At 55.9% G+C, this 115,343-nt stretch carries 91 protein-coding genes and 1 other RNA gene (1 of these 92 cut by a window edge); 46 read left to right on the top strand and 46 right to left on the bottom strand.

Annotation, left to right across the window (positions count from 1 at the left end; all coding sequences use genetic code 11):
* A protein-coding gene (locus tag HMJ29_RS15155) for an arsenate reductase ArsC (protein ID WP_171592280.1) crosses the window boundary here: on the top strand, window positions 1–383 show its 3' portion. It extends 43 nt beyond the left edge of the window; 383 of the gene's 426 nt are visible here — the last part of the coding sequence; the start codon falls outside the window, past its left edge; its stop codon occupies window positions 381–383.
* Window positions 384–535: 152 nt separating this feature from the next.
* On the opposite strand, the gene HMJ29_RS15150 is transcribed toward HMJ29_RS15155, so the two are convergent.
* From HMJ29_RS15150 to HMJ29_RS15120, 7 genes are all read right to left on the bottom strand, one after another.
* On the bottom strand, window positions 536–1,342 hold the full coding sequence (locus HMJ29_RS15150) for a DUF547 domain-containing protein (protein ID WP_171592279.1): 807 nt from the start codon (window positions 1,340–1,342) through the stop codon (window positions 536–538).
* 148 nt (window positions 1,343–1,490) lie between these two features.
* Window positions 1,491–2,906 carry a dGTP triphosphohydrolase gene (gene dgt, locus HMJ29_RS15145; RefSeq protein WP_171592278.1) on the bottom strand — a complete coding sequence of 472 codons (1,416 nt, stop codon included), beginning with the start codon at window positions 2,904–2,906 and terminating at the stop codon, window positions 1,491–1,493.
* Between the two features lie 81 nt (window positions 2,907–2,987).
* Window positions 2,988–3,671 (bottom strand): DUF1361 domain-containing protein, encoded by a 684-nt coding sequence (locus HMJ29_RS15140; RefSeq protein WP_171592277.1) that lies wholly within the window; start codon window positions 3,669–3,671, stop codon window positions 2,988–2,990.
* A 73-nt stretch (window positions 3,672–3,744) separates the two neighbouring features.
* On the bottom strand, window positions 3,745–5,346 hold the full coding sequence (locus HMJ29_RS15135) for a TolC family protein (RefSeq protein WP_171592276.1): 1,602 nt from the start codon (window positions 5,344–5,346) through the stop codon (window positions 3,745–3,747).
* Window positions 5,343–6,743 (bottom strand): HlyD family secretion protein, encoded by a 1,401-nt coding sequence (locus tag HMJ29_RS15130; protein ID WP_171592275.1) that lies wholly within the window; start codon window positions 6,741–6,743, stop codon window positions 5,343–5,345. The genes HMJ29_RS15135 and HMJ29_RS15130 overlap by 4 nt, the downstream gene beginning before the upstream one ends.
* 107 nt (window positions 6,744–6,850) lie before the next feature.
* On the bottom strand, window positions 6,851–8,578 hold the full coding sequence (locus tag HMJ29_RS15125) for a peptidase domain-containing ABC transporter (protein WP_171592274.1): 1,728 nt from the start codon (window positions 8,576–8,578) through the stop codon (window positions 6,851–6,853).
* A gap of 72 nt (window positions 8,579–8,650) precedes the next feature.
* Window positions 8,651–9,316 (bottom strand): TetR/AcrR family transcriptional regulator, encoded by a 666-nt coding sequence (locus HMJ29_RS15120; RefSeq protein WP_171592273.1) that lies wholly within the window; start codon window positions 9,314–9,316, stop codon window positions 8,651–8,653.
* A gap of 413 nt (window positions 9,317–9,729) precedes the next feature.
* Between HMJ29_RS15120 and HMJ29_RS15115 the strand changes: the two genes are divergently transcribed.
* From HMJ29_RS15115 to HMJ29_RS15095, 5 genes are all read left to right on the top strand, one after another.
* Window positions 9,730–11,685: an ABC transporter substrate-binding protein gene (locus HMJ29_RS15115; protein ID WP_171592272.1), complete on the top strand. Its 1,956-nt coding sequence runs from the start codon at window positions 9,730–9,732 to the stop codon at window positions 11,683–11,685.
* A gap of 98 nt (window positions 11,686–11,783) precedes the next feature.
* Window positions 11,784–13,106 (top strand): glutamate-1-semialdehyde 2,1-aminomutase, encoded by a 1,323-nt coding sequence (gene hemL, locus HMJ29_RS15110; protein WP_171592271.1) that lies wholly within the window; start codon window positions 11,784–11,786, stop codon window positions 13,104–13,106.
* A 190-nt stretch (window positions 13,107–13,296) separates the two neighbouring features.
* A complete protein-coding gene (locus HMJ29_RS15105; RefSeq protein WP_171592270.1) occupies window positions 13,297–14,169 on the top strand; it encodes a hypothetical protein in 873 nt (290 codons plus the stop codon).
* Window positions 14,170–14,258: 89 nt separating this feature from the next.
* Window positions 14,259–14,795 carry a dCTP deaminase gene (gene dcd, locus HMJ29_RS15100; RefSeq protein WP_171592269.1) on the top strand — a complete coding sequence of 179 codons (537 nt, stop codon included), beginning with the start codon at window positions 14,259–14,261 and terminating at the stop codon, window positions 14,793–14,795.
* Window positions 14,796–15,020: 225 nt separating this feature from the next.
* Window positions 15,021–15,545 carry a DUF4890 domain-containing protein gene (locus HMJ29_RS15095; RefSeq protein ID WP_171592268.1) on the top strand — a complete coding sequence of 175 codons (525 nt, stop codon included), beginning with the start codon at window positions 15,021–15,023 and terminating at the stop codon, window positions 15,543–15,545.
* A 75-nt stretch (window positions 15,546–15,620) separates the two neighbouring features.
* Here HMJ29_RS15095 and gldC read toward each other — a convergent pair whose 3' ends face one another.
* Both gldC and dnaN read right to left on the bottom strand, forming a co-directional pair.
* Complete coding sequence (gene gldC, locus HMJ29_RS15090; protein WP_171592267.1) at window positions 15,621–15,959, bottom strand: gliding motility protein GldC; 339 nt, start codon at window positions 15,957–15,959, stop codon at window positions 15,621–15,623.
* Between the two features lie 213 nt (window positions 15,960–16,172).
* Window positions 16,173–17,297: a DNA polymerase III subunit beta gene (gene dnaN / locus HMJ29_RS15085; RefSeq protein WP_135434515.1), complete on the bottom strand. Its 1,125-nt coding sequence runs from the start codon at window positions 17,295–17,297 to the stop codon at window positions 16,173–16,175.
* 272 nt (window positions 17,298–17,569) lie between these two features.
* On the opposite strand from dnaN, the gene HMJ29_RS15080 reads away from it, so the two are divergent.
* Both HMJ29_RS15080 and HMJ29_RS15075 read left to right on the top strand, forming a co-directional pair.
* Window positions 17,570–18,013, top strand: coding sequence for a BLUF domain-containing protein (locus tag HMJ29_RS15080; RefSeq protein ID WP_171592266.1), 444 nt, complete (start codon window positions 17,570–17,572; stop codon window positions 18,011–18,013).
* Window positions 18,014–18,140: 127 nt separating this feature from the next.
* Window positions 18,141–18,746: a hypothetical protein gene (locus HMJ29_RS15075; protein WP_171592265.1), complete on the top strand. Its 606-nt coding sequence runs from the start codon at window positions 18,141–18,143 to the stop codon at window positions 18,744–18,746.
* A gap of 123 nt (window positions 18,747–18,869) precedes the next feature.
* Here the strand turns inward: HMJ29_RS15075 and gldG are convergent, their stop codons facing one another.
* The 4 genes from gldG to HMJ29_RS15055 all read right to left on the bottom strand — a co-directional run bounded on the left by gldG (window position 18,870) and on the right by HMJ29_RS15055 (window position 23,305).
* Window positions 18,870–20,588: a gliding motility-associated ABC transporter substrate-binding protein GldG gene (gene gldG / locus HMJ29_RS15070; RefSeq protein WP_253805648.1), complete on the bottom strand. Its 1,719-nt coding sequence runs from the start codon at window positions 20,586–20,588 to the stop codon at window positions 18,870–18,872.
* A gap of 135 nt (window positions 20,589–20,723) precedes the next feature.
* Window positions 20,724–21,449, bottom strand: a complete 726-nt coding sequence (gene gldF / locus HMJ29_RS15065; protein WP_171592264.1) for a gliding motility-associated ABC transporter permease subunit GldF — start codon at window positions 21,447–21,449, stop codon at window positions 20,724–20,726.
* A 154-nt stretch (window positions 21,450–21,603) separates the two neighbouring features.
* Window positions 21,604–22,512, bottom strand: coding sequence for a gliding motility-associated ABC transporter ATP-binding subunit GldA (gene gldA / locus HMJ29_RS15060; protein WP_171592263.1), 909 nt, complete (start codon window positions 22,510–22,512; stop codon window positions 21,604–21,606).
* Between the two features lie 100 nt (window positions 22,513–22,612).
* Window positions 22,613–23,305, bottom strand: coding sequence for an SDR family oxidoreductase (locus HMJ29_RS15055; protein WP_171592262.1), 693 nt, complete (start codon window positions 23,303–23,305; stop codon window positions 22,613–22,615).
* Window positions 23,306–23,317: 12 nt separating this feature from the next.
* Here HMJ29_RS15055 and HMJ29_RS15050 point away from each other — a divergent pair, with 12 nt between their 5' ends.
* Window positions 23,318–24,100, top strand: coding sequence for a GIN domain-containing protein (locus HMJ29_RS15050; RefSeq protein ID WP_171592261.1), 783 nt, complete (start codon window positions 23,318–23,320; stop codon window positions 24,098–24,100).
* Between the two features lie 129 nt (window positions 24,101–24,229).
* On the opposite strand, the gene HMJ29_RS15045 is transcribed toward HMJ29_RS15050, so the two are convergent.
* Entirely contained in the window at window positions 24,230–24,943 is a 714-nt protein-coding gene (locus HMJ29_RS15045) for an SDR family oxidoreductase (protein ID WP_171592260.1), read from the bottom strand.
* Window positions 24,944–25,100: 157 nt separating this feature from the next.
* On the opposite strand from HMJ29_RS15045, the gene HMJ29_RS15040 reads away from it, so the two are divergent.
* Complete coding sequence (locus tag HMJ29_RS15040) at window positions 25,101–25,790, top strand: MlaE family ABC transporter permease (protein WP_410780014.1); 690 nt, start codon at window positions 25,101–25,103, stop codon at window positions 25,788–25,790.
* A gap of 62 nt (window positions 25,791–25,852) precedes the next feature.
* Window positions 25,853–26,662: an ABC transporter ATP-binding protein gene (locus HMJ29_RS15035; protein WP_171592258.1), complete on the top strand. Its 810-nt coding sequence runs from the start codon at window positions 25,853–25,855 to the stop codon at window positions 26,660–26,662.
* A 169-nt stretch (window positions 26,663–26,831) separates the two neighbouring features.
* On the opposite strand, the gene HMJ29_RS15030 is transcribed toward HMJ29_RS15035, so the two are convergent.
* From HMJ29_RS15030 to HMJ29_RS15015, 4 genes are all read right to left on the bottom strand, one after another.
* Window positions 26,832–27,383 (bottom strand): YfiT family bacillithiol transferase, encoded by a 552-nt coding sequence (locus HMJ29_RS15030; RefSeq protein WP_171592257.1) that lies wholly within the window; start codon window positions 27,381–27,383, stop codon window positions 26,832–26,834.
* A gap of 132 nt (window positions 27,384–27,515) precedes the next feature.
* Window positions 27,516–28,142 carry a bifunctional nuclease family protein gene (locus tag HMJ29_RS15025; RefSeq protein ID WP_171592256.1) on the bottom strand — a complete coding sequence of 209 codons (627 nt, stop codon included), beginning with the start codon at window positions 28,140–28,142 and terminating at the stop codon, window positions 27,516–27,518.
* Between the two features lie 123 nt (window positions 28,143–28,265).
* Window positions 28,266–29,243 carry an electron transfer flavoprotein subunit alpha/FixB family protein gene (locus HMJ29_RS15020; RefSeq protein ID WP_171592255.1) on the bottom strand — a complete coding sequence of 326 codons (978 nt, stop codon included), beginning with the start codon at window positions 29,241–29,243 and terminating at the stop codon, window positions 28,266–28,268.
* 121 nt (window positions 29,244–29,364) lie between these two features.
* Window positions 29,365–30,105 (bottom strand): electron transfer flavoprotein subunit beta/FixA family protein, encoded by a 741-nt coding sequence (locus HMJ29_RS15015; RefSeq protein ID WP_171592254.1) that lies wholly within the window; start codon window positions 30,103–30,105, stop codon window positions 29,365–29,367.
* A 73-nt stretch (window positions 30,106–30,178) separates the two neighbouring features.
* Between HMJ29_RS15015 and HMJ29_RS15010 the strand changes: the two genes are divergently transcribed.
* From HMJ29_RS15010 to HMJ29_RS14965, 10 genes are all read left to right on the top strand, one after another.
* Entirely contained in the window at window positions 30,179–30,517 is a 339-nt protein-coding gene (locus tag HMJ29_RS15010; RefSeq protein ID WP_171592253.1) for a tetratricopeptide repeat protein, read from the top strand.
* A 137-nt stretch (window positions 30,518–30,654) separates the two neighbouring features.
* The gene (locus HMJ29_RS15005; RefSeq protein WP_171592252.1) at window positions 30,655–31,335 is read left to right on the top strand and encodes a response regulator; all 681 of its coding nucleotides are present in this window, start codon (window positions 30,655–30,657) and stop codon (window positions 31,333–31,335) included.
* A gap of 130 nt (window positions 31,336–31,465) precedes the next feature.
* A complete protein-coding gene (locus HMJ29_RS15000) occupies window positions 31,466–32,821 on the top strand; it encodes a sensor histidine kinase (protein ID WP_171592251.1) in 1,356 nt (451 codons plus the stop codon).
* 127 nt (window positions 32,822–32,948) lie between these two features.
* Window positions 32,949–34,049, top strand: a complete 1,101-nt coding sequence (locus HMJ29_RS14995) for an efflux RND transporter periplasmic adaptor subunit (RefSeq protein ID WP_171592250.1) — start codon at window positions 32,949–32,951, stop codon at window positions 34,047–34,049.
* Window positions 34,050–34,352: 303 nt separating this feature from the next.
* Window positions 34,353–35,633 carry a TolC family protein gene (locus HMJ29_RS14990; protein ID WP_171592249.1) on the top strand — a complete coding sequence of 427 codons (1,281 nt, stop codon included), beginning with the start codon at window positions 34,353–34,355 and terminating at the stop codon, window positions 35,631–35,633.
* A 2-nt stretch (window positions 35,634–35,635) separates the two neighbouring features.
* The gene (locus HMJ29_RS14985; RefSeq protein ID WP_244679201.1) at window positions 35,636–36,790 is read left to right on the top strand and encodes an efflux RND transporter periplasmic adaptor subunit; all 1,155 of its coding nucleotides are present in this window, start codon (window positions 35,636–35,638) and stop codon (window positions 36,788–36,790) included.
* Window positions 36,791–36,932: 142 nt separating this feature from the next.
* A complete protein-coding gene (locus HMJ29_RS14980; RefSeq protein WP_171592248.1) occupies window positions 36,933–40,091 on the top strand; it encodes an efflux RND transporter permease subunit in 3,159 nt (1,052 codons plus the stop codon).
* A 160-nt stretch (window positions 40,092–40,251) separates the two neighbouring features.
* On the top strand, window positions 40,252–41,145 hold the full coding sequence (locus tag HMJ29_RS14975) for a DUF5996 family protein (protein WP_171592247.1): 894 nt from the start codon (window positions 40,252–40,254) through the stop codon (window positions 41,143–41,145).
* Between the two features lie 218 nt (window positions 41,146–41,363).
* A complete protein-coding gene (locus HMJ29_RS14970) occupies window positions 41,364–43,835 on the top strand; it encodes a M1 family metallopeptidase (RefSeq protein ID WP_171592246.1) in 2,472 nt (823 codons plus the stop codon).
* Between the two features lie 191 nt (window positions 43,836–44,026).
* On the top strand, window positions 44,027–44,881 hold the full coding sequence (locus HMJ29_RS14965; protein ID WP_171592245.1) for a transporter: 855 nt from the start codon (window positions 44,027–44,029) through the stop codon (window positions 44,879–44,881).
* Between the two features lie 86 nt (window positions 44,882–44,967).
* On the opposite strand, the gene HMJ29_RS14960 is transcribed toward HMJ29_RS14965, so the two are convergent.
* Window positions 44,968–46,302: a M20/M25/M40 family metallo-hydrolase gene (locus HMJ29_RS14960; protein WP_171592244.1), complete on the bottom strand. Its 1,335-nt coding sequence runs from the start codon at window positions 46,300–46,302 to the stop codon at window positions 44,968–44,970.
* A 107-nt stretch (window positions 46,303–46,409) separates the two neighbouring features.
* Between HMJ29_RS14960 and HMJ29_RS14955 the strand changes: the two genes are divergently transcribed.
* A complete protein-coding gene (locus HMJ29_RS14955) occupies window positions 46,410–46,865 on the top strand; it encodes an META domain-containing protein (protein WP_171592243.1) in 456 nt (151 codons plus the stop codon).
* A 64-nt stretch (window positions 46,866–46,929) separates the two neighbouring features.
* Here HMJ29_RS14955 and HMJ29_RS14950 read toward each other — a convergent pair whose 3' ends face one another.
* The 3 genes from HMJ29_RS14950 to HMJ29_RS20495 form a co-directional block, all read right to left on the bottom strand.
* The gene (locus tag HMJ29_RS14950; protein WP_171592242.1) at window positions 46,930–50,379 is read right to left on the bottom strand and encodes a pyruvate carboxylase; all 3,450 of its coding nucleotides are present in this window, start codon (window positions 50,377–50,379) and stop codon (window positions 46,930–46,932) included.
* 130 nt (window positions 50,380–50,509) lie between these two features.
* Window positions 50,510–50,674 (bottom strand): hypothetical protein, encoded by a 165-nt coding sequence (locus HMJ29_RS20500; protein ID WP_244679205.1) that lies wholly within the window; start codon window positions 50,672–50,674, stop codon window positions 50,510–50,512.
* The gene (locus HMJ29_RS20495; protein ID WP_253805647.1) at window positions 50,662–51,318 is read right to left on the bottom strand and encodes a type II toxin-antitoxin system death-on-curing family toxin; all 657 of its coding nucleotides are present in this window, start codon (window positions 51,316–51,318) and stop codon (window positions 50,662–50,664) included. Before HMJ29_RS20495 ends, HMJ29_RS20500 begins: the two co-directional genes overlap by 13 nt.
* A gap of 411 nt (window positions 51,319–51,729) precedes the next feature.
* Here HMJ29_RS20495 and HMJ29_RS14940 point away from each other — a divergent pair, with 411 nt between their 5' ends.
* From HMJ29_RS14940 to HMJ29_RS14915, 6 genes are all read left to right on the top strand, one after another.
* A complete protein-coding gene (locus HMJ29_RS14940) occupies window positions 51,730–52,443 on the top strand; it encodes an SDR family NAD(P)-dependent oxidoreductase (RefSeq protein WP_171593358.1) in 714 nt (237 codons plus the stop codon).
* 58 nt (window positions 52,444–52,501) lie between these two features.
* Complete coding sequence (locus HMJ29_RS14935) at window positions 52,502–53,821, top strand: cryptochrome/photolyase family protein (RefSeq protein ID WP_171592241.1); 1,320 nt, start codon at window positions 52,502–52,504, stop codon at window positions 53,819–53,821.
* 70 nt (window positions 53,822–53,891) lie between these two features.
* Window positions 53,892–54,569 carry a TetR/AcrR family transcriptional regulator gene (locus tag HMJ29_RS14930; protein WP_171592240.1) on the top strand — a complete coding sequence of 226 codons (678 nt, stop codon included), beginning with the start codon at window positions 53,892–53,894 and terminating at the stop codon, window positions 54,567–54,569.
* A gap of 66 nt (window positions 54,570–54,635) precedes the next feature.
* On the top strand, window positions 54,636–55,952 hold the full coding sequence (locus HMJ29_RS14925; protein WP_171592239.1) for an ABC1 kinase family protein: 1,317 nt from the start codon (window positions 54,636–54,638) through the stop codon (window positions 55,950–55,952).
* A 114-nt stretch (window positions 55,953–56,066) separates the two neighbouring features.
* On the top strand, window positions 56,067–56,924 hold the full coding sequence (locus HMJ29_RS14920; RefSeq protein WP_244679208.1) for a dienelactone hydrolase family protein: 858 nt from the start codon (window positions 56,067–56,069) through the stop codon (window positions 56,922–56,924).
* Window positions 56,925–57,059: 135 nt separating this feature from the next.
* Window positions 57,060–57,530, top strand: coding sequence for an Mpo1 family 2-hydroxy fatty acid dioxygenase (locus tag HMJ29_RS14915; protein ID WP_171592238.1), 471 nt, complete (start codon window positions 57,060–57,062; stop codon window positions 57,528–57,530).
* Window positions 57,531–57,617: 87 nt separating this feature from the next.
* Here the strand turns inward: HMJ29_RS14915 and HMJ29_RS14910 are convergent, their stop codons facing one another.
* From HMJ29_RS14910 to HMJ29_RS14865, 10 genes are all read right to left on the bottom strand, one after another.
* Entirely contained in the window at window positions 57,618–58,352 is a 735-nt protein-coding gene (locus HMJ29_RS14910) for a phenylalanine 4-monooxygenase (protein WP_244679209.1), read from the bottom strand.
* 659 nt (window positions 58,353–59,011) lie between these two features.
* Window positions 59,012–60,025, bottom strand: a complete 1,014-nt coding sequence (gene aroF / locus HMJ29_RS14905; protein WP_171592237.1) for a 3-deoxy-7-phosphoheptulonate synthase — start codon at window positions 60,023–60,025, stop codon at window positions 59,012–59,014.
* A 77-nt stretch (window positions 60,026–60,102) separates the two neighbouring features.
* On the bottom strand, window positions 60,103–60,882 hold the full coding sequence (gene trpA / locus HMJ29_RS14900; protein ID WP_171592236.1) for a tryptophan synthase subunit alpha: 780 nt from the start codon (window positions 60,880–60,882) through the stop codon (window positions 60,103–60,105).
* A 102-nt stretch (window positions 60,883–60,984) separates the two neighbouring features.
* Window positions 60,985–62,181: a tryptophan synthase subunit beta gene (trpB, locus tag HMJ29_RS14895; protein ID WP_171592235.1), complete on the bottom strand. Its 1,197-nt coding sequence runs from the start codon at window positions 62,179–62,181 to the stop codon at window positions 60,985–60,987.
* Between the two features lie 34 nt (window positions 62,182–62,215).
* Complete coding sequence (locus HMJ29_RS14890; RefSeq protein WP_171592234.1) at window positions 62,216–62,866, bottom strand: phosphoribosylanthranilate isomerase; 651 nt, start codon at window positions 62,864–62,866, stop codon at window positions 62,216–62,218.
* Between the two features lie 29 nt (window positions 62,867–62,895).
* A complete protein-coding gene (gene trpC, locus HMJ29_RS14885; protein ID WP_171592233.1) occupies window positions 62,896–63,717 on the bottom strand; it encodes an indole-3-glycerol phosphate synthase TrpC in 822 nt (273 codons plus the stop codon).
* 118 nt (window positions 63,718–63,835) lie between these two features.
* Window positions 63,836–64,828 carry an anthranilate phosphoribosyltransferase gene (trpD, locus tag HMJ29_RS14880; RefSeq protein ID WP_171592232.1) on the bottom strand — a complete coding sequence of 331 codons (993 nt, stop codon included), beginning with the start codon at window positions 64,826–64,828 and terminating at the stop codon, window positions 63,836–63,838.
* A 110-nt stretch (window positions 64,829–64,938) separates the two neighbouring features.
* Window positions 64,939–65,511: an anthranilate synthase component II gene (locus HMJ29_RS14875; protein WP_171592231.1), complete on the bottom strand. Its 573-nt coding sequence runs from the start codon at window positions 65,509–65,511 to the stop codon at window positions 64,939–64,941.
* A gap of 171 nt (window positions 65,512–65,682) precedes the next feature.
* On the bottom strand, window positions 65,683–67,098 hold the full coding sequence (locus HMJ29_RS14870; protein ID WP_171592230.1) for an anthranilate synthase component I family protein: 1,416 nt from the start codon (window positions 67,096–67,098) through the stop codon (window positions 65,683–65,685).
* 322 nt (window positions 67,099–67,420) lie between these two features.
* Window positions 67,421–68,617: an alpha/beta hydrolase gene (locus tag HMJ29_RS14865; protein ID WP_171592229.1), complete on the bottom strand. Its 1,197-nt coding sequence runs from the start codon at window positions 68,615–68,617 to the stop codon at window positions 67,421–67,423.
* Between the two features lie 1,168 nt (window positions 68,618–69,785).
* On the opposite strand from HMJ29_RS14865, the gene HMJ29_RS14860 reads away from it, so the two are divergent.
* The 3 genes from HMJ29_RS14860 to HMJ29_RS14850 all read left to right on the top strand — a co-directional run bounded on the left by HMJ29_RS14860 (window position 69,786) and on the right by HMJ29_RS14850 (window position 75,588).
* Entirely contained in the window at window positions 69,786–72,764 is a 2,979-nt protein-coding gene (locus HMJ29_RS14860) for a SusC/RagA family TonB-linked outer membrane protein (protein ID WP_171592228.1), read from the top strand.
* An 11-nt stretch (window positions 72,765–72,775) separates the two neighbouring features.
* The gene (locus tag HMJ29_RS14855; RefSeq protein WP_171592227.1) at window positions 72,776–74,455 is read left to right on the top strand and encodes a RagB/SusD family nutrient uptake outer membrane protein; all 1,680 of its coding nucleotides are present in this window, start codon (window positions 72,776–72,778) and stop codon (window positions 74,453–74,455) included.
* A gap of 89 nt (window positions 74,456–74,544) precedes the next feature.
* A complete protein-coding gene (locus HMJ29_RS14850; protein ID WP_171592226.1) occupies window positions 74,545–75,588 on the top strand; it encodes a SusE domain-containing protein in 1,044 nt (347 codons plus the stop codon).
* 80 nt (window positions 75,589–75,668) lie between these two features.
* On the opposite strand, the gene HMJ29_RS14845 is transcribed toward HMJ29_RS14850, so the two are convergent.
* Window positions 75,669–76,886 (bottom strand): T9SS type A sorting domain-containing protein, encoded by a 1,218-nt coding sequence (locus HMJ29_RS14845; protein WP_171592225.1) that lies wholly within the window; start codon window positions 76,884–76,886, stop codon window positions 75,669–75,671.
* A gap of 317 nt (window positions 76,887–77,203) precedes the next feature.
* Here HMJ29_RS14845 and HMJ29_RS14840 point away from each other — a divergent pair, with 317 nt between their 5' ends.
* Window positions 77,204–78,055, top strand: coding sequence for an N-acetylglucosamine kinase (locus HMJ29_RS14840; protein ID WP_171592224.1), 852 nt, complete (start codon window positions 77,204–77,206; stop codon window positions 78,053–78,055).
* Between the two features lie 81 nt (window positions 78,056–78,136).
* On the opposite strand, the gene HMJ29_RS14835 is transcribed toward HMJ29_RS14840, so the two are convergent.
* Window positions 78,137–80,995, bottom strand: coding sequence for an alpha-amylase family glycosyl hydrolase (locus HMJ29_RS14835; RefSeq protein ID WP_253805646.1), 2,859 nt, complete (start codon window positions 80,993–80,995; stop codon window positions 78,137–78,139).
* Window positions 80,996–81,238: 243 nt separating this feature from the next.
* Here HMJ29_RS14835 and HMJ29_RS14830 point away from each other — a divergent pair, with 243 nt between their 5' ends.
* From HMJ29_RS14830 to HMJ29_RS14820, 3 genes are all read left to right on the top strand, one after another.
* A complete protein-coding gene (locus HMJ29_RS14830) occupies window positions 81,239–82,222 on the top strand; it encodes a YfiM family lipoprotein (protein ID WP_216634063.1) in 984 nt (327 codons plus the stop codon).
* A gap of 135 nt (window positions 82,223–82,357) precedes the next feature.
* Complete coding sequence (locus HMJ29_RS14825; protein ID WP_171592223.1) at window positions 82,358–83,464, top strand: Smr/MutS family protein; 1,107 nt, start codon at window positions 82,358–82,360, stop codon at window positions 83,462–83,464.
* 230 nt (window positions 83,465–83,694) lie between these two features.
* The gene (locus tag HMJ29_RS14820; RefSeq protein WP_171592222.1) at window positions 83,695–85,560 is read left to right on the top strand and encodes a M1 family metallopeptidase; all 1,866 of its coding nucleotides are present in this window, start codon (window positions 83,695–83,697) and stop codon (window positions 85,558–85,560) included.
* Between the two features lie 565 nt (window positions 85,561–86,125).
* On the opposite strand, the gene HMJ29_RS14815 is transcribed toward HMJ29_RS14820, so the two are convergent.
* Window positions 86,126–87,352, bottom strand: coding sequence for a S8 family serine peptidase (locus HMJ29_RS14815; protein WP_171592221.1), 1,227 nt, complete (start codon window positions 87,350–87,352; stop codon window positions 86,126–86,128).
* A 440-nt stretch (window positions 87,353–87,792) separates the two neighbouring features.
* On the opposite strand from HMJ29_RS14815, the gene rnpB reads away from it, so the two are divergent.
* The 3 genes from rnpB (at window position 87,793) to HMJ29_RS14800 (ending at window position 92,284) form a co-directional block, all read left to right on the top strand.
* An RNA gene (gene rnpB, locus HMJ29_RS14810) (RNase P RNA component class A) lies at window positions 87,793–88,251 on the top strand.
* Window positions 88,252–88,353: 102 nt separating this feature from the next.
* A complete protein-coding gene (locus HMJ29_RS14805; protein WP_171592220.1) occupies window positions 88,354–90,987 on the top strand; it encodes a beta/alpha barrel domain-containing protein in 2,634 nt (877 codons plus the stop codon).
* A 139-nt stretch (window positions 90,988–91,126) separates the two neighbouring features.
* A complete protein-coding gene (locus HMJ29_RS14800) occupies window positions 91,127–92,284 on the top strand; it encodes a sigma-54-dependent transcriptional regulator (RefSeq protein ID WP_171592219.1) in 1,158 nt (385 codons plus the stop codon).
* Window positions 92,285–92,497: 213 nt separating this feature from the next.
* Here the strand turns inward: HMJ29_RS14800 and HMJ29_RS14795 are convergent, their stop codons facing one another.
* The gene (locus tag HMJ29_RS14795; protein ID WP_171592218.1) at window positions 92,498–93,499 is read right to left on the bottom strand and encodes an acyl-CoA synthetase family protein; all 1,002 of its coding nucleotides are present in this window, start codon (window positions 93,497–93,499) and stop codon (window positions 92,498–92,500) included.
* 117 nt (window positions 93,500–93,616) lie between these two features.
* Here HMJ29_RS14795 and HMJ29_RS14790 point away from each other — a divergent pair, with 117 nt between their 5' ends.
* The gene (locus HMJ29_RS14790) at window positions 93,617–94,162 is read left to right on the top strand and encodes a hypothetical protein (protein ID WP_171592217.1); all 546 of its coding nucleotides are present in this window, start codon (window positions 93,617–93,619) and stop codon (window positions 94,160–94,162) included.
* 69 nt (window positions 94,163–94,231) lie between these two features.
* On the opposite strand, the gene HMJ29_RS14785 is transcribed toward HMJ29_RS14790, so the two are convergent.
* Window positions 94,232–96,652, bottom strand: a complete 2,421-nt coding sequence (locus HMJ29_RS14785) for an alpha-ketoacid dehydrogenase subunit alpha/beta (protein WP_171592216.1) — start codon at window positions 96,650–96,652, stop codon at window positions 94,232–94,234.
* Between the two features lie 310 nt (window positions 96,653–96,962).
* Here HMJ29_RS14785 and HMJ29_RS14780 point away from each other — a divergent pair, with 310 nt between their 5' ends.
* The 4 genes from HMJ29_RS14780 to HMJ29_RS14765 all read left to right on the top strand — a co-directional run bounded on the left by HMJ29_RS14780 (window position 96,963) and on the right by HMJ29_RS14765 (window position 101,777).
* A complete protein-coding gene (locus tag HMJ29_RS14780; RefSeq protein WP_171592215.1) occupies window positions 96,963–97,736 on the top strand; it encodes a DUF1573 domain-containing protein in 774 nt (257 codons plus the stop codon).
* Window positions 97,737–97,958: 222 nt separating this feature from the next.
* On the top strand, window positions 97,959–99,086 hold the full coding sequence (ald, locus tag HMJ29_RS14775; protein WP_171592214.1) for an alanine dehydrogenase: 1,128 nt from the start codon (window positions 97,959–97,961) through the stop codon (window positions 99,084–99,086).
* 174 nt (window positions 99,087–99,260) lie between these two features.
* The gene (locus HMJ29_RS14770; protein ID WP_171592213.1) at window positions 99,261–99,863 is read left to right on the top strand and encodes an SMI1/KNR4 family protein; all 603 of its coding nucleotides are present in this window, start codon (window positions 99,261–99,263) and stop codon (window positions 99,861–99,863) included.
* 15 nt (window positions 99,864–99,878) lie between these two features.
* Window positions 99,879–101,777 carry an LTA synthase family protein gene (locus HMJ29_RS14765; RefSeq protein WP_171592212.1) on the top strand — a complete coding sequence of 633 codons (1,899 nt, stop codon included), beginning with the start codon at window positions 99,879–99,881 and terminating at the stop codon, window positions 101,775–101,777.
* Window positions 101,778–101,804: 27 nt separating this feature from the next.
* On the opposite strand, the gene HMJ29_RS14760 is transcribed toward HMJ29_RS14765, so the two are convergent.
* Window positions 101,805–102,260 (bottom strand): type I restriction enzyme HsdR N-terminal domain-containing protein, encoded by a 456-nt coding sequence (locus tag HMJ29_RS14760; protein WP_171592211.1) that lies wholly within the window; start codon window positions 102,258–102,260, stop codon window positions 101,805–101,807.
* A 181-nt stretch (window positions 102,261–102,441) separates the two neighbouring features.
* Here HMJ29_RS14760 and HMJ29_RS14755 point away from each other — a divergent pair, with 181 nt between their 5' ends.
* The 3 genes from HMJ29_RS14755 to HMJ29_RS14745 all read left to right on the top strand — a co-directional run bounded on the left by HMJ29_RS14755 (window position 102,442) and on the right by HMJ29_RS14745 (window position 105,647).
* On the top strand, window positions 102,442–103,215 hold the full coding sequence (locus HMJ29_RS14755; RefSeq protein WP_171592210.1) for an AMP nucleosidase: 774 nt from the start codon (window positions 102,442–102,444) through the stop codon (window positions 103,213–103,215).
* A gap of 300 nt (window positions 103,216–103,515) precedes the next feature.
* Window positions 103,516–103,950: a hypothetical protein gene (locus tag HMJ29_RS14750; protein ID WP_171592209.1), complete on the top strand. Its 435-nt coding sequence runs from the start codon at window positions 103,516–103,518 to the stop codon at window positions 103,948–103,950.
* Between the two features lie 44 nt (window positions 103,951–103,994).
* A complete protein-coding gene (locus tag HMJ29_RS14745) occupies window positions 103,995–105,647 on the top strand; it encodes an amidohydrolase (protein WP_171592208.1) in 1,653 nt (550 codons plus the stop codon).
* 81 nt (window positions 105,648–105,728) lie between these two features.
* Here the strand turns inward: HMJ29_RS14745 and HMJ29_RS14740 are convergent, their stop codons facing one another.
* The 8 genes from HMJ29_RS14740 to HMJ29_RS14705 all read right to left on the bottom strand — a co-directional run bounded on the left by HMJ29_RS14740 (window position 105,729) and on the right by HMJ29_RS14705 (window position 115,018).
* Entirely contained in the window at window positions 105,729–106,244 is a 516-nt protein-coding gene (locus tag HMJ29_RS14740; RefSeq protein WP_171592207.1) for a DinB family protein, read from the bottom strand.
* Between the two features lie 145 nt (window positions 106,245–106,389).
* Entirely contained in the window at window positions 106,390–107,835 is a 1,446-nt protein-coding gene (locus HMJ29_RS14735; RefSeq protein ID WP_171592206.1) for an MFS transporter, read from the bottom strand.
* 142 nt (window positions 107,836–107,977) lie between these two features.
* A complete protein-coding gene (locus HMJ29_RS14730) occupies window positions 107,978–108,595 on the bottom strand; it encodes a nucleotidyltransferase family protein (protein WP_171592205.1) in 618 nt (205 codons plus the stop codon).
* Between the two features lie 39 nt (window positions 108,596–108,634).
* The gene (locus tag HMJ29_RS14725; RefSeq protein ID WP_171592204.1) at window positions 108,635–109,822 is read right to left on the bottom strand and encodes an XdhC family protein; all 1,188 of its coding nucleotides are present in this window, start codon (window positions 109,820–109,822) and stop codon (window positions 108,635–108,637) included.
* 212 nt (window positions 109,823–110,034) lie between these two features.
* Entirely contained in the window at window positions 110,035–112,368 is a 2,334-nt protein-coding gene (locus HMJ29_RS14720) for a xanthine dehydrogenase family protein molybdopterin-binding subunit (RefSeq protein ID WP_171592203.1), read from the bottom strand.
* 97 nt (window positions 112,369–112,465) lie between these two features.
* On the bottom strand, window positions 112,466–113,449 hold the full coding sequence (locus HMJ29_RS14715; protein WP_171592202.1) for an FAD binding domain-containing protein: 984 nt from the start codon (window positions 113,447–113,449) through the stop codon (window positions 112,466–112,468).
* The gene (locus tag HMJ29_RS14710) at window positions 113,446–114,093 is read right to left on the bottom strand and encodes a (2Fe-2S)-binding protein (protein ID WP_171592201.1); all 648 of its coding nucleotides are present in this window, start codon (window positions 114,091–114,093) and stop codon (window positions 113,446–113,448) included. Before HMJ29_RS14710 ends, HMJ29_RS14715 begins: the two co-directional genes overlap by 4 nt.
* Window positions 114,094–114,484: 391 nt before the next feature.
* On the bottom strand, window positions 114,485–115,018 hold the full coding sequence (locus tag HMJ29_RS14705) for a TetR/AcrR family transcriptional regulator (RefSeq protein ID WP_171592200.1): 534 nt from the start codon (window positions 115,016–115,018) through the stop codon (window positions 114,485–114,487).
* Between the last annotated feature and the right edge of the window lie 325 nt (window positions 115,019–115,343).

The raw sequence follows: 115,343 nt of genomic DNA, 5'->3' as shown, positions 1-115,343 counted from the left end.
CCTGCCGTAGCCAACTTCTGCACGGCTACCTGCAACAAGCTCTCAAAGGCAACGCCACAGTGTATAGCGCTGGCGTAGAAACACACGGGGTTAATCCCAAAGCTATTCAAGTAATGCAGGAAGATGGGGTCGACATTTCGCACCACACCAGCAACCACGTAGAGGAGTACTCACGTGTGGCGTTTGATTACGTTATTACCGTTTGTGATAATGCCCGCGAAGCATGCCCCGTTTTTCCGGCCTCTGCCATACAACTGCACCATAACTTCCCTGACCCGGCCAAGGCTACCGGCACGGAAGAGGACATCCTGGGCCAGTTCCGCAGGGTACGTGATGCCATCAAAGCTTACGCTCAGGACTTTGCCCAACATGAGTTTCAGTAAGTGAAGCTAAGGCTACCACTAAAGCAGCAAAAGATACCACCTGAAACCTGTAGACAGTAGGCTCTAGCCCGTAGCGCGAAAAGCCGTTTCGCGGTGCGATGCGTAAGCCCTAGGTTTCGGCGCTTACCTGTTCTTCTGATTACGCTGAAGAATTATTGCTCATTGAGCTGCCAGTTGTAGTCAAGGTAAGAGACTTTGGCGTCGGAGCTCATTTTGATGGTGGAATACTTGTTTACCCAACTGGCCACCGACTGCCCGTTCTCGGTCCAGTCGCTCTTGTACCAGTCGAAGTACTTGGAGAGTTGGGCCTCACTCTTCCCGACTTTGTTTTTGCCGGGGTTGTTAAGGAAGTCGCGCCCCTGGTCGTCGAGCTGCCGGTCGAGTTGAGCGGCGGTGTAGGCCTCAGTGCGCAGGCGCGGGCACGAGATGGAGGCGCACACTAGGGCAAAGTGGATACGCGGGTCGTTGTACTTCTTGCGCAGGATACCGTGCTCAATTTCATCCAGGCTCATTTTCTGCCCGCCAATAGTGAAGAACTTCATAGCCCAGGGCGTAGTCACGAGAGGAATCTTGATTTTAGATCCAATGTCCTTGATACTCTCTAGTGGGTAATGATTTAGAATCAGCCGAATGGTATAGGCATTGTAGGCGTTGATCCAGTAGGCCATTTGCTCCTGCTTGCTCCAGCTGGGCGCAGGCGGGTTTTTGCTTAGCAGCTGCAGATACTGGTTGAGCTGCTGGGGCTTGGCTTTAAGGGCCTTATAGTTTACCAAGCCCTTGTCATTGACATACTGCTTCAGCAGACGGTCGAAGCTGCTGTGGTCGAAGACGGCAGCGGTGGCAGTGGGCCCAACAGGCGGGCGGGCAACAGTAGTGGCCGAAGCCGCTGGGGAAGTAAACGCGCTAAACACGACAAATGCCGCGGTTATAGATCGAGTAGCAAGGAAAAGAAAATTCATAGAGGAGCTTGTTGGGTGGCATATACGTGGGCCAGCCGCCAATAAGATTTCTCAGGTGCAAACAACCTTACCAAAGCAAGGAAGCCAGCAGAAAACCGGCTTACTCCGCGCGAAAGCAAATCTGAGCTTGCACCTTTCACTACCGGAGCTAGTACCCCTGCGGCAGGTCAATACCCCGAATGTTGCGGAACAGGCTAAGCGCGTTCTGATCCGTAAGGCCCCCGATATAGTCGGTGAGCAGGATAATCTGTTCGTAGGCAGAAACCTTTTCTTGGTGGCCTAGCGCCCGAAACTGCTCGGGCAGCAACTGCAACAGCTTACGGGAACGGGGGCCGCTATAAGGGTCGAAGGTGGCGTGCAGCAGGGCATCGAGCAGCCCCGCCAGCACCTCAAAGCCAGCGGCTTCGGTTTCCAGTACGGGGCGGCTGCGGTATAGGTGGTCGAGGGTGAGCTGGTGCACGCGCTGCAGCTGCTCCCAGCAATCGAGCTGGCGCACCAGGGGCTCATCGGAGCGGCCCCGGAGCAGGTCGTCGGAGCGGTCGGCGAAGAGGCGGGCGGTTTGCTGCACCAGCCGGTTAATGAGGCGGGCCCGCAGGTAGCCCAACTCCTCGCGCCAGTCGCGCCACTCCACGGAGCCGCGCCGCCCAGGGGCATCGCCCAGCATGTCGCGCAGGAGCTGTAGCCCTTCCTGGCACGGAATCAGGCCCAGTTTCAGTCCGTCTTCAAAGTCTATAATACGGAAGCAGATATCATCGGCCGCTTCTACCAGGAACGCCAGCGGGTGCCTATGGAAGAACCCGCCAATGTCGGTGCCGGGAGGCTTGGGCAAGAGGCCTAGCTCGCGGGCTACCTCCTGAAACCGGGCCGCCTCCGTCTGAAAGTAGCCGTACTTCTTCTCGCTGGTACCGCGCGTAAGGCTGGCTTCTTCCACTACCGAGGGCCGCGGATACTTGGTAAACGCGCCTAGCGTGGCATACGTGAGGCCCAGCCCGGCTGAGCCGCTGCTGTGCGCCGCGTACGTGTGCGTCAGAATCCGGAAGCCGGCGGCGTTACCCTCAAACTGCTGCAAATCGGCGCGCTGGGCGGCGTTGAGCACCCGCACAAAGGGCTCGGCGGCTGAGCTACGGAAGTACGCCGAAATAGCATCCTCGCCGCTATGGCCAAAGGGCGGGTTGCCAATATCATGGGCCAGGCACGCCGCCGCCACAATATCCCCAAAGTCGCTGTCGAGGTGAGGCAAAATCTTGGCTAGGCCATCGGTTTCCTCCAGGAGCAAGCGCCCACCCAGCCGGCCCAGGGAGCGGCCCACACAGGCCGTTTCCAGGGAGTGCGTGAGGCGGGTGTGCACGAAATCGGTTTCCGGCAGGGGCATCACTTGCGTTTTGCGCTGCAGCCGACGAAACGCAGAGCTGAACACCACCCGGTCGTAGTCGGCCACGAAGGCCCCGCGCACGGGCGGCGCGTCGGTCACCACGTGTAGTTGGGGTTGGTCGGGGTAGCGGCGGCGGCTCAGGAGCCGCTCCCACGTCATGGCAGGCGCGTCGGAGCTGGTTAGGTGCATCATCAGTGGCCTAAGGTACAAGGCCGCGGCAAATCAGCAGGGCCCTTGTCAAGATTCCGCCTCCTAGCTCGACTGTAGAGTGGCCTAGGCTGGCTCCTCTCCCATTCGGCCCAGCAGGCGCACGGTGGCGTAGCCCAGCAGCAGGAAGGCCCCGTACAGCAGCGTTACGCCCCAGGTACCGAGGTGTGCGGCGGGGTGCAGAATGCGGTTAATGATGTCGTAAAACAGGGTAAGCGGGTTGGTGAGGATATCCCAGCTGTTGAAGCGGAGGTAGCGCCCCAGATAAATGCCAAACGAGCTCAGCAGCAGCGCCACGGTGGCAAACACCCAGCTGGCGCCCCACCCCAGCCGGCGGGCCACAATGGCCTGCATATCGGTGAGGGAAGCGTAGGCTAGCATCAGCCCATTCCAGGCGCAGCTCAGAATCAGGGCCAGGTCATACCAGTAAGGGGCACCGGCCCGCGGCTCTAGGTGAAACAGGTCAGTGAGGATGTAGGGAGCATTCGGGAAAAACAGCAGCCACACCGCACCCACGGGCAGCAGCACCCGCGCCTTCACCCGCCCGGCGGTAAGGCCCAGCATGGTGCTCAGGCCAAACGGAATGATGGCCAGAAACAGGTTCCAGAGCAGAAAGGCGAACAGCACCTCATGCGAGAGAAACACCCGAAACGTAATCAGCAGCACACTCAGCGTCAGCGAAGCCCCCAGCAGCAACATGAGGTTGAGGCGGTGACGAATCTGCGGCAGGGGCAAGTTGGCAATGGACATCAGCATACCAGTACGTTCGGATTTTCAAACCAGCGTTCCTAACGGAAGGTTGCGCGGGTATATTGCCGTTCGCCTATAATTCAACACTCGCGGGCCCGCCAGCGGCCCAGCGCAGCGTGGCCTGGGTTTGGGCGTATTTGGCTTGCAGCTCGGCCAGCTTCACGCGCGCCGACACGAGGCTGGCTTCACGGGAGTTGATCAGGAAAACTGAGCTTTCGCCATTCTCAAACCGAATTTGCTCACCATTGCGCAGGCGCTCCGCGTTGCGCACTACCTGCTGCTGCAGAGCCAGCTGCTCGCGCAGAGCCTCCCAGTCGTTGGCTACGGTGCGCAGGGTAGTTTGCACCTCGCGGGAGTCCTGCTGCAAGTCCAGCTCGGCCTCCCTAATTTTCAGGCGGTTTAGTTGCAGCTTAGCCCTCTCCTGCCGTAGCAGCAACGGGTAGGCAAAGCTTACCCCCAGCTTGTAGTTATTCTGCAGGTAGGAGCCACTCAGGCTGGCTGGCTTCTCGGGGTTAAAAGGCTGGCCCGCCTGCAGCAGGTTGTAGTCGAGGGTGAGCTTGGGCAGGAGCTTGTTATTGAGCAGACGCCGCTCCACGCCCAGCTGGTTGATTTTAGCCCGGTTCTTCTGCAGCTCCGGATGTATCTGCTGGGCCAACTGGCCTAGCGCGGCCACCGAGTCGGGGGCAAGAGGGCGCCAGTCGGTGGGGCCCGGTAGCAGCTGCGGCCGCGCCGTGGTGGGCAGGTCACGGGGTTGCTGCTGCTCGTCCCAGAGGTAGTTGCTGAGCAGTAGCGTGGCGTTGCGGAACTGCACCCGGGCCTGGGCCAGGGTAGCCTGTCGGTTCTGGAGCTCCGTAAGGGCCTCCACCGAGTCAATAGCGGCCATATCTCCGAACAGTACGCGCTGGCGTACCGCACTTAGGCGCACGTTGGCCAGGCCAGTATTGCGGCTCAGCAGCTGCAGACGCTGGTAATTCAGGCTCCAGTCCCAATAGTCTTTGGCGGCTTGCAGCAGCAGCTTATTCAGGGCTCCGCGGCGCTCCGCTTCGGCTAAGCCCTGCAATGCCTGGGCCTGGCGCACAGCAGCCCGGCGCTCATCAATCAGCAAGCCCTGGGCCAGCGGCACCGACAGGCCTATGTAGCTCAGGCCGTACGGGGCGGTATAGTTTTCGGGGTTGATGTAGGTACCCGTGCCGCGCTCAAAGCCGGCTTTCACATCAAGGCCATACCATACCGGTATCCGCAGCTGCGAGTCCCAGTCGTGGAAATACTCCTTACCCCCGAGGGTTTTCCCGTAGTATTTGCTGGTGGCAGCCGGGTCAAAAAGGCCCCGCGCATAGCGCACCTCCTGCTGGGCGCGCTCGGGCAGCAGGCCCGCCTGGCGCGCCACCGGGTGGCGCAAGGCCACATAGGTCAGTAAGTCAGCGAGGGTGAACACTTCCCCTGAGTCGGGAGCAGTAGCCAGTGGCGCTGGTTCAACACCCCGAATGCTACCACCATCTGGTTGCGCTACAACGGTTGTAACGACTTTACGGGCAGGGGCAACTGGCCTAGCAACAGCCGGTGTGGTGTTGCGGGCGGGTGCTGCTGTGCGGCGGGGAGTGGGAACCGTTTGCGCAGCAGCTGGCTCAGCTAAAAGCAGCGCCAGGCTCAGGCAGGTTAGAAGGAGCTGCTTCATTTCTTCTCCTCCTCTTCCTCGCTGGCCGTAGCGCCTTTGTCGGCCTTTTTAGCGGCTTTACCTCCTTTACCTTCGCCGGGTGCTCCTACAAAGTTGGGGGGGAAGCCGTTGAGCTGCCGCCACAGTTCATACCAGATCGGCACATTATCAAGCAGGGCCCAACCATACACCCCAGAGCCTACGCGCAAGGGTTTAGGCCAGGGCTCCAAGTCGGGGTCGGGGGTAACCAGTATGCGGTACTGGCCCTGTGAGTCAATGTTGTCGATGACAGCTACCTGGCCCCCGAAGGTACCGAAGCTGGTGCCCGGCCACCCGCTGAATACCAGCGCGGGCCAGCCATCAAACTGCAGCCGCACTTTGCGGCCCACGCTCAGCAGCGGAATATCCATGGGCTTTACGTAGAGCTCAGCGGCCAGCGCCGGGGCATTAGGCATTACCGATACAATGGGCTCCCCTTCTTTCACAATCTCGCCCAGGCCTTCCTTCAGGGCCCGCACCACGTAGCCGTCCTGCGGCGCCGTAATCTGGTAGTAGCCCGAGCGGATGCTCAGGTTGGCCAGCTCATTGCGCATTTTGGCAATCTGACCCTCAGTATCAAACTGGTAAGCGGTAGCCGAACGACGGTCCGACTCCGACTTGGCCAGCTTATCCTGGTACTCCGCCTGCAACGACGACAGCTCCAGCTGGGCGTTGGTGAGCTCCTGCTGGCTGGCGCCCAGCTTGTTTTCCGCCGATTGGCGCTTGGCCGTGCTCTCCTGAAATTTCAGGCGGCGCTGCTCCAGCTCGGTCAGGCTCTTGAGGCCCTGCTGGTAAAGCGCTTCCTGACGGGCCAGCTGCTGGCGGGCAATGTTAAAGTCGTTTTCAGCGGCGCGCAGCTCAGCCTGATCAGAGTTGAGCTTGAGGCGGGTCTGGGTTACTTTGTTGCGGGCTTTATCTAGGCTTACCCGTAGGCCACTGCGTAGTGCATCCTGCTGGTTGCCTAGGGCTACGGTTTTACCCCGGTTTTCTTCCAGCGAGGCAATTTTGGCCGCCAGCTGCTCCCGGGTACGCTGTAGTAGCTGAGGGTCAAAATACTTATCCTTGATTTCGACGATGGAAACCAGGGTGTCGCCGCGCTTTACCTGCTGCCCTTCGCGCACATGCCAGCGCTCAATGCGGCCGGCAATAGTGCTGGGCACAGTTTGGGGGCGGTCTTGGGGGCGCAGCGTGGTAAGCTGCCCGTTAGAGCGGATGTTCTGCGTCCAGGGCAGAAAGCCGGCCAGCAGAATTATTACGCCCAGCCCCCCCAGCCAGCGGGCCAGGGTACGGCCCGCGGTGGGAGTTTGCACCCGGCTAAAGGAGCGGAAATTGGCCGTGCGAGGGTTGGTTTCTTCGAGGGGACGTTCAGCAAAAGGCATATACTAGGGGGTGCTGATTAGTGGTTTGAAGCGGTACTGATAGCGAAGGCTGAGGCGGGCGCAGCGGGAGCTTGCGTCCCTCTTGGCTGCAACCCAGCATACCGGCGCTACATCAGCTCGCGCAGTTCCGGCTGCTGCGAAACGGTATCAAATGAACCATCGGCAATGATGCGGCCTTCGCGGAGTAGAGCCAAGCGGGGGCAGAGAGTTAGCACGCGCACATCATTGGAGGCCAGTAGCACCGTCCAGGGCTGCTGGGGGGCTAGCAGGCGCTGCAGAATGCGCAGGCGCTCAGCGGGCTCCACACCGGTCAGGAAGTTATCTAGCAGCAGCAGACGGGGGCGCCGCACCAGTGCCCGGGCCAGCAGCAGCTTTTGGCGCACGCTATCAGAAAGCGGCGTGCCCACCCCAAGGGGCGTATTCAGGCCCTGCTTGCGGCCGTAGAGGTCGTCGCGCAGGCCTACCAGCTCCAGGGCCCACGTTACATCGTCGGCGCTGAGGTTGGCTTGGTCCAGGGTGATGTTTTGCAGCAGGGTACCCTCAAAAATGTTCTGGTGCGAGATGTTGTCGCCGAGGTAGCGGCCCAGGGCTTCGCTGGAGATGTCCTGCAGGGCAAGGCCATCATAGGCCACCACGCCGGTGTAGCCCTCCAGCAAACCCGCCAGCACGCGCAGCAGGGTAGTTTTGCCAGAGCCATCGGAGCCCGCCAAGCCCATATGCTCGCCGGCCGCCAACACCAGCGACACATCCTGCACGGGTTGCTTCTCGCTGCCAGGGTACTGGTAGCTCAGGTGGCGCACCTCTACGCGTAGGCCACTCCCTGCCGTTGCCAAGGGTAGCTCCACCCCGGCGTGCGGCTCCAGCACCGGCAGGTCCAGCACGTGCCCAATTTTATCGAGCGAGGTGAGAGCATCATATACTACATCCAGCTTCAGGAGCACTTTCTCCACGGCCGAGATGGTGAGGATAATCACAATTTCGGCGGCCACAAACTGACCGATGTTGATTTGCTTGCTGATCAGCAGCCAGCAGCCAATAATCAGTAGGGCCGCCGTAATTAAGGTTTTAAAGGCTACAAACCCCCAGAACTGCGTCAGGAGTACCCGGAAGTGGCTTTGGCGGGCTACCAGGTAGCCTTCCACAAGGCCATCGGTGCGGGAAATGGCCATTTCCTGCCGGGGGGAGTGCCGGAAGGTGTGCACCGTACGGGCCACATCTTCCAGCCAGGCCACTACCCGGTACTTATATTTTGATTCGGAGAGGCTGGTAGCCAGCCCCTTGGGGCCAGTAAAGCGAATCATTAAGGCTAGCAGAGCTACCAGCAGCAGGCCAAACGCAATGAAGATGGGATGGTAGAACGACAGCAGAATCAGGCCAAACAGAATTTGTAGCGCCGCCGCTGAGAACTCCACCAGAAGCGTAGAAAGCCCCTTTTGCAAGGTGGGCGTATCCAGCAGGCGGTTCATGAGTTCGGGCAGATACTGCCCATCCAGCGACTCTGTTCTGACTCGGGGCAGGCGCACGGCAAAATCAAAGCTTACACGGGCAAACAGGCGCTGCTGAATAAACTCCACCAGGTACAGCTGCATGACCTGCAGGGCCCCCACCAGAAACGTCCCGAACACGATAAACCCAATCAGCACAATGAGGGAAGTGCTAACGTCGCCGCTACTTACAAACCCAATAACCGACTGCACGCCCAGCGGTAGAGTGAGGCTGATGAGGCCCGCCAGGGCAGCATATATATAGAGGTAGGTAATGTCGCGCCGTTCGGCAGCCAGCAGGCGCAACAGCCGCTGCCCGGGGGTGAGAGTAGATTCTTGCGTATTGGCCATAGCCGGAATAGGTAAGTTGCGAGGAGAGTGAGAGTGGACGGGAGCAGGTCAGCTGGTATCAAAAAGCGCAGGCTAGGCCAGGGCTTTAAATGCCAGGTTTTCCAGGAAGCAGTAGATAACCTGCTCCGTGGGTTGCCCGGTCTGGTTAGTGAGTGAGGGTAGGTGCTGAGCGAAGAATAACTGCTTGCGAGAGGCCTCCAGCAGCGTACTTGCCAGCGCGTGGGGGTACGGGTAAGCGGGGTTCAGCTCCCCGAGTACCGCTGAAATGTGCGCCACCAACTGCTTGTACTCTCGAAACAGCCCGGCCTGGTCGTCGGCATCAACGCCCCGGGTGAGGTAGGCTTTAGAAGCTTCGTTTACCACAATGCGGTACAGCGCGGCCTCATCGAGGCCGGTGGTGGTGGGGTCATCGTGGTGGGCGCGGGTCAGGATGCCCAGGATCAGCCGCAGCCGCTGGGCGGGGTTGGGCACGTTGTGGGTGTGAAACCTGATCTGATGCCCCAGCCACGCCCAGTACCACGACACCAAATACCCCAGCAACCGATGCTTGTTCTCAAAGTAGCGGTACAGGGAAGCCTCCGTTGACTCCATCCGTTGGGCCAGCTTCTTGAAAGTGAACTGCTCCAGCCCGATTTCGTCAATCAGCCGTACGCTTTCCCCAATCAGGCGGCGCCCCAACTCCGTTTCCTGCGGATTCCGCAGAAACAGCCGATCATTAAGATGTATGTAGCTCAACATATTGCGTGGGCAGTTACCGGGCTCAGGAAGTATTACTTCCGCTCATGAAAGTTTTACTCACACCCCCAAAAGCACGAAGGCACAACCCCGGCTCTAGTAGCCGTAGGTGCCTCATCCAAACTTCGATACAAAGGTACCGCGCCACTCAACTGCCTAACTTAAGGCCACATTAAATGGGACTTAAATTTCCATTAAAATGAAGCGGCCCCACTTCGCGCCAGCCGCCGCCTAGGCCACTTCTGTGGGCAACTGCTGCAGCATCTATAGTATAGCAGTGGCCTAGCCTGGGGGCCTATGGGCACGTAGTTTGCTATCTGCCACCATCCCGGCCGTATCTACGTACCTTTGCGCAGAGAGCCTCCCGCGGGTGGCTTTCTGGTTTTTCCCGCCTAAATTCCCTGGCCCCTCGGTTTATGAGGTCATTCTCTCTCCTACGACTTGCTACCCTGTGCACTGGCCTAGCCCTTTCCGGCTCATCCCTGGCTCAGCAAACCACCCCGACATCTGCCCCTAAGCCGGCGCCGTCTAAAAACACTGCGGCGCCCCCAGCTGCTAAACCCACTCCGGCGGCTAAACCGGCGGCGTCTGCGGCTAAGGCAACCGGCCTGAGCAAGCCTGCTACCGGCACGGCCCCCAAAACCGCCACTACCAAGCCTACCACGGCCCCATCTACCGCCAAGCCTACCCTGGCTACTGCTTCCCCCCGCCCAACCGGGCCGCGGTTGCCCGCTAACCTGGGCTCCTCTGACCCCAACACGCGCTACAAGAATGGGAAGCTGCTGATTGATCAGGCTCGTTACGACCTGGCCATGCAGGAGCTGCAACCCCTGACGCTGCCGGGTGCAAAGTTTGAGCGGGCCCCGGAAGCCGCCTACCTGTATGCCGTGGCCGCCAGCCGCGCCAAAAAATGGGCCGAGGCGGAGCAGATGCTTAACCTGGTACGCAACGAGTATCCGCAGTGGAGTGGCCTACCCGAAGCCCTGTTCCTGCAGGGCCAGCTTTCTTTTGAGCAGCATGATTTCGATAACGCTCTTAAGGTGCTGAGCATGCTGCCCCCCGACCGCCTAGTAACAGAGCGTGAAAATATGAAGGCGCTCTACCTGCCTCGCATCAAGGACAAAGACACTTTCCAGAGCCTGCTCAAAACGTATCCGCGCGAGGCAGCGCTGGGCCGGGCGTATGCCGATAAGCTGGCTAACGGCGGCTGGTATACCGATGCGGACAAAGGCCAGCTCAACGACCTGATTGCCCAGTTCTCCCTCGACCGGACCCGCTACACCCCGCGCCCACGAGCCCAGAAGAAAAGCACTTACAACATTGGCGTGCTCCTCCCTTTTGAGTTTGATGACCCCAGCTGGGAAAAGCAACGCAAAAACCAGTTTGTAACGGACCTTTACGCCGGCATGCGCCTGGCCCAGGACTCCTTGCAGCGGGAAGGCCGGCCGGTTCAGCTCTTCGCCTATGACACCGGCGCCGATACCCTGCAACTCAAGAGCGTACTGGCCCTGCCTGAGGTGGCTTCTATGGATATGCTCATTGGGCCGGTATACAAGTCGGGCAGTAAGATTCTGGCCCGCTACGCTCAGCAGAAGCAAATAATCTGCGTGAACCCCCTGTCGCAGGACGGCGACCTGGTGGAAGATAATCCGTGGTATTACCTGTATGAGTCCAGCTCGGCTACGCAGGCCCGGCAAGCTGCTGAGTTTGCTTTTGCCCGCCTTGGTGGCCCGCGCACGGCCATAGTGCTGTACGAGGACAGCAAGGACGAAGCCTCCTTCGGGCAGACGTACAAACAGGCCTACGAAGCGCTGGGCGGTAAAGTCCTGGAGCTGCGCCGCATCAACTCAGATGTAGAAGAGTCGCTGGCGGCGGGCTTTGCCGGCCTCGACCTGAAGTCAATAGGCCACTTGGTAGTTGCTTCTGACCATAAGAAAGCCGGGCCTTACACCTTTGGCGTCATGCAGGCGCAGGCCGCCCGGCCTGCACTAATCACTTATGCCTCCTGGCAAGACAACAACCGCGTGAGCCTGGCTCAATTGAATGCGCGTAGCGTGTATTTCGTGCAGCCTAAGTTCATTGACAAAAGCAGCCTTGGGGTTCGTCGTTTCCGGCAGCTCTACACCCAGCGTCAGAACTTGCCACCCTCAGTGTTTGCCTTCTCAGGCTTCGAGATGCTGTATTACTTTGCCTCGCAGCTGCACCAATACGGGCCAACTTTCCAGCAGGAACTAGCCAACAGCGGCCCAGTTTCAGGCACCCTTTTTCAGGGCATTGGCTACCCAGCCGGCACCCACGATAATCAGTATGTGCCCATCACAAAAATGGAGCACCTGGAGGTGGAAGTTCTGAACCCTGTGGGCATCCGGTAGGTTATACTATAGCCACTCCGCTACCTTTAGCCGGGGCCCTCCGCGCCCTATTGTTGATGTTTAACGCTGCCAGCTGCCGCTGGCGCTACTTTGTTTTCATGTCTGAACTTCTGACTGCTCCTGACCTCACGCTTACCACCAGCGACGCCCTCTTTACCCGCGCCAAAAACCATATTCCGGGTGGTGTAAACTCTCCCGTACGGGCCTTCCGGGCCGTGGGCGGGCATCCGGTGTTCATGCAGTCGGCCAAAGGTGCCTGGCTCACGGACGTTGACGGCAACCGCTACCTTGACTTCATCAACTCCTGGGGACCCATGATTCTGGGCCACGCTCCTGACCTGGTGCTGCATGCCGTGCAGGATGCCATTCAGGGCTCTCTATCGTTCGGGGCCCCCACGCGCCGCGAGGTAGAGATGGCAGAGCTCATCAAGCAGATGGTGCCCAGCATTGAGAAAGTCCGGCTGGTAAATTCCGGCACTGAGGCCACTATGTCGGCTATTCGGGTAGCGCGCGGCTATACTGGCCGCAACAAGATTATCAAGTTTGAGGGCTGCTACCACGGCCACGGCGACTCCTTCCTGATTGCGGCAGGCTCGGGTGCCCTCACCCTTGGCGCCCCCGACTCGCCCGGCGTAACTGAAGGCGTGGCCCAGGATACCCTCACCGTACCTTACAACGACCTCGCCGCCACTGAGCAGGTTATTCTCGCCAACGAGGGCCAGGTGGCTGCGCTAATTCTTGAGCCGGTGGTAGGCAACATGGGCCTGGTGGCCCCCCAGGAGGGTTACCTGCAGGGCCTGCGTAACTTATGCACTCAACACGGCATCGTGCTCATCTTTGATGAGGTAATGACTGGCTTCCGCCTCGCGCGGGGTGGTGCACAGGAACTCTACGGCATTAAGCCCGACATGACGACCCTCGGCAAAATCATTGGCGGGGGCATGCCCGTTGGGGCCTACGGTGGCCGCCAGGATATCATGGACCAGGTGGCTCCCGCGGGCAAGGTGTACCAGGCTGGTACGCTTTCCGGCAACCCCATTGCCACCGCCGCCGGCATTGCCCAACTCACTTACCTGCAGGAGCACCCGGAGCTCTACGACCAGCTCAACCGCACCACCACGCGCATTGCCGATGGCACCCGCCAGATTTGCCAAGAGCTAGGCCTGAATTACACGGTAAATCAGGTAGGCTCCATGTTCAGCGTATTCTTTACCGATAAGCCCGTTACCAACCTGGAAGAGGCAAAGCAGTCGGATACGGAAGCATTTGGGCGCTACTTCCGCGCCATGCTGCACCGCGGCATATACCTGGCTCCCGCTCAATATGAGGCGCTGTTTGTGAGCACCGCCATTACTGATGATTTGGTGGATACGTACCTCACTGCCTGCCGCGAATCGATGCGAGAGGCCCACGGCCTCTAAGCCACGGCCCTCCCTCTCCAGATAACGAAGCACCTTACCACCCCATGCGTAGCAGCTGTCGCGGCTGCTGATGCGGGTGGTAAGGTCTTTTTTATTTCTATGCCACTTCCTTACTAACCGCTGCTTTTCTGCCTTTGCGCGCCAATCCATAAGAGCAACCGGCTACCTTTGCGCAAATCTTTTTGCTGCCATGTTCCGATTTCGCTCGTTTCTTCCACTGCTTTTGCTGCTGTGGCTTGCCGTGCCTGGCGCGCTTCTCGCCCAAACGGAAACGCCAGCAGCGGCCAATAAACGGTTGTTTCAGCGCACCGTAGATGAGCTCAACTTCCGCACCATGGAAACGGTCTACGACAAGACCTTTGCCCGCAGTAAGTTTCCCGCCAATCTGCGTAGCGCCAAGGCCCGCCGCGAGTTCGAGAACTTCCCCGGCCGCCCTGATCTACAGAAGCTCTTTCACAACTACAACGACGTTTCGGAGCGCTTTAAGGGTCGGTTTGGCTCGGGGCGCACAGACCTGATTGAGTTTGAGAAGCAGCTCAATACCGTGCTGGTAGATAAGAACTTCGAGTTCTTTGTGCGGGTGCTGCCCCGCGATGAACGGGTGGCTCTTATCAGAGCCCTACAGCGCGTTATCAAGCAGGGCACCGCGCAATTTAACGCTTCGCAAGACCCCGCTCCCGAAGAGCTGGCTGCCGATGGAGCCGCCGTGCCGCCTGCCGTTGATGGTGAGGTAGCCACCCCCAGCAACGCCCCCGCCGGCGTGGCCCAGGAGGATGTGCAGCCCGCTCCCGAAGGCAACCTGGCTTCGGCCCCCGCCTCCTACCCTGCGTTGCGCCCCCTCGATGTATCGCCCCGCCATGATTGGGTTGATTACCTCACGCTGCTGCTGGCGGGCAGTTCCCTGTTGCTGCTGCTGTTTCTGATAACCGGGCCGCTGGCTGATTTACGCAACCGCCTCGATGCGCTCAGCGACGAGTTAGAGGAGCGCAAGTCGGGCCCAGCCACCCGGCGGCGCACCAATGCTTTACCCGAAGACCGTTACGAAGACGGTGACGACGAGTAAAGAGGAGGCTGCTTTGCATGACGTAGTGACCTAGGCCACCCCACTGCAGTAGCCATGCTCTTCACTTCTACTTTTTAAAATCAACACGCATGATTCTCACCGACCAGCAGATTCTCGCCGAAATAGAGCGGGGCAACATTGTTATTGAGCCCTACGATCGGACCTGCCTCGGCACTAACTCCTACGATGTGCACCTGGGGCGCTACCTGGCTACCTACCGCGATGAAGTACTGGATGCTCGCAAGCACAACGAAATCGACGTGTTTGAAATCCCGGAAGAAGGCTTTGTGCTGCAACCCGGTACGCTGTATCTGGGCGTAACGGAAGAATACACTGAGAGTCATGCTCACGTACCCTTCCTGGAGGGAAAGAGCAGTGTTGGCCGCCTGGGCATAGATATTCACGCTACCGCAGGCAAAGGCGACATCGGGTTCTGCAACACCTGGACGCTGGAAATCAGCGTATCGATGCCGGTGCGCGTGTACCACCTGATGCCCGTAGGCCAGTTGATTTATTTTGCTGTGCAGGGCGATGTAGAAACCTTCTACAACCGCAAGGCCAACGCTAAATACAATGAGCGCACGGTGAAGCCCGTAGAGTCTATGATGTGGAAAAACCGTTTCTAGACCACTCTTAACGTACCACTGAGCGCACTACACATTCTGACACCCGAGCTCTTTATGAAGGGCTTGGGTGTATGCCTATATAGCTAGCTGTTAGCTATGTTTTTGATTCAGAATAAACTCCCTGGCACAGTTTTTCGTTATAATCATAACAAGCTTCCTGCTGTTAACCATATCTTTTGTTAGGAAGCCGCTGCTGATTGTAGATCTAAAAACGTGCAAATACTGATGAGAAAGCAACTTGCCACCGCTGCCCTGCTCCTTGCCGCTACCATCGGCGTGCAGGCCCAGCAGAAACCAAAACCAAGCTTAGTCCAACCCCAGGATAAAACTAAACCTTCTCCTCGCCTGAATCCTGTGCAGGAGCGCGCCAAGCGTCTCTCTGACCAGATGGCCCGCGACCTGCGCCTGAACGGATACCAGTCTGCCAAGCTGCGGGCTATTAATGAGGATAAAGTAGCTAAAATGGCGGCCATTGAACAGCGAAACGCCGGCAACCAGAAAGTCATTACGGAGCAGTGCGATGCCGTGTGTAAAGAGCGTGACAAGGAGCTACAGGCGGTACTCTCTACTGACCAGTATAGCAACTACTACGACTCGCGCGCTACTTTCCGGAAGTACGACCGCGATTACGCCGCTCGCGCCGCCGATGCTATCTTCGTAAACTCGGTGCAGAACCCGCTGCCAGCCAGTAGCAAAGGTGCCACCATTGGCCCCGCCCGTACTACCGCCCCGGCTACCACTACCCGTTAGGGGGAGAGGCCTAGATATAAATAAGCCCCGCCAGAGCTATCTGGCGGGGCTTACGTATGCCTTAACAGGTCGAAATTATTTTTGCTTACGCTCTTCCTCCTCAATATGATCCATTAATACGCGGCACAGGTCGCGCATTTTGGTGGCCATCACCGAGTCGTTGGTGGCCGTTACAATGCTCTCGGCCATAGCCCCCATGGTATCTACATAGAAGCGCTTCATCTCATCAACGGGCATTTCCTTGGTCCAGAGGTCAATTTTCATGGTACCTCGCTCATCCCGGTCCCAGAGGGCAATATTGATGGCTTTGGCAAAGTGAATATCAGGACCCGCGTCGGTGGCTGTCCAGCTGATGGCCTCGGGTACTTTCTGATCGTCGAGGGCGATGCTGAAGCGGATTTCAGATTTCTTCATATCACGGATTTAAACGGATTATTCGAATTACACGGATTCGCTTAGCCCTCCGTTTTGGGCCGTACGCCGCAGAGTTTCCACCAACCTGTTCGAGGTAGAATTAAATAGCTTAATCAGCTTCAAGCCTCTTTGACTACTGAAGCCAAAAGAAAACGGATTATCCGGCCCACAGAATAACTCCGTGCCATCCGGAAAATCCGTCTCTATCCGTGATTAAACATAGTTGTTGAGCATCACTGGCATAACCAGCATCAGGATGTTTTCGTTGTCGTCGGGGGTGGTTGGCATCAGCAGACCCGCGCGGTTTGGCGTACTCAGCTCCAGCGTAATCTCCTCAGAATCAATGTTCGAGAGCATTTCCGTCAGAAACTTAGCGTTGAAACCAATTTCCATGTCTTCGCCATCGTACTGGCAGGCCAGCTTCTCGTTGGCTTCATTGGAGAAGTCCAGGTCTTCCGCCGATACCGTCAGCTCTGAGCCAGCGAGACGCAACCGAACCTGGTGCGTGGTCTTGTTGGAATAGATGCTGATACGCTTTACCGAGTTCAGCAGCTCCTGGCGGCTGATGATAAGCTTATTGGGGTTGCTTACTGGAATTACGTTCTCGTAGTCAGGGTAACGCTCATCAATCAGGCGGCACACGAGGCGCATCTGGTTGAAGCTGAAGAAGGCATTGGAGTTGTTGAACTCTACGCGCACGGTAGTAGCCTCGGAGGGCAGCGCACCTTTCAGCAGGTTAAAGGCTTTGCGCGGGATGATGATGTTTGCGGTCTGGCCGGCACCCACATCGGAGCGGCGGTAGCGCAGCAGGCGGTGGCCATCGGTAGCCACAAAGGTTACCTGGTTGTCGGCTAGCTGCACCAGAATACCCGTCATGGCAGGGCGCAGCTCGTCGGTGCTGACCGCAAAGATGGTTTTGTTGATAGCCCGCGACAGCGACGACGAAGGAATCTCAATGGGCGTGGAGCCTTTTACTACCGGCACGCGGGGGAAGTCGGTAGCATTCTCGCCGGCCAGCTTGTAGCGGCCATTAGAGCTGGCAATTTCAATGGTATATGTTTCCTCGTCCAGGGTGAACGTCACGGGCTGGTCGGGCAGGTTTTTCAGGGTATCGAGCAGGATGCGGGCGGGGGCAGCAATACGGCCACTTTCGCGGGCTTCCACGGGTAGCTCCGTCATCATGCTGGTTTCCAGATCGGAAGCCGTGATGGTAAGTTTGCCCTCTTCAATCTCAAAGAGGAAGTTCTCCAGGATCGGTACCACGGGGTTATTCGTGACCACGCCATTGATGCTCTGGAGCTGCTTGAGCAAGGCGGAAGACGAAACGATGAACTTCATAGAAGAGATAAGGTTTGGGCTGGTTTAGAAGGGACAAAGATAGGAAACAGGAGCCGGTTTAGAAACCTGCGTTCAGAATGAATACGCCTGAGAAAAATACCCGAAAACAGCATTGCAGCGCGCCATACAGCCAGTATTGCCTGCGTAGCAGGCCCGCCCTAATTTCTACTAGTTCAGGGGAGCGTGCTATCAGATTCAAGCTCCACTATTGCGTAATTTGTCAGAAGCCGATTACTTAGCTTTCTATTCCTAAGTATCTGCCTCGTTCTATCATGGCCTCTGCTACCCTGCATCATTTAGTTTACCAGAGCATTGCTACTACTCCCCTTGATGATAATGCCCTGGGAGCCATTCTTCTGCGGTCTCGCTCCTGGAATGAGGCCCATAATTTAACCGGAATTCTACTGTACTGCGATGGAGAGATTATGCAGGTACTAGAGGGAGAGAAAAACGAGGTTCACTATATTTTTGCGCGTATTCGGGAAGATCAACGGCACTTCAGGGTGGTTAAGCTGTCGGATGGCCCTATCCAGAAGCGTAATTTTTCGCAATGGAGTATGGGCTTCAAAGCCGTTGCCCCAGAGGCTTTCGCGGACCTCAAAGGCTACACTAACCCAGAAGGCGAGAACTACCTGTCTTCGTACTCAGAAAACGACAATATCTCCTTGCATTCTCTGCTCTCCACGTTCGTAACGGAAGACGAAATTAGGTTTTAATGGGATAGTATACCCCAGCTCTATTGAGCTTAGCTTGTATTTAAATCAAGCTTGTTTACCCATGCAACTATTTGAACGATAACTCTCTCTACCAGGACATAGCATCTTTGTATCTTCTATAGTACTGATGAAAAAGGCCATTGCACTAACTACCTTGCTGGCTATTGGTTTCTCGTTACAGAACTGTGACTTGTATGGGTGCAAGTGTGATAAATCGAAAGGCAAATACTTCATTCTGACTGGAATCAGCGTGGAGAATTATAAAAAAAGAGGCGACTGCTGCGCCGATAAACTTGAAAACAACCAGCAAGTTGCTTTCCAAGACTTTTCGCTGGATGTGCGCAACTTCGTTAGGTTTTACTCAGCCCAATTACCTCAATCAAGTCCTTTCTCACTTATTCCAACGGCCTCTGCCTGTGACTGCATTGCGGATGGGTATTTGGGCTCCAAGCAAAAGCTTCAATCTTTAACCGTTATCACGCTTGAGGATTTCGATGCGCAGCATCTGGCCAACGATACGATCAATGACCTCTTAAATGCTCAATTCTATCTTACTAGCTACGACCTCAATACTTATTTACTAACTGATACTGCGACAATTACTCAGCAGGGCTATACCCTTACGTTGAAAAAAAAACCTGAGTTGAACCCTTCTTTCCGGGTGCGAGTAGATGTGCGGCTGAGAGGCGGTGAAATGTATCAAGCCACCTCCAGCACAGCTATCATGCAGTAGAGCCAAAGGCACCAAGTGGCGTAAACAACCTCAATAGCGCCCACGCTTTGCTGGTGTAGAACTGGCGTTGATAATCAACTAGTATTGCTTCCTCCTACAGCTCAGCCAGCGTAGTTTGGCTACTTAATTAAACGAGGCGTACCGACGCTTCCGACGCCAGGCACGCACTATGCCAAACAAGCCTAGCAGCACCAGCGGGGCCACAAGGTTTAGCAGTTGCCAACGGCGGCGCTCCTCCACTACCCGAAGCTTGTCGAGGGGGCGCAGGGTTATTTGCTTGCTGCGCACGGAAATCAGGCCGCTCTCATCAAGCATATAATCTACGGCGTTGAGCACCATCTCGCGGTTAGCAAACTCGGTGTTGGCCAAGCGGTCGAAGCCCAAGCGGTACGGACGCCCGGTTTTGGGGTCTAGCTCGCTGCGCACAAAGTCACCATCGGAGAGCACCAGCACTTTAGATGGTCGCGCTAAGGGAGGGGTTTCGGGTAGATATTGCGAAGTGCCAGGCTGGGCGCGGTTGGCGTAAAGGGAACGGAACTGCCCTTCGAGCAGGTAGCCCACGGGCTTAAATTGGTCTTTATAAAGCCGCTGCTCAGGCTCTAGCCGGGCGTCGTTCAGGTTTACGGGCACCGGCGAAGGCAGCACCCGGGTGTAGCGTGAAGTAAAGAGCAGCGGCGTTTTGCGAATACCAGCGGCCTTTACGGTATCAATACTGCTGACAAATTTCGTGTATACCGCATCAAGGTTGCGGGTAATGGGGTGCTGGCTGAAGTTATTAATGAGCGGGTAAAACTGCCAGGGCATAGGCTCCACTTTAGGCTTCTCCCCCTCTAGGCCAGTTACCATCGGGATAACCCCGGAGTTGAGGTCCAGAATCAGGTCGGGGTTTATGCGCACGCCGTACTTAAACAGCAGGTCCTCTAGGTTTAATTGCAACGGGAACGACAGCATGCCGCCTCGGTTAGCGCTATCGAGATTCACACGCATGGCGTCTACGAAGAACAGCGCATTGCCGCCCTGAGTGATGAACTGATCGAGCTTGAACTTCTCGGGCTCAGAGTAAGCCGTGGCGGGCTTGGCCACAATAACGGCGCTGAGCGTTTTCAGATCCTGGGGGCGCGCCTGGTTGAGGTTCACCCGGAACACATCATAGTATTGCTGCAGGGAGCCAATTAGGTCACCGGCTTCGGCGTTATTTAGCTCGCCGTGGCCTTCGAGTACCCCAATGCGCTTGCGCTTGCCGGGGCTGAGCCTCCGGATGGCGCTGGCCAGCTCATACTCCAATCCCTCAATGCTCTGGTTGAGGCGCACGTCGGAGGGGGCGGCCTGGTTGCCACGCAACAGCAACACCTGCTGCTCTTTACCACCCGAGGCCACCGTAGCCCAGGGGAAAATGATTTTCTCTACGCGCTTGCCGTTCTCGTTAGCACCCAGGTTGGTGGGGCGCAAGCCCTTCTTCAGCAAGGTGGCATAATACTCATTGCGGGCCTTTTCAGTACCGGCCGCTGAGGGATCCACGAACACGTAGTGCAGGTTGGAGCCACCGTACACCTGCATCTCGTTCAGGGTTTCGCGCACGGACTGCTGCAGCCGGCGGAAGGCTGGGGGAAAGTCACCCTCTAAGTACACTGTCACGGTAACGGGCTGCTTCAGGTTCTCCAGCAGCGTTTTAGTAGCCCCCGACATGGTGTAGCGCTTTTCCTCCGTCATATCGAGCCGAAAGAAGTAGATGGCGCCCACAAAGTTGATGAGCAACAGGACTAGCAACGCCAACCCAAAGCGCGTCAGGTCACGGCGTTTGCGCGCGGTAGAGGGAGATGGAGCGGGAGCAGATGGAGCCATATAACGGCAGAGTCAAATCAGATTCATTCATCATCCGGAGCCCTACAAGGGGCTATACTAGGCCACTTACTTAGCAGAGAATGGTGCTAGGCCAGTAACTTTCGTTAGTTGGATGAGGGAGGGTGATGATATAGATTACCAGTTGCGGCTTTGCAGAACCAGCCGCGTGCCGAGCAGCAAGCCGGCAATTAAACTGAAGAAGTACAGCAGGTCGCGGGAATCAATGAGGCCTTTGCTCAGGTCGCGGTAGTGGGCCGCAATACCAAGCTGGCTGATGTAATAAGCGGGTGCACCATCAAATACTGAAGCCAGCGAGTCAAACCCCGAATACACCAGAAAGCACCCCACCACGGCTACCAGAAAAGCAATAATCTGGTCGCGGGTAATGGCGCTGGCGAAGATGCCAATAGCGGCAAACACGGCCGCTAGCAGCACTAGGCCTATGTACGAGCCTACCGTTGCGGCCGAGTCGATGTTGCCTTTGGGCGCGCCCAGTTGGTATACCGAGTAGTAGTAGAGCAGCGTGGGCACGAGAGCCAGCAGGGCCAGCAGCAGGCACGCCAGGTACTTCCCTCCTATTATCTGCCCATCGGTGAGTGGGCGGGTCAGCAACAGCTCAATGGTGCCCGCCTTCTTCTCCTCGGCGAAGGTGCGCATGGTAATGGCCGGAATCAGGAACAGGAAGATCCAGGGGGCCATGTTGAACAGCGTCTGCAAGTCGGCGTAGCCGTAGTCGAGCACACTGCTGTCGGGGAAGACCCACACGAACAGGCCCGTAGCCACCAAAAACACCGCAATAACCACGTAGGCCACTGGGGAGCTAAGGAAAGCGTTAAATTCTTTGCGAAGTATGGCGTACATCTGGTAGTGATGTGCTGATGATTTTACGGAAGACAAACAACGTCATGTGGAGCTTGCTAAGAGGTATAGAGTCTGGATGATAGGTTAGCAATTCTACAAAGCGGTAGAGATGCTTTGTTTCCGCTCAGCCTGACGTTTTTCTTAGCGTCTCGTATCATTTTGTTAGGGTCTGGAATATCTGCTCCAACGACTGCTCCTCTTGCCGGAGGCCAAGGAGCACCCACCCATGTTGAGCGGCTAAGCGCGAAATAGCTCCGCGCTGATCAGAGCCTGCGGCGGCCCGAATGCGGTAGGTGTTGCCGCTCTCCTGCTCTACCTGGTTGATACCCGGCAGCGCTAGTAGCGGCGCGGTATCAATTGGCTGCTCAAACTCGGCCCGGATGATGGTTTCGCCAACGGCTTTGGCACCCAGCTCCGACACGGGCGAGTCGGCTACCAGTTGGCCGCGGTTGATGATAACGGCCCGGCTGCACAGGGCCGCCACCTCGGGCAGAATATGGGTAGAGAAAATGACCGTCTTATCCTGACCCAGCTCCCGTATCAACGTCCGGATTTCCCCAATCTGGTTAGGGTCTAGGCCAGTAGTGGGCTCATCAAGGATGAGCACGCCAGGGTCGTGGATGAGGGCCTGGGCCAGGCCTACACGCTGGCGGTAACCTTTGGATAGTGCCCCGATTTGCTTGTTTTGCTCACGGCCCAGGCCTACACGCTCTACCATTTGGCTGGCCCGCTGACGCAGGTGGCTGCCTTTCAGGCCGTGCACTGAGCCAATAAACTCTAGGTACTCGTGCACATACATATCTAGGTAGAGCGGGTTATGCTCTGGCAGATAGCCCACGCGGCGACGCACCTCCAGTGGGGCCGTTTGCACGTCGTAGCCATCTACTACCACTGTGCCCGCCGAAGGTGGCAGGTAACCGGTGGCAATCTTCATGGTGGTGGACTTACCGGCTCCGTTCGGCCCCAAAAAGCCTACTATCTCGCCCTTACCCGCCGTAAAGCTGATGTTATTGACGGCCGCTTGTGCGCCAAAGGTCTTCGTCAACTGTTGAACTTCTACCATTTGTTGAGTTGTCAGGTGCTGGTTGGTACGCTGTTACTTGTTGCCGGTTTGGTGTCAGAAGAAATCAGAGAACCCACAGCCACCAAGTAACACTCAACCACTACTTAGGCTGCGTAGGTCGCATTTGCAGCTCAGAAATCATGACCGTTTGCGGCGCTTCTAGGGCATGCACAATGGCGGCGGCAATGTCTTCGGGTTGCATCTTGTGGGGGTCGGGCTCCTGGCCGGGCTCAGCACCGTTGAAGTTGGTTTCTACGGAGCCTGGCATTACGCAGGTCACGCGCACGCCATCGGGGCGCACTTCCTTGAACAAGGCGTCAGAGAAGCCCCGAATGGCATATTTAGTAGCGCAGTAGCCAGCTAAGTTAGCCGTACCGGCCGTACCGGCCAGAGAGGCCACGTTGATGATGTGGCCGAGGTGCTGCTTTTTCATCTGGGGCAACACCGCCTTGGTGCAGTAAAACACCCCGTGCACGTTGGTATCAAACATTTCGTGCCAGTCATCCGACGAAAAGCCGTCCACGGGGCCAAAGTGGCCTATACCGGCGTTATTTACCAGTATCTGGATTTCCGGACCTAGCTCACGTTGCGTATTGGTGTAGGCCTCCTGTACGGCTATTTCATTGCGTACATCGCACTCAAAGAATTGGAATCGCTCATGCTCCAAGCCTTCGGGCGCCGTGCGGCCCCAACCCGCCACGATAGCCCCTTTAGCTAACAGTGCTTCGGCGGTTGACCGCCCAATTCCTTTGCTGACGCCTGTGATAATGGCTACCTTGCCGCTTAGGTCCATCGTTTTCGGGATATGTCGTGGTTTGAAATAGGGATGCAAGTTAGCGTCCCTCGCCGGCTTTTACGTGTAACTGTGCTGGGAGTAGCGGCTTTTGGGATTCTGACCTCGTGCAGTAAAGAAAACGAAGCAGGCTGTTTCACCAGCACCGGCAATATTACCACGGAGCGGCGCGCCCTATCCCCCTTCCGCGTACTCACTACCTACGACAACATTACCGTTACCCTGGTGCAGGATAGCGAGACTTATGCCGAGGTGAGGGCGGGCAAAAACCTGCAGGAGGATATCCGGCTGGAAGTAACTGGCAATCAGATGATTATCCGCAACACCAGCCGCTGTAACTGGGTACGCCGCTACAACACGCCCCGCGAGGTAACCTTGCACACGCCCCGTATTCACGACGTATTTCTGCGCGGGCAGTCCGATATACAGACCGAGGGCACGTTCCGGGCCGATACGCTTTTTGCCCACCTCATCGGCTCCGGCGACTTTCGCCTCAACCTGCAGAGCCAGTATCTGAACATGGACCAGTACGAGTTGGGCGACATTTACCTGGAGGGCCGTACGCAGGAGTTGCACCTCACCATTGGCGGCAATGGCAGCACCTACGCCACTGACCTACCTACCAGCCGAATCTACCTGCGCGGTAATAGCTCCACCAATGGCAACGGCCATTTTACCGTTACGCAGGCGTTAGTGGGTACCCACGCGGGCACGGGCACCATATTTTACAGCGGTATCCCGGCCAGCAGCGCCACGTTGCAAATCACGGGTAAGGGCAAGCTGGTGCGGGAGTAAGGCACTGCTTCCCATGTACCTCACCAGTTTTAACTCAAGTTTTGTCTTTACCTCCTACTGACTGACAGCGTTTCGTTGGGCGGAAGTCTATCTGCTACAAGACCTCCGCCCAACTGAAAGCTTACAGGCCTACAAGTCTCCCAGTTGAGGGCGGATCAGCAGTTCTTCAATTACTGCCTGCGGTGAGAGGCTAAAGGTGCTGAAGATGGCTTCAGCCACGTCTTCGGCCTTTATAAATCGTTCGGCGGGTAGGTCGGTGCCTTCCCAGCTGGCCGTGAGGGTAGCGCCGGGCAGCACGGCCGTCACCCGTATATTGTGCTGCTTTAGCTCCTCGCGCAGGTTTTTGGTCATGCCCAGCAAGGCAAACTTGGCAATGCCATAGGAGCCCCCGTTGGGGTACGCCGTGAGGCTGGCCGTGGAGCAGATATTGAAGATATGCCCATTGCGGCGCGTGATAAGGCCGGGCAGCAGGGCCAGCGTCACGTCGTAGGCGCTGAGCAGGTTCACATCCAGCATTTGGCGCAGCTGCGAGCCATCGAGGGGCTCGTCTTGCAGCCGGCCCGGAATGAAGGAGCCAGTATTGTTGATAAGCACTTCTACCTGGCCCAGGCCACTCAAAAAGTCAGTGAAGCGGCGGGTTTCATTCTGCTGGCTTAAGTCGGCGGCGTGCGTGTGCAGTTGGGCAGCCGGCAGTTCAGCCACTACCGTTGTCTGTAGCTCCTGTAGGTCTTGGGCTGAGCGGGCACAGGTTGCTACCGGATAACCGGCGCGCAGAAACCTGAGTACCAGCGCCCGCCCAATTCCTTTGGTACCTCCCGTAATCACCACGATATTTTTTTGCATTCCTTTGATTGCTGAAACTGTTTTTACGTAAGTGAAGCGGGCAAGCTCTTCTATAGAATAGTCGTAGGCTTACCCGCCCGCAAGTACTCGCTTTTCCTCCTTCTCTGCCGCTTCTATGGTCAAGTCATTTGGCGAATTTCTGCTCTTCATTCAAAGTATGCTCTCCCGAAAGGAGCGTTTCGCGGTTCTCTGGAACCGCACTATTGATGAGTGCATCATTATTGGGGTAAACTCCATTTTCATTGTAGCTATTGTTTCAGCCTTTATCGGGGCCGTAACCTGCGTTCAGATTGCCTATAACCTAACCAACCCGCTCATCCCGAAGAGCACTATTGGGTATATGGTACGGGAAATGACCATCCTGGAATTGGCTCCTACTATTACCAGCATTGTACTGGCCGGCAAGGTGGGCTCCAGCATTGCAGGTGGCCTAGGCACCATGCGCATCACGGAGCAGGTTTCGGCTCTGGAAGTAATGGGCATTAACTCGGCCTCTTACCTGGTGCTACCCCGCATTATTGCGGCAATGCTCATGTTTCCGCTGCTGGTTGTTCTGGCCATGGCGCTGTCTATTATTGGTGGCTATCTGGCCGGCACGCTTACGGGCGCTATTTCTGCTCAGGAATATGTAGAAGGCATTCGCACTGACTTTATCGCCTACAACATTGTCTTCGCCCTGATTAAATCAGTGGTCTTTGCTTTCCTGGTATCCGCAATTTCAGCCTTCAAGGGGTATTTCACTCAGGGTGGCGCGCTGGAAGTTGGCGCCGCCAGTACTGATGCCGTTAATAACTCCATTATTGCTATCCTGATAGCTGACTTTGCACTGGCCGCCTTGTTGCTATAACCTCAGAAGCCCGAGGTGCACCCGCACGCTCACTCTCCGCTTCCAACTATCTGCTTTTCCCTATGATTGAAGTTCATAATATCCAGAAATCCTTCGATGGTAATCAGGTGCTGAAAGGCATCAATTGCACCTTCGAGACGGGCAAGTGCAACCTGCTGCTGGGCGGCTCGGGCACGGGTAAGTCGGTATTGCTGCAGTGCATTGTAGGCCTCATGAAGCCCGATATTGGCAGCATCACCTTTGATGGCACCGTGTTTACCAATAACAAGGTGGATATCAAGCAGGAAATCCGACGCAAAATTGGTATGCTGTTCCAAGGCTCGGCGCTGTTCGATTCCATGACAGTGGCCGAGAACGTAGAGTTTCCCCTCAAGATGCTCATGACCGAGATGAGCCGAGAAGAGCGCCAAGACAGGGTAGAATTTTGCCTCAAGCGCGTAGGTCTGGAAAATGCCGGTACTAAAATGCCTTCCGAAATTTCGGGGGGTATGAAGAAACGGGTTGGTATTGCCCGGGCCATTGCGCCCAATTGTACCTACCTTTTCTGCGACGAACCTAACTCGGGCCTCGACCCACTCACGAGTATCAAGATTGACGAGCTGATTCACGAAATCACACACGAGTACGGCATTACAACGGTAGTAGTAACCCACGATATGAACTCGGTAGTGGAAATCGGTGACCATATTATCTTCCTCTACAAAGGCCAGAAGCTCTGGGATGGCAACAAGGACGAAATTCTAAACGCCCAGGTACCAGAACTCAAAGAATTTATCTTCAGCAGCAGCCTCGTACGGGCCGCCAAGAAAGTAGACGACGAAATTCAGGGTGGCCTAGCTGCCGCCACCACCGACGAAGCCATCAACATCTAGTAATACCTACTCAGCCCAAAGGCCAAGGCCGGTTCAGGTACCTGAACCGGCCTTGGCCTTTGGGCTGAGTAGGTATTACTAGATGAGTAAGTATTAGTAGAATAGTTGCTGAGCGCAGGTATTGAATTCAACAACGTCTTCCGCTTTAAAACTGAGGCAATTACTTTGATCAACGGCGCCACCCCTCCCGGTATACCAGGTTCCCGATATGCGCCAAATGGTGTCGGCCATGCCAGGCGTACAGCACCAGCGCCTGGTCGAGGGTAAATGTGCGCTTGCTGCCGGGGTGGTAAAATGTGCGCTGCCACTGCGAGTCGGTGAGGTTACGCAACAGAAAGGTCCAGCGAATGTGAAGGGCCTCCAGCAGCGCCAGCGATACGGCTACGGGCGTAGCCTGGCTATCGGGCAGCTCAGCCCACAATTGCTCCTCATAGGGGCTTATAGTGGGTACCTCTTCCGTTAGCGCCAGCTTGAAGCGGACGTAGCTGTTCATGTGAGAATCGGGCAGGTGATGAATAACCTGGCGCACCGTCCAGCCGCCGGGCCGGTAAGGCGTGTCCAGTTGGACCGGAGTAAGGCCCGTTACCGCCGCTCGTACTTGGTCTGGAAGCAGGGCTATCTGGGCAATGTAGGCGGTGCGAGCTTCCCTATCCAACGTCTCGTCTGGTAAAACGGGGTAGCCAATAGGAAAGCGCAGGTCGGGAGCAGCAGGTGTCTCCATAAAACGAGGGAAATGGGTGAGTAAGCAGCAAAGTAACAACAAGCCGGCAGCATAGTCTACGCCATACTGGCCTAGCAAAAGAAACGGCTTCCCTGAACCAGAGAAGCCGTTTCTTTTGCTAGGCCAAGTGCCTTACCCGTTACGTTTGTTTAGCTCGTCGCGGATTTTAGCGGCTTTTTCGTAGTCCTCCTTTTCAAGGGCCTGAGCCAGCATTTTGGTCAGCTCATCCAAGGATACCTGCCCACTGGGCTCACGCTGCTCCACTTGAGGCGTGGCGGGGTCACCGCCGGGCGTGTCGTCATCGTCATCATCCTCATCGTCGGTGTCCTCATCGGCGTTTTCGTCGAGGTCTGACAGGATGATACCGGCTTCGCTAAGCACGCTTTCCACCGTGAAGATGGGCACCCCAAAGCGGAGGCCGATGGCAATGGCGTCGGAAGGGCGCGAATCCAACTCAAACGTTGTAGCCCCATCGGAGCACACAATCTTCGAGTAGAACACGCCTTCTTTGAGGTCGGAAATCAGAACCTCCAGCACTACCACGTGCACCTGCTCAGCAAAGGACTTGAACAGGTCATGCGTGAGCGGCCGGTTCGGGTTGATTTTCTCTATCTGAATGGCGATACTCTGCGCCTCAAACATGCCGATTATAATCGGCAAGCGCCGGTTGCCGGTCTTCTCGCCCAAAATAAGGGCGAATGAGCCAGACTGCGACTGGCTGGACGAGAGGCCCAGAATTTCGAGCTGAATTTTTTTCACCAGGGAACGTACTGATTTCTGAAGTATTAGACCTTGCCGTACTGACTATACGAAAGTGCTAAGCAATTGACGAAAAAGCGAGTTTTTCGAGAAGTAATAGCCATTTCGAGGTATCAGAGTGGCCTAGCCCAGTTCCTTGACGGCCTGGGTTAGTTTGGGCAATACGTCAAAAACGTCGCCTACGATGCCGTAATCAGCAGCTTTGAAGAAAGGGGCCTCCGGATCTTTGTTGATTACCACGATAACCTTCGACGAGTTTACGCCGGCCAAGTGCTGAATAGCCCCCGAGATACCGCAGGCAATATATAGGTTCGGCGACACGGTAATGCCGGTCTGGCCTACGTGCTCGTGGTGAGGGCGCCAGTCAACGTCTGAAACGGGTTTGGAGCAAGCCGTAGCGGCCCCCAGGGCCTTTGCCAGATCCTCAATGAGGTTCCAGTTTTCGGGGCCTTTCATACCACGGCCACCAGACACTACTTTGTCGGCTTCGGGCAGTAGTACGCCGCCGGTCTGCTCCTGCATAACTACCTGCTTAGGCGCATCAGCAAAGTCGGCATCCGTGAGCTGAGCCGAGAACGACTCAACCTGGGCGGTTTTGCCAGCCTCGTGCAGGGCCTCAATGGAGTTCTTCTTCACGGCCAGAATCTTCCGGTCGCCGCTCAGCACCACATCAGCAAAAGCTTTGCCCGAGAAGGCGCCGCGCTTCACCGTAAACTGGCCGCCGTCGTTCTTAGGCAGCTCTACTACGTTGGTAGCCAAGCTGGCCTGCAACCGCACTGACAGGCGCGAGCCTACGGCAGCGCCAATGTTGGAGTTAGCCAGTACAATAACTTTAGAGTCTTCCTGCTGCGCGGCGGCAGCAATCAGCTTGGTATAGGCACCGTTCACGAAGTCCTTGAGGCGGGGCTCCGCGTCATACAGCACCTTCGTGATGCCTTGCTCGCCCAACTGGGCCAGGTTGGCTTCGGTGGCTTCACCTACGGCAATGGCCGTGGCGGTGGTGCCGAGCAGCTGTGCTACCTGGCTACCATAAGAGGCCACTTCCAATGAGGATTTCTTTACCTCACCGCCGTCACATTCAACAACAACTAGTACAGACATTTTCTGAGAGGTTAGAGTACAGAGCTAAGAACTTAGATGGAGCGTTTCCATGGCCTCTGAGCGCCACCAGTGAACGGTGGACTTCAGACTAGGCTCTAAGTTCCAGAATCTCAGTTCTGAGTTAGATTACTTTCGCTTCGTTGCGCAGGAGCTTAATCAGCTCGCCGGCATTTTCAGCGGGGATGAGCTTCACGCCTTCCTTCTTGGGAGGCAACGCGTATGCGGCTACTTCGGTGCGAGGAGCATCGCCCACGGGCTCTACTACTTTCAGGGGCTTGGTGCGGGCCGTCATGATGCCGCGCATGTTGGGAATGCGGGGCTCGCACATAGGCTGCTGGCAGGAAGCCACGAAAGGCGTATTCACTTCCACGATTTCTTTGCCGCCTTCAATCTCACGCTCCAGCGTGGCCGTGTTGCCGCTCATATCGAGCTTCATGGCGGGAGCAACCGTCGGGATACCGAGCAGCTCGCCAACCATGCCGTGTACCTGGAAGCCATTATAATCAATGCTTTCCTTGCCCATCAGAATCACGTCATAGCCGCCATCTTTGGCGATGCTGGCAATCTGCTGCGCTACGAAAAAAGCATCTTTAGGGAAAGCATTCACGCGGATAGCGTCGTCGGCGCCAATGGCCAACGCTTTGCGAATATTTGGTTCGGTATCGGCCTCACCTACGTTCAGCACCGTAACAGTACCGCCGCCTTGAGCTTCCTTTAGCTCAATGGCGCGAGTGAGGGCATACTCATCCCAGGGATTAATAACGAATTGCACGCCGGCCTTGTTGAACTCCTTATTATCGGGCGTGAAGGCAATTTTAGTGGTCGTGTCGGGCACGTTGCTGATGCAAACGAGAAACTTCATCTACGGCTGCTTGTGGTGGAGAAACTAGGGGAAAGTCCCAAATTTGGGGCGAAGATACTGAAAATACTACCTGATGGAAACCAAGCCAAGCCGCTTACAACAACTGCTCGCCTTCCTGGAAGACGACCCCAACGACCCGTTTACCATCTACGCCATTGCTACGGAATACCGCGAAACGGAGCCAGAAAGGGCCATGGAGTACTATAATAGGCTGCTTGCCGAGCATCCGGACTACGTGGGTACGTACTACCACGCCGGCAAGATGCTGGAGCACTTACAGAAGCCAGATGAAGCCGAAAAAGTTTACCGATTGGGCCTTTCTACTGCGCGCCGGGCTGGGCAAATGCACGCGGCCAGCGAGCTACAGCAAGCCCTAAACCAGTGCCTGGGGCTAGATTACGAAGACGACTAACTGGCCTAGGAGCCACTAACACAAGCTGCCAAGTAGTAACCACTCACTCTATGGCCAGGTGGTGTGACCCTGCGTTTTTTTTCGGCCCGAAATAAACTTAGTGCTCGGGGTTAAATAATCTTTGCCTTTACCCACATATGAAGATCCTGCTTGTTGAGGATGAACCCAAAGTTTCGGCATTTATCAAGCGCGGCTTAGAGGAAGAAGGCTTTGAGGTGGAAGTGGCTTACGATGGCCGCTTTGGCTTGCAACTGGCCCTGGCCCACTCCTATGAGTTGATCATTTTGGATGTCATTCTTCCCTATCGCAGTGGCCTAGAGGTGCTGGAGGGCTTACGCAAGCACGACCAGCAGACCCCTGTGCTCATGCTTACGGCCCTTGGCACCACCCAGGATAAGCTACACGGCTTCGGGGGCGGTGCCGACGACTACCTCGTGAAGCCCTTCGACTTCCCCGAACTGGTGGCACGAGTGCGGGCCCTCACCCGGCGCCACGGCCAACAGGTGAAAAGCGCGCTTATCACCTTCGAGGACCTCACCCTTGACACTGCCGCCAAGACCGTCATTCGTGATGGGCACCCGATTAAGCTTACAGCCCGGGAATTTGGGTTATTAGAGCTTTTTATGCGCCACCCAGGGCGGGTGCTGAGCCGGGCAGAAATTGCGAGCGACGTATGGGAAGACTCATTTGATGCGGGCTCCAATGTGGTGGACGTGTACGTGAACTACTTGCGCAACAAGGTAGACAAAGGCTACTCTCAGAAGCTGCTGCATACGGTAGTGGGCATGGGCTACGTACTTAGGGTACAGGAGGAGTAGGAGTAAGAAGCCGTAATTGTACCATGGTGAAGTTGGCTATACCAGCTACCAACCACCCATCTAGAACGGCCAAGACTACTCTGACTACGTCTGTAGTAAGTTCACGACTTTATTAGTCCCCTCTGTCCGCATGACCATCCGCAACCGTCTGACGTGGCTATTTTTGGGTTTGGTGGCTTTCATTCTACTGGCAGCCATGTCGGTGGTGTATATTCTGCAGGCCGACTATACCCACGAGGAGTTTCACCAGCGCCTCCGTGACCGGGCCGAGGTGACGGGCTACGTGTTTCTGGAGCAAGATGAACTACGGGCCGATGCCTTCCGGGCCTTTCAGCACCGCTACCTGCGCACTCTTACCGGAGAAGTACTGCAGATATATGATTCTCAGCTTCGGCCTCGCTTCATTGAAGAGGACCGGCGCATCAAAATTCCAGCGCGTATTCTGGCCCGTATTCTGACTGAGAAAGAAGTGTACTTTGATCTGGGGCCGCGGCAGGCAGTGGGCCTTTTTTACAATGATAACCAAGGGCAGTACATCATTGTAGCCGCGGCCGAAAACCACTCGGGTGCTGCCCGATTAAGGTATCTGGCTACCATTCTGTTCGGCATATTTGTGCTGAGCCTGGTGGTGATTTACGTAGCAGGGCGGGTTTTTGCGGGGCGGGCCCTGGCTCCCATTGCCGCAGTAAACGACCAGGTAGACCGCATTACGGCCCAAGACCTGCATCTGCGCGTAAACGAGGCCATCAGCAATGAGCAAGATGAGCTTACGCGCCTGGCCCGCACTTTCAACCGGATGCTTGAGCGCCTGGAGGATGGCTTTGAAACCCAACGGACTTTTGTGAGCAACGCCTCGCATGAGCTGCGCACGCCCCTCACGGCTACCATTGGAGAGTTGCAGGTGCTGCTGACCCGCGACCGGGACCCTGCCTATTATCGGGAAGGTCTGGCCTCGGTGCTGCACGAGCTTCAGCAGATGAAGTCGTTAATAAATAACCTGTTGGAGCTAACGCAAGCCAGCTCCGGTAATGCCACCGGCGACAATATCCGGCTGGATGAGTTGCTGTGGGAAGCCCGTGAAGCCGTGGAGCCCGCTCAGCGCCGCCGCGTGCAGATTACGCTAGGGGAGTTGCCAGAGCAGTCGGAGCTTCTGGAAGTACACGGCAACCGCCAATTATTAACCAGAGCCATTATTAATCTATTTGATAATGCGCTTAAATACTCTGGGCCAGAGCAGCCCGTGCAGGTGGAGTTTGCTTACCGAGCCGGCCACAGCTACTTACGTATTCAGGACCGGGGCATTGGTATTGGAGAAAAAGAACTCCCGCAGATTTTCCAGCCTTTTTTCCGAGCTGACAACGCTCGTGGTATTATAGGGCACGGCGTTGGCCTCCCCCTCGCCCGCCGCATTGTAGAGCTGCACGGTGGTTCATTGCACATAACCTCGCAGCTAGGCCAGGGTACCGTAGCGGAAGTACGCTTTTAAATGCCGTTAAACTGAAATTCCGGTAGCTACTTACCAGTGTTAGCGTATTCTAATCAGTTTCTAATTTATTTCTAACCGGGCTCTAATATGCGGGCCGTAAGCTTGTAGGATACACCTCCTACGCCTTATGAACCGTATTCTGCCCCTTCCCTATTTCCTGTTTTTCCCCTTCAGCCTGGGCCTGTTCAGCAGTTGCTCACCAGCAGAACCCACAACTTTTGTTCCAGCCGAAGTGCCGCCTGGTTTATCGGCCGCCGTGCTGGCTCAGGTTAATACCGATAGCGTACGCCTGACCCCTCTACGGTTCGATTTGCACCTGGAGGGCCGGGTGGTACCCAATGCTGACCGCACTACCGAAGTATTCCCACTGGTGGGAGGCCTAATTGAGCGCGTGCCCGTGGCCCTCGGCGACCGGGTAGTGCGCGGGCAGGTGCTGGCCATTATTCATAGCCCCCACATGCCTGAGCTGGCCCAGCAGCGCACGGAGGCCCAAGTGGATTTGACTACGGCTCAGCAACGATTGGCCGCCGCCACCAGTCTGCACCATGATGGCCTAGCCTCTGCTCAGGAGCTGACAATTGCCCGCGCAGCCCTGCAAAGGGCTCAGAGTGAGCTTACCCGCCTGCAACGGCAACTGGAAGTGTATGGCCCCGAGGATAGGCGGTATATACTGCGTGCGCCTCAGGCGGGCATCATCACGGAGAAAAATGCCACCGAGGGTATGCAGTTTGCGCCGGAGCAGGTGGGCAGTTTGTTTACCCTCACCGACCTCAGCGACGTGTGGGTAATGGCTCATGTGTTTCAATCTGACATAGAGAAAGTGCAGACTGGCCTACCGGTAGAAATACGTACTCTAAGCTACCCCAATCAAGTATTTACGGGCAAGGTAGACCGGGTTTTTAACCTGCTGAACCCCGATAGTAAGACCCTGCAGGTACGAGTGCGCCTTGCCAACCCCCACCACCTGCTTAAGCCCGGAATGTATGCCCGCCTGCGCTTACAGCATACCACGGCTGAGCAGCTGCCTGCCGTGCCCTCTGCTAGTTTGGTATTTGCCAATGGGAAGCGGTACGCCCTGGTATTGCAAGAAAATCAGCAGGTTGAAACCCGCTCGGTAGCAGTACAGCATGCCAGCGGGGGCCTTAGCTTTTTGAGCAGTGGCCTAGCGCCCGGCGAGCGGGTTATCAACAGCAACCCTCTGCTTTTATATAAAGAGTTGAACGACTAGAGCACGGTGCTACCCTTGGCTTGAGCCATGCTTCTGCCCAAGGCCCAAGTAACCCTGCGTGCTGTACACTATACCCGTACCCTGCCAGTGGGTCTGCCGGGCTATGGCCACCTGCCAGCGAGAGCTGCAGCAACTGACTGCACGCGACAAATACACTGCAATAGCAGAAGCAAAAACCGGTGTATTAACGCAAAAAGACGCTTTTGAAAATATTTTGGTTTTCTAATCTGTTTCTAATTCACCTCTAATTCGGGCCTAATACTGCCACAGTACACTTGCATATCCCTACATCGAAACCAGGATATGCAACGCTTTCTTTTGATACTGACAGTGCTTTCGCTGTTAGGCTCTTCTCCCCTCCTCGCTGCTCCCTCCAGCACCGATACCGTGCGCCTCACCTTACCCGAGGCCGAGCAACGCTTTACCCAAAACAACCTGAACCTGCTGGCCCAGCGCTATAACGTATCGGCGGCCGAAGCGCAGATTCTGCAGGCAAAGCTCTGGGACAACCCCACTATTGCCATTGAGCAGAACACCTACAATCCGCAAACCCATCGGGTGCTGGATGTTACCAAAACCGGCAACTCAATTGTGCAGGTACAACAGCTTTTTGCTATTGCGGGGCGGCGCAAGGCCGCTACTGGCGTAGCACAGCAAAATGCACTGGCGGAGCAGTTCAACTTTGAGGACCTGCTGCGCACCCTGCGCTATCAGCTCCGCAGCACCTATTACGATCTGTACTACAAGCAGCAGAGCGTGGGCGTGTATGACAAGGAAGTGGCCAGCTTTCAGCGAACTGTGAACCTCTACCAGGGCCAGTATAACAAAGGCAATATTGCGCTCAAGGAGGTCATTCGCCTGAAAGCCTTTCTGTTCCAGCTCCGTAATGAGCGCCAAGCCCTGCTGAATGATATAGCCTCGGAGCAGGCCGACTTACGCATTTTAATGCGCGACTCCAGCGGCACGTATTATGTGGTCACCGCCGATGAGCAGCGCCTGAGAGGCCTAAGCCTAGCTGGCCGCAGCGAAGAGCAGCTCATAGACTCTGCACAGGTGAACCGCGCCGACCTGATGGCGCGCCAGGCCACTGTGCAGCAGCAAACCTTAAACCTACGCTACCAACGCGCACTCGCTACCCCCGACCTGGCAGTAGGCTACGTGTATGATCGGGCCGGCAACTATATCCAAAATTACAACGCCGTAACGCTGGGAATTGCCGTGCCCCTTTTCAACCGCAACCAAGGCAACATCCGGACCGCTCAAAGCCAGATTGAGGTCAGTAAGGCGCAGCTCAGCCAGCAGCAGTTGGTTGTGCAAAACGATGTGCAGGAAGCCTGGCGCCAGGCCCGCCAAACCGACCAGCTTTTTCAGAGCGCCGACCGCGAAACCGGTGACTTCGACCGCCTCATGAAGGGCATTGATGAGAGCTACGCCAAGCGCAACCTCACCATTGTGGAGTTCCTGGATTTCTATGAAAGCTACAAGAACAACCTCGTGCAGCTCAATAACCTGCGGGCCAGCCGCGTGCGGGCTTTTGAACAACTCAACTACGCCGTGGGCCGCCCGGTGTTCAATGCCAAGTAACCATGCGCGCTATTTCTCCTACCTCCTCCCCTACCTATTTCTCTGCTGTCATGCTGCCTCGCTTTGCCACCCTGGCCACTACCCTGGCCCTACCGCTCGCCCTGGGATTGACGAGCTGCTCTAAAACGGAAGACGCCGACGCCCCCCAGAAAGCGGAGGCCGGCTTCACGATGTCGGACCAGATGCTGCGGGAGTTGAAGATTGATACGGTGCATGCCACTCCCGTCCGCAACGAGTTGGTACTCTCCGGCCAGATTGCTTCTGACGGCGACAAGACCGTGAAAGTGTACCCGCTGGTGGGTGGCGTAGTGGAGCAGCTTAGCGTGGAGCTGGGCGACCACGTGACCAAAGGCCAGGTCTTGGCCGTGATTAAAAGCGGCGAGATTGCCGACCTGCAAAACCAGAGCAACAGCGCCGGCACCGACTTCGACATTGCTCGCAAAAATCTCGCGGTGCTGGAAGATCAGTACGCGGCAGGCCTAGCCTCAGAGCGCGATGTAAGCCTGGCCCGCCAGGAGCTGCGCAAAGCGCAGGGCAACGTGGGCAAGAGCCGCAAGCAGCTCAGCGTGTACGGCGTATCGGCGGATGGCACCTATACGCTCCGGGCCCCCATTTCAGGCTTTATCACCGAGAAAAATGTAACCGACCACATGCAGTTCAACGCTGATAACGTGGGCAACCTTTTCACGGTCAGCAACCTCGACGACGTCTGGATTATGGCCAACGTGTTCGAGTCGGACATTGCCAAGGTGCAGGAAGGGTACGCGGCCGATGTCACTACCCTCTCCTACCCTGATAAGCACTTCACGGGCCGCATTGATAAAGTATTTAACGTGCTTGATCCGGAGAGCAAGGTGATGAAAGTGCGGGTGCGCCTCAGTAATCCTGGTTATCTGCTCAAACCCGAGATGTACGCCCAGATTAAGGTGGAAAATACTGAAAGCAATAAAATGCTGGCTGTGCCTGCCAAGTGCGTGGTGTTTGATAAAGACCGCAACTTCGTGCTGGTGTTCAAAGACCGCCACCACGTGGAAACCCGCGAAGTGCAAATTGCCAAAACTGTGGGCGACGTCAGCTACGTGCAGTCTGGCCTGAAAGATGGCGAACAGGTAATTGCCCAAAACCAACTGCTGGTCTACGACGAGTTGAACGATTAACGGTGTCTTGGGCCTTGGACGCGGTTCATCCGGCTCAGCCTGGCTCCATTGCCCACGGGAGCAACAACCCTGCATACTGCGGGGCATTACCTCCCGCCCCACAACCAAGACTCTAAGTCCTTAAGATTCCAAGACCCTAACCATGAATAAATTCATTCAGGGCATCATTGCCTTTTCGCTCAAAAACCGGGGCTTCGTGTTCCTGATGACCCTCCTGACCATTATTGCGGGGGTTATGAGCTACCGGAACACGCCTATCGAGGCCTTCCCGGACGTAACGAACACCGAAATCACCATTATTACGCAGTGGCCTGGTCGCTCAGCCGAGGAGATTGAGAAGTTTGTAACGGCGCCGATTGAAATTGCCCTCAACCCGGTGCAAAAGAAAACGAGCATCCGCTCCACAACCCTATTTGGGCTGTCGGTGGTGAAGGTGATTTTTGACGATGGCGTGGATGATGCCTTTGCGCGCGTGCAGGTCAACAATTTGCTCTCCCAGGCCGACCTGCCCGAGGGTGCTGACCCGGATGTGCAGCCGCCTTACGGCCCAACCGGTGAAATCTTCCGGTACACGCTCAAAAGCAAGAACAAGACTACCCGCGAGCTGAAAACGCTGCAAGACTGGGTAGTAGAGCGTAACCTGAAAGCCGTGCCCGGCGTGGCCGATGTTAACAGCTTCGGTGGTGAGGTAAAGGACTACGAAATCAGCGTGAACCCCAGCAAGCTACAGGACCTGGGCCTTACTCCCCTGGACCTCTACAATGCCATTCAGCGCTCCAACATCAACGTGGGCGGCGACGTAATAAACCAGGGCCAGCAGAACTATGTGGTGCGGGGCATTGGCCTTCTGAACAATATCTCCGACCTCAATAACACCGTCATTAAAAACGTGAACGGAGCACCCATTCTGGTAAAGGATGTGGCTATTGTGCACGAGTCGGCGCTGCCGCGGCTGGGCCGCGTGGGCCGGGGCCTGCACGACGACGTGCTGGAAGGCATTGTGGTGATGCGAAAAGGCGAAAACCCCTCAGAGGTTATTGCCCGCCTGAAGGATAAGGTGGCTGATCTGAACGAGAAAATTCTGCCGTCTGATGTCAAGATCCAGACCTTCTACGACCGGCAGCAGCTCATTGACTTCTCCACCGAAACGGTAATCCATAACCTGCTGGAAGGCATTGTGCTGGTAACGGTTATTGTGTTCGTGTTCATGGCCGACTGGCGCACCACCATTATCGTGTCGGTTATTATTCCGCTGGCACTGCTGTTTGCTTTCATCTGCCTGCGGCTAAAGGGCATGTCGGCCAACCTGCTGAGCATGGGCGCCATTGACTTCGGTATTATCATTGATGGGGCCGTGGTGATGGTGGAAGGCCTGTTTGTTGCCCTCGACCATAAGGCCCATAAAACGGGCATGGAGCGCTTCAACAAGCTGGCTAAGCTAGGCCTCATCAAGAAGACCGGCCGCGACATGGGTAAGGCTATCTTCTTCTCCAAGGCCATCATCATTACGGCGCTGCTGCCCATTTTCTCTTTCGAGAAAGTAGAGGGCAAAGTATTCTCCCCCCTGGCCTGGACGCTGGGCTTTGCCCTGCTGGGCGCCCTAATTTTCACGCTCACGCTGGTGCCCGTACTCACCTCACTACTGCTGAAAAAGAACGTGGTAGAGAAGGATAACTTCTTTGTGCGCGGCATCAACCGGGGCGCGCAGCGTTTCTTCGCCTTCACCTACGCCCGCAAAACTGCCAGCTTGCTGGTAGCCGCGGTGGCCGTAGTGCTGGGCCTGGGTTGCTTCCACTTCCTGGGCTCAGAGTTTTTGCCTGAGCTGAATGAAGGTTCCATCTATGTGCGGGCGCAGTTGCCGCTGAGCATTTCCCTAGAAGAGAGCAACAAGCTGTGCAATGAAATGCGCCGCGTGTTTTTGTCGTTTCCTGAGGTAGGTGACGTGGTCAGCCAAACCGGCCGCCCCAATGATGGCACCGACCCCACGGGCTTCTACAACAACGAGTTTCTGGTGCAGCTCAAGCACACCCCGGAGGTGGAAGCTGAGATGAAACACCAGGATAAGCGCGAAGCCCTGATTGCCCATATGAAGGAGCAGCTCAACCGCTTCCCCGGTGTAGACTTCAACTTCTCGCAGCCCATCACCGACAACGTGGAAGAAGCTGCCTCGGGCGTAAAGGGCTCTATTGCCGTAAAAATTTACGGCACCGATTTGAAGCTGATGGAAGAAAAGGGCCGCCAGGTATACGGTGTTCTGAAGAACATTAAAGGCATTGATGACCTGGGCGTGCTGCGCAACATTGGCCAGCCTGAGCTGCACGTAGAGCTTGATGAAGGCCGCATGGCCAGCTACGGGGTAAGCAAAGCCGACGCCAACGCCGTACTCGAAATGGCTGTGGGCGGTAAGCAGGCCTCACAGATGTACGAGGGCGAGCGGAAGTTCCCCATCCGGGTGCGCTACCAGGAGCAGTTCCGCCAGAGCCCCCAGGAAATTGCGGCCCTAATGGTGCCCACCCAGAACGGCAAAACCATTCCGCTCTCCGAAATTGCGACCATTGGGGAAGTAAATGGCCCCTCACTTATCTACCGCGACGATAACCAGCGCTTCTCTGCCGTGAAGTTCTCCATTAGGGGCCGCGATATGGGCAGCACCATTGAGGAAGCTCAAAAAAAGGTAAACCAGGTGGTGAGCCTGCCCAAGGGCTATACCATGAAATGGACTGGCGACTTTGAAAACCAGCGCCGCGCTACTCAGCGTCTGGGCCAGGTAGTGCCGGTTTCGCTGGCTCTTATTTTCTTCATTCTGTTCATATTGTTTGGCAACCTGAAGGATGCGGGCCTGGTGCTGCTCAATGTGCCGTTTGCCATTATCGGGGGCATTGCGGCGCTGCTCATCACTCACACCAACTTCAGCATCTCGGCTGGCATCGGCTTTATTGCGCTATTCGGTATCTGCATCCAGAATGGGGTAATCCTGATTTCAGTGTTCAAGCAAAACATGCTCCGGAAGATGAACCTCGACCGCAGCATTGCCGATGGCGTGACAAGCCGGGTGCGCCCCGTGGTGATGACGGCCCTGATGGCTACCATTGGTCTGATGCCTGCTGCCATGAGCACTGGCATTGGCTCAGAAACCTCTAAGCCACTTGCCATTGTGGTGATTGGGGGCCTGATAACGGGCACCATCCTGACGCTGTTTATCTTTCCCCTGATCTTCGAGCGAACCTATCGCGCCCAGCACACCCACTACGGCGACGATCCGGCTCTACACCCCGAGCAGCAGCATATGCTTGTACACTAATATCTAAGCAAAAAGTCTGGCCAACTGGCTGGGCTTTTTGCTTTATAAACGCGAAGCTGACAGGCCTACCTGAAAGCTATCTGGCTTATCAATACCCGGCAAGCGGATGCTTATAAGTATCTTAACCAAGATTATCCTTTAACTGCAACTGCCTCATTTCATGTCCCAGCAACCTACATTCTGGCCAGCCCTGCCCGCTTCTGAATGGGCCGATACCATGGTTACCCTGCATATGTGGACGCAGATTGTGGGCAAGATCCGGCTGGCCCAAACACCACTGGTAAACCACTGGTGGAACGTGCCGCTCTACGTAACGGCCCGGGGCCTGACCACGTCGGCCATGCCGTATGCGGAGCGCAATTTTCAGATTGATTTTGACTTCATTAACCACCAGCTCATCATCAGCTGCAGCGACGGGGCCGAACGGCGGCTAGGCCTGGTGCCGCGCTCTGTGGCAGCCTTCTACCGCGAAGTGATGGCGCTGCTAGGCCAGTTGGGCATCAGCGTGAAGATCTGGCCGGTGCCGGTGGAGCTCGAACACCCCATTCCCTTTGCCGAGGATGAGCAGCACGCCAGCTACGACCCCGCCGCCGCGCAGCGGTTCTGGCGCAGCCTCACCCTGATTGCGCCGGTGCTGGAATCGTTCCGGGGGCAATTCATTGGCAAGTGTAGCCCCGTGCATTTTTTCTGGGGCAGCTTCGATCTGGCCGTTACGCGTTTCTCAGGGCGCCTGGCGCCACCCCGCGAGGGCGCCGACTCTATTACCGTAGAGGCCTATTCGCACGAGGTTATCAGTCATGGCTTCTGGCCGGGCGGCAATGGGCAGGAGGCCGCCTTCTACGCCTACTCTGCCCCACCCCCTGCGGGCTTCGCGGAGGCGTCGGTGCAGCCTGCTGAGGCTTACTACAACGCGGAGCTAGGCGAATTCCTGCTACCCTACGAGGCCGTTCGGCGGGTGCCGGACCCAGCCGAGCACCTGCGCCAGTTCCTGCAAAGCACCTACGATGCTGGCGCCACGTTAGGCCACTGGGACCGAGCATTATTGGAACGGTAGCCCCTGTTTTAGCCTGTTTGGCAGCTGGGTAGCAATGAGCACGGTAGCTTGCATCTGCGCCTATGTGCCAGCTAAAGCAGCTAGGCCACTCAACAGGGAAACTAGAAAAGCCGACGTGAGGAAAGCACCTAGCGCTTGCTAGGCAAACTCTTGCGCAAACCGCAGCATCTGTGCTGAAAAGTTTGCAACTAGCAGCTCCAATCTATTCTATTCCTTACATGACCAAAGCTTTCCTGCTAGGCCTAGGCCTGCTGGGTGCGGCCCCAGCCTTTGCCCAAAGCCCAGCCGCTCGCCCCGACTCGGCTGCTCTGCTCCCCTACCGCGAATCGGCCCGCAAAATCAATGCCCTGGTGCATACCAAGCTCGATGTGCGCTTTGACTATGCCAAGCGCTACCTCTATGGCAGAGAGTGGGTTACGCTGCAACCCGTGGCCTACGCCACCGATTCCCTGCGCCTCGATGCTAAGGGAATGGATATTAAGTCGGTGACGATGGTAAATGGCAACGATGCCAAGACCCTGCGCTTCGACTATAACCAAGAGCAGATGCTGGTGCATCTGGATAAGCTCTACCCCCCCGGCCAGCAGTACACCGTGTATATTGAGTACACGGCCAAGCCCGATGAGCTGAAAGCCAAGGGTAGCCAGGCTATTACCGACGCCAAGGGCCTGTACTTTATCAATCCCGATAGCTCCGTGGCGGGTAAGCCCCGCCAGATCTGGACCCAGGGCGAGACGGAAAGCTCCTCTGCCTGGTTCCCGACCATCGATAAGCCTAACCAGAAAACAACGGCCGAAATAAGCATGACGGTGCCTGCGCGCTATGTTACGCTCAGCAATGGGCGCCTCGACTCGCAGAAGCCTAACAACGACGGCACCCGCACCGATACCTGGAAGCAGGAGCTCCCTCACTCGCCCTACCTGTTTATGATGGCGGTGGGCGACTTCAAGATTGCCAAAGACACCTGGCGCGGCAAGGAAGTGAGCTACTACCTAGAACCCAAGTATGCCCCCTTCGCCAAACAGATTTTCGGCAACACGCCCGAGATGCTGGAGTTTTTCTCCCAGCGCCTTGGAGTAGACTACGCCTGGAATAAGTATGCCCAGATTGTGGTGCGCGATTACGTGAGCGGGGCCATGGAAAACACTTCTGCTACTCTGCACGGTGAGTTCCTGCAGAAGGATGCCCGCGAGCTGCTCGATGCCGAGTATGCCAGCGGCGAATCAGTAATTGCTCACGAGCTGTTTCACCAGTGGTTCGGTGACCTGGTAACGGCGGAAAGCTGGAGCAACCTCACGGTAAATGAGTCGTTTGCTGACTTCAGCGAGGCGCTGTGGGCGGAGCATAAATACGGTCAGGATGCCGCCGATGCCCACGCCTATCAATACATGCGCAACTACTTGCGTAGCCCTCAAGACGCCCAGAAGAACCTCGTGCGCTTCCACTATGCCGACAAGGAAGACATGTTTGACCTGGTGAGCTACCAGAAGGGCGGTCAGATTCTGAACATGCTGCGCAGCTACCTCGGCGACGACGTGTTCTTCGCGGGCCTGAAAAAGTACCTCACTGACAATAAGTTTGGTAACGGCGAGGCGCACCAGTTGCGCCTTGCGCTGGAAGCTACTTCAGGCCAGGACCTGAACTGGTTCTTTAACCAGTGGTACTTCAACTCAGGCCACCCAGTAGTTACCATTGATTACGCCTGGGATGCCGCCCGCAAAGAGCAGACTGTTATCATCAAGCAAAATCAGCCCGGCCAGGTATTCCAGCTGCCGCTGGCCGTAGATCTGTACGTGAACGGCAAGCCTGAGCGCCATAACGTAATGCTGCACCAGCGCACAGAAACGCTGCGGTTCCCAGTAGCCAGCAAACCTAGCCTCGTTAATGCTGATGCAGAGAAGGTGCTATTGTGGCAAAAAACGGATAACAAGCCGTTTGAGGACTATGTGTATCAGTACAAGAATGCCCCTCGCTACGTTGACCGCCGCGAGGCAGTAGCTGCCGCCGCGGCCCGCCCCGCCACGGATGCCGCGGCCCGCGCTCTGCTAGTTTCTGCTTTAAACGACAAGTATACTGGCCTACGCCTCACGGCTTTGTCGGGGCTGAAGCTGGATGACAAAGCCGTGCAGAAGGCCGCTGCTCCGGTACTGCGCCGCCAGTTGGCCCAGGAGAAAAACAACAACAACCAGGCGGCCATTCTGCTGGCACTGGCCCAGCTGAAGGAGAAGAAAGACAGCAAGCTCTTCACCCAGTCGCTTAACAGCCAGTCATATGCGGTGCAAGGAGCGGCGCTGAGGGGCTTAGCTGGGGTACAACCGGCTACGGCCCTGGCCCGCGCCAAAGCCCTGCAGGATGATACGCACGGTGCTATCAGCAACGCCGTATCCAGTGTATATGCGCAGTACGGCGATGCCAGCAACTGGGCTTATATTCGTGACCGATTTGACGCCGCCGGAGTGCAGGGCAAGTTTAACATGATGGAAAGCATTGCGGGCGTTATGACGCGCTTAAACGACGCCACCGTGTTGCGTGAGGGCACAGAGCGCCTCCAGAAGCTAGCCATCGACTACAAAAAGTACGGCGCCGATCAGCCAGTGCTGGGCCTGTTGAGTGAGGTGAGCAAAGGCAAGTCCGCCGACCAGCAAGCTATTGTTCAGCAAGCCATGCAAGCTATTCAGCAGGCACAATAGGCCGCTAGTATTTCTTGTCAATTCAAAAGAGACCTGGCTTGGCTGGGTCTCTTTTTTTGTGGCTATACTGGTCTCTACAAGCTCGTTTGGCTTACTGAAGCAATAAACGCCCGCCTACGATATTCAGGTGCATAGGTTTCAACTTGCTCCTGAAATCGAACTTTTAAGGTCAGTCGCGTGTCGGGGGTGGCATGAGAATGACCATCCTGCTGACCGCCGCCGGGCTTTTGCTCGCCGGCCCGGCCCGCACCCTGGCCCAGACTACTGACTATCGGTCGGATAATGGCGAGTCGCCATTTGTGCGCTTGATTCGCCCGGACCGCCCGGGTCAGACCATTACTACGAATATGCTCTACCCGGGCCAGTTTCAGCTTGAAACGGGCCTCAACAGCTACGACCGCACTAGCAGTGTAGGCTACGCCGGCCGCTCTGCGTGGGGAAGTACGCTACGGGTAGGCTTCTTTAACCACATTGAGCTACGCGCCACGCAGAACTACCTGCTCACTCCTGGCGGCTCTAGGCCACTTACGGGCGAGGGTGCCCCAGCGCCCTACACTGGCCCAGCAGGCTTTGCTCCGCTGAACGTGGGTGCGAAATTTTTAGCCTCCACGGTGCAGAACAGCCGCTCACAGGTAGTAGTGCTCCTGGATATGAATCTGCGCAACGGCAATGCCAGCTTCGGGGAGAAGCAGTATGAGCCCGGTGGGCGCCTGCTGGTGTCGCAGCAGATCGGGCAACGCTTTGGGCTGGAAGGCAACTTCGGGTTCCGGCAGCGCGGCTTTAAGGCCGAGGGCACCAAGCAAGGTCAATACCTGACTACATTGGCGCTTAATGGTCCGCTTACAGCCTCCAACCATGTAGGCTTCTTTGCGGAAACCTATGCCACCTGGCAGCGCCAACAGGGCTGGCTACCGGGCGTAACCTCTGGCGTATACTGGCGCCCTATTCCGGGCCTGCGCGTTGATGTTACGGCGGGCCACGGCCTAACGGGTGCCGCCGGTGGGTTTACTATTGGGGGCGGACTTAGCGCCCGTTTCGGCAAGTAGAGCTACTTAGTTATAACAAGGCCCTAGGCTACTCTGTGCTGATGTGCAGAGTGGCCTAGGGCCTTGTTGTGGCAGCAGAGTGCAGGCTACTGCTTTACTTGCTCGGGGGCAATGCGGGTGGGGGTTTGCTTGCCGGCAATAATACCTGCGGCGCTACGCCCGATGGCCGATATAACCGCCGTCATATTGGCTAAATCCAGTGATTCTACCTCATCATTTACGCTGTGGTAGAGCTTATCCGTCGGGATTTGGTCGGTGCTGATGGTGTGGGCCGGTACTCCCAGACGGGCCAGCGTAGCGTTATCAGACCGGTAGAACAGGTTTTGCTCGGGATACGGGTCGGCTTCAAAACGGAAGACGGCTCCTTTGGTATTTTCCTGTAGCAGCTTTCCGAAGTCAGATTTATCGAAGCCGGTAATGAAGGCCGTGTTAGGACCAAACTTGGCTTGCTTGCCAATCATCTCAATGTTGAACATGGCCACTACCTGCTTAGGGTCAAGCTGCTGCGAAAAATAACGAGCCCCAAAGCCTCCAATTTCCTCGGCGGCAAAAGCCACAAACATTAGGGTGCGGGCATTATCGGCCTTTTTCTTAAAATACTCAGCCAGGGCTACCACGGCGGTAGTGCCGCTGGCGTCATCGTCGGCTCCGTTGGCAATAGAATCGCCTTGCACCGCCGGAATTATGCCTAAGTGGTCGTAGTGGCCACTAAACACTACTTGCTCGGCTGCAAGACTGGCATCTTTACCGGGCAGAATACCTACCACGTTGCGCAGTTCCACCGTCCGGATGGTGGTGGTTGCGGCTACCCGAAATTTAACGGGGGCCGGCGGTGGGGTTCCCAGTACCATCAGGGTAGTGAATTCAGCTGGTTTATCAACCCGTAAGTTGCCCCGCTTCACGTAACCTGCCAGCCGATTGAATGCAGTGGCCTGGCTTGGGTCAATAAATACAATACTGTTCTCGCGTGGGTCTAACAAGGGCCGTACTTCCCGCATCAGGTTAGCTCCGGCCGCTACCGTTACAATGCGGGGAACTGGCTCATCAGAGTCGGTCCAGTTTAAGTGAGGCTGACCAGAAACCAGCAGTACCTTATCGGGGGTCACGTTGGCGCCGTTTATGTTCACAAAGGCCGCGGCCGTGCGCACCTCATACGTCGGAAACGATTGCGCAAAGCCTGCTAAACCCGGCAACGGCTCTAGGCCTATGCGCTGAAACTCACTGACCAGAAAATCGGCTGCTTTTTGGGCTCCGGGTTTCCCAGAAGCTCTTCCCTGCATATCATCGGCGGCCAGGGCGCGTAGTACCCGCTCAACGGTGGCCGGGGCCACTCCCGGAGCGGGAACAGTAACAGTTTTTCTCTGCCCTAGCGCGATTTGCGTACAATAGAATAAAAGGGAGATAAAAAGAAAGGTTTTCATGGCCGAATGTAGCCATTTTGTCCTATTCTAAACTAGTGCAGCAAGTGCTTCCGGCTTCATTTTTTAGAACGGTTTCGCATTTTTGCTACTCCTTACTCGTCTGCCTTATGCTCCTATTCCGTCGGTTACGCACCAGCTCGCTCATTCTCAGCTTATTACTGGCAGGCTGTCAGTCGAAGCTCACTCCGACAACTTTTACTCCCGCGCCGCCCCCGCCCGCTACCCTGCACACCACCCGCTGGATACTCTACCGGCTGGAGGCTCAGCCGGTAACCACTACTCCTGAGCGGGAAATGTACGTGCAGCTTAGTGCCACGGAAACCCAGGCCGAAGGACAGGGCGGCTGTAACCGGTTTCGGGGTTCGTTCCAACTCCCTATGGAAGGCAAGCTGCAGTTTGGCCCTCTACTTTCTACCAAAATGGCCTGCCCCGAACTGGCCCTGGAAAACCGTTTCCTGCAAGTGTTAGGCAGCACCCGCTCCTACCGCATCAGCGGCGACACCCTGCGCTTGTACAGTGAAGCTACTGTGGCCCCGCTGGCCGTGTTCTTGGCCCGCAAATAAAAAAGGGCGTTTCCTTGAACAGGAAACGCCCTTATTACTGGCCTAGGCCACTTTCACGGAGAGCTTAGGCCAGTGTCAGGACCAAGTCATCGGAATTAACCAGAGTGCCTTCACCCAGGTGCAGGCCTTTCACCACGGTATCTTCGTTGGCGGTAATGGTGGTTTCCATTTTCATGGCTTCAATAATGAAGAGAGGCGCATTGCGCTTTACTTCTTCACCATCTTTCACCAGCACGCGGGAGAGCATGCCCTGTAGCGGCGCCCCAATCTGCTTAGGGTTAGCCTTATCAACTTTGGCATTGTGCACGCGCACAACTTCCACGCTGTTGTCGCGGATTTCTACGTTGCGGGTCTGGCCGTTGAGGTTAAAGAAAATGGTGCGGTTGCCATCCTCGTTTACCGGCCCAATAGACTGCAGGCCTACGATGATACTCTTGCCCTTGGCAATATCAATGATGGTTTCCTCACCCGGCTCTAGGCCATAGTAAAACACGCGGGTAGGAATGATACTCACCTCACCATATTGCTGCAGGTGCGCCCAATACTGCTCAAATACTTTGGGGTAGAGCAGCCAGGAAAGCAGATCGGTGAATTTGCTGCGGGTACCGAACTTCTCCTCAAATTTCTTCCACTCTGCCTCAAAATCAATGGGGGCCAGGTGCTCGTTGGGGCGGTCAGTGAAGGGCTGCTCATCTTTCAGAATGGCTTTCTGCACCTCACTAGGCCACCCTCCTTCCGGCTGCCCTATGTCGCCGCGAAACAACTCCCGCACCGACTCTGGGAAGTTCAGGCTCGGGCCTTTCTCCAGCACGTCGGCGGTGGTTAGATTATTGGAAACCAGGAACAGAGCCATATCACCCACCACTTTCGAGGAGGGCGTTACCTTCACAATGTCGCCGAAGAGTTGGTTTACATCAGCAAACGTAGTCTTGATGGTTTCAAACTTATCCAAGAGGCCTAACGCTGCCGCCTGGGGCCGCAGGTTAGAGTACTGCCCCCCAGGAATCTCGTGCTGGAATACTTCTGAGGTACCGGCCTTGAGATCCGACTCAAACGGGTAATAGTACTCGCGCACGGTTTCCCAATAATTGGAGAATTCGTTGAGGGAGTACTGGTCGTACTCGCGGTGGCGTGGCTGGCCCCGCAGCATCTCCACAATGCTGTTGAAGTTGGGTTGTGAGGTAAGCCCCGAGAGGCTGCCTAGCGCCACGTCAATTACATCAACCCCGGCCTCAACGGCCTTCAGGTAGGTAGCAGCCTGTAGGCTGCTGGTGTCGTGGGTGTGCAGGTGAATGGGCATAGCTACCGTGTCGCGCAAGGCCGTAATGAGCTCCTGGGCGGCGTAGGGCTTCAGCAAGCCAGCCATGTCCTTAATACAGAGGATGTGAGCTCCCGCGTCTTCAATTTGCTTGGCCAGGCGCAGGTAGTACTCCAGGGAGTACTTGCGGTTACGCTTGGGGTTGAGAATGTCGCCGGTGTAGCAAATGCTGGCCTCCGCGAGCCGGTCGGTTTTGGTGCGCACAAAATTGATGCACGATTCCATGCCCGGCATCCAGTTCAGAGAGTCGAAGATGCGGAACACATCAATACCAGTTTCGGCGGCCTGCTGCACAAAACGCTCGGTGAGGTTATCGGGGTACGCTTTGTAGCCCACGCCGTTGGCCCCACGGATGAGCATCTGGAGCAGGATATTCGGCACCGCTTTGCGCAGCTTGGCCAACCGGTCCCAGGGATCTTCGTGCAGGAAGCGCAGGGCCACATCAAAGGTGGCACCGCCCCAGCACTCCAGCGAGAAGGTTTGAGGGTGCTGCTTGGCGTAGCGCTCGGCTACCTTCAGCATATCGAAGGTGCGCATGCGCGTGGCCAGCAGGCTTTGGTGGGCATCGCGCAGGGTGGTGTCAGTGTAATGAATGGCGTTATCGGCCCGCAGCCACTTGGCAAACTCATCGGGGCCCAGCTCAGTGAGCTTGTCTTTAGTACCAGGCGTGTAGGCGGCGCCGGGGTCGTATTGGGGCAGGCGGGGCTTGCGCAGCTCGCGCTTGGAGTCCACGTGCCCTTTCACGTCGGGGTTGCCGTTCACAATCACGTCGCCAAGGAAGCTGAGCACCTTGGTTGCGCGGTCCTGGCGGGCCTTAAACTTAAAGAGCTCGGGGTGGTCTTTGATGAAGTCCACATTGGCTTCCCCCTCCGCAAAAATGGGGTGGGCAATGATGTTTTGCAGAAACTGAATGTTGGTGTGCACCCCGCGCACCCGAAACTCATCCAGCGTCCGGGCCATCTTTTGGGCGGCACCCGCCAGCGTGGGCGCGTGAGCCGACACCTTCACCAATAAGGAATCAAAGAAAGGCGACACTTTTACGCCCGTGTACACGGAGCCCTGGTCAAGACGAATACCGAAGCCGCCCGCCGAGCGGTAAGCCGTAATGGTCCCGTAATCGGGCTTGAAGTCGTTCTCGGGGTCCTCGGTGGTGATGCGACACTGAATGGCCACCCCCGTTTTCATGGGCTTCACATCAGGCCCCAGTCCTATCTCAGGATCAGTCAGCTGGCGGCCATCGGCAATATGAATCTGGGTTTTGATCAGGTCAATGCCCGTAATCATCTCCGTAACCGTGTGCTCTACCTGAATGCGCGGATTTACCTCAATGAAGTAAATGCGGTCTTGCTCAGGGTTGACGAGGAATTCCACGGTACCCACGTTGTTGTAGTTCACGGCCCGGCCCAGGCGCAACGCATACTCATAGAGCAGGTGGCGCATGTGGTCGGGCAGGTTGAGTGAGGGAGCTACTTCCACCACTTTCTGGTAGCGGCGCTGCACGGAGCAGTCGCGCTCGTAGAGGTGCACCAGGCCACCATGGTTGTCGGCCACTAGCTGCACTTCAATGTGCTTGGGCTGCTCCACAAACTTCTCCAGAAACACGGTATCGTCGCCGAAAGCCTTCAGGGCCTCGTTGCGAGCCTCGAAAAAGCCCCTTTCCAGCTGCTCATCGTCGCGGATTACGCGCATGCCCCGGCCACCGCCGCCGGAAGCCGCTTTGAGCATTACGGGGTAGCCAATGCGGTGAGCCTCCGTCAGGGCTACGTCGATATCGGTCAGGTCGGCTTCGCTGCTTTCGATGATAGGCACCTGGCACTGCACTGCCACCCGCTTGGCCGCTACTTTGTCGCCCAAGGCTTCCATCACCTCGGGGCGTGGCCCTACGAAGATGATACCCTCTTCACGGCAGCGGCGAGCCAGCGTGGCATTTTCGCTCAAGAAGCCATAGCCAGGGTGAATAGCATCCACGCCGTTTTCCTTCGCCATCCGGATGATGCCTTCGATATCGAGGTACGGCTTGAGCGGGTCATCATCCCGACCGATCTGGTAGGCCTCATCGGCTTTATAGCGGTGAAGGGAGTAGCGGTCCTCGTAGGTGTAGATGGCCACGGTAGTAATGCCTAACTCAGTGGCAGCCCGAAGTACACGAATGGCAATCTCGCCCCGGTTGGCGACTAGCAGCTTACGGATGTTCATACGAAACAGCAGAGTTTAAGGAAGTAGGGAGGTGATGCAAACTACGCAAAGGGAGCTACAGAGTTAGCGAATTTTAGCTGAAACTTATTTTTTCGCGATATTAGATCTGTTTTATGTGTCACATATACCCTTAGTTTTCCTGGTTGATTAGGTTTACTACTAGCGTTACCATTACGTCTTTATCAGTGGGTTTACTCTCAACAATCATGAGGGTAAGGGCCACCCGCGCATTATCGGCTAGTCGGCGCGAGCCATCAGGTTTGTACAGGCAGTTGTTCTTATCTATAAACCACAAAACCACACGAACAGGAAGGCGGCAATGCGCTTATTACCATCAGAGAAGGAATGATTCTTCACTACGAAGTAGAGCAGATTGGCCGTTTTCTCCTCCACACTTGGGTACAATTCTTCACCGTCAAAACTCTGGTAAATAGTGCGTACTGAGCTTTGAAACGACTCGTCTTTCTCTCGCCCGAACAGCACACTGCCGCCAAACTGCTGCCGCAGCCCATCCACAGCTTGCATAGCCGCTTCGTGAGTTAGCTCAAAGGTTGTGTCGGGTGAAGTACCCGTGATGCGCAGGCGCTGATGGTCGTATTGATCCAGCACATCAAGGGCCCGGGCATAGTCGCTGAGCACTCGCAGCAGGGCTGTCGTTTGGTCAGGCGTCAGCTCTTGGCTTTCCAATATTTCCCCCTGCAGGCGCAAGAGTCGCTTTAGCTCCGTCAGTTGGCGGGTGTCTTCACGCAGGCGCTTCTCATTTAGCGCATAGCCCTGTACTAGGTACTGTCGCATTACTTGCGTGGCCCATTGCCGGAACTGAGTGCCCTTTTTAGAGTTGACTCGATATCCGACAGAAATAATTACGTCGAGGTTGTAGTAGTCCGCCGGACGACCATCCTTCTTTTCTGAAGAATCCAGCGCCGGACTTCTATGCATTTTTTGCATAGAAGTCTTTGCAGTATGTTTTGCCGAGGAAGATGGGAATGCTGCAGCGTTTCGAACGCATTCTGCCTCAGCTAGTTCATCTGTTTGAAAGATATTGCGCACATGGCGGCTAATAACACTTTGGTCACGGCCAAATAGTTCAGCCATTTGTGCTTGACTGAGCCAAATAGTTTCGTTTTGCAGTTGTACATCCAGCTGGGTTTGGCCGTCGGCCGATTGGTAGAGAAGGATTTCCTGGGTAGGCTCCATGGATAGAGGTGGGGCATAGAAGTGCGACTTGGCAAGATGATGAATCAGAACCTAGAAGGCAAACCGCTGATAGTATTTGCTACAACGCCAATGGGCCTAAACTTTCTCTGAATGGTTCAGTTAGCAACTACTCCTTCTCACCTGATTTGCTCCATGAAGTTTGCTGACAAAAACATCCTCGTAGTTGGTGCCTCCTCCGGCATTGGCTTAGCTACTGCCCGCCTGCTGCACGAGCTGGGCGCTACCCTCTACACCGCCTCACGCCACGAGTCGCCCGAGCTGGCGGAACTCAACACCGCTTTTATAGGAGTAGATGTAACGCAGCCGCTAGGCCAGCTGCTGGACGGCCTGCCCGAAGTGTTGCACGGCGTGGTATACTGCCCCGGCAGCATCAAGCTGCGGCCCTTCGAGCGCATTCCGGCCGAGGACTTCCGCAGCGACTTTGAGCTGAATGTAATGGGTGCCGTGCAGGTGCTGCAGGCTTCCATGAAGCGCCTCAAGAAGGCCAATGGCGCCTCGGTGGTACTGTTTAGCACGGTGGCCGCCGATACGGGTATGGCATTTCACACCAGTATTGCCACTGCCAAGGCCGCCGTAGAAGGCCTCACGCGGGCCCTGGCCGCTGAGTACGCCGCCAGCGGTATCCGGGTGAATGCGGTGGCCCCTTCCCTCACTAACACTCCCCTGGCCGCCCCCCTGCTCAGCACGCCCGAAAAGGTGGAGGCCGGTGCCAAACGCCACCCGCTGCAGCGCATTGGTGAGCCCCAGGACCTGGCCTACATGGCCTCGTTCCTGCTCTCTGACCACAGCTCTTTCATCACGGGTCAGATAATGCCCGTAGATGGGGGCATGGGCCGATTGAAGTAAGACTTTATTCCTGCCCAGCTTCACCTTCTGGTTTCACCAACTGCCGTGGGCTTTACCGATGAAAATCACCCTTTTTTGGCACCGCCGCGACTTCCGCCTCCACGATAACGCCGGACTAGCGGCAGCACTGAGCAGCGGCTATCCAGTGGTGCCGTTGTTCATCTACGACCGGGAAATTCTGGACTTGCTGCCCAGTCGCCGCGATGCGCGTGTCACGTTCATCTATGATCAGGTAGAGCGCCTGGCCCAGGAAACCGCGCAAGCAGGCGGCACCTTCCTGGCCATGTATGGTCGCCCACTTGAAGTCTTCGAGCAGTTGCTTACGCGCTACGAAGTGGCGGCCGTGTATACCAACGAGGACTACGAGCCTTACGCTGCCGAGCGCGACACCGCCGTGGCCGAGCTATGCCAGCGCCATGGGGCTACCTTTCAAGCTTACAAAGACCAGGTCATCTTCGCGAAGCGGGAAATCCTGAGTAAGTCGGGCAGCCCGAACCGCACCTTCAGCTCCTACCGCAACGCGTGGCTGGATAAGCTGCAGGATGAAGATTTGCAGCCCTACCCTTCCAAGGAGCTCTTTACAGCAGAGCGGCTAGGCCACTTGCCTGATGCTGAGCCTAGGCCTGGCTTGGAAAGCATGCAGTTTGAGCGGTTTGAGCAGTTTGTGCCGGCGGCTGAGCTTCCAGCCGAGGCTGTGGTGCGCAACTATCACCTCACCCGCAACTCGCCGGGGCAGGTGAATAGCAGCACGCGCCGCTCGGTGCACCTGCGCTTTGGTACGCTCAGCGTGCGGGAACTCATGCGCCAGGCCCGCGACCTGAACCCCAAACTGCTGGCCGAGCTAATCTGGCGCGACTACTTCATGATGTTGCTCTGGCACTTCCCTAACACCGCCACCGAAAGCTACGACCCACGCCTGCGCCATGTGCCCTACCGCAACAACGAAGAGGAATTCAAAGCTTGGTGCGAGGGCCGCACGGGCTACCCGCTGGTAGATGCGGGGATGCGCGAGCTAAACCAGACCGGCTACCTGCCCAACCGCGCCCGTATTGCGGCGGCGGGCTTCCTGGTCAAACACCTGCTTATTGACTGGCGCTGGGGCGACAAGTATTTCGCCGATAAGCTCCTCGACTACGACATGGCCCAAAACGTAGGCAACTGGCAGTGGATGGCGGGCACCGGCGTGGTAGCTGCGCCCTGGTTCCGGGTGTACAGCCCCCAAAGTCAGCAAGAACAGTACGACCCCACCTTTGCCTATGTGTGGCAGTGGGTGCCCGAGTTTGGCACCTGTGAATACCCCAAACCCATTGTAGAGCACAAGTTTGCCCGCCAGCGGGCCGTTGACACCTTGCGCGCTGCGTATCAGGCGGCTGGCTAGGCCACTTTCTTTCTGACTTACCGCCTAGGCCGCCGAACTACCCACCCACTTCACCGGTTATACTTCTACTATGGAACAGCAACCTTCGCCCGCCGCCGAACCTGAAACCACGGCTACCCCCGCCGACCGCATTAAGCAGGCCTACCTCGACTATGTGCTCCGCAAGGGCAAGCCGCCGGTATCAGTATACAAGCTCACCCAAAAGCTAGGCCTGCCCGAGCAGGAGTTCTACCGGTACTACGCCAATTTCGCGGCCATCGACCGGGAACTGTGGGCTGACTTTGGTCGGGAGGCCCGCAGCACGGCGGCCAAAGAGCCCGTGTGGGCGCAGTACGGTGCCCGCGAGAAGCTGCTGGGCTTCTACTACACCCTGCTGGAAGTACTGAAGCGCAACCGCAGCTACGCGCTCAACTCTCTTCACCGCTCCATGCCGGAGTTTCCGGGCCTGACACCTCGCGTGCTCGACGACTTTCGCCAGGACTTTGAGGTGTTTGTGGGCGAGATTCTGCGTGATGGCCGCCGCACCGAAGAAGTGGCTAGCCGCCCGCTGGTGCAAGACCAATACCCGCGTGCCTTTTGGCAGCAGGCCCTGTTTGTGCTGGGCTTCTTCGCCAAAGACGACAGCATTGATTTTGAACGCACGGATGCTGCCGTCGAGAAAGCCGTTACGCTCAGCTTTGATCTGGTAGGTCGCAACACCCTTGATTCCGCCGTGGATTTCGTGCGCTTCCTCGTGCGCCGGAAGTAGGCGCTTACGCTTGATTAGCCTAAGTGGCCAACGCTGGTGTAGGCCACTTTGCCGCAACCCCATCTAATGGAAGAACCCCAAAAGTCTCTCTCCTCCCTGCCTACTACCAAAGTAGCGCGGGCGGCTCGTTTTGCTAAAACCGGCCTGAACGTGGGCGCTAACTACCTGAAGCACTACGCTAAGCGTGCCGTAGGAGCCGACTCTACTTCCGAAGACCTGCATGCCGCCAACGCCGCTGAGCTCTATGGTGCCCTCAGCGAGATGAAAGGCTCAGTGCTGAAAGTGGCCCAGATGCTGGCCATGGAGAAGAACATTCTGCCCACTGCCTACGCCGATCAGTTTGCCCAGGCCCAGTACCAGACGCCTCCCCTGTCGGGCCCGCTGGTGGTGAAGGCCTTTCGGGATGCCTTCGGTAAGTCGCCGTTTGAGGTATTTGACGAGTTTAACTTGCAGGCCCGGCAAGCCGCCAGCATTGGTCAGGTGCATTTTGCCCGCAAGGGTAATCTGGCGCTGGCCGTAAAGGTGCAGTACCCGGGTGTGGCCGATAGCATCCGCTCCGATATCCGGTTGGTGAAGCCCATTGCCCTGCGCGTGCTAGGCCTCTCCGAAGACACGGTACGCCCTTACCTGGAGGAGGTGGAAACTCGCCTCATCGAAGAAACCGACTATGCCCTGGAACTGCGCCGAGGTCAGGAAATTGCTGCGGCCTGTGCCGACTTGGCGCACTTGCAGTTTCCCAACTACTACCCGGAGCTCTCCTCCCTGCGTATTCTGACGATGGACTGGCTACCGGGCCAGCATCTGAAAGAGTTTTTGGCTACCGACCCGCCCCAGGCTGTGCGCAACCAGCTAGGCCAAGCCCTCTGGGACTTCTACATGTTCCAGCTTAACACCCTGCGCACTGTTCACGCCGACCCGCACCCCGGCAACTTCCTGCTGCGCGCCGATGAGGGCGGCACCCTGGGCGTGCTGGATTTCGGCTGCGTGAAGGAGATTCCCGAGGATGTGCACCGGCTTTTCACCGCCCTGCTAGCTCCAGAAACCTTAGCAAACGCGGCGCTGCTGACCATGCTGCTGGAAGAGGCCGGCGTGGTACGCGCAGAGGATGCGCCTGCCAAACGCACGTTCTACGTGAGCACTATGCAGGCCTCCTTGGAGCTGGTAGGTCGCCCCTTTCGCCAGGCCACTTTCGACTTCGGCGACCCGGCCTACATGCAAAGCCTCTACGCCCTCGGCGACGATCTTATGCAGCAGCCAGAGCTCCGGCAGCAGCGTGAGCCCCGCGGCTCTGAGCACTTTATTTACCTCAACCGCACCTACGTAGGCCTTTACGCATTGCTCACAGAACTGCGCGCATCTATCACAACCACCGCAGTGGCCTAGCTCACTGCTGAGTAGCCCCTGAAAACCTAATTGCCACTTACGAGTTTATGCTGCCCAGTCCAGCTTCCCTATCGGGAGGCCGGACTGGCTTTTTTCACTCCTCTCTTCCCCTCCATGAAAAAAATCTGGACCCTTTTTGCGCTGCTTCTGAGCACCGTTACCATGGCCTCGGCGCAAAGCGCCATGAGTTGCTGCGCCAAGCCAACTAACGCCACCGAGGCATTTGCCATGCTGGCCTCCAACGAGGACTTCTCAGGTGGCCACGATGCGCCCCTGCCGTATACTTACGCCGGTGAGGGTGAAACCATCGAGTTCAAAACGCCGGACGGGCAAAGCAGCAAGGCCTTTGAAATCAAGAGCAATGTCCGCTCTGATAAGTACCTGTTCGTGATTCACGAGTGGTGGGGCCTCAACGACTACATTAAGAAGGAAGCCGCGCAATATGCCAAGGATCTGCCCGGCGTAAACGTAATTGCCCTCGACCTCTACGACGGCCAAGTGGCCACCGACCCCGACCAGGCCGGCAAGCTCATGCAGGGCGTAAAAACCGACCGTGCCCAGAACATTATCAAAGGTGCCTTGCTGTATGCGGGCCCCAATGCCAAAGTGGCCAGCGTTGGCTGGTGCTTCGGGGGTGGCTGGAGCCTGCAAACGGCCCTGATAGCTGGCCCGAAAGCTGTTGGCTGCGTGATGTACTACGGCATGCCCGAGAAAGACGTAGCTAAGCTCAAAACCCTGAACACGGACGTGCTGGGCATTTTCGCTACCCAAGACAAGTGGATTAACCCTGAAGTGGTAGCTCAGTTTCAGAAGGACATGGCCGCCGCGAAGAAGAAAGTGACCATCAAAAGCTACGATGCCGACCACGCCTTTGCCAACCCTTCAAACCCCAAGTACAACAAAGAGTACGCATCCGACGCGCACACCGCGGCCGTGGCGTATCTGAAGAAAAACTTCAAGCTGAAAGGCTAGGCCTATCGTCTGCCGCAAGCCGTATTGCTATAGCAAAAGGAGCTGCCTGGTTAGGCAGCTCCTTTTCTTTTATGTGCATAAAAAATGTATCTTTTCTCAAAGCCCTGCTCCTCTACACTCCCCACCTCCTCCACTATGACTACCCTGCCCGCTCTGCTTTCTGAATACGGAGAAAGCCATCAAAACCCCACCAACAAGCTGGTGCACTGGGTATGTGTGCCGCTGATTATGTTCTCCATTCTAGGCCTACTCTGGTCGATTCCGGTGCCAGATGCATTGCGACAGATTAGCCCCTGGCTGAACTGGGGCACCTTGGTGATGGGGCTAGCCATCGTGTATTATCTGCGTCTATCGGTGCGCCTTTCCATTGGGATGCTGTTTGTGTGGCTGCTGATGGCGGGGGCATTGCGTCTGGTAGATGCCGGAGCCGTGCTACCACTGTGGGCCATGTGCCTGATTGTGTTTGTGCTGGCCTGGGTTGGCCAATTCTGGGGCCATAAGGTGGAAGGTAAAAAGCCCTCTTTTCTCAAAGATCTGCAGTTTCTGCTAATTGGGCCGCTCTGGCTTCTGCACTTTGTGTATCGCCGCTTAGGCTGGCAGTATTAGCGGTAACGCGCGTTGTATCTATACCACAAGGGCCAACTTACTGTAGTAAGTTGGCCCTTGTGGTATAGTAGAATGATGATGCTCAGGCTATTCCACGGGCTTGAGCTGCCAGTTAGAGGCCAGCAAAGCAGCCAATTCGGCTACACTCTCGGTGAGCTGCTCCCAGCTGTTGAGCAGGAAGTACTGGTCCTGCAGATGCGCTTCGCTGTAAGGCGTTTGGAGTACCGTGGCCAAGTCGAAGGGGTAGCGGCGGGTAACGTCGCCGATGCAATGATGAATCTCGCCTGATGACGACAACAAACCAGCCCCGTACATCCGGGCCTCACCCCGCTCCTGCACTAGCCCAAATTGCACCGTGAAGCCATACAGCCGCTCAAGCCGAGTGAGGGCCACTTCATCCTGCAAGTGCTGAGCGGCTACTTGCCCCAAGAAGTGCAGAAAATCGGCAAAGGCCTGATCCATCAGCAACGGCACGTGCCCAAATACGCCGTGGAACAGGTCGGGCTCCTCAATGAAATCGAACTGCGCCATGGAGCGGATCCAGACGGTAGCCGGAAACTTACGCTGGGCCAGCAACCCAAAGAACTGAGCATCGTTCAGCATGCCTTCCACTGGCTCCAGCTGCCAACCAGTAGCTTTATACAAACGCTGACTGACCTCCTCAAAGTTGGGAATAGCATTGCGGTGAAAGCCCACTGCCACCAGTCCCTTGGCAAAAGCCGAGCAGGCCCGCTTGTGCAGAAGAGCCGTTTGGCGGTCAAACAATACTTTCCAAACCAACTGGTCCTGCGTCGTGTACCGATCGTAGTGCTGCTGAAGCATGGCTTTAGGGATAAAAAAAGGCCCGATTTCCTTTCGGAGTCGGGCCTTTACTGGTTTTCAGAGTTGAAGTAGCATGTTGCTCTTAGCTTCCGTACCGGCAATGCAGCCCGATTTCGCCCTGCATGGGGCGAATATTGGTTAGGCAGACTTGTTTCGCGGAATAGTTAAACATGATGTACAAATATAGGGATTTATAAAAGCCGCTTATATATATAAGCGCTTATTTTTTTGCATGCTAACTTTCCATAGTTCAGCTTATTAGATAAATATCACGTATTTCATGGCTTACAGCCTGAAACCAACCTCCTTTCGCAGAAACAATTTTCAGACCTAGGCCTGCTTATTAACATGTAGCCTTATAGATTTGTCAAAGCCCGGTTTATTGCTCCTGCTTAATGCATCTTCGTTATTTCGATGCCTGAACAAAAGCCTGCGTTGGCTCCTTGCGCAAAGGGGGGTAGCGGCAGCACCAATAAACTCGCAACGCCAACTCACAATGAGTCCACAAAAAACGCCAGCAACAATCGGCTGTAAGCGCTAAAGGCGAATAGCATTTGTGGAAAGTACAAACCCTTCGCTGCCAGACAATAAAAAACCGCTTGGCACACCACATCTACGATTGTGACGTGCCAAGCGGCTCTTTAGGCCACATCAGGGGCCTATTCCAGCTCCTGGCGCAGGGCGTACACTTTGCGCAGATTCCGGATCAGGCGCTCCGACTCCTGGAAATTCAAGGTCTGAGCTCCATCAGAAGCTGCTTCTTCCGGCTTCTCGTGGGCTTCATAGATGATGCCGTCGGCGCCGGCCATTACGCCGGCCAGCGCCATTGAGGGTACGTACTCCCGAATACCAATGCCGTGCGAGGGGTCAACGATGACGGGCAAGTGGGTCTTCTCTTTGAGGATAGGCACCGCATTCAAATCAAGCGTATTGCGCGAGGCTGTTTCAAACGTGCGGATGCCTCGCTCGCAGAGAATCAGCTTCTCGTTGCCACCCGAGAATACATATTCCGCCGACGACAGTAGCTCCTCCAGGGTACCGGAAATGCCGCGCTTAATCATTACGGGCTTATCTACGCCGCCGAGGGCATCGAGCAAGTTGAAGTTTTGGGTGTTGCGGGCGCCCACCTGAAACACATCTACGTAGTCGTGCATCTCCTCAACCTGCGACACCTGCATCACCTCCGTGATAATCTTGATGCCGCGCGCCCGAGCCATTTGGTGGAACAGCTTTAAGCCTTCCATACCCAAGCCCCGGAAGGAATACGGTGAAGAGCGCGGTTTAAACACGCCGCCCCGCATAATGCGCACGTCGTTATCCACGAGGTGCTGCATGATAAGCTCCATCTGCGGCTCGCTCTCAATGCTACAGGGGCCGGCGGCCAGCGTGAGGTTACCCTCCCCTATCCGCACGCCGTCGCCGAGGTCGAGAACAGTGGGCCGCACGCGCCACTTCCGTGACACCAGCTTGTAGTCGTCGGACACGCGGTGAATATCCAGGATGCCAGGCAGCTGGCCGATGGCGCGCAGATCAATATCGGCTTTGCCAATAGCCACCAAGTAATGCGCCCGCTGGGTTTTTACCTCCGTGGCTTTATACTTCAGGTCTTTGATGCGGGCCAGAATGTCCGCTTTAGCGGTTTCGGCAATGGTCGGGTCTAATTGAATGATCATGTGCTGGAGGGGGTTTCCGCAGAGGAACACAGGGGTGTGCGCGGAGGGCCGCAAAGGGGGCTCTGCGGTAGAAAGTGTTACTTAATTACCGACTGAATAAACCGGGTGGCGGCGCCAGGAGCATCATCCACACCTTCTAATGCCCGTATCAGAGCCGAGCCAATGATGGCTCCCTCCGCATGCTGGCAGGCATTCTGGAACGAAGCTTTGTCGCCGATACCGAAGCCGATGAGGCGCGGGTTGCGCAGGTTCATGGCCTCAATGCGCTGGAAGTAGGCCTCCTGCACGCCCTCAGCCTGAGTATTTTGCCCACCAGTAGTGCCGGGCCCCGACACCAGATACAGGAAAGAGTCTGTCAGCTCATCAATCCGGCGAATACGCTCGGGCGCTGTTTGGGGCGTGATGAGGAACACTGGCCTTAGATTATGCTGGCGGAACGTCTCCTGATACTCGGCCACGTAATCGTCGAGGGGCAAATCAGGCAGAATAATGCCATCTACGCCCGCAGCAGCAGCTTCGCGGCAAAAGTTCTCTACCCCGAACTGCATGACCGGGTTCAGGTAACCCATCAGCAGAATCGGCGTTTCGGCCACTTCCTCCCTAATGCCTTCCAGCTGGCGAAACAGCACCCGCATATTCATGCCGTTGGCCAGGGCCACGGTGCTGCTCTGTTGAATCACAGGGCCATCGGCCAATGGGTCAGAAAACGGCATCCCAATTTCAATCAGGTCGGCACCAGCAGCCGAAATGGCTTTGATAAGGGGCACCGTGGCATCAAGCGTGGGGTAGCCGGCGGTGAAGTAAATATTAAGCAGACCGCGCTGCTTCTTCTCAAATGCTTGTTGAATTCGGTTCATGAGTTGGTTCCCGCTGAGGACCGCAGAGGTTGCGCAGAGGTACACGGAGGTCGTTCGTCTGCGCACCTCTGCGATACATCTGCGGTCCTCTGCGAGAAATAATCACATAATAGCGTCGGCGTACTTAATGTACGTTTCCAGGTCTTTGTCGCCGCGGCCGGAGAGGTTTACTACCACTACATCGTCGGGGCCGGCCCCTAACTGGCCTAGCGCGGCCAAGGCGTGAGCCGTTTCAAGGGCCGGGATGATGCCTTCCAGCCGGCTGCACTCCGCTACTGCTTTTAGCGCCGGCTCATCCTCAATGCTGATAAACCGCGCCCGACCGGAGTCGGCCAAGAAAGCGTGTAATGGCCCAATACCAGGGTAATCCAGGCCCGCCGACAGCGAATACGGCTCCGTAATCTGGCCATCCTCATCCTGCATAAGTAAGGTGCGCGAGCCGTGAATGATACCTGGTTTGCCCAGCACCGACGTAGCCGCCGAATGGCCGGAGTTAACGCCGTGCCCAGCCGCTTCTACCGCTACCAGCTTCACCGAAGGCTCTTCCAGGAAATGGTAGAAGGCCCCCGCGGCATTGGAGCCACCACCCACGCAGGCCACTACGTACTGGGGTAGCTCAGAGCCGGTTTTCTCCAGCAGCTGCTTGCGCATCTCTTCACTGATTACGGCCTGCAGGCGTGCTACCAGATCGGGGTACGGGTGTGGGCCTACCACCGAGCCAATAATGTAGTGCGTATCCACGGGGTTGCTGATCCAGTCCCGGATGGCTTCGTTGGTGGCATCTTTCAGGGTGCGGCTGCCACTCATGGCGGCGCGCACCTCAGCCCCCAGCAGGCGCATGCGGTACACGTTTGGCTTCTGGCGCTCCATGTCAATTTCGCCCATGTACACAATGCACTGCATACCCATGAGGGCGCACACCGTAGCCGTGGCCACGCCGTGCTGACCCGCGCCAGTTTCCGCGATGATGCGCGTTTTGCCCAGCCGCTTGGCCAGCAAGATCTGGCCTACGGTGTTGTTTACTTTGTGGGCGCCAGTATGGCAAAGGTCCTCACGCTTCAGAAAAATGCGGGTGTTATACTTCTCCGACAGTCGCTTGGCCTCGAACAGTGGCGTAGGCCGGCCCACGTAGTCGCGCAGTAATTGCTGGTACTCCTCCTGAAACGCCGGCTCGGCCATAATGTCCAGGTAGTTGTGGCGCAGCTCTTCTACGTTCGGGTAGAGCATCTCAGGAATGAAAGCCCCGCCGAATTGGCCGTAATAGCCACGCTCCGTAGGTTTTTGGTAGGTAGTGCTCATGATGAGGTTGGTTGCTTGTTGATGCGGCCGGGCATTAGCTGCCGGGCCGGAGTTCAGTAAACATTTGCCGGAGCAAGGTGGCGTCCTTCACCCCAGGGGCCGTTTCAAACCGGCTGTTCAGGTCCAGTGCAAACAGGCCCGGCAGGCGTAGGTTACGTAAGCCGCTGGCGTGGGCGAGGCCTAGGCCACCCGCCAGGAAGTAGGGCACCTCCAACGGGTAACGCGTCAACAGGCTCCAGTCGAAAGTGGTGCCGTTGCCGCCGGGTTGCTCGCCTTTCGTATCGAAGAGAAAGTAATCGACGTGGCCTACATAGGGCATCAGCTGGCCAAAGTCGAAGTCGGCTCCCACGGAGAAAGCCTTCACCACTGCCAGGCCGCTCTCCCGCAGTTCCTGACACTGAGCCGGGGTTTCGTGGCCGTGCAGCTGCACCAGATCCAGGCCCAGCTCCTGCACGCGCCGCCTGATTTCCTCGGTGCTTTCATTCACAAATACCCCCACTTTCCGAATGCTGGTGGGCAATGCGGCCAGCGTTTCAGCGCTCAGCTCCTCCCCCACGTAGCGGCTGGATTTTGAGTAGAAAATGAACCCCAGGAAATCGGGCTGGAGTGCGGCCACGGCCGCCAGACTGGCGGGCTCGCGCATACCGCACACCTTTATATAAGGAGTGCCAGTGGGCGCAGACATGGTAGGAGCAGTTGGCATAAGTGCTAGGCCTATAACAGCGTAATGGCTTCTGTGGCGCGCAGTTGCTGTACCAAGGCAGCGCAGGCTTTTTCGGGCCGACTATGGCGCATGAAGGTTTCGCCCATCAGGAAGCCGCGGTAGCCTACGGCGCGCAGGGCCTCAATGTCGGCGGCGGTCTGTAGGCCACTCTCCGTTACTTTCACGAATTCATCAGGAATGCGCTGGGCCAACTCCCCAGAGGTATCCAGGCTCACGGAAAAGTCATGGAGGTTGCGGTTGTTTACGCCCACCAGCGTTACGGCGTCGGGGTGCAGCGTTTTGTCGAGCTCTTCGGCGTTATGAATTTCCAGCAGCACCTCCAGGCCAAGGCTTTTGGCAAACCGACCCAGGCGCAGCACTTCTTCACTTGAGAGCACGGCCGCAATCAGCAGAATGGCATCGGCCCCAATGCTCTTGGCTTCCAGAATCTGGTACTCATCTACGGTAAAATCTTTGCGCAGAATGGGGCAGAAGTTATAGCGCCGGGCCGTGGTCAGGTCCTCATTCTTACCGCCGAAGAACTCCGTATCCGTCAGCACCGACAGTGCCGAAGCGCCGGCCTGCATGTAGCCCAGCGTGGTACGCTCAACGGGGGCGTGCGCGTTGATGAAGCCTTTGCTCGGCGACTTACGCTTGAACTCAGCAATAATACCGCTTAGGTCGTCGCGTAGCAGGTACCGGCGCAAGCTCAGCGGTTGAGAGTTCATGTACAGGCTTTGCTCCAGCTTCTTGGCCGGCACCAGGTCGCGGCGAGTTGCTACTTCCTGGCGCTTATGAGCAATGATTTTATCCAGAATGGTGGGGGTACTCATGATTTCTAACGTATGGCCCGCTCAAAGTCGGGGCTTAAATGAGAATTGCGGCGCCGTGGTATAGTTGCAAACCAAGACTGGCCTAGAATGCTTCCGCTTTCGCAAAAACAACTGAATTTCAGGCCTGGGCTAGCAAGTTGCGTAGCGATTCCCGGGCCCGGCCCGAGTCCAGAGATTCTTGCGCTGCAGCCAAGGCTTCCGCGAAGCTGAAATCAGGTTTTACGCATTGGATAGCCAGCGCGGCGTTGGCCGTTACCACCGCTCGCTGGGGAGTAGTGGCCCGCCCTTCCAGCACGTCCAGGAATATCTTCGCCGACTCTTCTACGTTGCGGCCCCCGGCCAGCTCGGCGGCGGTGGTAGCGGCCAGGCCAAAGTCGGCGGCCGTTACAATTTGCTCGCCAGCGGCGGAGGCAACTTTGGCGGCGCCCGTCAGGGAAAGCTCGTCGTAGCCATCCAAGGCATGCACCACCGCGTATTGGGTTTGGGTTTGCTGGAGCAAATAGTGGTACAGCCGCAGCAGCTCAAGACTAAAAGTGCCGGCCAACTGGTAGCGTGGCCGCACGGGGTTCACCAACGGCCCCAGAATATTGAAGAAGGTGCGCACCCCCAGCTCGCGGCGCACCGGCCCGGCATGGCGCATGGCCGGGTGGAACGACGGGGCATGCAGAAAGCAAATGTTGGCCTGCTCCAGCTGCCGCTTCAGTACATCGTTCGGCACGGCAAAATCAACGCCCAGCTTAGCCAGCACATCTGAGGAGCCACACACCGAAGAGACGCCAATGTTGCCGTGCTTGGCTACTTTGTAGCCGGCCCCAGCAACTACAAAGCAAGCCAGCGTACTGATGTTGAGCGTGTCTTTGCCGTCGCCGCCGGTCCCCACAATGTCCACTACCTCATCGGTCCCAAGCTCAGGGTTGCGCGACAAGTCCAGCAGCGCATCGCGGAAGCCCGACAGCTCCGGCACCGTAATGGGGCGCATGCGGTACACCGTCATGAAGGCGGCCATTTCGGAGGGGTTAGCCTGCCCCTGCCCAATGCTGTACATGGCTTCGCGCGCTTCGGCGTGCGTTAGGGCTTGCTGGTCAAATAATTGATTGAGAATCTGTTTCACGAGGGGAGCCTCTGCGGTGGGATACCGAGGCAGTTGAATGAGAGAAGCAAGGAACTAGGCAATGCCAAGTGACACTAAACAGGCCTAGCGGCCTAGTGGCTATCTGCCTATCAGGACAGCCAGTTTTTTAGCATTTGGTGCCCGTGTTCCGTTAGAATAGACTCGGGGTGAAATTGTACGCCGCGCACATCGTACTGCCGGTGACGGAAAGCCAGCACCTGCCCATTGGCATCGAGCGCAGTTACTTCCAGCTCGGCGGGCATGCTTTCCGGCTGCACACTCCAAGAGTGGTAGCGCCCTACCCGAAACTGCCGCGGCAGCCCCTGAAATAGCTTGTCCTCTTCGTTCGTAGTCAGGCTGGCATCGGTGGCAATGCCATGCAGCACGTCGGGCAGATTGTACAACTCGCCGCCGAAGCTCTCGGCAATGCCCTGGTGGCCCAGGCACACGCCCAGCATGCGCTTGGTGGGTGCGTAACGCCGAATTACTTCCGGCATTAGCCCCGCTTCCGAAGGCAGGCCCGGCCCCGGCGACAAGAGCACAGCATCGTAGGCCTCTACATCTTCTAGCGTCAACTTATCATTGCGAATGACGGTGGTATCAGCTCCATACCCCAGCTCCCGCAGCACTTGCACGAGGTTGTAGGTGAAGGAGTCGTAGTTGTCAATGACGAGAATTTTCATGTTGGGATCTAAGGAACTCGGGAGCTTAGAAACCTGGAAATTTGGCTATTCACCAGCCCTTCAGGTTTCCGCAAGGCAAAACGTATGATACTTAATAAAGCGGTGTTGGTGGTCGGAGGCGCCAGGATTACATGTTTTCCAAACTTTAAGACCCTACACCCCAAGCCTCTCTTACACCTGCTCAGCCTCTTTCAGGGCCTTGCGCAACGCCGCCAGTTTATGGTGCACTTCGTTTAGCTCAGAGTTGATGTCGGAGGCTGCAACTACGCCGGCGCCGGCCTGGAAGTATAGCTGGCCCGCCGTGCTAAGGAAAGAGCGAATCATGATGGCATGGTTGAAGTCGCCGTTGAAGCCCAGGTGGCCAATGGCCCCGCCGTAATACCCGCGGCCGGTGGGCTCCAAGCTATCAATGAGCTGCATGGCGCGGTGCTTAGGTGCGCCCGACAGCGTACCCGCCGGGAAAGTGTCGGCCACAACCTGCAGGGAATTTGCCTCGGGGGCCAGCGTGGCATTTACTTCACTTACCAAGTGAATAACGTGCGAGTAGAACTGGATTTCGCGGAAGGTGTTCACCTTTACCTCATCGCCGTGGCGGGCCAAATCGTTTCGAGCCAAGTCCACGAGCATGGTGTGCTCGGCATTCTCCTTGGGGTCGTCGGCGAGCTTTTGGGCCAAGGCTGCGTCTTCGGCATCGTGGCCGGTACGGCGGAATGTACCGGCAATTGGGAACAAGCTAGCCTTCCGACCCTTAATCAACAGCTGGGTCTCGGGCGAAGAGCCGAAGATTTTGAAGTTGCCGTAGTCGAAGTAAAAAAGGTACGGTGAAGGGTTAATGGAGCGCAGTGCCCGGTACACGTTAAACTCATCCCCCACAAAGCCCTGCTGAAAGCGGCGCGAGAGCACAATCTGAAATACGTCGCCGCGGCGGCAGTGCTGCTGCCCCTGGGCCAGTACTTTCAAAAACTCCTCGTCGGTCTGGTTGGTCTGCTCAGGCCCGCTGGTCTGGAAGCTAAACTCCGGCAGTGAGGGGTTTCGGATCAGGTTCACCAACCGGCCCAGGCCATCCTGATCTACTGCCTCTCCCTCCAAGGTGTGCTCAAACACATACAGCTCGTTGCGGAAGTGGTTCAGCGCGATAACGTAGCGGTAGGTGCCATAAATGATATCCGGAATCTGCCCCGCGGCTTCCTTCTCTTCGTTTAGGGTCAGGTCCTCGAAGTACTGCACCGCCTCATAGCCCAGATAGCCAAACAGGCCGCCCGTGATGAAGTCGAAGCCATGGTCTTCCGTCTCGAAGCAATTGGCAAACTCCCGCAACCGGTCCAGGGCCTGCCGGGGCTCCGCCAGCGTTTCGGTGGTAACGGAGTCGTCGGGGAAGGTTTGCTTCACTACGCCGCGCTGCACTTCAAAGCGGGCTAACGGGTCGCAGACGAGGTAGCTGAAGGCGTTCTGCTGGCCGTGGTAATCGGAGCTTTCCAGCAGCAGGCAGTTCGGGTACCGGTCGCGCAGCCGTAGGTACAGGCCTACGGGAGTTACGGTGTCGGCAAGTACGCGAAGGTGGCGGGTAGTTAAGCGGAAAGATTTCATACAGGAGCGAAGTACTGGTTGTGGAGCGGCTATGTACCGGGCAATAAAAAAAGCCCGGCGGGGCGGCCGGGCTTTCTGTTGATTTGCTGCGAAGAGGTTGTCACTTGACTCTAACGCACGCACAGGCTGTCCCGTCCGGAATTTCCGAGGGGCCACCACCAAGCTTGCAGAGTCATGTGAGAAGTCATTGCCAATTGTTAAAGCGTTGAATGCTGCAAATGTACAGCGGGCTTTTTACGGAACAAGCGTTTTTTTGGTTTTCTAATTGAAAACTTCGCAAAACAGCTTCCATAATTCTTGAGAGCTTTACCCCAATTTAAGTTTAATCTTTGAAGTATAATTGGGTGCTGCTCTGCTTGCCCACTGACATCCGCAGCAGATATTGGCCTTTTCTCAACTGGCCTACGGAAACCTCCTTGCCCGCCTGCACCTTCTTGCGAAGCCGAGGCTGACCATCGACACCTAGTAGCTCCAGCTTCGCAGTCCGTATTCCTGCGGGCAGCGCAATGCGCAGCTTATCTGGAGCCGCACTATTGAATACGCCACAAGCTAAAGCAGCGGGTTGATCGGCCGGATAAAGCATTTGGTAGGCGGCGGCAAACTCTCTTTTCCAAAACCACTCTGCGTGCTTACCATCAGCGGGTGTACTGTAGGCCAGGGTCTGCGCTGGTACTCCCTGCTCCGCTAGCACCGCGTGCATTTTTTGCATTAACGGGGCCATGGTTTCGCTTTCCGTTGTGCCACTTACGAAGTAAAACCGGGTGGCAGGCTTAGCGGGGTGCTGGTTTACGTACTGAAACAAGGAGTCTTTGGCGAACCAGAACGCAGGAGAAAACACGCCCACTTTGCTATACACCTCTGGGTATTGCAGCGCAGCATACGTGGAAATTAAACCTCCCATGCTGCTGCCTGCTATACCAGTAAACTCCCGGCCGGTTAGGGTCCGGTAGTGCGCATCTATATAGGGCTTGAGAGTCTGAACCAGAAAGTCAACGTATTGCTCGCCTTGGCCACCGCCATATTCAGGGTTGCGCCAAGGCGAGAGTTCATTCAGCCGCTCTGAACCACCATTATCAACAGCCACTACCAGGCAGCCGGTGGCATCAAGCCCTTGCAGCTGCAATTGACTTAAAGTTTCGTCTACGCCCCACTCACCTGAGAAGCCGGTGCAAGCATCAAAAACGTTCTGCCCATCGTGCATATACAGCACTGGATACCGCTTCGCAGAATCCGCCACGTATGCATTGGGTAAGTATATCCATACGCGGCGCTGGCGCTTGAGCTGAGGAATGTAAAAGTCAGCAGCCAGTATCTGCACATTAGGGTTCAGGGCCGTACTTCGGCAGGGTTTCTGGGCTCCCCCTGCCCCATTATCCTTCCAGTTGGCTACTTGCAATTCCACCACGGTAGGTCCGCTGCTAACGTTCAGGTGCCGATTTGCAATATCCTGCTGTTGAGCATCCGTTTCCACCGTGTTCCAGCTACCTCGTGTTATTTTAAACTCTATGTCTCCCTTCAAAGTCGCGGGTAGCGTGCATTGATAGCGCCCATTGGTAGTTCGCACAAACGCATAGGTTTTATTAGCGGGCTGCCACGCGTTACAAGAGCCCGCCAGGTATAGAGTGTCTGACACTGGCGTGTGCGCAGGCACTTGGGTTAACTGCAATATTGTTTGAGCCTGGGCAGTCGCGGCAAGCAGTAACCACAGGCCCAATAAAGTTAGGTAGTTCATAAGCGCAGCCGCAGAAATGTGATTGTAAAGGTAAGGGCTCCACCCACTGAGACGGTAGACTGCCAACAGGTTATCAAGAGTTCAAGCCTAGCCCACCTACTTTACCCTGGTTTATTGCTTAAATACAACCTGTATTTTTCCTAGAATATATCTTGCCTGTGCTTATGTGTTTCTAGGCTCTGAATGCTTCAAAACAACAGGAAAATGCTGATGCCTAACCCAACCGTTACTACTATTTGGTTTAAGTTGGGAGTAGAGATACTTCGCTCTACTCGGACTAAGATATATGCAAAAAACAAGTCATCCGATAGTTAAGATTTCACAACTCTGGTTGCGCCTCTATTGATATCAGCCTATTGCCGATTTTAGCTAAAACGTATCAGCCAAACGAAGAAAACTGACCTGAAAAAAGGCTTAAATTACCTTACAAAGGTGTTGTTACTTCAATAGAATGTTAAACCACGACTATGACCCGATTAACATGACCGCTCATAACCCAATAAAGCCTTATTCAATACAGCACCACAATTTGCTAATAGAGTATTAGAGCCTGATTTAGCTACAACACCCATTTTTTTGTCTTATTAGAAGACTGATTGTCACTTTTTGAAACTCATACTCCCTCAGGAGGCAGTAAAATATGTTATCATCTGATTTTAGCAGTATCATTTCCTCTGGCGTAGTAAGTGAGTCTTTAGTTACTAGCAACAAGTCAAGTAGCTAAGCCCGATTATTGCTATTCCGGGAGTAAGTATTTGCTCATTGTTTTTATCCTTGACAACGCTTTAACTTGCGTTGTTTCCGAAAGGATGGGTGACTTCAAACTTCAACTGTGCGGTTTCTATTTTTTACCGCTGGCCTCACTCTAGCCTCTGGGCCTGAAGTCTGAAGTCACTTCTAATTCCCACTCCGGCAAGTCCGGAAAAATCCATTTCAACCCCCTAAACTCTTTTCAATGAAACACCCTTATCTAGCGAAACTCGGGTTTCCGCTATTGTGCGCTGGCGTTAGCGTCAGCAGCGCCTTTGCACAGGGGGTCGGCACGGTAAGCGGCCGCATCCTAGACGAGAAAAACGAAGGGATGCCCGGCGTAACCGTTCTGATTGAAGGCACTACCCTTGGCGGCTCTACCAACTCCGATGGCACTTTCTCCATTCAGGGAGTACCTGCCGGGCAGCACACAATTGTTACGTCGTTTGTGGGTTACACTACCCGCCGGCAAACGATTGCGGTAACCTCCGGGCAGAACACTACCGTAGCGCCAATTGCTCTGGCAGAGAACACTACCCTGCTTAATGAAGCTGTTGTAGTAGGCTATGGTACGCAGCGCCGGCAAGACGTAACTGGTGCAGTAGCAACCGTGCAGTCGAAAGACTTTGTACAAGGCCAGGTAACAAACCCTGAGCAACTCGTGCAGGGCAAAATTGCCGGTGTTAGCATTACCACCGGTGGCGGTGCTCCCGGCGCGCCTGCCAATGTGCGCATCCGGGGTAACTCCTCCCTTAATGCCAGCAACGACCCGCTTTACGTTATTGATGGTGTTCCGGTAGATAAAGGGGGCATTTCCGGGGCTTCTAACCCCCTTACGCTTATCAACCCAAATGATATTGAGAGCGTAACGGTACTGAAAGATGCCTCGGCCACCGCTATCTACGGTAACCGCGCTTCAAACGGGGTAATCCTGATCACTACCAAGAAAGGCTTGCAGGGCGAAAAGCTAACGGTAAACGTATCGTCGCAGACCTCCATTGCCAAGCGTACCAAGATCTACGATGTGCTTGGCGCGCAAGAGTTCTCCGAACTCATTCGGGCCAACGGCTCAGCCTCGCAGATTGCAACGCTGGGCTCCGCCAACACCAACTGGCAAGAAGAGATTTTCCGGACTGCCACTACGTACGATAATAACGTTAGCCTCATTGGCAGCGTGGGCAAGCTGCCGTTCCGCGTTTCTTACGGCAACCTGAATCAGGAAGGCATTGTCATCACCAACAAATTAAAGCGTAACTCTGGCTCCATCAGCCTGAACCCCGTGTTGTTTGATGACCATTTGCGCATTGACCTGAACGTCAAAGGCACGAAAGTAGACAACCGCTTCATTGACCAGAGCCAAATTGGCAACGCGGTGCTGTTTGACCCCACCCAGCCAGTGCGGGGTGATGAGTCGCGCTATGCACCTTACGGCGGCTACTTCCAGTTCCTGCAGGCTAATGGCAACCCGCTAGGCCTAGCCATTGGTAACCCGGTGGCTGCCCTGAACAACACCAATAATACCAGCGAGGTAAAGCGCCTGATTGGCAATGTTCAGTTTGACTACAAGATTCATGGCGTAGAAGGACTGCGGGCAAACCTGAACCTGGCTACGGATGTGTCGCGCGGTGAAGGAAACACAGTAACCAATCTGGCTGATTTCGGCAACTACCTGAACCAAGGCCGGTTCACGCAGTACAACCAGAAGAAAGATATGCGCCTGCTGGAAGCTTACCTGGCCTACAGCAAGCAATTTGGCGGCACCAAGTTTGACATTCAGGCGGGTCACTCCTACCAGGATTTCGTTAACAAGGGTGACAACTTCCTGGCTTATCGCTTCGACCGCACCACGTTGGTTAACCCAAGTGATGTACTGACGGTGCCAGGCTACTATTCTAAGCTGGTATTCCTGTCGTACTTCGGCAGAACTACTCTGAACGTGAAAGATCGTTACCTGCTGACGGCTACCGTACGGAACGACAACACGTCGCGCTTTGCCTCGGGCAACCGCAGTGGTGTTTTCCCAGCTGTTGGCTTAGGCTGGCGCTTGAAGGGCGAGGAGTTCTTGGCTAATAACAACACCATCTCTGAGTTGAAGCTGCGTGCTGGCTGGGGCCGTACCGGCCAGCAGGACGTGGGCGGTGCTTATGACTTCCTGCCCCGTTACGTAATCGGTAACTCTGCCGCACAGTATAACGGTGTTACTACCTATCGGCCCTCCGGTTACAACGTAGGCCTGCAGTGGGAAACCACTACTACCTGGAACGCTGGTTTAGACTACGGTTTCCTGGATAACCGGATTTCCGGTTCTATTGATGCGTACGAGCGCACTTCTACTGATCTGCTCTCGTTGGTTAACGTACCCGCTGGCTCTAACTTAACCAACCAACTGTTTGCCAACGTTGGCTCTCTGCGTAACCGTGGTCTTGAGTTCAACATTAACGTAGCACCGGTTCGCTCAGAAACTTGGAACTGGGACTTCAACTTCAACGCAGCCTACAACGTGAATAAAATCACGGACCTAGGCGACCAGCAGGAAGGCTTTGAGGGCTACCTGACGGGTGGCATCCCCGGCGGTACTGGTAGCACTATCCAGGTAAATACGGTAGGCTACCCTTCCAACTCGTTCTATGTACGTCAGCAGGTATATGGCTCTAATGGCCGGCCAGTTGAAGGCGTATATGTTGATCGGAACGGCGATGGCATCATCAACGAGCGCGACAACTACCGTTATAAGAACCCCGCACCCCGTACCGTACTGGGCTTCTCTTCTAATGTGGCCTACAAGAAGATCAACCTCTCGTTCCTGCTCCGCGGCAACGTAGGCAACTACGTGTACAACTCCATTGCGGCAAACCTGGGCAACTTCTCAAACGCTCAAGGCTCTACGAACTATCTGCTGAACCTGCCCACGGACATTCGTAATACCGGTTTCAACACCCAGCAGTTGTTCTCTGACTACTATGTGGAGAATGGCTCATTCCTGCGGTGCGAGAATATCACTTTGGGTTACAACGTAGGAAAACTTTTCAACGACAAAGCAAACCTTCGTTTGTCGGCTGCTGTTCAGAATGCATTCCTCATCACCAAGTACAATGGGCTTGATCCTGAGATATTTGGCGGCATCGACAACAACTTTTACCCCCGCGCCCGCACGTTCACGTTTGGTTTGAACTTAGGCATCTAATATTCCCACCCATGAATAAACATGTAATCCGTGGACTGGTCGTTGTGGCGACTGGTTTATCACTGGCTGCGGGCAGCACCTCCTGCACCAAGGACCTAGATCAAACCCCCAAGTACGAGCTGACTCCTGATAAGGTATACGTAGACCTGAACGGTTACCGTCAGGTGCTGGCCAAACTGTACGGCGGCTTTGCCCTAACGGGCCAGCAGGGCCCTGCCGGTGCCGGCGATATTGGCGGTATTGATGAAGGCACCTCTGACTATCTTCGTCAGTATTGGAGTGCACAGGAGCTTTCTACCGACGAAGCCACTATTGTGTGGAATGACCTAGGTATTCGGGACTGGCACAACATGAACTGGGATTCGAGCAACCCGCTCATCCGGGGCTTGTATAGCCGCATCTTCTTTGAAATTGCAGCCTGCAACGAATTCATTCGCGAGTCATCGGACGATAAGATTTCCTCACGCCTGCCAGGCGCTGATGCTACGTCGGTTAAGCGTTTCCGGGCCGAGGCTCGTTTCCTGCGCGCAGTGGCCTACATGCACGCCATGGACCTATTTGGCAACGGCCCATTCGTGACGGAAAACGATGCCGTTGGCTTTGCTAAGCCCCAGTATTACACTCGCCAGCAGTACTTTGAGTACGTTGAGAAAGAGCTGACTGCTCTAGCTGCTGACCCTGACTTTGCCGAGCCCCGCGCCAACGAGTACGCCCGCGTAGACAAAGCTGCTGCCTGGGCTATGCTCGCTCGCTTGTACCTGAACGCGCAAGTTTACACCGGTACGGCCCGCTACACCGACGCGGCTGCGCAAGCTAAAAAGGTAATTGATGCTGGCTATACCCTGGCTACTACGCCTGCTGGCAACGTAGCATCAGCTTATGGCCGTCTTTTCCTGGCTGATAACAACACGGCTCCGGCGCGTAATGAAATCATTTGGCCTATTGCCTTTGATGTGAACAGCACGCAGAGCTACGGCGGCTCAACCTTCCTGGTAAACGGCGCCACGGGCTCCAACTCTTCTTGGCAGGCTCGGGTAGGCCAGTCTACAGGCTGGGGGGGTATCCGCACCACGAGCAGCTTCTTCAACCTGTTCCAAAGCCCCGGCGGCGGCGTAGTGTCTGACACCGCCCGCGACACCCGTGGCCGTTTCTGGACCAAGAAAACCGATAACAGCGCCCGTCCTCTAGAAATTAAAGACCTCTACAATTTCGAGGAAGGCTTTGGCGTCATCAAATTCCGGAACGTAAACTCGGCAGGAGTAGCCCAAGGTGGTTCTCAGAATTTCTCCGGCGTTGACTTCCCCATGATTCGCTTGGCAGAGGTAATGCTTACCTATGCTGAAGCGGTGTACCGTGGAGGTGCCGGCGACCGTACCCTGGCGCTGAGCTATATCAACCAGATTCGGGCTCGGGCTTTCAATAATCAGGCTGGTAGCGCTGTTACGGATGCTCAGGTTGCGGCCAACAACCTCCAGTTTATTCTGGATGAGCGGGGCCGTGAGTTGTATTGGGAAGCTTACCGCCGCACGGACCTGATCCGTTTTAACAAGTTTGTGGAAGGCTCCTACCTGTGGCCTTTCAAAGGCGGCGTACCTAACGGTCGGGCAGTAGAGGCGTTCCGTACCCTTTACCCAATTCCAGCTTCTGACTTGTCAGTGAATCAGAACCTGAAACAGAACACTGGTTACTAATGAATTCTTGGAAGATCGGGAACCTGTTGAAGCAGGTTCCCGGTTTGTCCGAAAAATTCACACACCAATTCCCACTTACATCGCATCTCATGAACCACTTTACCAAACTTGCAGGGCTAGGCTTAGCTGCCACTCTGTTTCTTGCTTCATGCGAGAAAGACGAAGACCGTGTGGTGATGCAGCCAGGCACTTCGCTGGCCGTAACTTCCTCCACTAATTCGGCAGTACTGCTCCAGGATAATGCTTCTGCCAAAGCAGTTACCTACACCTGGACTCCCGTTGATTTTGGCTTCCAGGCTGCCGTAAAATACACCTTGCAGTTCGATAAGAAGGGCGGCGATTTTAGCGCTCCGGTTGAAATTGAAGCGGGTAACTCTACTTCGCAGAACCTGACGGTAGCCGAATTGAACGGCATTCTGTTGCGTTTGAAAGTGTCTCCAGGTACTGCAGGCGCTATTGATTCCCGCGTGAAAGCAAGCGTAGGTGGCGCCTCAACCCCACTGGTTTCAGCGGTTTCTACCTTCACCGGCACTCCGTACAAGGTATTTATTCAGTACCCTTCTATTTACGTTCCGGGCAGCCACCAGGGCTGGGCACCTGATAAGGCTCCCTTCCTGGCATCGGTTAATAGCGACAAGAACTACGAGGGCTTTGTATACTTCCCAGATGCCTCAACCTCCTTCAAGTTTACCCCGGCTCCTAACTGGGATAATGATTATGGCGTTGACGCAGCAGGCCCTGCTGGCACGCTGAAGGCTAAAGGTGGCGACATCACTATTGCCGGTGCTGGCTACTACCGTTTCCGGGTTGATCTGAACACCCTGAAGTACATGGCAACCAAAACTACCTGGGCTGTAATTGGTGCTGCTACTCCTGGTGGCTGGGACAAGGAAACCCCCATGGTTTATGACCCCGTGAAAAAGGTTTGGAAGGTTACCTTGCCGCTTAAGGCCGATGAGTTGAAATTCCGTGCTAACAACGCTTGGGATATTGACTTCGGTGACAACAAGCCCGTAGACAACATTCCTGATTATGGTGGAGAAAACATTAAGGTTGCCGCTGCCGGCACCTACACTGTTACGCTTGACTTGAGCCAGGGCGCTGGTAACTACAGCTATTCAATCGAGAAATAGCAACACCCCCAGTAAAACAACAAGGGCCGCTTACTAAGCGGCCCTTGTTGTTTTACTGGGGGTAACATGCCAGAGAGAGATTACTTAAAGCTTATTTGGCGGGCAGCTACATTATCCCCAACCTGTACCCGCACCGTATACGTACCTGCCGCGAGATTCCCACGCTTTATTTCAGCCCGGTACTGCCCGATGGATTTTTGCGTGTCGAGGATGGTTTGCACGTGTCGCCCCATCAGGTCTACCAAGGTGATGTTTACCGCTTGGTTTTGGGTAGTTACGGCGTAGCTAACGCTCATATCATCAGAAGCCGGATTGGGGTACGCGCTCATAGCTACTGACTGCTCGGCGGCTCTTTTAGTGCCTAGCACGGTTACGCCGGTTGCACCAACTATTACTGAGGCCGCTTGCGTACCGGGTATGTTGGAAAAGTCTACGGCATTGGGTGGGGTGTTATTAGGTCCGCCCAAGTTGGGGGCGCCTGCCCCGTTTTGTGGGTACCCGGAGTTAGCAGGAATAGGCCCAGTGTTCTGCGGCAAAAAATCGCTCGATATGTAGCCGCCATCGACGTTGTTTTGCACCGCAAAAACGCGAAGTGTGCCCCCCACAGCCGAAATACCCATCGCAGTCCGATCTAATTCAATCTCCCAACCGTAGGAGCCCGCCGCGCCCGTTGCGTTGCCCGGATTGGATGATAGCTTACCATCCGAAGAATTCCGATAAGCCATGCGCGCTCCAGCTAATGGGGCGAAAGCGCCGGAAGCATCGGCCGCACCAATAGTTAGGGCAGTGCCGGTAGTGGCATTGAGGGTAGCTGAGCCAAGGTTTTTATCCGTGGCATTCGTGGCGGAAGTATAAATAATAGCTTGCGGAATGAGCTGCCCAGCCGTACCGTTGCCTTTGATTGCCAACCCCAGATCGGCGGGCAAGTCAAGCTTGGCGTTCATCTTCTGAAAGGAAGTAGCGGCACTTCCACCTACGGGCAGGGCTGCCGTAGTGCTGGCACCATCAATACCGGGCCGGTCAATAAACAGCTGAAAAGAGTTATTGATGCCGCTGGAAGTGCTTTCCAGGGTACCGGCCAAAAAGAAGTAGATTTTGTTGGCATCGGCGGTAGCATACAGGCTTAGCAGGCCTGCATCGCCAAACCCATGAGGCCCGGTGTAGCGGCTTACAAGCTGGTAATTAGTGGCACTGATTTCAGAGGCGCTCAGCACCCCATCAACAGCTATTTGCGCGTGGGAGGTCAGGGCTGCCAGCGTTAGGGCGCCGGAGAGAACCAGAGTAGGGAATTTTCTCATGTGGGAAAGAGTGCGTGGTGGGATAATAGAAGGAAAACAAGCCGGTATTCCGGTAAGACAAAGCGCAGTCAACGGTATTGTAGACTTATACTTCCTGAGCTGGAATTTAGATGTAGGCCTAGTGCTACATTTATACTATATCGGGAGGAGGGCACGGTACGTGCTACTTAAGCAAATAGCAGTAGAGGACTTATGTTCGTCAATTCAGCATTTTTAACTGCCGAAATCTTTTCCGTGTTTCGTCCTTTATACTCGTACTTTGATTCCGGCCCGCTGGAATATGCGGCTAAATGGTTTTTCTCACCTTTCTGATTGATATGATTCTTATTGCCGACGGTGGCTCTACGAAGAGCAGCTGGTGCCAGCTTGATGAAACTGGTAACCGCGTGTATTTTAACACCGAGGGGTACAACCCCGATTTTATAAGCACGGCGGCCGTAGTTGCCTCGCTGGATAAGAACCTGCCCGAAACGCTGCCCCGCCAGAAGGTAAGCGAGGTTTTCTATTATGGCGCCGGCGTATCGTCGGAGAAAAAGGCTGAAATCATTGCCAAAGCCATGCGGCAGATTTTCCCGCAGGCCAAGGTAATCGTCGACCACGACCTACTGGCCTCGGCACGGGCACTTTTGGGCCGCAAGCCGGGCTTTGCTGCTATTTTAGGTACGGGCACCAACTCCTGCCTCTACGACGGCAACAAAATCACCTACAACGTAGATTCGTTGGGCTACTTCCTGGGCGATGAAGGCAGCGGCTCCTTCATTGGTAAGCGCCTGCTGCGCGACTACCTGCGCGGCCTGCTGCCCGATGGCTTACAGGAGATTTTCCGGGAGGAGTTTAACCTTACCCGTGAGGATATTCTGGACCGCCTTTACAACCAGCCCTTGCCTAATCGGTTCCTGGCCAGCTTCGCCAAGTTCACCTACGACCACAACAACATCAGCTACTGCCGCGAGATTGTGCTGCAGGGGTTTGAAACGTTCTTCGCGAACATTGTGCGCCACTACCCCCGCTATCAGGACTATACCTTTAACTGCATTGGCTCAGTAGGCTACAACTTCCGGGATGCCCTCTCGCAGGTAGCCCGCGACAACGGTATGGAAGTGGGTAAAATCATCCGCTCCCCTATTGATGATCTGGTAACCTTTCATGAAGAAGCTCTAATCAAATAGAGAACACTTCTAATAGCAAAAAAGCCCGCTCTCCATGGAGAGCGGGCTTTTTTAGTGGCCTAGGCCAGTGCGTTGATCAGCTTAGTGCTGCACCAGCAAACGTACGCTCTGCTGCTGCGCACCCGTGGTGAGGCGCACGATGTACACCCCATTAGCAAGGTTTTGCACGGGCAGCTGAAGCTCATGTGCACCAGCAGCCTGGCGACCAGAAACGTTTACTGCGTGTACGGTGGCACCAAGCAGGTTGGTAACCGTAACGCTAACGGGCGCCGACTGGCCTAGCTCATAGCGCAACGTGGCCGTGCTACCCGCAGGGTTTGGCAGAGCCACCAGTTGCAGAGCGGCGGCATCACGCTGGCTCTTGCTGGCCAGTACCGTGCCCTTGGGCACCGAGATTTTGCGGGAAGTATAGACGGCATACTGACCGGGAGCCAACGTGAGCGGAGCAGCAGGGTTGGTTACCACCAGAGCTTCACCGGTCAGGTAGTTATACCACGTGCCCGCCGACTGGAAGTTGGGAACTACGGTAGCACTCTGCACATCGAAGTTACCCACAATGGTAACGTTCAGGCGGGGGTCCGTAATCTGCATAGTTTTTACGGCACCGCTCAGGTTTTGCGTGAAGCTCGCTGGGTTTTCAAACACCGGCTCTTGTACTTTCAGGGCAATCAGGCTCCGGTACACATCATAGAGGTGACGGCGGTTGGGGTCTTGGTAGTAGTTCCACAGAGCTGGCTTGTTGGCCAACTTGCAGTCGCCATTGTTGGCGTAAGGCTGCGGAATAGTGCCATCGGGGCAGGAGAAGATCGACTTGTCATATCCAAGCTCACCGAATTGCCAGATCATTTTCGGGCCGGGCACGGGGAAGAAGAACGCAGCGGCCATTTCCTGACGAGCTAAAGCCGTGGGCAGGTTTTTCACGCTGTAAGAGCCGGAGGAATTACCGAACGTGAGATTCTTGTACATCAGGCGCTCCTCGTCGTGGCTTTCCATATAGGTTACCAGGTTTGGCTGGCTCCAGCCGCGGCCACCCTGGGCAGTACTGCCATAGTAACCATAGCTAAAGTTAGAGTCATTGATGTAGCCCATGGTGGCTTCGTTGTAGTTATGCGTCATTACGCCCCACAACATCAGGCCCATGTCAGACAACACCTTTTCCTCGTCGTTGCTACCCAAATGCTCCAGAATAGGATATACGTTGGGGTCTACACTTACCAGGAAATCGTGGTAATCTTTCCAGATGTTCACGCGCGACTGATCATACTGTGACCATGCGCCAGCATCGGTAGTTACCTTCTGCGTAAAGCCTTTGCTGAGGTCGAAGCGGTAGCCGTCGATGTTGTACTCCTTGATCCAGAACTCCATTACACGCTTGCTGAAATAGCGAGTAAAGGCGCTTTCATGGTTGAAGTCGTAGCCTACGTTGAAGGGGTGCGTGGCATCGGCGTTAAACCAGGGGTTGTTGGAAGGTTTGCCGTTGTTGAAGTACATCTGCACCATGGGGCTTTGGCCAAACGACTGGTTGAGCACCATGTCCAAAACTACCGCAATACCGCGCTTGTGGCACTCGTCAATGAAGCGCTTCAACTCATTTTTGGGGCCGTAATACTTGTCGGGAGCGAAGTAGAACGACACGTTGTAACCCCAGCTTTCGTTGCCTTCGAACTCGTTCACCGGCATCAGCTCAATCACGTTTACGCCCAGGCGCTGCATGTAGGCCAGGGTATCGATCAGGGTCTTGTAGTCGTGGCGGGCAATAAAGTCGCGGGGTAGCAGCTCATACACTACCATATCCTCGCGCTTGGGGCGCTGGAAATTGGTAGCCTGGAACGTGTAGCCGGGGGCATTGCTCTGCAGTACCGATACGTTGCCGTTGGCACCAGCAGCGGGGTACGCCTTCAGGCCCGGATACACCGTGTAGCCGGAGGCATTGATATACGCATCGTCGGTGGGAGTCAGGATCTTTTCCGAGAAAGGGTCAGCTACGCGTAGGCCACCATCAATCAGAAACTGATAGGCATATTCCTGTCCGGGGGTGAGGCCATCAATCTGCACCCACCAGCGGCCATCCACGCTGTTATCGGCCATGCCGGAAGCATTGGGGGTGCGCTTCATATACGAAGCGTCGTTGGCCGTCCAGTTGTTAAACTCCCCGATAACGTGCACAAACTGCTTGTTAGGGGCAGTCAGGCTGATGATAGCCGAGGTGCCGCCGTTCAGATAGGTTACGCCATCTTTCTTGGCGCCAGCGGGCAAAGCAGCCAGCGTTACGGCGGAGCGCGACTGTACCACTACTTCGGTGGCCTCAGTGGTGGCACCTTTTGTAGCCGTAAGGCGCAGCGTGTTGTTACCAGCCTGGGTAAGGGTTACGTTGGCCGTAATACTGGTGGCATTGGCCTGCTCAGCTACTTTGGTACCATTGAGGAACAACGCCAAGTCAGCAGCCACGGCGGTGGTGCCGCTCACGGGAGTTGGCGTGTTGAGGGCAAACAGGAACGGGCCAACACCAGCGGGATTCGTGAAACGCAGGTCAAAGGTGTTCTGGGCTACATCAACCAGAATATCGGAGTTGCCGTCGCCTTTGCCTTCGGGTTTGCCCCCATCTCCGCGGAACACCATGGCCAGCTTCAGGATGGTTTCTGAGCTGGTGAGACCGGGGTAGTACGTGCGGGGCGTGAAGGTGATACTGTACTTGTTATTGCCCAGGGGAGTCATTTTCTCCTCGGGGATAGGTGCACTGAAACTCGTGCCCTTCACGTGCTTCCAATCGGTGTTGGAAGTGCTTTGGTTGGTGATAACACCCGTCCAGATGTAAACATTGCCGGTGTAACCGGCTAATGCCTTATTGCCCTGGTTAGCGTCGTAGATCAGCGTTACCGCATCGGTATCTTTAAAGATGGTGGGCTGAGTGGTAACTATCTGAGCGTGCAAAACGGGCATTGCAGCTAGAAAAGCCACCAGACTCAGGAAAAGTCGAAGTGCTCTCATAGAAAAAAGTTGAGTTGGGAATTTTAGAAATACGAACAGCGACTGATGCCCTATTAACTTCTTACCGGATGAGTGAGGAGTCACATAGTGCAAGGGGGCATTAAAGATACTGCACATTCCTCCCATTGACCAAGCCCCCTGGCCCTTTTCTTGTAGCTTTGAGCTACTTTCTTAGCCAAGCCCACGCCACCACCCATGTTGTACTTCTCTGCGTATTTCCAGTCTGCCAAACGCTTGGGCTGGCGGTGGCTGGTAGTACTGCAGCTAGCCGCGTCAGGTAATGCAGCTGCCCAACTCCCACTGCGGCCCGCAACCTTACCCCTGGATACTACTGCCGCGCTTACTCCTACTTTCTCCGATTCAAGTACGATTCGGCTGACCAAGCGTCTGCCAGTGTTGGCGGGCGGCCTTGTGTTATCATATTCTGGTACGCTGTATCTGCTGGGCCAGGGCTGGTATACGGGTGAGCGAACGAAGTTTCATTGGTTTAACGATCTGCCGGAGTGGAAGCAGCTCGACAAAGCCGGCCACTTTTGGGGAGCCTTCCACGAGAGCCGCGGCGCGGTGGATATGCTGCGCTGGGCCGGTGTACCCGACCGGAAAGCCATTTGGTATGGGGGCTTTGTGGGCTTTTTATTGCAGAGCCCCATTGAGCTGCTTGATGGCCGCGACCCGGAGTACGGCGCTTCCGCCACTGATCTGGCGGCTAACTTCCTGGGCTCAGTGGGCCTCATTGGGCAACAGCTGGCCTGGAACGAGGTGCGCCTCATGCCCAAGTACTCGTTTCATACCACCCGTTACGCCAAGATTCGGCCTAACGTACTTGGCAGCAGCCTCGGCGAGCAATACCTCAAAGACTACAATGGGCAAACGTACTGGCTTTGCGCCGATGTGGGAGCCTGGCTGCCAGCTACCAGCCGCTGGCCGCGGTGGCTGCAGCCTGCCATTGGCTACGGGGCCCAGCAGATGGTATACAATGACCGCGACGCCAACGCCGCGCTAGGCCTCACTCCCTACCGCCAGTTCTACCTCAGCCTCGACGTAGACCTGCGCCATATACCCACTAACAGCAAATTGCTGCGCCGGGTGTTTTACGTAGCCAGCATCTTTCACCTGCCCGCACCCGCCCTGGAGTGGAACACGCGCCGGGGCTTTGTGGCGCATGGTCTGTACTACTAACTCAGTTAACACTGCGTAGTGGCCCAGCACAGGATTTCACCTTTTCATTGCCGAATTTTACCCGTTCCACGTTATAGGGTGGACAGGCTGAAAAAATCAGCGTAATCACGATTGCTCAGCGAAAATCATTGATTTATGAACGTAGGAGATAGAGTACGTTTACTCACCGGCCGCGAAGAAGGCATCATTACCCGCCTGCTTGATAACGACTTGGTAGAAGTAGCCATTGATAACGACTTCACCATTCCGGTTTTGCGCCGGGAAGTGGTGGTAGTTGCCGCCGAAGAAACCAAAGCATTCGGGCAAAGTGCGGCGTCGGTGGCGGCCGAGAAAAAAGCGGCTTCTAGCGGAGCCGCGCGAGCCGCTCAGGCCGCTGGCGCCGCCCCGGCCCCCGCGGCACCCAAGAAATCAGAAGGGCCAGCAGCTCTGCCCGGCGCCAAAAACACGGCTACGGCGGTGCAAAAGGGGGTGTATCTGGCCCTCACGCACCAGTCGCCGGAGCTACTAGCGCTGCAACTCATCAACCACACTGAGCGGGATGTGCTCTTCACTTTCGGGGAGGAACGCAATGGTCAGTACCGGGGGTTAACTTCAGACAAACTGGCCGCAAAATCAGTAAGCAAGCCGCTAGGCCACTGGCATTTGAAGGATTTCGACAACTGGGCCGCGCCGGTGGTGCAGCTGCTACCGTTCCAGACGAACGGCACTACGGCATTTGAGCTTATCACCAAGCGTATCCAGTTCAAAGCCGCCAGCTTCTACACCAGCCGCCAGCCCAACGTACCGGTGCTGCAGCGAGAGGCCTACCTGTTTCAACTGGATGAAAAGCCCGCCGCACCAATAGCTATTGCTCCTGAGAAACTGGCCGAAACGCTCAAGGCCCAGCTCTCAGGCAACGCCCCTGCCAAGCCCGCAGCCGTAGCCCCCGCCCCTGAGCCAGCCAAAGCCATTGTAGCTCCGCCGCATGAGGTAGATCTGCACCTGGGAGCTCTTATGCCGGAAGGTGCCGATGGCCTCAGCAATACCGCCATTCTCAAACTCCAACTAGAGGCGTTTGAGGATACGCTGAGCCGTGCCCTGGCTACCAACATGCACGAAATTGTGTTTATTCACGGCTCCGGCAATGGCACCCTGCGCAAGGAGTTGCACAAGCTCCTAAGCCGCAACCGCGACATCAAGTTCTTTGAGGATTCGAAGAAGGAGAAGTTTGGCTACGGAGCTACGCTGGTGCGGCTGAAGTAGCAGCGGCCCACTACCCCAGCACATCCCGTCATCCTGAACGGAGCGAAGTATCTCATATTTGGAATAACTGGCCTAGAGCGGCCAGGACACCTCAGATAAGATCCTTCGCTCCGCTCAGGATGACGTGCTTTTTATGGGTAGGCCAGTTAGCTGTTTAGTGGTTAAGCATCAACGAAACGCAACCGTCAACACCCATCTGGTTACTTTGCGGCTGAAACCACCTCCGCCGCATGAAACTTCCCGCGCTACTCGCCGCTTCTCTCCTTTCTCTATCTGCACTGGCACAGCAGCCGCTGCCAGTGCCGCGCAATCTGCAGGCCACGTACGCCAAAGGCACCCGCTCTGAGAGTGGCCTACCGGGCCCCAAGTATTGGCAGAACTCCGCCGACTACAAGCTCACCGTTTCCTTCGACCCCAGTACCCGGCGCGTGGCCGGTACTGCCACTATTGCCTATAACAACCAAAGCCCCGACTCGTTGCGGCAGATCTGGTTCAAGCTCTATCCTAACCTCTATCAAAAAGGAGCAGCCCGGGCTTCTTCCATCAAGCCGGAAGATGTAAGCGAAGGCATACAAATTGAAAAGCTGACGATAAATGGCCAAACCATAGACGTGAGCAAGCTGCGTGCTGATGCTACCAACATGCCAGTGCCAGTTAGCCGCGCTATTGGGCCTAAGCAGACCGCTCAGATTTCTGCCACGTATTCCTATATCCTCAATAAGGGCTCCCACACCCGGACCGGAGAGGTAGAACCTAATGCGGATTTTGTGGCCTACTTCTTCCCGCGCATTGCGGTGTATGACGATATTGATGGCTGGAACCGCAACCCTTACCTCGGCTCCCAGGAGTTTTACAACGACTTCGCCAACTTCTCCGCCGACATCACCGTGCCCAAAAACTTTGTGGTGTGGGCCACCGGCGACCTGACCAACACCGATAAGGTCCTTGCAAAAAAGTATGCCAAGCGCCTCCAGGATGCTGAGAAGAAAGATGGCATCACCAACATCATTACCGAAGATGACCTGCAGCGCCGCGATATTACGGCCGCCAACGCTCAAAACACCTGGCACTTTGAGGCCAAGAACGTAACGGATTTCGTGTTTGCTACCACCGACCACTACGTGTGGCAGTCGAGCAGCTTAGTGGTTGACCCCGCTACCAAGCGCCGCACCCGTGTTGATGCGGTTTATAACCCCAAGCACAAGGATTACGAGGAGGTAATTCAGTTTGCGCGCAAAACGGTGGAGGCCATGTCCTATACCTTCCCGAAGTGGCCCTTCCCCTACTCCCACGAAACCATCTTTGATGGCCTCGACCAGATGGAGTACCCGATGATGGTGAACGACAACCCCACGGAAAGCCGCCAGGATGCCATCACCCTCACCGACCACGAGATATTCCACACGATGTTTCCATTCTACATGGGCATCAATGAAACCAAGTACGGCTGGATGGATGAAGGCTGGGCTACCATTGGCGAGTGGATAATCTCGGGCATCATTGACCCCAAGCTGGACGACGACTATGGCATTGCTCCCTATGCCCGCGGCGCAGCCACCGAAGACGATGTGCCGATTGTCACGCTCAGCACTCAACAGACCGGTACGGCTTTCTACCTCAACTCTTACCCCAAACCTGGCCTAGGCTACCTCTACGTGAAGGATATGCTGGGTGATGAGTTGTTCACGAAGGCGCTGCACACCTACATCCGGAACTGGAACGGCAAGCACCCCATGCCCTATGACTTCTTCAATTCCATGAACGCTGGGGCGGGCCGCAACCTCAACTGGTTTTGGCAGCGCTGGTTCTTCGACTCAGGTTACCCTGACCTCGCCATTCAGCAAGTCACGAAAACCGGTGCTGGCTATGATGTTGTAGTAGAATCGAAAGGCACAAAGCCCGTACCCGTTGACCTCACCATCACTTACGCCGACAACTCCACGGAGAAGCTGCACCGCACTATCGCCGTCTGGGAATCGGGCACCAAAACCGTTACAGTACCCGTCGTCACTACTAAAGCGGTGAAACAAGTGAAACTAGGCGCTACCCTCGTGCCCGACAGCTACCCGAAGGATAATGTGTGGGACGGGAAGTAACAGCTTAAATCATTTACATCAGTATATGAAGGCTTTAACCTTGGTGCTGTTATCAACTTCCCTTATAGTTTCTTGCAAGAGTAAGAACCTCATGCTAAAAAATGCACCTAAAGAATACTGGGAAGTGTTCAGTATAAAAGGATGCTATAGGATTAAGGATGTTAACCCTATAAGATTTGAGAGATGGATATTGAAGCAGGACACTTATGACTTATACAAATTCTATAGAGACGGTAGCATTCATCCTGCAAGTCGTAGTGGCCGCGATTACGGAGTAGAACAAACTTGGCAGCTACGAAATGACTCCATACTTCTGGATGGAGATCTTAGAAAATATGCTGTTCACAAAATCACCGATGACTCTCTCATCTTATATCGAAACGCGACTTGTATAGCTTATAAAGGCACTGAAGTGATGCCATATCAAACGGAAGAAATTTTTTCTATAATTAGGAAGAAGGGTTATCCACTGGAATGAAGTCGCTACTTGAAGTTTGACATTGCATACAATAAAAAAGGCCAGCCCATTACAGGCTGGCCTTTTTATATAATCACTCCTCCAGAATTACAGGTGAGCGATAGTATCGGGGTTACCGTCTGGGTCGTTTTTCACGGTACCGCTGGTGGTGAAGTTCTTGCCTTTCATTAGCAGAACGCCAGCCATGTGCGGCGTAGCCATAGAAGTACCGCTTATAGTGTTGTAGCCACCGTTCAGCCACGTCGACTGGATGTTTACGCCGGGCATGCAGTAATCAACCGGTGGGTTGCCGTAGTTGGAGAACGACGCCCAGGTATCGGTGTTGTTCATGGCCGAAATGGTGAAGATGTTGGCACCATTCACCCGAGCTGGTGAGTGATTGTTGGCATTATCCGTTTCGTTGCCGGCGGCCAGCGCGAAGAGTACACCACCCGCGGAAGCCCGCAGAACAGCATCATCCAGCGCCTGCGAAACGCCGCCACCGAGGCTCATGTTGGCCACATCACCGGCTTTGCCGTTGGCGCCTACGTAGTCAACACCCGCAATAACGCCGGAGTTAGAGCCACTACCACGTGAGTCAAGCACCCGCACTGCCACTACTGAAGCATTAGCAGCTACACCTACTACACCAATGGTGTTGTTTTTAGCCGCAATGGTGCCCGATACGTGCGTGCCGTGGCCGTTGCCATCGTCAGGAGAAGCATAGTTGGCGCCGCTGGTCAGGAACGACTTGCTGCGGGCAACGTCTACGTTCAGATCGGGGTGGTCGAGGTCGATGCCGGTATCAATGATCCAGGCAGTTTTGCCAGTGCCGTCGCCGGTGCCTACCCGCGCAATACCGTAGGGCGTAACCTGGGCGGGCTGGGTAGTACCACCGCCGGAAGAAGGCTTACCCAGGGAAATAACTTTGTCAGCTTCTACGTAGGCCACTCGGGCATCTTCGCGCAAAGATTTGGCCTCAGCAGCACTCAGCCGAGCCGAGAAGCCTTTGAGGGCATGGCCGTAGGCAAAGCCTAACGCATCGGCGCTAGCGCCACGGGCTTTCAGGATACCCTGTCCCACTGCTTTAACTTTCTTTACTTTCTCGGTGTAAGGCTCACTCCCACTCAATTCAACCGCACCGTCTTTCAGTACTACAATGTACTGACCAGGAATAACGTCAGCGTCGCTTTTCGCATCGCTGCTGCTTTGTGCTACGCCGGCTGAGGAAGGCTGAACAGCATCTTCCGAGCAGGCAGTGAAGGTAGCGCTGGCAGCAATTGCGGTGGCACTTAAGAGCCAAGCGAGGCGGGCATTGCGTTGTTTCTTCTGCATTCTACTGAGGTAAAAGGGTGGAAAGAAAGTATCAACTTGCTGTAGTAACCTTCTTCAACTGGGGAAGGAAAAGTGCTAGTAACTGTGGGTACTAGCGAAGGGTTATGGCAGCTACATCGACTGACGCAAAGTATAAATTGCGCCAAACAATCAGCCATAACCATTGCAAAACATTATAATTTAACCTCACTATTACCATCAATAATTCATCAAAAACACACTTTCATTGCATTTAAACACATGTTTACGGGCTATTCAATAAAATTTTGTTAATAGAATAAATTATATGGTTAATCAATTTATTAAGATTAGATCAAGACTATTTAAAATGACAATATTTACATAGTACAACTATCTCAGAGTTAACTCTTAAAACAAATATTACTGATGGTGACAACTAAAAGTGCTTTAACCGTCCCTCAATACGTACCTTTGTCTGCGTGATGAGTCGCCTCACCGCGGCGCCGCAAAGCGACGAGGAAAGTCCGGGCAACGCAGAGCACCCTGCTTCCTAACGGGAAGGACTGAGAAGCGTAAAGTAACTCAGGACAGCCAGTGCCACAGAAAATTACCGCCAAGCGGTGAAGTTGTGAAAAGTGAAATTGTGAACCGTAAGGCTTTCACAACTTCACAAACTCTCAATTTCACATTTGGTAAGGGTGAAAAGGTGCGGTAAGAGCGCACCAGCGGCTGGGCAACCATGCCGGCTGGGTAAACCTCAGGGGTTGAAAGACCAAATAAGCTGGCACGCGGGTCCCTCGGGGCCGGCACCGGGCGGCTCGTCCGGCGTCAGCGGGTAGGTTGATGGAGCCTTTCCGCGAGGACTGGCCTAGATAAATGGTGAGGCCGCTTCTGCTTGCAGGGGCGGACAAAACCCGGCTTACAGACTCATCACTCAGCAGCACCGGCTGTTCTGGCTCCGGCTAGAGCAGCCGGTTTTGTTGTATCCCTGCGTTACTTCGCATTTCGTTCCTTTTGTGCCCCTGCCCTTCAACTCGTATATGTTTCAGACTTTCCTTTCTTCTATTGCCATCTCGCGGGGCTTACTGAAAGCGTTGCTACCGCTGGTGCTAGGCCTGTTGCTTTTTACGGTAGGCCAGGTACAGGCGCAGGAGGTACTGCCCGCCACGGCCAATGTATACGTTGACCCCGCCGGGGTACTCCGGTGGGAAGGCAGCCGCCAGGAAGTAGCGTTGTTTGGCGTAAACTACACCGCACCTTTCGCTTACTCATATCGGGCTCACCGGAAGCTGGGCGTTAAGCTAGAGCAGGCCATTGACCAGGATGTATACCATCTGTCGCGCCTGGGTGTGAATGCGTTTCGGGTACACGTCTGGGATGTGGAAATTACCGATACGCTAGGCAACCTGCTGGAGAATGAGCACTTACGCCTGCTCGATTACTTGATTCAGCGGCTGAAGCAGCGCCACATTAAAATTGTGCTTACGCCTATTGCCTATTGGGGCAATGGCTACCCGGAGGCTGATACTGCCATGACGGGCTTCTCCTCTATTTACCCGAAAGGCAAAGCTTACAATACTCCCCGCGCTATTAAAGCCCAGGAGAACTATCTGGCGCAGTTCCTGAACCACCGCAACACCTATACGGGGCAGCTTAACCGTGAGGACCCAGACATCATTGCCTATGAAGTCTGCAATGAGCCCCACTACCGCCAGCCAGAGGCAGAGGTAAGCTTATTTATAGAGCGTATGGTGAAAGCCATGCGAGCTACAGGATACCGCAAGCCCATCTTCTATAACATAGCCGAAAGCCCGGCCGTATCGAATGCCATCCTTAACAGCCCCGTTGATGGGTTTACGTTTCAATGGTATCCCTCGGGCCTAGTGAATGGGCACACGCTGCGCGGTAATCCGCTGCCGTTTGTAGATCAGTACCCGATTCCGTACCAGCAGGACCCGCGCTTTAGTGGTAAGCCTCGCCTGGTGTATGAGTTTGAATCGGGCGACATCCTCAATCCGGTGATGTACCTTACGATGGCCCGCAGTTTTAGGGCGGCGGGTTTCCAGTGGGCCACTCAGTTTGCCTACGATCCGCTGGCCCTGGCCTACGCCAACACCGAGTACCAGACCCACTACCTCAACCTGGCCTACACGCCCGCTAAGGCCCTGAGCCTCCTGATTGCCGGCAAGGTGTTCCGCCAGGTGAAGCGGGGGCAGCAGTTTCCCGCTTACCCCGCCGATACTGCCTTCAATGGGTTTAGGGTGAGCTACCGCAATGGCCTGAGCGAATTGAACTCGCCTACTGAGTTCTATTACACCGGAACCACCGCTACCAGGCCCACCAAGCCCGCAGCATTGCGCCACGTAGCAGGTACTGGCTCCTCGCCGGTAGCTAGCTATGAGGGCACTGGCGCTTACTTTCTTGACCGAGTAGCTACGGGTATCTGGCGGCTGGAGGTGATGCCGGACGCCACCGCCGTGCGCGACCCGTTTGCCACTACTTCTCTCCGCCAGCCCGTTACCCGCATTGATTGGAATACCCAGCCCATGCGCCTCACCTTACCTGGCCTAGGCACCAACTACTCTGTGCGAGCAATAAACTCAGGCAACAGCTTCCAGGGTGTGGCCAGTAACGCCACCATTGGCTTAGCGCCGGGCGTGTATCTGGTAGCGGCCAAGGGCAAAGCTACCAGTGCCTATACCGCGCAAACTCCCTTGGGCGCCATTAAGCTGGGTGAGTTCGTTGCCCCTGCCTCCTCGGGTCAGCCTGCTCAGGTAGTGCATACGCCGCAGGTGCAGGTGGCCGCCGGCCGCCCGGCCACCATCCAAGCTACTATTGCAGGAGCCAGCCCCACCGACTCGGTACTGCTTATTGCGCAGCACTTTTATGGCCAGACCCGCCAGCTACCCATGCGCCGCCTTACGCAGACTACGGCTGAGGCCACGGTGCCCGCTGAACTGCTCTACCCCGGCCTGCTCCGGTACTGGATTGTGCTCCGGCACAACGGCCGCAACACCACCTTCCCGGGTAGCTTTGCCGGTAGCCCCCGCGACTGGGACTACGCCCCTAAAGAGCACTGGGAAGCCCCAATTGTAGCGGCAAGCACACCGCTGCCGCTATTCCGAGCGAGCCAAGACCAGCAGCGCGTGGAGGCTGGTGGCATTAGTGGCGGCGGGTGGGCCGATTATATAACCACCGCCTCCGGCCAGCTGGCGTTGCGCTTGTTGCAGGCACCACCCGCTGCTACAGCAGCCCCCACTACCCCAGAAGCACCCGTGGCTTTCCTGCGAGCCTACTTCGGCGACCGGCTGGCAGCCCGAGCCAATGAGGCCGGTAACTTCAAGGAAGTAGTACTGCGGGCCCGGCGCAGCGTGGGCGCGGGCGCGGTGCAGCTGGTGCTGACCACTCAGGATGCCGCCGCGTACGTAGCGTCAGTAGAGTTAGGCCCTGAAATACAGGAAGTCAGAGTACCACTCGCGACTTTCAGGCTGGGGGCGCAGGTACTGCTTCCTCGTGCTTACCCGGGTTTTCTGCCCCTCACGTTCCGGGCTCCGGGCCCGGCTGCATTGCCCATAACCCAGGCAGAAGCGCTACAGGTGCTCCTTTTACCTGGCCCGGTGCAAAGTGGCCAGGAGCGGCCCTACCTCGACATTGAGTCTATTTCTCTGCAATAAAGATCTCGGCGCACTGGCTGGCCTCTATCGTTCCGGATGGCTGGTATAGCAACTCTGGCACCTTCCGTACGCTAACCCGTACTACACGTATCGGACGTGCCTTTTCGTTACTTTCGCTGCCCAACTCCCTTTCCTACTTATGCCTCGCATCTTAATTATTGACGACGAAAAAGCCATTCGGCACACGCTGAAGGAGATTCTCGAATACGAAAGCTACCAGGTAGATCAGGCCGAGGATGGCCCTACTGGCCTGGACATGCTCATCCGGGATAAATACGATGTGGTACTCTGCGACATCAAAATGCCCAAGATGGATGGCATTGAAGTGCTGGAGCGGGCTCGCATTGTGGCCCCCGATGCCGCCTTTATTATGGTGTCAGCCCACGGCAACGTAGAAATGGCGGTGGACGCCACCAAAAAAGGGGCCTACGACTTCCTGCAGAAACCACCAGACCTGAACCGCCTGCTGGTAACGGTGCGCAACGCCCTCGACCGTACCAAGCTGGTGACGGAAACCAAGACGCTCAAAAAGAAGATTGCCAAAAGCTCCGAAATGGTTGGCGACTCGGCAGCCCTTGGGGCGGTGCGCAAGGCCATTGAGAAGGTAGCCCCCACCGATGCCCGCGTGCTGATAACCGGCCCCAACGGCGCTGGTAAGGAGATGGTAGCCCGGCAGCTGCACGAGCAAAGCAACCGCGCCGGTGGCCCCATGATTGAGGTAAACTGCGCCGCTATTCCTTCTGAGCTCATTGAGTCGGAGCTGTTTGGCCATGAGAAGGGCTCCTTCACCTCTGCCGTAAAGCAGCGCATTGGTAAATTTGAGCAGGCTGACGGGGGCACCCTGTTTCTGGATGAAATCGGCGACATGAGCCTTTCGGCCCAGGCCAAAGTGCTCCGCGCCTTGCAGGAAAGCAAGATTACCCGTGTAGGCGGCGAGAAAGAGATTTCGGTGAACGTGCGCGTTCTGGCCGCAACCAACAAAGACCTGCTCCAGGAAATTGCCGACAAAAACTTTCGCGAAGACCTCTACCACCGCCTCTCCGTTATCCTGATTCAGGTTCCGGCCCTCAACGACCGGCGCGAGGATATTCCGGCGCTTATTGAGAAGTTCCTGCAGGACATTGCCAATGATTATGGCAATAAGCCCAAGAAGATAGATGCCGCTGCCCTTAAGTACCTGCAGGGCCTCGACTGGCGCGGCAACATCAGGGAATTGCGCAACGTGGTAGAGCGCCTCGTGATTATGAGCGACGCTACCATCTCGGAAGAAGACGCCCGCGCATTTGCCGGCAAATAACTTGGCATTATGGCGAGCAGATGAGGTGCGCGAGGTGCAGCCTAGCTACCCTCTCTTGCTCCATGAGTAAAACCGTTGACCTGAGCTGCGTGTACTGTCCACGTAGCCTAAACGAAAGCCCTTACCTCCCGTGTGGAAGTAAGGGCTTTTGCTTAGGATAATGACGCTCAGCTTGCTGTAACGGACTATCCTATCAGTTTAAAATAGTTGAGGCTATACCATCTGATTACATCCCCTGATATCGGAGTTATCGAGCCGGCCCAGTACCTCAAAGGAACCATCGGGGTGCATGCGGGCTAAGTCTTTGGTTTCAATAAAGGCGCAGCTATCCACATTGGCCAGGTCAATAATATTGATAGCACCAGCCTCTAGTGATGTTGATACCGAAAATGGGTCGGAAGGGTCGCGCAGGAGGATGCGCAGTTGCGGCGGGGCGTAGAAGCGGCCGTCGCCGAAGCTGTAAGCCTGGCCTAGCAATTCCGTCATGCCATACTCTGAATGGATACCTACGGGCCCAAAACCTTTCCGCAGTTCCTCATGCAATTCCTCCCGAATCATCTCGCGGCGCCGACCCTTCATACCGCCGGTTTCCAATACTGTGAGGCCATGCAGCGCCGGGTCGCCGGCGTAGGCCTCTACCAGATCCAGCAGGGCGTAGCTTACCCCAATCAATAGCACCTGACGCGAGGTATCCTGCTGAGCTTCACGCAGAGCCGCCAGCAAAGCCTTGTGGTTGTGCAGGAAAAAAGCTCCCTGGTATTGCCCCGATTGCTGGGCGAAATAATCTACCATGGCCACCAATGACGACTGCCCCTGCTCCAGGTACGAGGGCAGCAGCGCCAGAACAGTCCAGTGGGTGAGGGGGCCGTAGTAGTGCTCAAAGATGCGCGCCGCGTGCTGGCGGTACAGCAACGGGTCGCGCACGTAGTGGTGGCTGCGCTGCTGTTGCGTAGTGCCGCTGCTCAGAAAGGTTTCAGCCGGCGCCCACTCCGAGGCATCGGTACGCACGTTGTGGGTCTTGAAGAACTCAATGGGCAGAAAGGGTATGTCCTCCAGACGAGTCACGGCCTGCGGGTCGCGGCCCAGAGTCCGTAAGTACTCGCGGTAGGGTGCGCACTGCCGGGCCTGATAACGGAACAGGCCTAGCGCCGCCGCGGGTGCATCGGCCGCAGTCAGGTGGGGTAGGGCAGACAAATACTCGTCGCGGAAACTCATTCAGATGTAGTAGGGTTTGCGAAACAGTAGAACAATGTGGCCGCCACTTCGTTCGTTAGGAAGTTGTACCTTCCGGCCGCGGCCACGCCGTTTTCATCCTCCGTTTCACTACTTGTTATGGCTCTATCTCGTACTCTGTGCTTTGGGGCGCTGCTACTAGCTGGCGCGGGCATTACGTCTTGCCTAAGCGCACCAGACTATCCCGACGTACCGGAGATTACCTTTAAAAGTATTCAGCAGCGCCACGTTGATACCCTGACGGGGGTATTCGACCGTGTTATCGTGACGGTAGGATTCAAGGATGGTGACGGCGATTTGGGGCTCAATACCGACGACATCAACTCACCCTTCAATGAGCTGGATTTGAACGGCCAGCCTAACCGCTACTACAACAACTACTTCTTCCAGCCTCAGCTGCGTAACAGTAATAATCAGTTTGAGGACTACAACCTGGCTTTCTCTTACAATGGCCGCTATCCGCGCCTCTCACCTTCTGACCAGGGAGGACGGAAGGAGCCACTTAAGGGAGACCTCAATTTCAAGGTTGATTTCTTCCAGGGCACCTTCCCTCCTAAGTCGGTAGTGCGGTTTAAGGTGAAGATAGCCGACCGTGCACTACACGAGAGCAACGAAGTAATTACCGAACCCATTACGGTGGACTAGCTATTCAGCAGACACTAAAAAGCCCTCGTTCTAGTGGCCTACGCCACTGAACGAGGGCTTTTTACTGGCCTAGTAAATAGCAGGGAAGCGCTTGGGGTCAGCCTCTTGCATCATCTCATACACGATGTCGAATACGTCCTCGGCGTTGGGCTTGGAGAAGTAGTCACCATCGGAGCCGTAGGGTGGGCGGTGAGCCTGCGCCGAAAGGCAGCGCGGAGCGGAGTCGAGGAGTTGATAGGCTCCCTGCCCGTCAACTACCTGCTGCATCATGTAGGCCGTTGCACCACCAGGTACGTCTTCGTCGGCAAACAATACCCGGTTGGTCTTGCGAATGCTGTCAGAAATCACCTGCTCAATATCGAAAGGCAATAGGGTCTGCACGTCGATAACCTCCACGGAAATGCCTACTTCCTCCAGTTGCTTGGCGGCGTCCTGCACAATCCGGCACATAGAGCCGTAGGTGACAATAGTCAGGTCTTCCCCCTCCCGAATAACTTCTGGCACGCCCAAAGGCACCGTAAATTCGCCCACGTTTTGCGGAATGCGCTCTTTGAGGCGGTAGCCGTTGAGGCACTCAATCACAATGGCCGGCTCATCGGCCCGCAGCAGCGTGTTATAGAAGCCGGCGGCCTGGGTCATGTCGCGCGGTACGCACAAGTGTATGCCCCTGATGCTGCCCAAAATCATTTGGATGGGTGAGCCGCTGTGCCAGATGCCTTCGAGGCGGTGCCCCCGCGTCCGAACAATGAGCGGAGCCTTCTGGCCACCCTTGGTACGGTACTGCAAGCTGGCCACATCATCACTGAGGATCTGGATGGCGTAGAGCAGATAATCTAGGTACTGAATTTCGGTGATGGGGCGTAGGCCACGCATGGCAGCACCAATGCCCTGCCCCACAATGGTGCACTCCCGAATGCCGGTATCCGTAACGCGCAGCTCCCCAAATTTCTCCTGCAGGCCAGCAAACGCCTGGTTCACGTCGCCGATGCGGCCTACATCTTCGCCGATGGCAAAAATGCGTGGATCGCGGCGGAAGTTGGCTTCAAAGCACGCCTGCAGCACCTCCCGCCCATCTACCTGCGGGGTGTTGGGGGCAAACTCAGCTTTGATCTCTTCGATGTTAAGGGCTGCTTCTTCGCTCTGGCTAAACAAGTAAGAGTTGTAGCGGTCAGCGTTTTCAGCCAAGGCCTGCTCCAGCCAGTTCTGCAGGTCGCGGCGGGCATTGCTGCGCATCGTCCGGACGCGGCGCAACACCCGGCGCACCGTCCGCACCAAATCGGCGCGGATGGGTGCTGGGTTATGAGCCAGCGGCTCCACCAGCTCGTGAATCTGGTGCTCAGTACCGGTTTCAGTCACCAGCTTGTTGAGCAGGGCTACCACCTCGGTGCGCTCCTGCTTAATGGGGTTGAAGAAAGCCTCCCAGGCTGCCACACGAGCCTGTTTAACGGTTTCCTTGGCTTCGTTTTCGATCTGATCCAGCTCCTCCTCCAAAGCTTGGCCTTCAGAGAGCAGCCACTCGCGCATCTTGCGCAAGCAGTCGTGCTCCTCTTCCCAGCTCAGGCGGTCTTTACTCTTGTAGCGTTCGTGTGAGCCGGAAGTACTGTGGCCTTGCGGCTGGGTTACTTCTGTTACGTGAATGAGCACAGGCACGTGCTGGGCGCGGCAGACTTCAGCAGCACGCTGGTAAGTATCAACCAGAGCAGCATAATCCCAGCCTTTTACCACAAATATCTCGAAGCCTTCCTGGCCCTCACCTTCGCGTTGCAGGCCTTTCAGGATTTCTGAAATATTCTGCTTCGTCGTCTGGTACTCAGCCGGCACCGAGATGCCATAGTGGTCGTCCCACACGCTTACCAGCATGGGAATCTGCAGTACGCCGGCTGCATTCAGGGCCTCGAAGAACATACCCTCTGAGGTGCTGGCGTTACCAATAGTCCCGAAGGCTACCTCGTTGCCGTTTACCGAAAACTGCGTCATGGAGTGCAGCTCGGGGTTCTGGCGGTACAGCTTAGAGGCGTAGGCCAGGCCTACGAGGCGCGGCATTTGGCCACCTGTGGGCGAGATATCAGCAGAAGAGTTTTTGCTTTCGGCGAGGTTCTTAAACTGGCCGTCTTCGTCGAGCAGGCGCGTGCCGAAGTGGCCGTTCATGGCGCGGCCAGCCGTGGAGGGCTCTGCCTCTACATCGGGGTGGGCATATAGCTGGGCAAAGTATTGCTGCAGGGTCAGCTCGCCGATGGCCAGCATGAACGTCTGGTCGCGGTAGTAGCCGGAGCGCCAGTCGCCGGCCCGGAAGGCGCGGGCCATGGCCAGCTGCGGAACTTCCTTGCCGTCGCCGAAGATGCCAAACTTGGCCTTGCCCATGAATACTTCTTTGCGCCCCGCCAGCGAGGCCTGCCGGCTTTCCCACCCCAGGCGGTAATCACGAAGCAGTTCTTCTTTGCTTAAGGTGGCAGCAGTGACCATTAAATCGGCAGTTTCAGCGGTGGACATAGAAAGCAGAACGGGTAAAGGTGGGGCGGGTGTTGAGTGGGTGGGAACCGGCTTCCAAGGAAACAGGCCCTCAAAAGTACGGATTTGCCACCGATCCGGCCGTGTGCCGGAGTGTGCCCACTTTGACGGCAGAAAGCAGGGTTTATTAACTATCTTTGACAAAGGGAGCTACATGGTGGCCGCCAGAAGTTGGCCCCGCCAGAAGCGGCGGAATGAGATACTTGTTCCGGTTGTTGACCTCTCGGCTATTGCCTGCCCACCGCGCGTCTCCCTACTCGCAGCAAATTCTAACGCTAAGCTTTTTAATAAGATGAAACACTTGTTCTCGCTGTTAGTAGCCCTGCTTGTGGCCGCAGCTTCGCACGCTCAAGGGGTGTTGCAGTTTGAAAAAGACCTTCACGACTTTGGCAACGTGCCCGAAGGCACCATGGCCACCTACGAGTTCAAGTTCAAGAATACCGGCAACCAGCCCGTTATAATTGCCAACGTGCAGGCCTCCTGTGGCTGTACCACCCCCGACTGGACTAAAACGCCCGTGATGCCCGGTAAAAGCGGTATTGTAAAGGCGGTGTACAGCAGCGCTGGCCGCCCCGGCATCTTCAACAAAACCGTAACGGTAACCAGCAATGCGGCTGCGCCCAGCACCGTGCTTACCATTAAGGGGAACGTGCTGAACAAAGACCAGATTAAGGCCACGCTCACGCCGGCTCAATTGGCCCAGGGCCCCAAGCTCACGCTGGACCGTGCCAGCCACGACTTTGGCAAGATGGAAGCCGGTCAGACGCCCTCGGCGCGCTTCACGGTGAAAAACACCGGTAAACAGGATCTGATACTAAGCGCGGTACAGTCGCAGTGCTATTGCGTGGGCTACAAGGCGGCGCCGGCTCCTATTAAGCCAGGCCAAAGTGCCACCGTTGAGCTGGTATACAACCAGCGTAAACTGGGCCAACAGCAGGAAGTGGTGACCCTCACCAGCAACGACATGCACGGTGACACCAAGCTCACGTTGAAAGCCACTGTAGTGCAGGACCTGAACGCTGGCAGCATGGTGAAGGAAAGTGGCGCCAGTGTGCCATTCAAATAGGCATCTAGCTTAAGGTACAGCAGGATTCTTCTGGGTAAACAAAACGGCCCTTCCCACGCAGTAAAAGCAAACGTAACCACGTTGGCTTCTGCGGTGGGCAGGGCCGTTTCGTTTCTCCGAACGACATTCTTCTTTACCGTGTTACCTCAGCGAATTCCGACTTATCTTTGCCCCCGCTTTTAAAGCGTTCAATCCACCCACCTTCACCCTTCGCTTCAAGTCATGTTAATCGGCGTACCGAAAGAAATTAAGAACAACGAAAACCGCGTAGGCCTCACGCCTGCTGGTGTAGCTGAATTCCGTAAGCACGGCCACGACGTATACGTGCAGGCTACGGCCGGCCTGGGCAGCGGCTTCCAGGATGCCGAATACGAGCAGGCTGGTGCTACCATTCTTCCTACCATCGAGGATGTGTATGCCAAAGCTGAAATGATTGTGAAGGTGAAGGAGCCGATTGCTTCGGAGTACCCCCTCATCAAGGAAAACCAGTTGCTGTTTACCTACTTCCACTTTGCCTCAGGCGAGGAGCTGACCCACGCCATGATTGAGCGCAAGGCGGTTTGCCTGGCCTACGAAACGGTAGAGCTGCCTTCGCGCGCTCTGCCCCTGCTCATTCCTATGAGCGAAGTAGCTGGCCGTATGGCGCCGCAGGAGGGTGCTAAGTACCTCGAGAAGCCCCTGAAAGGCCGTGGCATTCTGCTGGGTGGCGTACCCGGCGTGAAGCCCGCTGAGGTGTTGGTGCTGGGCGCCGGTATTGTGGGCACGCAAGCCGCTAAAATTGCCGCTGGCTTGGGCGCTCAGGTAACCATCATGGACATCAGCCTGAACCGTCTGCGCGAGTTAGATGACTTCATGCCCAAGAACGTGGTAACGCAGTACTCCAACGAGTACAACATCCGTGAAGCCATCAAAACCGCTGACCTCATCATTGGCGCGGTGCTGATTCCGGGCGCGAAGGCTCCCCACCTCATCACCCGCGACATGCTTAAGTCTATGAAGGCCGGCACGGTGCTGGTTGACGTGGCTGTGGACCAGGGCGGTTGCATTGAAACCTGCAAGCCTACTACCCACGAAAACCCCACCTTCATCATCGACGACATTGTGCACTACTGCGTGGCTAACATGCCAGGTGCCGTACCGTATACTTCTACCCTAGCCCTGACCAACGCCACGCTGCCCTACGCGGTGAAACTGGCTAACCTGGGCTGGCAGGAAGCTTGCCGCCGCGACGAGGCTCTGCGCCTCGGCCTGAACGTGGTGCACGGCAAAGTGGTGTACAAAGGTGTAGCCGACGCTTGGGGCCTGCCCCTGGAGACGGTTGAATCTGTAATGGAAGGTGCTATTGCCTAAGCAGCAACAGTAGCCTCTCACTAGAAAAGCCTTCCCGCCCTGATGGTCGGGAAGGCTTTTTCTGTAGCGCGAAGCTCCAGCTTGGCGTTTCTTAGTTACTACTCCGTTTGAACACCGGCTACTGGCAGCTGTTCTACGCAACGCGACGAAGCTGGAGCTTTGCGCTTCTTCCTTATGAAAGGCATCTTATTTACCGGTGGCGAACTAACGGACCTCGTAAGCTTTGCCCGCCTTCCCTCCTACCTGCAAACCTTCCTGCGCGAGCAGAATGGCGTGGTGGCCTACTTCGGTGGCCTACACATCCGGGGGTGCGTGGCGGAGCCTTCCTGGCATTCTCTTGCAGCCGTTTGGCAGGGCGAAAACGCCTTCTGGCGCACCTACGATACAGTAGTAGAAACCGACATCCCGTTTGCGCAGGACTGCGTGGGCAACCAGTTCCTGCTCCGCGGCGACGCTGTGTTGTTTCTCGACACTGAAACCGGAGAGTTGGCCGACCTGGAAGTGGACTTTAAACACTTCCTGTTTGGGGCTGAGAAGTTCCCGCTGGACGCGCTGGGCATGGAGCCGCTGCGGGCGTTTCAGCAGCGCGGTGGCGTGCTGCAACCCGGCCAGCTGCTGAGTCTGTTTCCGCCATTGTGCATTGAAACGGCCCAGCAAAAGCCCCGCGTGCAGCCCCAAACTGTGGTCACCCGCCTGGCCTGGCTGGCCGACCTGTACCGGCAAATCAGAAACCTGCCCGACGGCCAGCACCTGCAACTCAAGCCTCTTCAGGAATAACCGTTACTTGCGCTGATGCTCTCTCCCGTTCTGCGCCTGCTGCTGCGTCGGTTCCTGCTGCTGCTGGGGATTTACCTGCTGCTGCGGTTGGCCTTTTACCTGGCAAACCAAACGGTTTTTCAGGAGGCCACCATTGGTCAAATACTCCTGGCTTTCTGGCATGGCTTCCGCTTTGATATTTCGGCGCTTTTGCTGCTGAATATCCCCTTTTTGGTGCTGTCGTTGGTGCCTAATTTCCACCGCACGTGGCAACGAACCTTGCGGGGAGTATATCTGACCTTAAACGCCATGGGCATGGCGCTTAACTTAGTTGATACGCAGTATTTTAAGTTTATTGGGCGGCGCACCAGCGACGAGCTGTTTACCATTACCGGCGATATTGAGCGGCAGGCCGGGCAACTCGTAGGCCACTATTGGTTTCTGCTGGTTCCGTTTGTGACGCTATTTGGGTTACTCTGGTACCTGTATCCTATGCCCGCCCCAGCCACTGCGGCGCACTACCAACACCCCCGCACCTCGCGGAGCATAGTGCGTACTGGCTTAGAGATTATTGTGGTGGCAGGTTTAGCTGTATTAGGCATCCGAGGTGGCCTACAGCTTAAGCCATTGCGTACGGGCCACGCCTTTATGCAAACGCCACCCGTGCTAGGCCACCTAGCTCTAAACAGCACGTTCACTTTTCTGAAAAGCCTGGGCTACGAGCCGGTAGAGCGCCTTACCTACTTCTCCTCGCACCAGAAGCTGCAAGCGGCGCTGGCAGCCCACATGCCGGCTCCGCGCCCCAATGCCCCACGTGATAACGTGGTGATTCTGCTGGTTGAGAGTTTTGCCTCTGAGTACAATGGTGTTGAAAATGGCGGCCGGGGCTATACCCCGTTTTTCGATTCTCTGGCAACCCAAGGCTTGTTCTTTCGGGAGCACTACGCCAATGGCCGCCGCTCTATTGAGGCGCTGCCGGCAGTACTGGCGGGCTTGCCCTCGCTGATGGAAAGCCCATTCATCACCTCTAACTTCCAGACCGATGAGCTGCACGGACTGGGGGAGCTGCTGGGCAAGCAAGGGTATGCCACCTCAGTGTACCACGGCGCTCAGAATGGTACCATGGGCTTCAATACCTTTTCAGGTATTACGGGCATCCAGAAATACTATGGTTTAGCCGAATACCCTGGCGGCGCCAAGAGCCCCGACTATGATGGGCACTGGGGCATTTTTGATGAGCCCTACCTGCAGTATTTCGCGCAGCAGCTCACCAAACAGTCTGAGCCTTTTTTCTCAACGGTTTTCACGCTGACCTCGCACGAGCCATTTCCGGTGCCTGCCAAGTACAAAGGCAAGTTCAGCCCGGGCAAGCTGCCCATTCACGCCTCCATTGGCTATACCGACTTTGCGCTACGGCAGTTCTTTAAAACGGCGGCGCGTCAGCCTTGGTACCAGCACACTCTATTCATCCTGCTCGCCGACCACACGTCGCAAACCCTGCGGCGCGATTATCAAAACCTGCTCGGTAGCTACAAAACGCCTCTGCTGCTCTTCCGGCCCAATGGTACCCTGCCGGCCGCTGATGTACACCGCATTACCCAGCAAGCGGATGTGCCCGCCACTGTGCTGGATTACCTGGGCATAGCCGCTTCCCAGCAACTGCTGCCCTTCGGCTATTCCGTTTTTGACAGCACCACCACTGGCCGCGCTTTGTTTCTGAGCGGCGGCTCGCATTACCTCGTGCACCACGACTACGTAACCGAATTAACTTCCGATGGTCGGGTTCGGCTCTACCCCTACCGTACGCACTCCATGCCCGCCAGCCCCCTAGCTCACCCCGACCCAGCAAAACTGCGCACCTACGGTAACGAGCTCAAAGCCTGTACCCAGTTTTTCGTTAATGGCCTGGTGGATAACAAGCTATATAAACAGTAATTTAGTGGAGTAGCCTAGGCCACTCCACTAAATTACCACCTCACCATACGCCGGCACTTCCAGCAGGCGCTCATTGGTGCGCTGCTCAAAATCTACGCGCCAACAAAAGTGCTGCAGGCCATTGGTGAGCAGCAGTAGCGGGGCACCTATGGTTTGGTTGTACGTAGCGGCCTGCATGGCAACAGTGGCAGTAATGGCCACGGAGGGAGCTTTGCATTCAACCAGCAATAAGGGCTGGCCATCGGGGCCGAGGGCGCAAAGGTCGGTGCGCTTTTGGCGCTGGTTGTAGCGGTGGCCGCGCTCCAGCGAAAGTAAGCCTTTGGGGTAGCCGCGGTGGTTCATTAAGTAGTGCACCACGTGCTGGCGAACCCATTCTTCGGGGGTTAGTACTACTTGTTTGCGGCGTAATACATCCCAGATCAGCAAATTTTCGCTGGATTTCGTAACTTTGTATTCGAAAGGCGGCAGGTTCAACTCTTGCATCACCTCCAAAGGTACGGCCCAGGACTTCAGTTCCCGCTTTTCGCCCCGTACCGTCGTACCCTCCTGGGTCCCGACGGTTTTTTTGTATCCAATGGGAAAAGATAGTCGGAAGTGAATACTGTTTTTACGTATCTACCGCTTTCTCCTTTCTCTCCCTCCATTTTACACTTTACCATTGCCTATGAAGACTAAATCCGACATTGTCGAGAACTGGCTGCCCCGCTACACCGGCGTACCGCTCAAGGAATTTGGCCAGTACATTCTGCTGACGAACTTCCTCAACTACGTAAATATGTTTGCCGAGCAGTTCGGCGTGGAAGTGCGGGGCCTCGATAAGCCCATGCAAACCGCCACCGCCAACGGCATTACCATCATCAACTTTGGCATGGGCTCTCCCATGGCTGCTACCGTGATGGACTTGCTTTCGGCCGTGAAACCTAAGGCAGCTCTGTTTCTGGGCAAATGCGGTGGTCTGAAAAACAAGACCAAACTCGGCGACCTGATTCTGCCTATCGCGGCCATCCGTGGCGAGGGCACTTCCGATGACTACCTGCCCGCAGAGATTCCGGCGCTGCCTTCGTTCCGCTTGCAGCGGGCCGTATCCTCGATGATCAAGAAGCACGAGAAAGATTACTGGACCGGCACGGTGTACACCACCAACCGCCGCGTGTGGGAGCACGATGAGAACTTCAAGGAGTACCTGCGCCAGATCCGGGCCATGGCCGTGGATATGGAAACGGCTACCATCTTCACGGTAGGCTTCGTAAACGAGATTCCGCATGGTGCGTTGCTGCTTGTTAGCGACAACCCCATGACGCCGGAAGGCGTGAAAACCTCGGAAAGCGACAAGAAGGTGACTACCGACTTTGTAAATGCGCACCTGCAAATTGGTATTGAGTCACTGATGGAGCTAAAGAACTCCGGCGAATCGGTGAAGCACATGCGTTTTGAATAGCTGCTCTGGATTAGCATTACCAAAAGCCTCAGCGCCCAGCGCTGGGGCTTTTTGTTTGTAGCAACAGCGCCAAAGCCACTACTAAGGCAGCGTAGGTACGGCAGGCCACTCATTGCTGCGCTAATACGCCACCAGCACCCCCGAAAACTTACAGCGTATGAAGCTTGCGTTAAAATTTCACAAGCTTCTGATTTCCGTCTACCTTCGGACTTTATCTAGCCACCTGAACACAATTAGCCCCTGAGCAGCAGTCCCACTGCCTTAGCATAACCTTAATTTTGCCATTATCTTTTTTACAGTATGAGCCTTTTCGACTCGAACTATCTTACTATAACGGATATACAGGGCCATAACCTTCTTGCCGGACGCTGGATGCGCTCGGTGATGCCCTTTGAGCTTCACCGGGGCTATAATGCCCTTCTAAACATTGCCGCTGAACGCCACTGCCGTTACTGGATGGTAGATATCAGGCGCCGCTCCAGCCTTGATGCCTTGGATGTGCACTGGATGCACGAGGAGTTTTATCCGCAATTGTACCCACGTTTGGGCCGCACTACGTTCATTGCGTTTCTAATGGCCCCGCACCAACTGGCCGGCGTGATGGCCACTGCGCCGCCCCTTGCTCCGGGCTCTTCTCCCGAAGATCAGCCGTATGTGTTGCAGCGGTTCACGGAAGAAAGACCAGCGCTGGAGTGGCTGCAGCAGCATCAGCAGCTAGAATCAGTAACGCGCTAGTATTGGTAGTGGAGTAGGCACGCTCGTTGTGTACCTTCGCTCTCATGACTCGTTTCCGACTCCTTGCCCTGCTCCCTCTGCTGGGGAGTGTTGGCGGCTGCCAAACCACCAGCCGCCAAGCCGCCGACCTCATTGTGTATAATGCCACGGTGTATACCGTTGACTCGGCCTTTAGTAAAGCCCAGGCCTTTGCTGTGCAGGATGGCAGGTTTGTGGGTGTGGGCTCCGCCGATGACATCCGGAGTAAGTTTCAGGCAAAGAAGGAAGTGGATGCGCAGGGGCAGTTTGTGTACCCAGGCTTTTATGATGCGCACTGCCACTTCTACCGCTACGCCCTGGGCCTGCGCGATGCTGATTTGGTAGGCACAGAATCGTGGGGGGCAGTGGTGCAGAAGCTGCAGACTCAGCGCCAGCAGTACCCCCAAGCCGCCTGGATTACGGGCCGCGGCTGGGACCAGAACGACTGGCCTGGCAAGCAGTTTCCGACCAAGGACACCTTGGATGCCCTCTTCCCCAACACGCCCGTGTTTATTGTGCGGGTAGATGGGCACGCGGCCTTGGTCAATCAAAAAGCATTGGATCTGGCGGGCGTCACGAAGAACACTCCCATCAGTGGCGGTACCATTACCAAAGATGCCCGTGGTAACCTGACTGGCCTACTGGTAGATAATGCAGTGCGCTTGGTGTCGGGTAAGATTCCGGAGCCCACGGCTGCCGAAGCGGATGCTGCTCTGCTGGCAGCCCAGAAAAATTGCGTGGCCGTGGGCCTTACCAGTCTTGCCGATGCGGGTCTCGACAAAGCTAACGTAGACCGGCTGGATGCGCTGCAGCAGCAAGGCAAACTGAAGCTGCGCCTGTACACCATGCTGGCGCCCACCAAGGAAAACCTGGATTTCTACCTCAAAAACGGACCCATATTTAAGGACCGCCTGACGGTGTGCTCATTCAAGGTATACGCTGACGGAGCCCTGGGCTCGCGCGGGGCCTGCCTGCTCCACCCTTACACGGATAAGCCCCAGGAAACTGGTTTCTTGCTTTCCTCTATTGCCGACTACCGCAAACTAGCCCAGCAGTTAGCCGCCAGCAAGTTCCAGATGAATACCCACGCCATCGGTGACTCCAGCAACCGCCTGCTGCTGGATATCTATGGGGAGGCGCTAAAAGGTCAGAAAGACCGGCGCTGGCGCATTGAGCACGCCCAGGTGGTCAGCAAGGCCGATGTTCCTAAATTTGGGCAGTACGGTATTGTGCCCTCAGTGCAGCCTACCCACGCTACTTCTGATATGTACTGGGCCGGAGAGCGGCTAGGCCAGGAGCGCCTGAAAACGGCCTATGCTTTCAACGACCTGCGCAAGCAATATGGGCAAGTAGCCATAGGCTCCGACTTTCCCGTGGAAGATATTAACCCCCTCTACGGCTTCCACTCGGCCGTGGCCCGGCAGGATGCCAAGAACTATCCGGCCGGCGGCTTCCAGATGGAAAACGCCCTGAGCCGCCCTGATGCCCTGCGCGGCATGACTACCTGGGCCGCTCACGCTGCCTTCGAAGACAAGCAGAAAGGCAGCATCAGGCCTGGCATGGCCGCCGACTTTGTGGTGCTGGGTATTGATTTGCTGGAGGCGTCCAAAGAGAAGCTGCGCAACGCCAAAGTGCAGCAGACCTGGATTGCCGGCGAGCAGGTTTTTCAAGCAAAATAAACTAGCCTAGAACAGAGTGGCCCGTCATCCTGAGTCAGGATGACGGGCCACTCTGTTTATACAGCTTAGATAGCCGCTGGCTTAGCGCTGGGGTGCCTCGTCGGCTGAGCCCCCATAAATGGCGGGCACCGGAATATCAAGCAGGCGCAAGTACACGGAAAGTTGGCCGCGGTGATGAATAAGGTGGTTGAGAACCAACGTGCGAGCAACTACGGAGCGAGGAATCGTCATGAACACCTGCTCGCCCCGCCGCATCGTCCAGAGGTCGTGGAAGGTGGCATCATCCACCTGGCCTAGCGCCTTCTGAATGTTCTCAGAATTCACATCGAAGCGGCGCAGCACTTCATCCGTAGTAGTCGGCGACTCGGGCATCTTTACGGTAGCCATATCCGTTTCAGAGCCCTGCAACGACATTTCCAGGAAACCTACCAGGTTGGCTATGTGCGAAGCCAGCGTGCCAATTTTCATGGACTTGGCATGCGGCTGCCAGTTAAACTGCTCACTAGGCACCCGCTCTAGCAGGCGGCGCGTAAGGTGTAGCTCATGTTTCAGTTCCTGGCTGAGGGCAGCTTGTAGAGAAGTAGTAGGTGCTTCCATGGGGTAGGTTTAGGGTGGAGTTTGTGCTATGCGTAACTGTTAGATGCTGCATAGATTTTGCCAAGCAAGTAACAGCCTGCTCCCGAAGGAGGCAAGCTTTCGTACGAGGATGCTCGGTATTAATTAATTCATAATGCAAGCAGGCCTAGCCTTTGGTGGCGGGCATCCCAATGTTTGGGGTAGCAGGTGGTGGACCAATGGCGGCAGCTTCCGGTGTTTGATCATCGCGTAGCTTTTTACCGCGCAGAGTGAGCAGAAACACTAGGCCTAGTATGAAGAACACAATCAGGGAAAGAATGCTATTACGCATAGAGCCGGTGATTTGAGCAATTATGCCAAATACAGCCGTTCCAATTACAATGCTAAGCTTCTCCGTAACATCAAAAAAGCTAAAAAAAGCAGCCGTGTTGGGGGTATTCTCCGGGATAATCTTGGAGTACGTGCTGCGCGAAAGACTCTGAATAGCTCCCATGGTAAGGCCAATTACGGAGGCCAGCGCATAGAAGCTCCAGCCTGCCTGCACAAAGTAGCCCGCTACGCAAATGCACATCCAAATGAATACCGACCAGCTCAATGCCCGCGTGTTACCAATACGCTCAGAAAGCTTGGCAAATAAATAAGCCCCCAGTATGCCAACCACCTGCAACAGCAGAATGGTAATGATGAGGGCGGTGCTTTCGAGGTGCAACTCTTTATCACCGAAGATGGTGGCCACGTACATCACTGTCTGGACACCCATGTTATAGGTGAAATAGGCTAGCAGAAAGCGTTTCAGATTAGGGAGCTGCTTGAGTTGGTCCCACACCTTGCCCAGCTCCCGAAATCCGTTCAGTAACCACCCTGAATCATCAGCGCCTGCGCTGGCAGTACGGCCTGGGTCGGCGGGGAGAGTGAAGAAAGGGATTTGCGCAAAACCGGCCCACCAGATACCCGTTAGCAGAAAGGAAATGCGGGCTGGCAACCGAGCTCCTTCTGGCGTAGAGGCATTAATGCCCACCAGATCAGGAAATTGGTTAATAACTAAGCAGATTATCAGCAGCAACACGGAGCCAATGTAGCCCATGGAAAAGCCGCGTGCAGAAAGGGAATCGTACTTCTCTTCTGACGAAATCAGGGGCAGGTAGCTATTGTAAAACACAATAGATCCTGAGAAGCCGAAGGTAGCTGCAATGAAGATAAATGTGCTAAGCGTAAGGGTATCGGGCGTAAAAAGGAACAGCGCAGCACAGGAAGCCGCCCCTATGTAGCAGAAGATCTGCATGAACAGTTTCTTACGCCCTGAGAAATCAGCTAGTGAGGTAAGGAATGGGCTCACCAAGGCTACCAGCAGGAAAGCCGCCGAAATAGCATACGTCAGTAGAGAAGATCCTGGTACTTCAAACCCTAGGAAGTTTACGACGTCGGTTTCAGGACTGAGCGTTTTGGTGATGGCACCCCAGTAAATTGGGAAAATAGAGCTGGTAATTACCAGCGGATATACTGAGTTAGCCCAGTCGTAGAACGTCCAGCCGCGGGTAATGCGCTTGTCGTCCTTCGGAATGGCATCGAAAGAGGCATCCGGCGTAGCGGCCGAAACCGAGGCAGTTGTCATAGGGGCAATAGTTGAGGTGAGTGCACCGGGCAAGATAACGGGATTCTGTGGTTGCGGTTGCCTGGCTGTTTTTAGCGCACCGTTACCTTACTGGCCTAGTGGGTGGTGGTAGCTTATTTAGGGTAGCTCAGGTGCCAATGGGCTAGTGGGCTGGGCCAATGGATGAACTACCTGGTTGGTTCAGGAGCGCTTTGTACTGCTCCTCCGTATCCACATCCACTGCGCCTTCCGGGAATAAGACTGAGGCCACTAGCTCAGGGCGCTGCTTGAAGATCTGGCCCGCGCCCGCGCCCGAAGGCAACTGCCGCAGTAACCCCAGCACTTCCCAGCTGAAAAAGGCTGGCACGCCGCGCACGCCATCATATTCTGATGCTACAATGGGCTGGCTTGTGGCCTCGTGCTTCTGCACGAGGCGGCGGAGCAGCTCCGGCGTTACGTGGGGCTGGTCGCAGAGTATAATTAGTAAGCTCCTCCAGGTAGCGCACAAGCTTTCCAGCACCGCTAGGCCATATTTTATAGAAGCTCCCATACCTTCGGCCCATGTGACACAGCGCACGGTGGCTACTGGTAAGTTGGCAAGCTCCGGCAATAGCTCTTCGTGCAAGGCTCCTGTCACTACTAGCACAGGGGCGCCGGCAGCAGCCGCAACGGCGGTTTCGGCGGCTCGGCGGAGGAGCGTTTTTCCTTCGTATTGTAATAATTGCTTGGGGCGCCCAAGGCGGGAGGAAGATCCTGCGGCTAATACTAGAATGGCAGGCATAGGGGCACTACTGGAATGGGCATTTGGGGGAGGCGGAAACTACAATTCACACGTGGCATCTACTCGCCCAATGGCTTCCAAAGGCCCATCGGCGTGCAGCGTAGGATGAATTGGGTGCGGCGAATCACGCAGGAATCCGGCTGGGCGGCCGGTAAGCACCGCCTGTATTTCAGCTATGATAGACAGCGCAATTTCTTCGGGCGTTTCGGCGCCTAAATTTAGCCCAATAGGGCTGTATAAGCGCCCCTGCAAGCGTTGCGCAGCATCGGGCACTTCCTTCGTCAGATCCATCAGAAGACGGTCGTATTTCTTGCGCGGCCCCAGTAGGCCTATGTATTGGGTGGGAGCGTCCAGCAGATGGCGCAACACGGCCAAGTCATAATAATAATTGTGCGTCATGAGCAGGGCAAAGCTCCTGTTGTGCGGCTCCGCGCTTACTTGCGCCAGCGGTACTACTTGCACCACTTCCGCTTCGGGAAAACGCGCTAGAGCCGCTTGCGCGGGTCGGCCATCTTGCACTTGCACCCGCCAGCCTAGGCCACTAGCTAAGCGCACCACGGGCTGCACATCGTTGCCGGCCCCGTAAATTGTGAGGCGCACGGGAGGCCGCAAAATTTCTAGGCACACGCGCACGGTAACCTCTCCGGCCGCATACTGCCGTGTGGCGGGTTGGCCAGCTGCCAGAGCAGCTTGAGCATCGGTCAAGATGGCATCGTGTAAAGCAGTACCCGCTGCTAGGCCACCTTGCACGTTACCATCAGAAGTCAGCAGTAACCGCTCCCCCACTCTTGCCGGTGAGGTACTGCCAGTCAGGCTGAACACGGTGGCCACAACGGCCGGTGCCTCTACTCCCTCGGCCCAGCGCCGCAGCAGTTCCAGTGGATTATCAGCGTTTTGGAAGTCAAGGGGTTCCAATAGGATCTGCACTATACCCTGGCAACCCAATGCGGCTCCAAACTGCAAATCGTCGTCGGGGTCAGTGGAGTCGTAGGTTACGATAGTGGGCTTACCCCGCTGAATGGTTTGCCGGGCTCTTCTACGTGCATCGCCTTCCAGGCAGCCCCCGCTGATAGCGCCCGTAAGCTGGCCGTCTTCCGTTACCAGCATGCGGGCGCCGGGCCTACGGTACGCCGAGCCCGCCACATCTACCACCGAGGCTAATGCGCAGGCGCGGTTTGCGGCGCGATGTTCGTCGTAAGCCAGTAAAAGTCGTTGTAATTCAGTCATGATAAGCAGTGGCTTGCCTCGGCAGTTGTGTACGCAAAAGTGCCGTGCAAGGCTACCAGTTTACTTTTAAAGGCATTATAAACCTATAGACTCTAACTCCAAGGCGCCATAACATACTACTGAGTGCAGTTGCCACAACTACGCTGGTTTACTGCAGAGTTGCGGCAACTGTACTCAGTATAATCGTCTTGCAGCATCACTCACCAAGTGGCCTATACCGGCGTGGCGCCCAATATTTTATCAGGAGTGATAGGCAGGCTCCGTACTCGCTTACCGGTGGCATGGAATACGGCATTGGCTACGGCAGCGGCTACGCCGACCATAGAAATCTCTCCTATGCCTTTCACGCCCATAGCGTTGATGAAAGGGTCATGCTCCTCAATAAACTCCACCTGCATATCCGGAATATCGGCATTGACGGGAATGTGGTAGTCGGCGAGGTTGGAGTTGGTGTAACGCGCAAAGTTTTCATCGCGCACCGTTCTCTCCATCAGGGCACACCCTATCCCAAATATGCTGCCGCCAATGATTTGGCTCCGCGCCGTTTTAGCGTTCAGAATACGGCCGGCTGCGTGCACGCTCACCCAGCGGGTTACGCGCACAGTGCCCAACTCAGGGTTAACCTTCACTTCGCAGAAGTGCGCGCCAAAAGAATGCATTGAGTGACCCGCCATGTCGTCCTGGTGGCCGGAGTCGGCGGGGCCTGCAGCCCGCCCCGACTCATAGCCGGCTCCGTACTTGCCGTGGCCGCTGCCTTCTATATCGGGGGTTTCATTGCGTTTCATCAGGGTTGCGTAGTCTTCCCCCTTTGCCTTATTGGCCTTGAGCACCAGGCGGCCGTTTTCCACTACTACATCAGTGGGCTTAGCCCGGAACAGCGGCGACTTCTTATCCTGAACGGCCAGCTTTATCAGCTTCTGCCACACATCCTGAGCCGCCACGTAGATAGAGGATGATACGGTGCCCGCGGCCACTGAGCCCCCGGAGTTAGGGGCCGTGGGTAGCTTGGTGTCGCCGAGCTCGAACCGCACCTTATCAGGGGTGAGCCACAGCGCATCAGCGGCTACCTGAGTCATCACAGTGTAGGTGCCCGTACCCAAATCGGTGGCGCCGGTTTGCACCAGGGCGTGCCCATCGGCGTAGAGGCGCACCCTCGCCGTGCCTTGGTTGTTGTGCACGGGGTAGCTGGCCGTAGCCATGCCCCAGCCCACCAGCAGATTGCCGTCGCGGGTGGCACCGGCCTTGGGGTTGCGCTTGCTCCAGCCAAACAGCTCGGCCCCACGGGCGTAGCATTGCTTCAGGCTTTTGCTCGACCACGGCTTGTTGTTGCTGTAATCCTTATCGGCGTAGTTCAACAGCCGGATTTCCAGTGGATCGATACCCACCTGATAGGCCAGATCATCCATGGAGCACTCAATGGCGAACGAGCCGGGCGCCTCGCCAGGAGCCCGCATAAACGTAGAGGTCATCACGTTGGCACGGGCCAGCTGATAGGTAGCCTCAAATGTGGGGCAGCTGTACAGCAGATTAATGATGCGGCTGTTTGGCTCGGCGTAATTGTCCCAAGGTGAGGTGGTGGAGGTTTTCTCGTGAATAATGGCCAGTAGCTTGCCCTCCTTGGTTGCCCCAACTTTCAGGGTTTGGGTTTGGTCTTCGCGATGGCCCATGCTGGTAAACATCTGTGGGCGCGTGAGCGAGAGTTTAACGGGCCGGCCCACAGCGCGGGCAGCTTGCACGGTAAGCACCGTGTGGGGCCAGGTAGAGCCTTTGCAGCCAAACCCGCCCCCCAAGTATTTGGTAACCACCCGCACCTGTTCAGCCGCCAGGCCTAGCATGGTGCTCAGGGCCTTCTGCGTTCGGGTCACGCCTTGGGTAGACTCGTACACCGTGAGGCGGTCAGGGGCTTCCCAGTGGGCCGTGGTAGCGCCAGGCTCCATAGGATTGTGGTGGTTGATGGCGTGCGTATAGGTGTGCGTGAGCTGCACGGGAGCGGCAGCAAAAGCCGCCTTAGGGTTCCCGCGCACGGTATGCCCATCGGTTTTGCCATCCTGCACTTTCTGCGGGTCAAATAGCTCCGCTCGGAGGTCTTCATACGAGGCCAGGGGCTTCTCAGCGGCCATCTGTACTCGTACCAGCGCTGCGGCATGCTGAGCGCGCTCCAAAGTATCGGCCACAATAACGGCAACGGGTTGCCCGGCATAATGCACCTGGTCGGAGGTCAGGGGTAGGAAACCCATTGGCGCTCCAATTGCTTTCTTACCCTCCGGGCTGTTGGGCGTTTTGGCAAGCTGAGGTATGTTCTGATGAGTCAGAATAGCCAGTACCCCTGGCTCTTTCTGCGCGGCGCTTATATCAATGCTCTGGATACGGCCCTTGGCTACGTCACTGGTCTTGAGCACCGCGTGTACCAAGCCAGGCAGGCTGTTGTACTCCGCAGAATATTTTGCCTGGCCAGTCACTTTCGCCCGACCATCTACGCGGTCTAGGGGCTGCCCTACCGAGCCGGCTTTAGGGTTGGTTTCAAAGAATGCTGGTTCGTTATCCATGGGGAAATTACTTCTTGGTAGATATAGCTCTGGAGCGGCGGGCACTGAGCCCGGCTCCTGCTGTGCCTGGCCGTTTTAGCTGGACTGGTTACCGGCACTAGCCAGCTACTTTTTGCAGAGCCTGCACCAGCGTATTCTGTGCTAACTCTACTTTAAAGCGGTTATGCTCCCGGGGCTGAGCGCCCCGCAGTGCTACTGCCGCCGCTGCCCTGAAGGTGGCCTCCGTGGCCGGAGCCCCCGTAAGCACTTGTTCGGCTTCGCGGGAGCGCCAGGGCTGGGCGCCTACACCTCCCAAAGCCACCCTGGCCGCCCGGATGTTGCCACCTTGCACGTCTAACCCTACCGCCGCCGAGGCCAGCGCGTACGCATAGCTGGACCGCTCCCGTACTTTGAGGTAGGTAGAGCGCTGGGTATAAGCCGCCGCGGGCACCGTAATGGATACAATTAGCTCCCCAGGCTCTAGCACGGTTTCCTTGTGCGGAGTATTGCCCGGCAACAGATAAAACTCCGTGATGGGTACGCGCCGCTGCTTGCCTTTGGCGTTTTCCAGGGTGAGCACGGCATCAAAGGCTACCAACGCCACAGATAAGTCGCCGGGGTAAGAGGTGGCAATGCACGCATCGCTGGTGCCTAGGATAGCCAGATTATGGTTATCCCCCTGCAAAGCCGGGCAACCAGAACCCGGCACTCGCTTGTTGCACGGAAAAGCTGGGTCGCGGAAATAGCCGCAGCGTGTCCGTTGCAGAATGTTACCGCCCATGCTGGCCATATTGCGCAACTGCGGCGAAGCCGCCAGCAGTAATGACTCAGAAATAGCCGGATACTGCTGCAACACAATGGGGTTTTCACCCACATCGCTCATGCGCTCCAAGGCTCCAATACGCAGGCCATCATTGGTCTTCTCAATGCCTTTGAAGGGCAAAAGATTAATATCCACCAGTTGTGAGTGCTCCTCAATATTGGCCTTCATGAGGTCAAGCAGCGTGGTGCCACCGGCAATGTAAGCCGCTTGTTTATCGTCGCGGACAACGGAGGTTGCTTCTTTGGCTTTTGAGGCCTGTTGGTAAGCGAAATTGTTCATGCTTTGCCTCCTTTTTGCTGCACTTCACGCACAGCCGCCACAATATTAGGGTAAGCCCCACACCGGCATAAATTGCCACTCATCCACTCCCGGGTTTGCGCGTCGGTGGTAGCATGGCCCTCGTTTACGCACGCCACCCCCGACATAATTTGCCCGGAGGTGCAATAGCCGCACTGAAAGCCATCATGCTTGATAAAAGCGGCCTGCATAGGGTGCAACTCTTCTCCCTTGGCCAGACCTTCAATGGTTGTAATCTCCTTGCCCTGGCTCATTACAGCAAGCGTAAGGCAGGAGTTTATGCGGCGCCCATCTACCAACACCGTACATGCTCCGCACTGGCCATGGTCACAGCCTTTTTTGGTGCCGGTAAGATCCAGGTATTCCCGGAGGGCATCCAGCAGAGTTACTCGCGGCTCCAGCTGCAGCGTCCGGATGGTGCCGTTTATCTTCAGGCGCATCTGCGAAACGCCTTCAATCTTGCCAGATAGCGCCGTCAACCGTTCGGCCTGGCTGATGAGCGGTGGTGCTAAGGCTAAACCCAGAATTCCGCCCGCCTGCTTCATAAAGCTGCGCCTCGACTTATCGTCCGGTAAGGGCTCAAGCGGCCTAGCGCCTGCTGGGTCTGGAGGAAAAAGATCAGACATAAGTAATGTAACTAGAGGGTGAGGTCAGAACCCAGCGTAGCCGCACAATGGTACCCAGGGTGTGGTGCTATACGGGTAACAACCTAGCGGCTAACCTGTTCAGTTATGCCCCTACAGGCCCTATACCGGCGAAAGCTTCAACCCCGCAATTCACCCATTGAATCCTACTGCGCAACTCAACCGTGTACGCAGGCTAAACCCCTGAGTTAACTCTATTCGGCATCTTGTAGGCTTATTCCTGTGGAACTGGCCTAGAGCGCACTCGCTCCGTTTTTGGCTAAGCGATTTTGCTTACTGCCGGCCATTCACATAAAAAACGTCTCCCGTTTGCACGGGAGACGTTTAAGGTGCGGCTTCACGAATGCAGTTGCTTGCATTACTGGCCTAATAGTTATTCCTGCGCCTGGTACTTAGACTTAATAAAGTCAAGCATTTCACGCACCTGGTCATCGTCTTTGTTCACTTCTATCTTCCAGAGGGCTTCTACCAGCAGCAGCAGCAAGCTGGTTTCCTTGGCGGGGTCTTGGTAGCCCAGCTTCTCGAAGGCATTATGGAGCAAAGCGGGTACTGGCTGCAGGAAACGCTCATGCTGCTTTTGCGCCGTAGCGCTATCCGTAAGCCTCGATTGAAGCCTCCAGAAGTGCGGCTCCTCACGCACCAGCTTATAGGGCAGTTCAATTACGCTGTGCACGAACTCTAGGGGGGCACGGCCCTCATACCAGCCGCGGTTCTGCTCAATAATACGTTTGTAGCCCTTCTTGATTATGAAATCAAGCAATTGCTCCTTAGAGCCGAAATGCTTGAAAATTAGAGCTTCAGACACTCCCGCTTCCTTTGCAATTAATTGCGTGGGGGTATGTTCAAAGCCCTTTTCCCCAAATAGCTGTAAGGCAGTTTGAGCAATGTGCTGCTTGCGGTTAGTCATGGACGGGGTTCGGTTTCTGCTATTGGGGCTCAATATAGCACCCTAAAATACCTCTATTGCGTAAATACGGCATTTTACCGGCCAGTATCTAGCAAAATCTGGTTTTAGACAGTCAGCCGAGTAGCTCCCTCCGCTTCCATTTCCGGCCGCCCTCCCGCTGCTCTACAGCTCAAAGCAATTATGGCTGCGCCCACAGGCAGGGCATCTAAATAAGCGCATAGCTCTTTTTAGGCCCTATATACCATAAGCCGGCCGAACTGGAGGGGGTCCAATTCGGCCGGCTGCGAGGAGGTAGAAATTTGGCGCCTGGGCTGGGGAGCCACAC

Origin of the sequence: Hymenobacter taeanensis, from assembly GCF_013137895.1 — a bacterium.
Lineage (GTDB): Bacteria > Bacteroidota > Bacteroidia > Cytophagales > Hymenobacteraceae > Hymenobacter > Hymenobacter taeanensis.
The sequence above is the reverse complement of the archived record's forward strand: the minus strand, read 5'-3'. Positions and strand labels throughout refer to the sequence as shown.

What these genes read in the sequence shown, in the direction of transcription:
- HMJ29_RS15080 (WP_171592266.1), top strand. Translation starts at nt 17,570, where the DNA reads ATGGCCTCTGCTACCCTGCATCATTTAGTTTACCAGAGCATTGCTACT.
- HMJ29_RS14730 (WP_171592205.1), bottom strand. Translation starts at nt 108,595, where the DNA reads ATGCCTGCCATTCTAGTATTAGCCGCAGGATCTTCCTCCCGCCTTGGG.
- HMJ29_RS14870 (WP_171592230.1), bottom strand. Translation starts at nt 67,098, where the DNA reads ATGAAATCTTTCCGCTTAACTACCCGCCACCTTCGCGTACTTGCCGAC.
- HMJ29_RS14790 (WP_171592217.1), top strand. Translation starts at nt 93,617, where the DNA reads ATGGCTCTATCTCGTACTCTGTGCTTTGGGGCGCTGCTACTAGCTGGC.
- HMJ29_RS15120 (WP_171592273.1), bottom strand. Translation starts at nt 9,316, where the DNA reads ATGTTGAGCTACATACATCTTAATGATCGGCTGTTTCTGCGGAATCCG.
- HMJ29_RS14840 (WP_171592224.1), top strand. Translation starts at nt 77,204, where the DNA reads ATGATTCTTATTGCCGACGGTGGCTCTACGAAGAGCAGCTGGTGCCAG.
- HMJ29_RS15010 (WP_171592253.1), top strand. Translation starts at nt 30,179, where the DNA reads ATGGAAACCAAGCCAAGCCGCTTACAACAACTGCTCGCCTTCCTGGAA.
- HMJ29_RS15075 (WP_171592265.1), top strand. Translation starts at nt 18,141, where the DNA reads ATGAAAAAGGCCATTGCACTAACTACCTTGCTGGCTATTGGTTTCTCG.
- HMJ29_RS15000 (WP_171592251.1), top strand. Translation starts at nt 31,466, where the DNA reads ATGACCATCCGCAACCGTCTGACGTGGCTATTTTTGGGTTTGGTGGCT.
- gldA (WP_171592263.1), bottom strand. Translation starts at nt 22,512, where the DNA reads ATGGTAGAAGTTCAACAGTTGACGAAGACCTTTGGCGCACAAGCGGCC.
- dgt (WP_171592278.1), bottom strand. Translation starts at nt 2,906, where the DNA reads ATGATGCACCTAACCAGCTCCGACGCGCCTGCCATGACGTGGGAGCGG.
- HMJ29_RS15015 (WP_171592254.1), bottom strand. Translation starts at nt 30,105, where the DNA reads ATGAAGTTTCTCGTTTGCATCAGCAACGTGCCCGACACGACCACTAAA.
- HMJ29_RS14780 (WP_171592215.1), top strand. Translation starts at nt 96,963, where the DNA reads ATGAAACACTTGTTCTCGCTGTTAGTAGCCCTGCTTGTGGCCGCAGCT.
- HMJ29_RS14815 (WP_171592221.1), bottom strand. Translation starts at nt 87,352, where the DNA reads ATGCAGAAGAAACAACGCAATGCCCGCCTCGCTTGGCTCTTAAGTGCC.
- HMJ29_RS14725 (WP_171592204.1), bottom strand. Translation starts at nt 109,822, where the DNA reads ATGACTGAATTACAACGACTTTTACTGGCTTACGACGAACATCGCGCC.
- HMJ29_RS14850 (WP_171592226.1), top strand. Translation starts at nt 74,545, where the DNA reads ATGAACCACTTTACCAAACTTGCAGGGCTAGGCTTAGCTGCCACTCTG.
- HMJ29_RS14835 (WP_253805646.1), bottom strand. Translation starts at nt 80,995, where the DNA reads ATGCCCGTTTTGCACGCTCAGATAGTTACCACTCAGCCCACCATCTTT.
- HMJ29_RS14735 (WP_171592206.1), bottom strand. Translation starts at nt 107,835, where the DNA reads ATGACAACTGCCTCGGTTTCGGCCGCTACGCCGGATGCCTCTTTCGAT.
- HMJ29_RS14765 (WP_171592212.1), top strand. Translation starts at nt 99,879, where the DNA reads ATGCTCTCTCCCGTTCTGCGCCTGCTGCTGCGTCGGTTCCTGCTGCTG.
- HMJ29_RS14800 (WP_171592219.1), top strand. Translation starts at nt 91,127, where the DNA reads ATGCCTCGCATCTTAATTATTGACGACGAAAAAGCCATTCGGCACACG.
- trpB (WP_171592235.1), bottom strand. Translation starts at nt 62,181, where the DNA reads ATGAGCACTACCTACCAAAAACCTACGGAGCGTGGCTATTACGGCCAA.
- HMJ29_RS14720 (WP_171592203.1), bottom strand. Translation starts at nt 112,368, where the DNA reads ATGGATAACGAACCAGCATTCTTTGAAACCAACCCTAAAGCCGGCTCG.
- HMJ29_RS14990 (WP_171592249.1), top strand. Translation starts at nt 34,353, where the DNA reads ATGCAACGCTTTCTTTTGATACTGACAGTGCTTTCGCTGTTAGGCTCT.
- HMJ29_RS14875 (WP_171592231.1), bottom strand. Translation starts at nt 65,511, where the DNA reads ATGAAAATTCTCGTCATTGACAACTACGACTCCTTCACCTACAACCTC.
- HMJ29_RS14745 (WP_171592208.1), top strand. Translation starts at nt 103,995, where the DNA reads ATGACTCGTTTCCGACTCCTTGCCCTGCTCCCTCTGCTGGGGAGTGTT.
- dcd (WP_171592269.1), top strand. Translation starts at nt 14,259, where the DNA reads ATGATTCTCACCGACCAGCAGATTCTCGCCGAAATAGAGCGGGGCAAC.
- HMJ29_RS14995 (WP_171592250.1), top strand. Translation starts at nt 32,949, where the DNA reads ATGAACCGTATTCTGCCCCTTCCCTATTTCCTGTTTTTCCCCTTCAGC.
- HMJ29_RS14950 (WP_171592242.1), bottom strand. Translation starts at nt 50,379, where the DNA reads ATGAACATCCGTAAGCTGCTAGTCGCCAACCGGGGCGAGATTGCCATT.
- HMJ29_RS14830 (WP_216634063.1), top strand. Translation starts at nt 81,239, where the DNA reads ATGTTGTACTTCTCTGCGTATTTCCAGTCTGCCAAACGCTTGGGCTGG.
- gldF (WP_171592264.1), bottom strand. Translation starts at nt 21,449, where the DNA reads ATGTACGCCATACTTCGCAAAGAATTTAACGCTTTCCTTAGCTCCCCA.
- HMJ29_RS14855 (WP_171592227.1), top strand. Translation starts at nt 72,776, where the DNA reads ATGAATAAACATGTAATCCGTGGACTGGTCGTTGTGGCGACTGGTTTA.
- HMJ29_RS20495 (WP_253805647.1), bottom strand. Translation starts at nt 51,318, where the DNA reads ATGCATAGAAGTCCGGCGCTGGATTCTTCAGAAAAGAAGGATGGTCGT.
- HMJ29_RS14825 (WP_171592223.1), top strand. Translation starts at nt 82,358, where the DNA reads ATGAACGTAGGAGATAGAGTACGTTTACTCACCGGCCGCGAAGAAGGC.
- HMJ29_RS14915 (WP_171592238.1), top strand. Translation starts at nt 57,060, where the DNA reads ATGACTACCCTGCCCGCTCTGCTTTCTGAATACGGAGAAAGCCATCAA.
- HMJ29_RS15040 (WP_410780014.1), top strand. Translation starts at nt 25,101, where the DNA reads ATGCTCTCCCGAAAGGAGCGTTTCGCGGTTCTCTGGAACCGCACTATT.
- HMJ29_RS15125 (WP_171592274.1), bottom strand. Translation starts at nt 8,578, where the DNA reads ATGGCCAATACGCAAGAATCTACTCTCACCCCCGGGCAGCGGCTGTTG.
- HMJ29_RS14890 (WP_171592234.1), bottom strand. Translation starts at nt 62,866, where the DNA reads ATGTCTGCGCCCACTGGCACTCCTTATATAAAGGTGTGCGGTATGCGC.
- HMJ29_RS14930 (WP_171592240.1), top strand. Translation starts at nt 53,892, where the DNA reads ATGGAACAGCAACCTTCGCCCGCCGCCGAACCTGAAACCACGGCTACC.
- gldG (WP_253805648.1), bottom strand. Translation starts at nt 20,588, where the DNA reads ATGGCTCCATCTGCTCCCGCTCCATCTCCCTCTACCGCGCGCAAACGC.
- HMJ29_RS14820 (WP_171592222.1), top strand. Translation starts at nt 83,695, where the DNA reads ATGAAACTTCCCGCGCTACTCGCCGCTTCTCTCCTTTCTCTATCTGCA.
- HMJ29_RS15140 (WP_171592277.1), bottom strand. Translation starts at nt 3,671, where the DNA reads ATGTCCATTGCCAACTTGCCCCTGCCGCAGATTCGTCACCGCCTCAAC.
- trpA (WP_171592236.1), bottom strand. Translation starts at nt 60,882, where the DNA reads ATGAACCGAATTCAACAAGCATTTGAGAAGAAGCAGCGCGGTCTGCTT.
- HMJ29_RS14975 (WP_171592247.1), top strand. Translation starts at nt 40,252, where the DNA reads ATGTCCCAGCAACCTACATTCTGGCCAGCCCTGCCCGCTTCTGAATGG.
- HMJ29_RS14755 (WP_171592210.1), top strand. Translation starts at nt 102,442, where the DNA reads ATGAAGACTAAATCCGACATTGTCGAGAACTGGCTGCCCCGCTACACC.
- HMJ29_RS14845 (WP_171592225.1), bottom strand. Translation starts at nt 76,886, where the DNA reads ATGAGAAAATTCCCTACTCTGGTTCTCTCCGGCGCCCTAACGCTGGCA.
- HMJ29_RS14910 (WP_244679209.1), bottom strand. Translation starts at nt 58,352, where the DNA reads ATGCTTCAGCAGCACTACGATCGGTACACGACGCAGGACCAGTTGGTT.
- HMJ29_RS14925 (WP_171592239.1), top strand. Translation starts at nt 54,636, where the DNA reads ATGGAAGAACCCCAAAAGTCTCTCTCCTCCCTGCCTACTACCAAAGTA.
- HMJ29_RS14920 (WP_244679208.1), top strand. Translation starts at nt 56,067, where the DNA reads ATGAAAAAAATCTGGACCCTTTTTGCGCTGCTTCTGAGCACCGTTACC.
- HMJ29_RS14970 (WP_171592246.1), top strand. Translation starts at nt 41,364, where the DNA reads ATGACCAAAGCTTTCCTGCTAGGCCTAGGCCTGCTGGGTGCGGCCCCA.
- HMJ29_RS14785 (WP_171592216.1), bottom strand. Translation starts at nt 96,652, where the DNA reads ATGTCCACCGCTGAAACTGCCGATTTAATGGTCACTGCTGCCACCTTA.
- HMJ29_RS14940 (WP_171593358.1), top strand. Translation starts at nt 51,730, where the DNA reads ATGAAGTTTGCTGACAAAAACATCCTCGTAGTTGGTGCCTCCTCCGGC.
- HMJ29_RS15050 (WP_171592261.1), top strand. Translation starts at nt 23,318, where the DNA reads ATGTCGTGGTTTGAAATAGGGATGCAAGTTAGCGTCCCTCGCCGGCTT.
- HMJ29_RS14965 (WP_171592245.1), top strand. Translation starts at nt 44,027, where the DNA reads ATGAGAATGACCATCCTGCTGACCGCCGCCGGGCTTTTGCTCGCCGGC.
- HMJ29_RS14935 (WP_171592241.1), top strand. Translation starts at nt 52,502, where the DNA reads ATGAAAATCACCCTTTTTTGGCACCGCCGCGACTTCCGCCTCCACGAT.
- HMJ29_RS15035 (WP_171592258.1), top strand. Translation starts at nt 25,853, where the DNA reads ATGATTGAAGTTCATAATATCCAGAAATCCTTCGATGGTAATCAGGTG.
- HMJ29_RS15135 (WP_171592276.1), bottom strand. Translation starts at nt 5,346, where the DNA reads ATGAAGCAGCTCCTTCTAACCTGCCTGAGCCTGGCGCTGCTTTTAGCT.
- HMJ29_RS15020 (WP_171592255.1), bottom strand. Translation starts at nt 29,243, where the DNA reads ATGTCTGTACTAGTTGTTGTTGAATGTGACGGCGGTGAGGTAAAGAAA.
- HMJ29_RS15130 (WP_171592275.1), bottom strand. Translation starts at nt 6,743, where the DNA reads ATGCCTTTTGCTGAACGTCCCCTCGAAGAAACCAACCCTCGCACGGCC.
- dnaN (WP_135434515.1), bottom strand. Translation starts at nt 17,297, where the DNA reads ATGAAGTTCATCGTTTCGTCTTCCGCCTTGCTCAAGCAGCTCCAGAGC.
- aroF (WP_171592237.1), bottom strand. Translation starts at nt 60,025, where the DNA reads ATGATCATTCAATTAGACCCGACCATTGCCGAAACCGCTAAAGCGGAC.
- HMJ29_RS14980 (WP_171592248.1), top strand. Translation starts at nt 36,933, where the DNA reads ATGAATAAATTCATTCAGGGCATCATTGCCTTTTCGCTCAAAAACCGG.
- HMJ29_RS14770 (WP_171592213.1), top strand. Translation starts at nt 99,261, where the DNA reads ATGAAAGGCATCTTATTTACCGGTGGCGAACTAACGGACCTCGTAAGC.
- HMJ29_RS14750 (WP_171592209.1), top strand. Translation starts at nt 103,516, where the DNA reads ATGAGCCTTTTCGACTCGAACTATCTTACTATAACGGATATACAGGGC.
- HMJ29_RS15005 (WP_171592252.1), top strand. Translation starts at nt 30,655, where the DNA reads ATGAAGATCCTGCTTGTTGAGGATGAACCCAAAGTTTCGGCATTTATC.
- HMJ29_RS14705 (WP_171592200.1), bottom strand. Translation starts at nt 115,018, where the DNA reads ATGACTAACCGCAAGCAGCACATTGCTCAAACTGCCTTACAGCTATTT.
- HMJ29_RS14740 (WP_171592207.1), bottom strand. Translation starts at nt 106,244, where the DNA reads ATGGAAGCACCTACTACTTCTCTACAAGCTGCCCTCAGCCAGGAACTG.
- gldC (WP_171592267.1), bottom strand. Translation starts at nt 15,959, where the DNA reads ATGAAGAAATCTGAAATCCGCTTCAGCATCGCCCTCGACGATCAGAAA.
- HMJ29_RS15030 (WP_171592257.1), bottom strand. Translation starts at nt 27,383, where the DNA reads ATGGAGACACCTGCTGCTCCCGACCTGCGCTTTCCTATTGGCTACCCC.
- HMJ29_RS15115 (WP_171592272.1), top strand. Translation starts at nt 9,730, where the DNA reads ATGAGGTCATTCTCTCTCCTACGACTTGCTACCCTGTGCACTGGCCTA.
- HMJ29_RS14985 (WP_244679201.1), top strand. Translation starts at nt 35,636, where the DNA reads ATGCGCGCTATTTCTCCTACCTCCTCCCCTACCTATTTCTCTGCTGTC.
- HMJ29_RS15095 (WP_171592268.1), top strand. Translation starts at nt 15,021, where the DNA reads ATGAGAAAGCAACTTGCCACCGCTGCCCTGCTCCTTGCCGCTACCATC.
- HMJ29_RS14805 (WP_171592220.1), top strand. Translation starts at nt 88,354, where the DNA reads ATGTTTCAGACTTTCCTTTCTTCTATTGCCATCTCGCGGGGCTTACTG.
- trpC (WP_171592233.1), bottom strand. Translation starts at nt 63,717, where the DNA reads ATGAGTACCCCCACCATTCTGGATAAAATCATTGCTCATAAGCGCCAG.
- HMJ29_RS14715 (WP_171592202.1), bottom strand. Translation starts at nt 113,449, where the DNA reads ATGAACAATTTCGCTTACCAACAGGCCTCAAAAGCCAAAGAAGCAACC.
- HMJ29_RS14860 (WP_171592228.1), top strand. Translation starts at nt 69,786, where the DNA reads ATGAAACACCCTTATCTAGCGAAACTCGGGTTTCCGCTATTGTGCGCT.
- HMJ29_RS14955 (WP_171592243.1), top strand. Translation starts at nt 46,410, where the DNA reads ATGCTCCTATTCCGTCGGTTACGCACCAGCTCGCTCATTCTCAGCTTA.
- ald (WP_171592214.1), top strand. Translation starts at nt 97,959, where the DNA reads ATGTTAATCGGCGTACCGAAAGAAATTAAGAACAACGAAAACCGCGTA.
- HMJ29_RS15105 (WP_171592270.1), top strand. Translation starts at nt 13,297, where the DNA reads ATGTTCCGATTTCGCTCGTTTCTTCCACTGCTTTTGCTGCTGTGGCTT.
- hemL (WP_171592271.1), top strand. Translation starts at nt 11,784, where the DNA reads ATGTCTGAACTTCTGACTGCTCCTGACCTCACGCTTACCACCAGCGAC.
- HMJ29_RS14760 (WP_171592211.1), bottom strand. Translation starts at nt 102,260, where the DNA reads ATGCAAGAGTTGAACCTGCCGCCTTTCGAATACAAAGTTACGAAATCC.
- HMJ29_RS14710 (WP_171592201.1), bottom strand. Translation starts at nt 114,093, where the DNA reads ATGTCTGATCTTTTTCCTCCAGACCCAGCAGGCGCTAGGCCGCTTGAG.
- HMJ29_RS14960 (WP_171592244.1), bottom strand. Translation starts at nt 46,302, where the DNA reads ATGAAAACCTTTCTTTTTATCTCCCTTTTATTCTATTGTACGCAAATC.
- HMJ29_RS14795 (WP_171592218.1), bottom strand. Translation starts at nt 93,499, where the DNA reads ATGAGTTTCCGCGACGAGTATTTGTCTGCCCTACCCCACCTGACTGCG.
- HMJ29_RS15150 (WP_171592279.1), bottom strand. Translation starts at nt 1,342, where the DNA reads ATGAATTTTCTTTTCCTTGCTACTCGATCTATAACCGCGGCATTTGTC.
- HMJ29_RS15045 (WP_171592260.1), bottom strand. Translation starts at nt 24,943, where the DNA reads ATGCAAAAAAATATCGTGGTGATTACGGGAGGTACCAAAGGAATTGGG.
- HMJ29_RS15055 (WP_171592262.1), bottom strand. Translation starts at nt 23,305, where the DNA reads ATGGACCTAAGCGGCAAGGTAGCCATTATCACAGGCGTCAGCAAAGGA.